Annotated in this window: 107 protein-coding genes and 2 tRNA genes (2 of these 109 cut by a window edge); 53 read left to right on the plus strand and 56 right to left on the minus strand. The window is 39.5% G+C overall.

The annotated features are described in order from the left end of the window. Positions 1-579, plus strand: the 3' portion of a protein-coding gene (locus JWG41_RS07715) for a lysophospholipid acyltransferase family protein (RefSeq protein WP_232373871.1). It extends 147 nt beyond the left edge of the window; 579 of the gene's 726 nt are visible here — the last part of the coding sequence; its start codon lies off the left edge, out of view; its stop codon occupies positions 577-579. On the opposite strand, the gene JWG41_RS07720 is transcribed toward JWG41_RS07715, so the two are convergent. Further along, entirely contained in the window at positions 576-2933 is a 2358-nt protein-coding gene (locus JWG41_RS07720; protein WP_205269350.1) for a dual specificity protein phosphatase family protein, read from the minus strand. The two genes, JWG41_RS07715 and JWG41_RS07720, sit on opposite strands and share 4 nt — an antisense overlap. Positions 2934-2998: 65 nt before the next feature. Between JWG41_RS07720 and JWG41_RS07725 the strand changes: the two genes are divergently transcribed. Beyond that, complete coding sequence (locus JWG41_RS07725; protein ID WP_205269351.1) at positions 2999-3313, plus strand: 7(1) septoil knot domain-containing protein; 315 nt, start codon at positions 2999-3001, stop codon at positions 3311-3313. On the opposite strand, the gene JWG41_RS07730 is transcribed toward JWG41_RS07725, so the two are convergent. Then, entirely contained in the window at positions 3293-5293 is a 2001-nt protein-coding gene (locus JWG41_RS07730; protein WP_205269352.1) for an LTA synthase family protein, read from the minus strand. The two genes, JWG41_RS07725 and JWG41_RS07730, sit on opposite strands and share 21 nt — an antisense overlap. 94 nt (positions 5294-5387) lie before the next feature. Between JWG41_RS07730 and JWG41_RS07735 the strand changes: the two genes are divergently transcribed. The 5 genes from JWG41_RS07735 to JWG41_RS07755 all read left to right on the plus strand — a co-directional run bounded on the left by JWG41_RS07735 (position 5388) and on the right by JWG41_RS07755 (position 10451). Continuing rightward, positions 5388-6833, plus strand: coding sequence for an acetyl-CoA carboxylase biotin carboxylase subunit (locus JWG41_RS07735; protein WP_205269353.1), 1446 nt, complete (start codon positions 5388-5390; stop codon positions 6831-6833). Position 6834: 1 nt separating this feature from the next. Beyond that, positions 6835-7350: an acyl-CoA carboxylase biotin carboxyl carrier protein subunit gene (locus tag JWG41_RS07740; protein WP_205269354.1), complete on the plus strand. Its 516-nt coding sequence runs from the start codon at positions 6835-6837 to the stop codon at positions 7348-7350. Between the two features lie 72 nt (positions 7351-7422). After that, a complete protein-coding gene (gene omp85 / locus JWG41_RS07745) occupies positions 7423-8910 on the plus strand; it encodes an Omp85 family outer membrane protein (RefSeq protein ID WP_205269355.1) in 1488 nt (495 codons plus the stop codon). 13 nt (positions 8911-8923) lie between these two features. Continuing rightward, positions 8924-9607, plus strand: coding sequence for a surface adhesin Lsa25 (gene lsa25, locus JWG41_RS07750; RefSeq protein ID WP_205269356.1), 684 nt, complete (start codon positions 8924-8926; stop codon positions 9605-9607). Positions 9608-9737: 130 nt separating this feature from the next. Then, on the plus strand, positions 9738-10451 hold the full coding sequence (locus JWG41_RS07755) for a hypothetical protein (protein WP_205269357.1): 714 nt from the start codon (positions 9738-9740) through the stop codon (positions 10449-10451). On the opposite strand, the gene yihA is transcribed toward JWG41_RS07755, so the two are convergent. The 4 genes from yihA to JWG41_RS07775 are packed head-to-tail and all read right to left on the minus strand — an operon-like array spanning position 10434 to position 14294. After that, a complete protein-coding gene (yihA, locus tag JWG41_RS07760) occupies positions 10434-11063 on the minus strand; it encodes a ribosome biogenesis GTP-binding protein YihA/YsxC (protein WP_205269358.1) in 630 nt (209 codons plus the stop codon). The two genes, JWG41_RS07755 and yihA, sit on opposite strands and share 18 nt — an antisense overlap. A gap of 5 nt (positions 11064-11068) precedes the next feature. Beyond that, positions 11069-12106 (minus strand): tRNA lysidine(34) synthetase, encoded by a 1038-nt coding sequence (locus JWG41_RS07765; protein ID WP_332461288.1) that lies wholly within the window; start codon positions 12104-12106, stop codon positions 11069-11071. Continuing rightward, the gene (locus JWG41_RS21135) at positions 12046-12369 is read right to left on the minus strand and encodes a tRNA lysidine(34) synthetase (RefSeq protein ID WP_205269359.1); all 324 of its coding nucleotides are present in this window, start codon (positions 12367-12369) and stop codon (positions 12046-12048) included. Before JWG41_RS21135 ends, JWG41_RS07765 begins: the two co-directional genes overlap by 61 nt. Beyond that, positions 12366-14294, minus strand: coding sequence for a GAF domain-containing SpoIIE family protein phosphatase (locus JWG41_RS07775; RefSeq protein WP_205269360.1), 1929 nt, complete (start codon positions 14292-14294; stop codon positions 12366-12368). Before JWG41_RS07775 ends, JWG41_RS21135 begins: the two co-directional genes overlap by 4 nt. 247 nt (positions 14295-14541) lie before the next feature. Between JWG41_RS07775 and JWG41_RS07780 the strand changes: the two genes are divergently transcribed. Beyond that, on the plus strand, positions 14542-16659 hold the full coding sequence (locus JWG41_RS07780) for a sigma-54-dependent Fis family transcriptional regulator (RefSeq protein ID WP_408611747.1): 2118 nt from the start codon (positions 14542-14544) through the stop codon (positions 16657-16659). Between the two features lie 8 nt (positions 16660-16667). Here JWG41_RS07780 and thiD read toward each other — a convergent pair whose 3' ends face one another. Together thiD and JWG41_RS07790 are read right to left on the minus strand one after the other, a co-directional pair. After that, complete coding sequence (thiD, locus tag JWG41_RS07785) at positions 16668-17468, minus strand: bifunctional hydroxymethylpyrimidine kinase/phosphomethylpyrimidine kinase (RefSeq protein ID WP_205269361.1); 801 nt, start codon at positions 17466-17468, stop codon at positions 16668-16670. A gap of 1 nt (position 17469) precedes the next feature. Next, positions 17470-17808: an MGMT family protein gene (locus JWG41_RS07790; RefSeq protein WP_205269362.1), complete on the minus strand. Its 339-nt coding sequence runs from the start codon at positions 17806-17808 to the stop codon at positions 17470-17472. A gap of 66 nt (positions 17809-17874) precedes the next feature. Here JWG41_RS07790 and JWG41_RS07795 point away from each other — a divergent pair, with 66 nt between their 5' ends. Genes JWG41_RS07795 through JWG41_RS07805 form a run of 3 tightly spaced genes read left to right on the plus strand, consistent with a single transcriptional unit; the run spans position 17875 to position 20435 of the window. After that, the gene (locus tag JWG41_RS07795; RefSeq protein WP_205269363.1) at positions 17875-18753 is read left to right on the plus strand and encodes a DUF455 family protein; all 879 of its coding nucleotides are present in this window, start codon (positions 17875-17877) and stop codon (positions 18751-18753) included. A gap of 21 nt (positions 18754-18774) precedes the next feature. After that, positions 18775-19176: a hypothetical protein gene (locus JWG41_RS07800; protein WP_205269364.1), complete on the plus strand. Its 402-nt coding sequence runs from the start codon at positions 18775-18777 to the stop codon at positions 19174-19176. 35 nt (positions 19177-19211) lie between these two features. Next, a complete protein-coding gene (locus JWG41_RS07805; RefSeq protein ID WP_205269365.1) occupies positions 19212-20435 on the plus strand; it encodes a porin in 1224 nt (407 codons plus the stop codon). A 78-nt stretch (positions 20436-20513) separates the two neighbouring features. Here JWG41_RS07805 and JWG41_RS07810 read toward each other — a convergent pair whose 3' ends face one another. The 8 genes from JWG41_RS07810 to ppk1 all read right to left on the minus strand — a co-directional run bounded on the left by JWG41_RS07810 (position 20514) and on the right by ppk1 (position 31772). Further along, positions 20514-23837, minus strand: coding sequence for an efflux RND transporter permease subunit (locus JWG41_RS07810; RefSeq protein ID WP_205269366.1), 3324 nt, complete (start codon positions 23835-23837; stop codon positions 20514-20516). Then, positions 23830-24579, minus strand: coding sequence for a hypothetical protein (locus tag JWG41_RS07815; RefSeq protein WP_205269367.1), 750 nt, complete (start codon positions 24577-24579; stop codon positions 23830-23832). Before JWG41_RS07815 ends, JWG41_RS07810 begins: the two co-directional genes overlap by 8 nt. A 1-nt stretch (position 24580) precedes the next feature. Next, positions 24581-25588 (minus strand): efflux RND transporter periplasmic adaptor subunit, encoded by a 1008-nt coding sequence (locus JWG41_RS07820; RefSeq protein WP_205269368.1) that lies wholly within the window; start codon positions 25586-25588, stop codon positions 24581-24583. Position 25589: 1 nt separating this feature from the next. Further along, the gene (locus JWG41_RS07825; protein WP_205269369.1) at positions 25590-27008 is read right to left on the minus strand and encodes a TolC family protein; all 1419 of its coding nucleotides are present in this window, start codon (positions 27006-27008) and stop codon (positions 25590-25592) included. 103 nt (positions 27009-27111) lie between these two features. Next, positions 27112-27489: a hypothetical protein gene (locus JWG41_RS07830; protein WP_205269370.1), complete on the minus strand. Its 378-nt coding sequence runs from the start codon at positions 27487-27489 to the stop codon at positions 27112-27114. 265 nt (positions 27490-27754) lie between these two features. Beyond that, the gene (locus tag JWG41_RS07835; RefSeq protein ID WP_205269371.1) at positions 27755-28084 is read right to left on the minus strand and encodes a hypothetical protein; all 330 of its coding nucleotides are present in this window, start codon (positions 28082-28084) and stop codon (positions 27755-27757) included. A gap of 120 nt (positions 28085-28204) precedes the next feature. Continuing rightward, positions 28205-29617 (minus strand): FAD-binding oxidoreductase, encoded by a 1413-nt coding sequence (locus JWG41_RS07840; protein WP_205269372.1) that lies wholly within the window; start codon positions 29615-29617, stop codon positions 28205-28207. Between the two features lie 10 nt (positions 29618-29627). After that, entirely contained in the window at positions 29628-31772 is a 2145-nt protein-coding gene (gene ppk1 / locus JWG41_RS07845) for a polyphosphate kinase 1 (RefSeq protein WP_205269373.1), read from the minus strand. Positions 31773-31797: 25 nt separating this feature from the next. On the opposite strand from ppk1, the gene fliD reads away from it, so the two are divergent. Both fliD and JWG41_RS07855 read left to right on the plus strand, forming a co-directional pair. Continuing rightward, positions 31798-33720 (plus strand): flagellar filament capping protein FliD, encoded by a 1923-nt coding sequence (gene fliD / locus JWG41_RS07850; protein WP_205269374.1) that lies wholly within the window; start codon positions 31798-31800, stop codon positions 33718-33720. Continuing rightward, positions 33717-34679, plus strand: a complete 963-nt coding sequence (locus tag JWG41_RS07855; protein WP_205269375.1) for a hypothetical protein — start codon at positions 33717-33719, stop codon at positions 34677-34679. Before fliD ends, JWG41_RS07855 begins: the two co-directional genes overlap by 4 nt. On the opposite strand, the gene JWG41_RS07860 is transcribed toward JWG41_RS07855, so the two are convergent. Then, the gene (locus JWG41_RS07860) at positions 34676-34891 is read right to left on the minus strand and encodes a hypothetical protein (protein WP_205269376.1); all 216 of its coding nucleotides are present in this window, start codon (positions 34889-34891) and stop codon (positions 34676-34678) included. The genes JWG41_RS07855 and JWG41_RS07860 overlap by 4 nt on opposite strands. Before the next feature lie 76 nt (positions 34892-34967). Between JWG41_RS07860 and JWG41_RS07865 the strand changes: the two genes are divergently transcribed. Next, the gene (locus JWG41_RS07865; RefSeq protein WP_205269489.1) at positions 34968-35789 is read left to right on the plus strand and encodes an HAD family hydrolase; all 822 of its coding nucleotides are present in this window, start codon (positions 34968-34970) and stop codon (positions 35787-35789) included. Here JWG41_RS07865 and JWG41_RS07870 read toward each other — a convergent pair. Continuing rightward, entirely contained in the window at positions 35763-36614 is an 852-nt protein-coding gene (locus JWG41_RS07870) for a class I SAM-dependent methyltransferase (RefSeq protein ID WP_205269377.1), read from the minus strand. The genes JWG41_RS07865 and JWG41_RS07870 overlap by 27 nt on opposite strands. Before the next feature lie 110 nt (positions 36615-36724). On the opposite strand from JWG41_RS07870, the gene dapF reads away from it, so the two are divergent. Continuing rightward, entirely contained in the window at positions 36725-37567 is an 843-nt protein-coding gene (gene dapF / locus JWG41_RS07875) for a diaminopimelate epimerase (RefSeq protein ID WP_205269378.1), read from the plus strand. A 69-nt stretch (positions 37568-37636) separates the two neighbouring features. Here dapF and JWG41_RS07880 read toward each other — a convergent pair whose 3' ends face one another. Beyond that, complete coding sequence (locus JWG41_RS07880; protein ID WP_205269490.1) at positions 37637-38338, minus strand: lysophospholipid acyltransferase family protein; 702 nt, start codon at positions 38336-38338, stop codon at positions 37637-37639. 22 nt (positions 38339-38360) lie between these two features. Then, positions 38361-38654, minus strand: a complete 294-nt coding sequence (locus tag JWG41_RS07885; RefSeq protein ID WP_205269379.1) for a hypothetical protein — start codon at positions 38652-38654, stop codon at positions 38361-38363. A 261-nt stretch (positions 38655-38915) separates the two neighbouring features. Here JWG41_RS07885 and JWG41_RS07890 point away from each other — a divergent pair, with 261 nt between their 5' ends. Beyond that, positions 38916-39401 (plus strand): DUF4468 domain-containing protein, encoded by a 486-nt coding sequence (locus tag JWG41_RS07890; RefSeq protein ID WP_205269380.1) that lies wholly within the window; start codon positions 38916-38918, stop codon positions 39399-39401. A gap of 9 nt (positions 39402-39410) precedes the next feature. Here JWG41_RS07890 and JWG41_RS07895 read toward each other — a convergent pair whose 3' ends face one another. The 7 genes from JWG41_RS07895 to JWG41_RS07925 form a co-directional block, all read right to left on the minus strand. Continuing rightward, positions 39411-39728 (minus strand): hypothetical protein, encoded by a 318-nt coding sequence (locus JWG41_RS07895; RefSeq protein ID WP_205269381.1) that lies wholly within the window; start codon positions 39726-39728, stop codon positions 39411-39413. A 1-nt stretch (position 39729) separates the two neighbouring features. After that, positions 39730-41298: an adenylate/guanylate cyclase domain-containing protein gene (locus JWG41_RS07900; RefSeq protein ID WP_205269382.1), complete on the minus strand. Its 1569-nt coding sequence runs from the start codon at positions 41296-41298 to the stop codon at positions 39730-39732. 13 nt (positions 41299-41311) lie between these two features. Beyond that, complete coding sequence (locus JWG41_RS07905) at positions 41312-42697, minus strand: MFS transporter (RefSeq protein WP_205269383.1); 1386 nt, start codon at positions 42695-42697, stop codon at positions 41312-41314. Between the two features lie 82 nt (positions 42698-42779). Continuing rightward, the gene (locus JWG41_RS07910) at positions 42780-44588 is read right to left on the minus strand and encodes a SpoIIE family protein phosphatase (RefSeq protein ID WP_205269491.1); all 1809 of its coding nucleotides are present in this window, start codon (positions 44586-44588) and stop codon (positions 42780-42782) included. Positions 44589-44812: 224 nt separating this feature from the next. Then, a complete protein-coding gene (locus JWG41_RS07915) occupies positions 44813-45250 on the minus strand; it encodes a hypothetical protein (protein ID WP_205269384.1) in 438 nt (145 codons plus the stop codon). A 4-nt stretch (positions 45251-45254) separates the two neighbouring features. Further along, a complete protein-coding gene (locus JWG41_RS07920; RefSeq protein WP_205269385.1) occupies positions 45255-46520 on the minus strand; it encodes an acetyl-CoA acetyltransferase in 1266 nt (421 codons plus the stop codon). Between the two features lie 13 nt (positions 46521-46533). After that, positions 46534-47844 carry a 3-hydroxyacyl-CoA dehydrogenase NAD-binding domain-containing protein gene (locus JWG41_RS07925; RefSeq protein WP_205269386.1) on the minus strand — a complete coding sequence of 437 codons (1311 nt, stop codon included), beginning with the start codon at positions 47842-47844 and terminating at the stop codon, positions 46534-46536. Positions 47845-48450: 606 nt separating this feature from the next. On the opposite strand from JWG41_RS07925, the gene JWG41_RS07930 reads away from it, so the two are divergent. Together JWG41_RS07930 and JWG41_RS07935 are read left to right on the plus strand one after the other, a co-directional pair. Then, positions 48451-49062 (plus strand): hypothetical protein, encoded by a 612-nt coding sequence (locus JWG41_RS07930; protein ID WP_205269387.1) that lies wholly within the window; start codon positions 48451-48453, stop codon positions 49060-49062. Next, on the plus strand, positions 49059-49559 hold the full coding sequence (locus JWG41_RS07935; protein WP_205269388.1) for a hypothetical protein: 501 nt from the start codon (positions 49059-49061) through the stop codon (positions 49557-49559). The genes JWG41_RS07930 and JWG41_RS07935 overlap by 4 nt, the downstream gene beginning before the upstream one ends. A 217-nt stretch (positions 49560-49776) precedes the next feature. Here the strand turns inward: JWG41_RS07935 and JWG41_RS07940 are convergent, their stop codons facing one another. The 3 genes from JWG41_RS07940 to JWG41_RS07950 all read right to left on the minus strand — a co-directional run bounded on the left by JWG41_RS07940 (position 49777) and on the right by JWG41_RS07950 (position 51056). Beyond that, complete coding sequence (locus JWG41_RS07940; RefSeq protein ID WP_205269389.1) at positions 49777-50265, minus strand: DUF2721 domain-containing protein; 489 nt, start codon at positions 50263-50265, stop codon at positions 49777-49779. A 201-nt stretch (positions 50266-50466) separates the two neighbouring features. Beyond that, positions 50467-50844, minus strand: coding sequence for a PIN domain-containing protein (locus JWG41_RS07945; protein WP_205269390.1), 378 nt, complete (start codon positions 50842-50844; stop codon positions 50467-50469). Beyond that, complete coding sequence (locus JWG41_RS07950) at positions 50844-51056, minus strand: hypothetical protein (protein WP_205269391.1); 213 nt, start codon at positions 51054-51056, stop codon at positions 50844-50846. Before JWG41_RS07950 ends, JWG41_RS07945 begins: the two co-directional genes overlap by 1 nt. 308 nt (positions 51057-51364) lie before the next feature. Between JWG41_RS07950 and JWG41_RS07955 the strand changes: the two genes are divergently transcribed. From JWG41_RS07955 to JWG41_RS07965, 3 genes are read left to right on the plus strand one after another with little or no spacing between them, the layout of a single operon-like run. Further along, complete coding sequence (locus tag JWG41_RS07955) at positions 51365-51904, plus strand: hypothetical protein (protein ID WP_205269392.1); 540 nt, start codon at positions 51365-51367, stop codon at positions 51902-51904. Between the two features lies 1 nt (position 51905). Further along, complete coding sequence (locus JWG41_RS07960; protein WP_205269393.1) at positions 51906-52415, plus strand: hypothetical protein; 510 nt, start codon at positions 51906-51908, stop codon at positions 52413-52415. Further along, the gene (locus JWG41_RS07965) at positions 52412-53761 is read left to right on the plus strand and encodes an LIC10707 family hydrolase (RefSeq protein WP_232373858.1); all 1350 of its coding nucleotides are present in this window, start codon (positions 52412-52414) and stop codon (positions 53759-53761) included. Before JWG41_RS07960 ends, JWG41_RS07965 begins: the two co-directional genes overlap by 4 nt. 105 nt (positions 53762-53866) lie before the next feature. Here JWG41_RS07965 and JWG41_RS07970 read toward each other — a convergent pair whose 3' ends face one another. Genes JWG41_RS07970 through JWG41_RS07980 form a run of 3 tightly spaced genes read right to left on the minus strand, consistent with a single transcriptional unit; the run spans position 53867 to position 58235 of the window. Further along, complete coding sequence (locus JWG41_RS07970; protein WP_205269394.1) at positions 53867-54811, minus strand: tRNA dihydrouridine synthase; 945 nt, start codon at positions 54809-54811, stop codon at positions 53867-53869. Between the two features lie 12 nt (positions 54812-54823). Next, the gene (locus tag JWG41_RS07975) at positions 54824-56587 is read right to left on the minus strand and encodes a thiamine pyrophosphate-binding protein (protein ID WP_205269395.1); all 1764 of its coding nucleotides are present in this window, start codon (positions 56585-56587) and stop codon (positions 54824-54826) included. A gap of 34 nt (positions 56588-56621) precedes the next feature. Continuing rightward, the gene (locus JWG41_RS07980) at positions 56622-58235 is read right to left on the minus strand and encodes an FAD-binding dehydrogenase (RefSeq protein WP_205269396.1); all 1614 of its coding nucleotides are present in this window, start codon (positions 58233-58235) and stop codon (positions 56622-56624) included. A gap of 737 nt (positions 58236-58972) precedes the next feature. Here JWG41_RS07980 and JWG41_RS07985 point away from each other — a divergent pair. The 8 genes from JWG41_RS07985 to JWG41_RS08020 all read left to right on the plus strand — a co-directional run bounded on the left by JWG41_RS07985 (position 58973) and on the right by JWG41_RS08020 (position 70132). Continuing rightward, complete coding sequence (locus JWG41_RS07985) at positions 58973-61477, plus strand: methyl-accepting chemotaxis protein (RefSeq protein ID WP_205269397.1); 2505 nt, start codon at positions 58973-58975, stop codon at positions 61475-61477. A gap of 61 nt (positions 61478-61538) precedes the next feature. Continuing rightward, on the plus strand, positions 61539-63959 hold the full coding sequence (locus JWG41_RS07990; RefSeq protein WP_205269398.1) for an LA_1737 family protein: 2421 nt from the start codon (positions 61539-61541) through the stop codon (positions 63957-63959). A gap of 3 nt (positions 63960-63962) precedes the next feature. After that, positions 63963-64502, plus strand: coding sequence for an NADPH-dependent FMN reductase (locus JWG41_RS07995; protein ID WP_205269399.1), 540 nt, complete (start codon positions 63963-63965; stop codon positions 64500-64502). A 181-nt stretch (positions 64503-64683) separates the two neighbouring features. After that, entirely contained in the window at positions 64684-65685 is a 1002-nt protein-coding gene (locus tag JWG41_RS08000; protein WP_205269400.1) for a DUF1554 domain-containing protein, read from the plus strand. Between the two features lie 139 nt (positions 65686-65824). Beyond that, entirely contained in the window at positions 65825-66421 is a 597-nt protein-coding gene (locus JWG41_RS08005; protein ID WP_205269401.1) for an NAD(P)H-dependent oxidoreductase, read from the plus strand. A gap of 1 nt (position 66422) precedes the next feature. Further along, on the plus strand, positions 66423-67328 hold the full coding sequence (locus JWG41_RS08010) for an alpha/beta fold hydrolase (protein WP_205269402.1): 906 nt from the start codon (positions 66423-66425) through the stop codon (positions 67326-67328). Beyond that, positions 67312-67854, plus strand: a complete 543-nt coding sequence (locus tag JWG41_RS08015) for a PadR family transcriptional regulator (RefSeq protein ID WP_205269403.1) — start codon at positions 67312-67314, stop codon at positions 67852-67854. The genes JWG41_RS08010 and JWG41_RS08015 overlap by 17 nt, the downstream gene beginning before the upstream one ends. 211 nt (positions 67855-68065) lie before the next feature. Further along, positions 68066-70132, plus strand: coding sequence for an ABC transporter substrate-binding protein (locus tag JWG41_RS08020; protein WP_232373859.1), 2067 nt, complete (start codon positions 68066-68068; stop codon positions 70130-70132). A 73-nt stretch (positions 70133-70205) separates the two neighbouring features. Here the strand turns inward: JWG41_RS08020 and JWG41_RS08025 are convergent, their stop codons facing one another. Continuing rightward, positions 70206-70694, minus strand: coding sequence for a MarR family winged helix-turn-helix transcriptional regulator (locus JWG41_RS08025; RefSeq protein ID WP_205269405.1), 489 nt, complete (start codon positions 70692-70694; stop codon positions 70206-70208). A 92-nt stretch (positions 70695-70786) separates the two neighbouring features. On the opposite strand from JWG41_RS08025, the gene JWG41_RS08030 reads away from it, so the two are divergent. The 6 genes from JWG41_RS08030 to JWG41_RS08055 all read left to right on the plus strand — a co-directional run bounded on the left by JWG41_RS08030 (position 70787) and on the right by JWG41_RS08055 (position 75892). Continuing rightward, on the plus strand, positions 70787-71737 hold the full coding sequence (locus JWG41_RS08030; protein WP_205269406.1) for an N-acyl homoserine lactonase family protein: 951 nt from the start codon (positions 70787-70789) through the stop codon (positions 71735-71737). Positions 71738-72011: 274 nt separating this feature from the next. After that, positions 72012-73118: a DNA alkylation repair protein gene (locus JWG41_RS08035; RefSeq protein ID WP_205269407.1), complete on the plus strand. Its 1107-nt coding sequence runs from the start codon at positions 72012-72014 to the stop codon at positions 73116-73118. Positions 73119-73127: 9 nt separating this feature from the next. Next, positions 73128-73742: a hypothetical protein gene (locus tag JWG41_RS08040; RefSeq protein WP_205269408.1), complete on the plus strand. Its 615-nt coding sequence runs from the start codon at positions 73128-73130 to the stop codon at positions 73740-73742. Further along, a complete protein-coding gene (locus JWG41_RS08045) occupies positions 73732-74265 on the plus strand; it encodes a hypothetical protein (protein ID WP_205269409.1) in 534 nt (177 codons plus the stop codon). Before JWG41_RS08040 ends, JWG41_RS08045 begins: the two co-directional genes overlap by 11 nt. Beyond that, positions 74262-75185 carry a CE1 family esterase gene (locus JWG41_RS08050; RefSeq protein ID WP_205269410.1) on the plus strand — a complete coding sequence of 308 codons (924 nt, stop codon included), beginning with the start codon at positions 74262-74264 and terminating at the stop codon, positions 75183-75185. The genes JWG41_RS08045 and JWG41_RS08050 overlap by 4 nt, the downstream gene beginning before the upstream one ends. Next, the gene (locus JWG41_RS08055; RefSeq protein WP_205269411.1) at positions 75182-75892 is read left to right on the plus strand and encodes an SDR family oxidoreductase; all 711 of its coding nucleotides are present in this window, start codon (positions 75182-75184) and stop codon (positions 75890-75892) included. Before JWG41_RS08050 ends, JWG41_RS08055 begins: the two co-directional genes overlap by 4 nt. A 3-nt stretch (positions 75893-75895) precedes the next feature. Here the strand turns inward: JWG41_RS08055 and JWG41_RS08060 are convergent, their stop codons facing one another. Genes JWG41_RS08060 through JWG41_RS08080 form a run of 5 tightly spaced genes read right to left on the minus strand, consistent with a single transcriptional unit; the run spans position 75896 to position 80892 of the window. Further along, a complete protein-coding gene (locus JWG41_RS08060; RefSeq protein ID WP_205269412.1) occupies positions 75896-76405 on the minus strand; it encodes a Crp/Fnr family transcriptional regulator in 510 nt (169 codons plus the stop codon). Next, positions 76395-76829, minus strand: coding sequence for a Crp/Fnr family transcriptional regulator (locus JWG41_RS08065; RefSeq protein ID WP_205269413.1), 435 nt, complete (start codon positions 76827-76829; stop codon positions 76395-76397). The genes JWG41_RS08060 and JWG41_RS08065 overlap by 11 nt, the downstream gene beginning before the upstream one ends. Next, complete coding sequence (locus JWG41_RS08070; protein ID WP_205269414.1) at positions 76829-78763, minus strand: ankyrin repeat domain-containing protein; 1935 nt, start codon at positions 78761-78763, stop codon at positions 76829-76831. Before JWG41_RS08070 ends, JWG41_RS08065 begins: the two co-directional genes overlap by 1 nt. Then, complete coding sequence (locus JWG41_RS08075; protein WP_205269415.1) at positions 78760-80322, minus strand: peptidoglycan DD-metalloendopeptidase family protein; 1563 nt, start codon at positions 80320-80322, stop codon at positions 78760-78762. Before JWG41_RS08075 ends, JWG41_RS08070 begins: the two co-directional genes overlap by 4 nt. A 51-nt stretch (positions 80323-80373) precedes the next feature. Further along, entirely contained in the window at positions 80374-80892 is a 519-nt protein-coding gene (locus tag JWG41_RS08080; RefSeq protein WP_205269416.1) for a helix-turn-helix transcriptional regulator, read from the minus strand. 117 nt (positions 80893-81009) lie between these two features. Here JWG41_RS08080 and JWG41_RS08085 point away from each other — a divergent pair, with 117 nt between their 5' ends. Beyond that, a complete protein-coding gene (locus tag JWG41_RS08085) occupies positions 81010-81372 on the plus strand; it encodes a hypothetical protein (RefSeq protein ID WP_205269417.1) in 363 nt (120 codons plus the stop codon). Position 81373: 1 nt separating this feature from the next. Here the strand turns inward: JWG41_RS08085 and JWG41_RS08090 are convergent, their stop codons facing one another. From JWG41_RS08090 to JWG41_RS08105, 4 genes are read right to left on the minus strand one after another with little or no spacing between them, the layout of a single operon-like run. Then, positions 81374-83461, minus strand: a complete 2088-nt coding sequence (locus JWG41_RS08090; protein WP_205269418.1) for an adenylate/guanylate cyclase domain-containing protein — start codon at positions 83459-83461, stop codon at positions 81374-81376. Continuing rightward, the gene (locus JWG41_RS08095) at positions 83458-87195 is read right to left on the minus strand and encodes an adenylate/guanylate cyclase domain-containing protein (protein WP_205269419.1); all 3738 of its coding nucleotides are present in this window, start codon (positions 87193-87195) and stop codon (positions 83458-83460) included. The genes JWG41_RS08090 and JWG41_RS08095 overlap by 4 nt, the downstream gene beginning before the upstream one ends. A 50-nt stretch (positions 87196-87245) precedes the next feature. Beyond that, complete coding sequence (locus JWG41_RS08100) at positions 87246-88244, minus strand: SPL family radical SAM protein (RefSeq protein ID WP_205269420.1); 999 nt, start codon at positions 88242-88244, stop codon at positions 87246-87248. Continuing rightward, the gene (locus JWG41_RS08105) at positions 88237-89103 is read right to left on the minus strand and encodes a phosphorylase (RefSeq protein WP_205269421.1); all 867 of its coding nucleotides are present in this window, start codon (positions 89101-89103) and stop codon (positions 88237-88239) included. The genes JWG41_RS08100 and JWG41_RS08105 overlap by 8 nt, the downstream gene beginning before the upstream one ends. 9 nt (positions 89104-89112) lie before the next feature. On the opposite strand from JWG41_RS08105, the gene JWG41_RS08110 reads away from it, so the two are divergent. Genes JWG41_RS08110 through JWG41_RS08130 form a run of 5 tightly spaced genes read left to right on the plus strand, consistent with a single transcriptional unit; the run spans position 89113 to position 94569 of the window. Next, complete coding sequence (locus tag JWG41_RS08110) at positions 89113-89673, plus strand: glutathione peroxidase (protein ID WP_205269422.1); 561 nt, start codon at positions 89113-89115, stop codon at positions 89671-89673. Then, positions 89657-90529, plus strand: a complete 873-nt coding sequence (locus tag JWG41_RS08115; protein WP_205269423.1) for a ChaN family lipoprotein — start codon at positions 89657-89659, stop codon at positions 90527-90529. Before JWG41_RS08110 ends, JWG41_RS08115 begins: the two co-directional genes overlap by 17 nt. Before the next feature lie 15 nt (positions 90530-90544). Continuing rightward, positions 90545-93142: a transglycosylase domain-containing protein gene (locus JWG41_RS08120; protein WP_205269424.1), complete on the plus strand. Its 2598-nt coding sequence runs from the start codon at positions 90545-90547 to the stop codon at positions 93140-93142. Between the two features lie 12 nt (positions 93143-93154). After that, positions 93155-94114 carry a hypothetical protein gene (locus JWG41_RS08125; protein WP_232373860.1) on the plus strand — a complete coding sequence of 320 codons (960 nt, stop codon included), beginning with the start codon at positions 93155-93157 and terminating at the stop codon, positions 94112-94114. After that, entirely contained in the window at positions 94111-94569 is a 459-nt protein-coding gene (locus JWG41_RS08130; protein ID WP_205269426.1) for a hypothetical protein, read from the plus strand. The genes JWG41_RS08125 and JWG41_RS08130 overlap by 4 nt, the downstream gene beginning before the upstream one ends. A gap of 7 nt (positions 94570-94576) precedes the next feature. Here the strand turns inward: JWG41_RS08130 and JWG41_RS08135 are convergent, their stop codons facing one another. The 3 genes from JWG41_RS08135 to JWG41_RS08145 form a co-directional block, all read right to left on the minus strand. Further along, a complete protein-coding gene (locus tag JWG41_RS08135; RefSeq protein ID WP_205269427.1) occupies positions 94577-94981 on the minus strand; it encodes a DUF4345 domain-containing protein in 405 nt (134 codons plus the stop codon). Between the two features lie 339 nt (positions 94982-95320). Then, positions 95321-95402: transfer RNA gene (locus tag JWG41_RS08140), tRNA-Tyr, on the minus strand. 14 nt (positions 95403-95416) lie between these two features. Further along, a tRNA-Thr gene (locus JWG41_RS08145) sits at positions 95417-95488 on the minus strand. Between the two features lie 84 nt (positions 95489-95572). Here JWG41_RS08145 and JWG41_RS08150 point away from each other — a divergent pair. From JWG41_RS08150 to JWG41_RS08165, 4 genes are read left to right on the plus strand one after another with little or no spacing between them, the layout of a single operon-like run. Continuing rightward, positions 95573-95962, plus strand: coding sequence for a hypothetical protein (locus JWG41_RS08150; RefSeq protein ID WP_205269428.1), 390 nt, complete (start codon positions 95573-95575; stop codon positions 95960-95962). Between the two features lie 9 nt (positions 95963-95971). Continuing rightward, a complete protein-coding gene (locus JWG41_RS08155; protein WP_205269429.1) occupies positions 95972-96784 on the plus strand; it encodes a transketolase in 813 nt (270 codons plus the stop codon). A 48-nt stretch (positions 96785-96832) separates the two neighbouring features. Beyond that, positions 96833-97732: a transglutaminase-like domain-containing protein gene (locus JWG41_RS08160; protein ID WP_205269430.1), complete on the plus strand. Its 900-nt coding sequence runs from the start codon at positions 96833-96835 to the stop codon at positions 97730-97732. Then, complete coding sequence (locus JWG41_RS08165) at positions 97729-98682, plus strand: polyprenyl synthetase family protein (RefSeq protein ID WP_205269431.1); 954 nt, start codon at positions 97729-97731, stop codon at positions 98680-98682. The genes JWG41_RS08160 and JWG41_RS08165 overlap by 4 nt, the downstream gene beginning before the upstream one ends. Here the strand turns inward: JWG41_RS08165 and JWG41_RS08170 are convergent. After that, entirely contained in the window at positions 98679-100883 is a 2205-nt protein-coding gene (locus tag JWG41_RS08170) for an ATP-binding protein (protein ID WP_205269432.1), read from the minus strand. The genes JWG41_RS08165 and JWG41_RS08170 overlap by 4 nt on opposite strands. A gap of 27 nt (positions 100884-100910) precedes the next feature. After that, the gene (locus JWG41_RS08175) at positions 100911-101621 is read right to left on the minus strand and encodes an LIC10920 family plasminogen-binding lipoprotein (protein ID WP_205269433.1); all 711 of its coding nucleotides are present in this window, start codon (positions 101619-101621) and stop codon (positions 100911-100913) included. A 115-nt stretch (positions 101622-101736) separates the two neighbouring features. Here JWG41_RS08175 and JWG41_RS08180 point away from each other — a divergent pair, with 115 nt between their 5' ends. The 4 genes from JWG41_RS08180 to JWG41_RS08195 are packed head-to-tail and all read left to right on the plus strand — an operon-like array spanning position 101737 to position 106640. Further along, the gene (locus JWG41_RS08180; RefSeq protein WP_408611748.1) at positions 101737-103518 is read left to right on the plus strand and encodes a chloride channel protein; all 1782 of its coding nucleotides are present in this window, start codon (positions 101737-101739) and stop codon (positions 103516-103518) included. Between the two features lie 17 nt (positions 103519-103535). Continuing rightward, complete coding sequence (locus JWG41_RS08185; protein WP_205269435.1) at positions 103536-104105, plus strand: ATP-dependent zinc protease family protein; 570 nt, start codon at positions 103536-103538, stop codon at positions 104103-104105. A gap of 1 nt (position 104106) precedes the next feature. Further along, positions 104107-105693: a 7TM domain-containing protein gene (locus tag JWG41_RS08190; protein ID WP_205269436.1), complete on the plus strand. Its 1587-nt coding sequence runs from the start codon at positions 104107-104109 to the stop codon at positions 105691-105693. Continuing rightward, positions 105690-106640 (plus strand): alpha-L-glutamate ligase-like protein, encoded by a 951-nt coding sequence (locus JWG41_RS08195; RefSeq protein WP_205269437.1) that lies wholly within the window; start codon positions 105690-105692, stop codon positions 106638-106640. Before JWG41_RS08190 ends, JWG41_RS08195 begins: the two co-directional genes overlap by 4 nt. Positions 106641-106649: 9 nt before the next feature. Here JWG41_RS08195 and JWG41_RS08200 read toward each other — a convergent pair whose 3' ends face one another. Continuing rightward, entirely contained in the window at positions 106650-107162 is a 513-nt protein-coding gene (locus JWG41_RS08200; protein WP_205269438.1) for a DUF6580 family putative transport protein, read from the minus strand. Between the two features lie 83 nt (positions 107163-107245). Here JWG41_RS08200 and mazG point away from each other — a divergent pair, with 83 nt between their 5' ends. After that, complete coding sequence (mazG, locus tag JWG41_RS08205) at positions 107246-108193, plus strand: nucleoside triphosphate pyrophosphohydrolase (protein ID WP_205269439.1); 948 nt, start codon at positions 107246-107248, stop codon at positions 108191-108193. Then, positions 108193-108609 (plus strand): LIC_13241 domain-containing protein, encoded by a 417-nt coding sequence (locus JWG41_RS08210; RefSeq protein WP_205269493.1) that lies wholly within the window; start codon positions 108193-108195, stop codon positions 108607-108609. The genes mazG and JWG41_RS08210 overlap by 1 nt, the downstream gene beginning before the upstream one ends. Positions 108610-108634: 25 nt before the next feature. Here the strand turns inward: JWG41_RS08210 and lpxD are convergent, their stop codons facing one another. From lpxD to JWG41_RS08230, 4 genes are all read right to left on the minus strand, one after another. Beyond that, positions 108635-109693 carry a UDP-3-O-(3-hydroxymyristoyl)glucosamine N-acyltransferase gene (gene lpxD / locus JWG41_RS08215; RefSeq protein WP_205269440.1) on the minus strand — a complete coding sequence of 353 codons (1059 nt, stop codon included), beginning with the start codon at positions 109691-109693 and terminating at the stop codon, positions 108635-108637. 95 nt (positions 109694-109788) lie between these two features. Next, complete coding sequence (locus JWG41_RS08220; protein ID WP_205269441.1) at positions 109789-110223, minus strand: DoxX family protein; 435 nt, start codon at positions 110221-110223, stop codon at positions 109789-109791. 78 nt (positions 110224-110301) lie between these two features. Further along, entirely contained in the window at positions 110302-110943 is a 642-nt protein-coding gene (locus tag JWG41_RS08225) for a RibD family protein (protein WP_205269442.1), read from the minus strand. Then, complete coding sequence (locus JWG41_RS08230; RefSeq protein WP_322113120.1) at positions 110940-111179, minus strand: (2Fe-2S)-binding protein; 240 nt, start codon at positions 111177-111179, stop codon at positions 110940-110942. The genes JWG41_RS08225 and JWG41_RS08230 overlap by 4 nt, the downstream gene beginning before the upstream one ends. Before the next feature lie 69 nt (positions 111180-111248). Here JWG41_RS08230 and JWG41_RS08235 point away from each other — a divergent pair, with 69 nt between their 5' ends. Continuing rightward, a complete protein-coding gene (locus JWG41_RS08235; RefSeq protein ID WP_205269443.1) occupies positions 111249-112604 on the plus strand; it encodes an MFS transporter in 1356 nt (451 codons plus the stop codon). Continuing rightward, entirely contained in the window at positions 112601-112828 is a 228-nt protein-coding gene (locus JWG41_RS08240) for a hypothetical protein (RefSeq protein ID WP_004787397.1), read from the plus strand. The genes JWG41_RS08235 and JWG41_RS08240 overlap by 4 nt, the downstream gene beginning before the upstream one ends. 17 nt (positions 112829-112845) lie before the next feature. Here JWG41_RS08240 and JWG41_RS08245 read toward each other — a convergent pair whose 3' ends face one another. From JWG41_RS08245 to JWG41_RS08255, 3 genes are all read right to left on the minus strand, one after another. Next, complete coding sequence (locus JWG41_RS08245) at positions 112846-113655, minus strand: LIC13212 family protein (protein WP_205269444.1); 810 nt, start codon at positions 113653-113655, stop codon at positions 112846-112848. Between the two features lie 69 nt (positions 113656-113724). After that, entirely contained in the window at positions 113725-114771 is a 1047-nt protein-coding gene (locus JWG41_RS08250) for an alpha/beta hydrolase (protein WP_205269445.1), read from the minus strand. Continuing rightward, a protein-coding gene (locus JWG41_RS08255) for a DUF2779 domain-containing protein (RefSeq protein ID WP_232373861.1) crosses the window boundary here: on the minus strand, positions 114771-115343 show its final stretch. It continues 933 nt past the right edge of the window; the window shows 573 of its 1506 coding nt (coding positions 934-1506); its start codon lies beyond the right edge, outside the window; its stop codon occupies positions 114771-114773. The genes JWG41_RS08250 and JWG41_RS08255 overlap by 1 nt, the downstream gene beginning before the upstream one ends.

Raw genomic sequence — 115343 nt, forward strand, 5'->3', positions numbered from 1 at the left:
CTAAATATCACTAAAACAAAACTCATGGTATTTAATGAAATTAATGTTCCTGAAAAAGGACATATGATATTTTTAAACCATGTCAACGAAATGGATTTCCCTTATGATTGTTATGTGATTCGGAAACCGTTTTTAGCAAATCAGGTCATCAAAAAAGCATGGTTTGCCTATTGGTGGATGGTGGCTATGGGTTCTCAAGTGTTTGATAATTCAAAAGCTAGATCAGTTGCCGTTTCTGTAAAAAACTTAATCGAAGGCTTAAAAACCACTTCCTACATTGTATACCCAGAAGGAAAAAATACTTATTCGGAAGAAATCCTTCCTCTAAAAAAAGGAATGGTGAAAATTGCTTTTGAACTAAAAATTCCCGTGTTTGTAGCTCTAAAATCAGGAATCACAACCTACCAAAACTACCAAATGGGAAATGTGGTCGGTTATTTGGGTCTCGGTGTACATGATCCTACGGATTTTTCTTCTTGGGAAGAATTCCAAACTTACTTAAACAATTTAATGCAGTCCAAAAAACAAGAGTTAGATGCCATAACAGAAGCCGAAAGAGTCAAACTTTCTAAAGTTTAGTTTTTCACTTCTTTTTCCCAAAGTTCTAAGAATCGAATTTGTTCGAGTGACTCCACCGCTCGTTCACTTCTCGATTCCCTCACTCTTTGGATGGCTGATCCTGCATCCAATCCATGTTTCCAAATCAAATAGGCTGCGGCCACAGTCCCAGATCTTCCCAGTCCCCCTACGCAGTGGATGAGAACCTTGTTTTGTTTCGAAAGAGCTTCGTCCATCCATTCCAAAGTTTCTTTCATTTGTGTGAGGCTCGGAACTCTTTGGTCCAAAATAGGAACCTGTTTTTGTTGGATTCCATTTTGTTTTAGTTCTGATTTTAAATCGGTGACACCATAATCGACATACTCTTGTTCTGTGATGAGGCTTAGAACATGGGAGATCCCTTCTTTTTTCATAGTGGTTAAATCATCAGACAAAACACGGGCTCTGTCCTTTCTACCAGGAAGGATGGTGAGTCCAATCCGAGAGATATCGTCAGAGGGAGAATTGGTAACCGGTTTTAAATAATCAATTCGGAGCACTTTGGAGCGTTTGATGAATTCCTTAATTTTTGTAATGAGTTTGGATCCGACATACAAAGCCCATTTCCTTTGCCATTCATTACTTTCATCAAAGGATAAAGTATGCATCGCATACCGCAAAGCACCCACATGCATTTGGTAAGGATCTCTGTCTAACTTCACCAAACGAGGGTAGTAGGATCGTAATTTTACAATTACACGATAGGCTTTTTTTAGTTTTTCATTTGTGATCTCAGTAGGTGGTTCTAGTTTCAGTTCGATTCCTAAATCTTCCTGATTGTGTAAAAAATCGGTGAGTTTTACGGCTTCTTTCCATTCTGCCTCCGATTCAATTTTACAAAAAATAAAAAGAACATCATTTTCCAACTTCAACAAATCTCGAATGATATGGCCTCTGTGGGTGTGAAAAAAATCTATCATCCAAACATTGTCTTGTCCATCGACAATGATATTGGCCCCATTCAAATCTCCATGTACATAGGATGTATTGTGAGTGATGGCATTGTATTCTTTCAGCTCCAATAGATCCTTCTCGTAAAAGAGACAAGGATTGGGAACAGGATAACCGGAAACGATTTCAATTTCTTGTCCTGTTTGCGGCCCACCAAGAAGTGATTCCACACGAGAACGAACTGATTTGGCGTATTTGGGTTGGAAGTCGTAGTATTCTAATAAATTGAGTTTTTCCGTGGAAGCCGCTTCAAACAAACGACCCAGCTGTTCTCCAAACACAGTGTCGATGATGCGATCGAGGCCCGTGCCGTCCGGCATAGAACCATAAACCTTTTGGAAGGTCCTGACATTCCCATCTAACATCGCCGCATAACGGTATTTAATGGCTCCTCTGTTTTCTAATTCGCAAAAATCCACAATGGAAGGAGCATTGTTTCCAAGGACTTCTTGGATTCGTTCGAAGGCTGTTCTTTCTTTGGCAATGAGGTCTCTATCTCCAATTTTGACAACGCAAGGGACTAACAAATGGCCCAAGTGGTCCGTAGACTTTGATTTTAAAACTACGTTTCCAGAAAACCCACCATCTAAAGTTTTGAATTCTACCTCTTTACAATCCCGAAAGAGATAGAGTAGAATTTGATTGTCGGTATTGGAGATCGGATATTTGGGATCTAACTTTAGTTTGTCGCTTGAGATTCGCGAGTTTGTGGAAATTCGTTTTTCTAAATTGGGTTGGCTTCCTGTTAGAAATTCGGTAAAGGCTCCAATCGAGGAAAATACTTTCACTCCTAAAATCTGTTTCAATTGGTCGAGGGCAATGAAATGCATTGAGAGAGAGGAACTTGCTGTGAGGGCCGAACAAACTCCAATTTCAAATTCGGGGTATCTTGTTTTTAAATCATAAGCAAGGAAAGTCACTTTGGCTTCTGTCCAAACTCCAGTGATTCCCACCTTAATGGATTTTCCTTTGTATGGTGCTAATACGGATTCTAAATTGGTATCTACAAAATCATTCAGCCCCGAAGCATTCACCACTTCTGCTCGGTTGGGATTTTCTTCGATCCATTTTTGAAACACAAACTCGGCTCCTTTTGTATCCTTTAAACAATGGTCACCAAATTGTATTAGGTGGTCTTCTTGGGATTTGTTTTTCGAATCATGCCAGTCGCGGATATGAATTAGTTTTAAATGACTTGGATCTGTTTCATAAGCCCAGTCCATAAGAGAGAACACTGGTCCTTCTTCCATCATTTCTCCTAAAAGGCGGTTCGCTTCTTGATACCCAATATGAAGGGAGTTGGGAAGTGGATCGTATTTATCGAGGAGGCTTGAGAAGTCATTTTGAAGGCATTGAGTGAAGAGGATGGCAGATTCCGAATTCATGGACAAAAGGATTGACAGGTTGGAAAATAAATCTAGAATTTATTTCTTAAAAAATAGGAGTTCGTATGAAGAAGTTGGTTGTTTTGTTATTTGGAATTTTGTTCAGTTCGGCTCTATTCGCTGGAGAAGTGGGATCTGATTGCACTTTTAAAGGAAAAAAATTAGCGGGAAAGGTGCAGTTTGTTACGAGTTTCCCGGACTTTAAAGTGCAAATTGTAGATAGTTTTCCCGACATCAAAGTACAAAAGGTCAGTAGTTTTCCTTCCGATTGTGGTAAGTGGCAAGAAGTCAGTTCCTTTCCTGATTTTAAAGTGCAGATCGTTACTAGTTTTCCTGACTTCAAAGTTAAGTATGTGGATTCATTTCCTGGTGTACCGTAGAGAACCTTCCAAAGGATAAAGAGAATTACGATTCATTAATTCTAAAGATAAATTAAAGAAAGCTCTTGCTTTCACTGTTTGGTGGAGGCAGTTCTTTCTTTCGGGATTACAAACGGGATCCTCTGCATAGGGCGGAACCATTTGGAAAATAAACTGAGTGTCTCCATCCACACTTTGGTAGAGAATTTTTTCTTCATCAATCCAACCACAGGCGCTTCCATAAGCAAAGTATGTGCTACCGGACTTCACTCCCGGAGCTCGCATATCCTTTCCAAAACCAGCAAAGTAAGTTTCTTTTCCTACCACTCCTAAAATGGTAGGAAGGACATCGAGTTGTGAGGATATCCTTTCATCTAACATTGGTTTAATGTATTTTGGGGCATATAGTAAAAATGGAACCATTCGGTCTTCGTAATAGGACAGATATCTATGATGGGTATGGTCACCCACAAATACAAATAAAGTGTCTTCAAAGTAATTTCTCTTTTGGACTTCCTTCATAAATACCTCTAGCGCCGCATCGGAATAGTGGTAGGTATTCAGATAATCAAAATCGGTGACACTTGGACCATAAATTTCATACTTCGCGTTCGGCACCTTATAGGGGTAATGTGTTGTCATGGTAAGAATGGTCATAAGAAAGGGTTTGTTTTCTTTTTGGTATGAGTCCATTTCTTCCAATGCTTTGGAGTAGAGATGTTCGTCATCATAACCCCAAGCTCCAATTTCATATTTCCCTGCCTTAGCGAAGTCTTCTTTTCCAATCAAAGTTTGGAATCCGAAATGGGGAAGGATGGTTGCAAGACTATCAAATTTTAAATCATCACCTGTGATGAAACTCGTTTGGTATCCAAATTCTGAAAATAGATTTCCGATCGCAGAAAAGTTACTGAGGATTTGCGGTGTACGAATGGCGGTGAGACCTGGTCTATCGGGAACACTGGTAAGAACAGAAAGTAGGGCATTACTCGTCCTTCCGCCATTGGCATAGAATTTGCGAAAGCTATGGCCTTTTTTCGCCAATGTATTGTAATACGGTGTGACTTCCTGGTTCAACCAAATTCCATTGGATACGGGCCAAACATACTTTCCTGTCCAAGATTCTTGGATGACTAAAACCACATTGATGGATTTTCTTCCAGGAACCTGTTTGATTTTGCGAACGAGGGGAAACTCGGGATCACCTAAAAATTCAGCACCGTTGTATGTGATTTCATTCCGAACCACGGCCAACATATCTTCGTCTTTCATCTTTAGATGTTTGGGAATGGACTGGCTTTTAAAATCGTTGATGGTTGTGTAAATTCCATTTAACGCCAGTTGGTTGATAAGGGCGTCATCCGAGATAATCGCTTCACTGGCTCGCAAGGGAGATTCTTGTGGCCCACCCCGCAGTCCAATAAAGAAAAAAAGAATCCAAAGAGATGTTTTTATGGTTTTAGATCGAAAGGATTCCTTCTCATTCCTTTGGTCTGCGATCTGGTGTTTGCGAAACCAAAACATCATCCCTAAAATATAAAGTAATATAAAAATAAAAAAACTAAAGATTTTTAAAGGAGCTTCTTTGACGGCCGAAGAAACTAAAACATCCAGGTCTCCAAGAAACACAATGGCTTCATAACCAATATGTTTGTTTGCATTTTCAAAATACAACAAATCAGCAAATAAATGTACCAAACATAGGGGATAAAGAATGAGAGGTGTGAGGATCCAAAAATAACGATAGGTTTTTCGTTTTGATGCCCCATTCCAAAGCGAAAGCAGGTAAAAACCAACTAACAGAATCGATATGGTAACCCAGTCAAATCGAAACCCAATCAAGAATGCTTTGAGTAAAATCAAAACGGGAAACTCTTCTAAACGATAAGAATAAACAATAAAAAATAAAATGCGGTGGAGGAAGAGGGTCAAAAACCCAAAGGAAAAATAAGTTAGAAAGATTCGATCCGAAAATTGAAAACGGGGAAACTGTTTCACCATAAAAAAAGAATTGGTTAAGGATGGAGACGGTCAATGAAGTTACGATCTTTCTGTTGATTTATTTTCGCATCCCTTTAGATTTGATCCTACTCCTATGAAGCAGATCCAAAAAATACTCATCGCCAACCGTGGTGAAATTGCCGTACGTGTCATTCGCACTGCAAAAAGAATGGGAATCAAAACGGTGGCGGTTTATTCCGATCCGGATGCACAAAGCCTATTTGTTCAGTCTGCAGACGAGGCGTTCTCACTCGGGGGAACCGATGCTCGTTCTTCCTATTTAAATGTGGAGAAGGTCATTAAAGCCTGTTTGGAAACGGGAGCGGATGCCGTTCACCCAGGTTATGGATTTTTATCAGAAAATACTGACTTTGCTACCAAATTAGAAAAACACGGAATTCGATTCATTGGCCCAAAACCACATTCCATCGAAGCTATGGGAGATAAGATCGGCTCACGTCTGTTAGTCGCAAAAAGTGGTGTTCCCGTGGTGCCTGGATATGAAGGTGCTTCCCAAGAAATGTCCGTATTCCAAAAAGAAGCGACAAAAATTGGATATCCCATTATGGCAAAAGCCAGTGCCGGTGGTGGGGGAAAGGGAATGCGGAGGATCAACACTCCAGAAGAATTGGAACCGGGAATCCTTTCGGCAAAACGGGAGGCATTGTCTGCATTTGGAGACGATCGTATCCTTTTAGAAAAATACATCACGAACCCTCGCCATGTGGAGTTTCAAATATTTGGTGATACCAAGGGAAACATCATCCATCTACATGAAAGGGATTGTTCCTTACAAAGACGCCACCAAAAAGTGGTCGAAGAAACACCCGCTCCCAGATACTCCGCAGATCTCAAATCCAAAATGTCTGAAGCGGCTGCGATGGCAGCAAAAGCGGTTCAGTATGAAGGGGCTGGCACCGTAGAATTTATATTAGGTGAGGCTGGTGAGTTTTATTTTCTCGAGATGAACACTCGTTTGCAAGTGGAACATCCAGTGACAGAAATGACAACCGGTCTTGATTTAGTGGAGTGGCAAATTCGAGTTTGCCAGGGAGAGGCATTACCAGAAATCAAAACCCCTCCCCAAAAAGGACATGCATTGGAAGTTCGAATTTATGCAGAAGATCCCAAAGAAGGATTTTTGCCTTCTACCGGGAAGATTCACCATCTATCCTTTCCCACTAGAGATTATTTACGTATTGATTCTGGTGTGGTTTCCGGATCTGAGATCACTATGTTTTATGATCCAATGATAGCCAAGATGATTGTATGGGGTGAAGATAGAATCACTGCGATTCACCGCCTAATCGAGTGTTTGTCGGAGACCATTGTATTTGGTCCCAAAACCAATTTGCAGTTTTTACAAAGACTCGTATCTTCTAAAGAGTTTGCAGAGGGTCATGTTTCTACACATTTCATTGCAGACAATGAATCAGAACTTTTGTCAGATAAAACCAAGGAAGAACTAAAATTAGCCCTTGCTGGTGCCTTTTTTACTTCTAAAGAACCAATCGACCCTTGGATCAAGGAAACCACCTAATATGGATTATTTATTCGAAACAAAATCTGAACCTGCTTCTGTTTACGTAAGTGGTAATATTGTGCGTGTTCGTTTGGGAAAGGATAGTGCTTTGTTTGCCTTAGAAGATTTGGTAAAAGAAGAATCATACAAATCAGATACAAGTTCATTACAATCTGTATCCATGAAAGATGGATCTGTATTACGATATCTTAAAGTAAGAAATGAGATCTTCCTTCATTGGAAAGGTGAGACCTGGAGTGGAAAACTCGCCGAACGTCAGTATGAAGGTGCAGGACAAACCTCTCCTGAAATCAAAAGTCCCATGCCAGGGAAAGTAGTGCAAATCTCTACTGAGGTTGGAACGGAACACAAACAAGGTGAGACCCTATTGATTTTGGAAGCGATGAAGATGGAGAACGCTGTTAAGGCACCTTATCCATGTCGTGTGGAAGAGATTCGAAAATCACAAGGGGATCTTGTCCAACAAGATGAGGTGCTCATCATATTACACAGATTCGAACCGGAAAAAACATAAATTTCCGAATCTATTTGACATATTTTTCAAACTTCCCACCATAAGGCAGTTTCTTTGGCTGATAGGTAGAGAATGTACAATCATATTTTAAGAAGTTTCACACTTCTGTTGTTTTTTTCGTTTTTCCACGGGGTTCTCGGTCAGGAACGTCAACCCCGTACCGACCTTCCGTTCGAGATCTCTGAAAAAAAGAGGCTGAGCGAGAGGGACTTTAAGAATAAAAAAGAGGGGGGATACTTTACCGGTCTTCCTCTCATCAACTCGGATCCCAATGTGGGTATCGGATTTGGGGCTCGCGTGCTCTATTTTTACAACGGGGAAAAAAAATCCCCCATGTTTGAATACACACCATATCGTGTTCGGGTATTTGCTCAGTATTTTAATACGACCAAAAGAGCTCCTTACCACCAACTGAGTATTGATGCACCTTATATCTTCGATACCAAGTGGAGGCTTCGTGCCGATTTGGTCTATGAACGAAATCCAAACTCTCTCTTTTTTGGAGTCGGATCTGAGACGCTTCAACCACTCTCTTATTTAGAGAGAAACGATCCGAACGGGCAAATCAGACGAAATGCTCCATTTGCCGATTATGAGGACAATTTAAACTATCGTCGTCAAGGGGATGCGGGCGCGGGTGAATATCCTATCGTGAGTGATCATAGATACAACCGATACGATATTGAAAATCCTAACTTCAGTACTTCCGGTGAATATTCCTTTTTCGGAGGAACACTTCGTACGGTGACAGGGGTTCGTCTCTCTAAACAAATCATTCGTACTTATGACGGAAAGTATAACAACGCCCAATTGGGTCCAGCAGATGGAATTTTAGGACTACTTGATGTAGACCGTACTTTTGGAACTCCGCAAGGGGAAACAAAATTAACTCGTGAAGACAAAGATGGAAAGATCAAAGGTCTTAACGGTGGTTATACGAACACAGTGCGAGCAGGGATTGTGTTCGATACACGTGACTTTGAACCGGATCCGAACCGTGGGGTATTTTTGGAATACACACATGAACGTTCCACAAAGGCCATTGGTTCTACATCAGAATTCAATAAAAACCTAGTTTCGGGTCGTATTTTCTTAAGTCCGGTTACGTGGTTCACAAGCAAACCTCCTGAAATTCTGGAAAAGTTTGTTCTTGCTGCCCGGGGAACTATGGTGCAAACCAATGGGGACGCACCGTTCTATGAATACCGCAACATGTGGGGAACAGAAACCAACCAATCCGGTTTAGGTGGTAGAACTACCATTCGTGGTTACAAACAAGATCGTTTTGTGGGTCAAACCATGGCGTTTGCAAACTTTGAAATTCGTTGGAAGTTTGCTGAAGCAGAATTCGGTGGGCAACACTTTGACTTTCAATTGGTTCCATTCTATGATGTGGGACGAGTTTGGGATCGCACAGAAGATGCAAACTTAAAGAACTACAAACACTCTAGGGGTATTGGTCTACGAATTCCTTGGAACCAAGCAACTGTTATCTATTTTGATCATGCGATTTCGAATGAAGATAGACAAACGTTTATTAACTTTAACCATATATTTTAGGAGGGCAGAGCTTATGAAAAAAATTCAATATTGTTTCGCTCTTTTGGTCTTATCTTTTTTCATGAACTGTGAAATGAAACCAGTAGAGGATATCTACGGTTTAAGCCCGGAAGAAACTAACCAACTCGTTGCAGGTCTTCTTGCAAACCAAAGTCTTAGGGACAATGGAAACGGAACCGTTACGGACACCGCGTCCAATTTAGTTTGGCAAAAATGTACGCATGGACAAGTGTATCGCGCAGCAAATAATGATTGTTTGGGGGCTCCTCAAGGTTCCATTTTCAATCCTTATGATTCCGCTCGTGCTGGTGCTGTTCAGGTTGCATTTTGTGATTCCAAAACACATGCATGTAACTCCATTGCTTTCCCACAAGTAGTCCAAGGATTTTCTTCCATTGGCATTGCGGGATCCAGTGAGTTGTATGGGGCTTGCCAAAACAGTAATTTCTTAGGTGCGACTTGGCGAGTTCCGACTGTGATCGAATACCAAAGATTGGTGATTCCCGGTCGAGCAGCCACTCTCCAGTTTTTCCCTTCCACACAGGAAGATGATTATTGGACTGCTTGGTCGAACAACGAAGACCTTCCAGGGGAAACGGCACACGCCATATCCTTTGATAGACAATCTTACGGTGTCCAAAGGTTCATTGTCAAAACACAAAGGAATTTTGTCCGTTGTGTTCGCACAGGCCCTTAAACACCCAATTTTCTCTCATTTCTGTCCACTCTCCTGATCTTTCAGGAGAGTTTTCGCTTTTCAAAAATCCAATTTCCTACTAATATTTTCTGATAATAAACCGAAGTACCCATTAGGTGGTGAGGTTTCCATGAGAATTGACGAGTCCCCATTCAATCGTATGAATGTAGATCTTTCCAAAGATCGCCGGGTGAACTATGTCGGACATGGAAAATTGGAAAGTTCCCCAGAATCCCTTTCCGCCCTCCATGTGATTTCCCATGAACTCGGACATGCTGCTGAATTCAAAAATGAAGCCTTCCGAGAAGGACGTGATGTCGAGTCCCTCCAAGTCAAAATCAATTATGAATTAAGAGATGGTCGTATGGTGGCGGTGAGTGGAGAAACTCATGCGGTCACTCGTCCCAAATCAAATTCGGAGGAAGATCCTGCCCTCACTCCTTATTCCGATGGGAAATCGATCAAAGATATTTTCCAATTGAAAGAGGATGAAGACAAAAAACCCAATTCGAAAGAGAAAACTAAATTAAATCCCAAAGAGATCATGCAAAAATCTCATGAAAAAGAATTGGAATCCAAAATTAAAGAACTCGAAACACGACTCGAATCTGAGAAAACAAAAAAGTCATCCACAGATGTTCATTCTGCAGATCGTTTGAAAGAAATTGAATCGGAAAAAAAACGTTTGGAAGAAGAAGTGAGACTGATCCGTGTGAAAGAACAATTAAAAGAAACTTTTGCCCTGCTCACAGACTTTCGTAAAATGATGACTTCTAATTTATTTGGAATGATGAGTATTCAAACAGGATCAAACTCAGGTAATTATTTAGACACCTTTGTTTGATGGAATCATATTCTCTACAATAAACTCACGTAACTCTCCCACACCCCTTCCTGTTGTTGCTGAAAGATAAAATACTCGAAAGGGAACTCCAATTTCATTCATAGCTGATTCCATGTCTGTTCGGACACGGTGTTGTTCACTTTGGTTCAGTTTATCGATTTTGGTGCGGATCACCACAGGTTTGATTTTTTTCTCCATAGCAACTTCGATGGTTGAAAGTTCTTCTTCTGGAAATTCTCTTTGTGAATCACAAAGGATAAATAGAATTTTTAAATTTTGCCATGTATTTAAAAAACCTTCCAAAAGTTTCATCATATCTTTGTGTTCTTTATGAGAGGCTTTGGAATAACCAAACCCTGGTAAGTCGACAAGGTTGAACCCTTCTCTAGTTCTGAAAATATTGATGAGTTTGGTTTTTCCTGGAGTTCTCGAAACTTTGGCAAGCCCTCTGTGGTTGGAGAGTGCATTGAGTAAACTCGACTTTCCCGAATTGGATCTCCCCATAAAGGCAATGGACTGAACGGAGTCCAGTTCTTCCTTTTCATTTAGGTTGGCAATGGAGGTGAAGAACTTAGTTTCCGGAAAAGGAATTTCTTTGGAATACTTATGCATCTAGTTCATCTTTCCAGATAGATTCGTTTGGGATAATTCTTTTCGCTTTTCGAAAACAGAGAAAACAAAATTTGGATGGGTTCTCCTTCAAAATAAAGGATGGGAATGTAGGTTCTTAGGAAAAAAGGAATCCCGTTTTCGCGCATACATTCGGAAATTTCCTTATTTCCGGATCGAATTTGGATTTTTTGGCCATGGTGCCAAGATCCAAGGTTGTATTTTTCCTTTGGATCAGAAAGTTTAAATCTGTTTTGATTCCATTCAATATATAAACTATCCCCTTCTCGGTAGGAGACTGCTTTTTTAAAAGCTGGGGATTTTTTATCGATAATAAATAGATCACCAAACTTTGATTTGTATAAAAAACAGTTTTTATTCTCTAAAAATGCCCTTTCGCCTTCGGATTGCAGATGAAAATTATCAAATCCTGATTTGTATAAAGGATAATGACCGAGTAACTTTAAATAAAAATCAATTAGGTCTTTTTTTGCAGATAAACCTAGACTTGTCCATGTTTCGTGAGGGATACGAAATAAACGAGGGACTTGTTTGGGTGCATTTTCCTTTTTTAAATCAAATTGTAAATTGAGTTGGGAACGATCGTGGAAGTTCCAATAGGTTTTATGGAAGTTCCAACTTTCTTTTTCCAAAATAGGAAGTAAATCCATCCGAAGTCGATTGCGTTTGTAAATCGGATCTTTATTGGATTCATCTTCAAAGATTTTCATATGACTGGATACAAACTCATAGAGTGATTCCAACTCTTTATCTTCAAAAAAAACTAAAGGTAAAAAACGATCTCCGTCAAAAGGAGGAAGTGTATAAAATGCTTTTTTCCCCCCACCTCTTGTTAGGTGTAAAAAAATAGATTCTGTATAGTCTTTACAATGGTGACCCGTAAGGATGATGGCAGGGATTTTATCCGTGATTTTTTTGAGTTCGTGGTAACGAACGAGTCTTCCCGTTTCTTCTAATCCCTTTTTTAGTTTGAGAGATAGTTTTGGGATTTTTTTTTTACAAAATGAAAAGGGAAGTGAGTGGATTCTAGAAACTGGCGGATTTCTTTTTCTTCTGCTTCAATGGAACGAATCCCATGGGATAAATAAAATAGAGTCGGAGTTTGGGTTTGGTAGATTTCTTTTAGATATTGAAAAAACAAAACTAAAATTGAGGAGTCCTTCCCGCCTGAATAGGAGATAAGGAACTGAGTTTTATTTTCTGCCCAGAGTTCGGGGAGATTGTTCCCCATACGACCGAGTGCCGCTGCAAATAGTTTTGTGATCGGAGCGGGAATTTCCGGGATCATATCTTCCTTACTGCCACCATAGTGATATCATCGTGTTGTTCCTGTTCTTTGACAAATTCTTTTAGTTCCGAATAGATCCGTTCGAGAATGTTTTTTGGCTCTAGTGCAATCCAGGAAAGAAAACTCGCTTTGAGTTGGGGTTCTCCAAACTGTGTTCCTTCTGCGTTTCTTGCTTCTGTCGCTCCATCGGTGTACAACAAAATGGTATCGCCCGAATTAAATCGTAGTTTGGATTCGTTACGAAATGCGGAAATATCGGGTTGGATTCCAAGGATCACTCCTACCGTTTCGATGACGGAAAGAGATTTTGAATCTGCATGGTAGTGGTAAAAATTTCCATGACCGGCACCTGAGAATTGCACCTCTCCTGTAATTAGGTTCCAGCGGAGTAAAATCATACTCATAAACCTAGGAGTGATGGCCTCTTTATAACTAGAATAAAGATAATTATTGATATCGTTTAAGATCTCCCAGGGTGAGTCTTTCACTCGAACGAGAGAGTGGAGGATGGTTCTAACAGTTGCCATCACAAGGCCTGCGGCAACTCCCTTACCACTCACATCACCAATACAAATAAATAGCTCGTTTCTGTTAGGTGATAATATGAAGTCATAATAATCTCCCCCAATCCCACGAGCGGGAACCATAAATCCACCAAAAGAAAATCCTTCGGCTTCTGGAGCTTTTCTCGGTAGGAGGGTACTTTGGATTTCTTTTGCAATTTCAATTTCTTTTTCCAATCTTTCTTTATTCGAAAGGTTTTGGTATAAATTGGAATTTTCCATAGTGATTCTTGCTAAGGAAACAAAGGCATTCAATGCTTCGATTTCATCTTGTGGAAATCGATTCTCTTGTTTGGTAAGAATAAAAACACAACTAGTTCCATTTTCTAATGTGAGTGGAAAAACCATGGATTCTTTCCCTTCGATCCCGAGGTTCGCAAAACTAGTGTTTGTGATGGGATCAATGGTAATTGTTTCTTTGGTTTCTAATAAAGAAAAAATGTTTTCTACATCAATGGTTTTTGTTTCTGTATGGATTTGGTAGTTTTCTAAATCCCGATAGAGTTTGAATATTTTTGCTTTGGAAGATTCGACTGTCCTTTCAATGAGACAAGTCAAAGAAGATTCCACAATCCCCGATAGTGTCAAAAGGATCATACGAATCATCTCGTCATGATTGTTTAAATAAAGTTGGCTAAGTGTTAAGGCTGCAGTATGTAGGCTCTGAAAGTTTTTGGATTGGTTTTCCGATTTAGAAAACAATAGAGAGTTCCGGAGGGAAACGGCAAATTGACCCACAACCAATTGTAAAATTTCCTGGTCTTCGATAAAGTCCGAGTAGTCTTCTTCGTCATAATCAATGGTTACCATTCCTACGGCCGTATTGGCATAAAGAATGGGAATGACTAGTTGTGATTTGGTTCCTGTGAGTTTTGAATAAAACTCATAGAAGGGATGGTTTTGTTCAGAAAATTTATAAAAACAAGGTTCCCCCTTGGCCATCGCTTCAATCAAAACACCATAACTCAAATCATAATCGAGAGTGATTCGTTTGATTGCTCTTTGTAAGGTCTTTTGTCGGCTGGAATAATATGCTAGTTTAATTTCACCTAACTCTAAATTGGTGATAAATACCGCAACCTTATCGCGTTTCAAACGAGCGGAGATGAGTTCGGTAAACCTTTGCATCAAATCCTCCAAACCCATGGCGGAGTTGAATAAGGAGAGATTGTCTAAAAGGAATTCTGTTTTTTCCTGAGAGCTAAGGATGTTTTTCCCAATCCTTGGGATTTTCCGTTTTTCCAGAATCCATTCCCGGTCACAGGTTTGGCAGAAAAAACGCCCGTTCTTTGTGATTCCGTTCGGGAGTTGCGGTTCGGCGCAGAGCAAACAGATCCGATCATCAGTGAGCTCTCGTTTCATCCTAAACCAGGTTATTCGATTTCTTTTTTCATAAGCTACAAGAATTTCCTCAATATCCAAGAAACCTGGTACGATTCATGCTTAATCTATAAGCAAAAGTTGTTTTTTCTGCAGAAATCGGAAGGATGTCGGCAAATATGATTAAAAAATGGTTTATTTGTTCAATAAATAAGCATAGTGTTTTGGTCACCAGCAGTGTCCTTCTGCATTCTTTCGAGGCAGAGCGTAATACTAAAGAGCAAGAACCATGAGCGTGAAAAAATTCAATCCCATCCAATCCATCCACGAAGTCGCAACGGCTATGAACTCCACCCAAGACCCGGACGGTCTCCTCGAACTCATTTTGGATCGTTGCATCCAAATCTGCGGGGTGGAATCGGGATCCTTAATGCTCATCGATGAAAAAAACGGAGTTTTGGATGCGGTCACCTCTCGGGGGATGAACCAACAATTACTTCGTGAAACCAAACTAAAAATTGGGCAGGGGATCACGGGGATGGCGGCATCCACTGGGAAAGCGAAACTCGTAAATGATGTTTCTAAAGACCCGGATTACATTCAGGTCAAAGAAGAAATCAAATCAGAGTTAGTTGCCCCGATGATTATGGAAGATGACATCATCGGTGTTCTTTCCCTCGACTCGAATCGTCTGAATGCATTCACCGCGGAGATGTTAGAAATAGTCAGTGTCCTTGCAAACCAAGCAGGACAAATTTTTAAAAACCTACAAACCATTCGTAGTTTGGAACAAAGAACCAAAATCCAAGCTACCCTCATTGAGATTTCCAAAGTAGTGAGTTCTACATTGGATCAAAATGAAGTTTTTGATTCGATTATGGTTACCATGGAAAAATCCCTTCGATTGGAAAAGGGGAGTATTGTTTTATTCAATAAGGAAGAAAGTTTACTTCGTATCGTCGCTGCCTCGGGACTTTCTCCTGAGGAAATTGATAAAGGAAGTTACCAACCAGGGGAAGGAATTACTGGAAAAGTATTTGAATCTGGTGAACCCATCATCATTGAATCGGTTGCGAGTCATCCAGATTTTTTAAATCGTGTTGGGTATTTGTCTCATTTTAAACATGATCCACATAACGTAAGTTTACTTTGTGCACCTATCCTTAGTGAACAAACAATGCTCGGTGTTGTGAATGCATTTATTGTTCAAAACAAACATACCGATTTAAAATCCTTTTTGGATTTTTTACAAGTGGTAGCGTCTATCATCTCTCAATCGATTAAAATCCAAAATTTGGTAGAAGAAGCCAAAAAAGAAATTTCTCGTGAGAACATTCAATTAAAAAGAGAATTAAAGAATAAATATAAGTTTGGATCACTGATTGGAAAAGCAGCAAGTATGGAGAAGATGTTTGAAAAGATCCAACTAGTTGCTGATTCCAGAGCTTCTGTTTTAATCACCGGAGAATCGGGAACAGGAAAGGAGATGATTGCCAATGCCATTCATTACAATAGTTCTCGTTCTGAAAATCCGTTTATCAAAATCAATTGTGCGGCCATTCCTGAGAACCTACTCGAAAGCGAACTCTTTGGTCACAAAAAAGGATCTTTTACCGGAGCTGTTACTGATAAAAAAGGAAAGTTTGAATTAGCAGATACAGGAACCATTTTTCTAGATGAAATTGGTGAAATGGATTTGAACCTACAATCAAAGCTACTTCGTGTATTACAAGAACGAGAGATTGAAGCTATTGGTTCTGTAAAGGCCAAAAAAGTAGATGTAAGAATCATCGCTGCCACCAATGCCGAATTGGAACAACTGGTTACTGAGAAAAAGTTTAGAGCCGATCTTTTTTACAGGTTGAATGTAGTGAAGATCAACACACCTCCCTTGCGGGATCGTGTGGAAGACATTCCACTTCTTATGAATCACTTTTTGGAAAAATACACAAAAGATAATAATAAAATCATCAAAGGGATCTCCAGAGAGGCATCCAAACTTTTATTAAAATACCGTTGGCCAGGTAACGTTCGTGAGTTGGAGAATGTGATCGAAAGGGCAGTGGTTTTGGCACAAGATGAAATCCTTAGCGAAGACGATTTTTCTGATATTCTCTCTAGTTTAGAGGATTTACCGGAACATACAACGGAAGTGACACAATCAAATCATGTGGAAACTTTGTCTGGCACAGAACCTTTGGATTTGGGTTCAGGACGATTGACACCAGGGCAACTCGATGGCCTGGATGGTCGGGCTATGGAAATTGTAGTCAGCGAAGTCGAATCAAGGCTCATCCAATACGCTATGAAAAAGTTCCGTTATACCAAAACTCGTGTTGCTAAGTTTTTAGGAATCAACCGAAATACTTTGGATAAAAAAATCAAAGAACTCAATATCGAATATTAGATTTCGGTTCAGTTGGTTGGTTCTGGGAAATGATTTAAGTGGTGGATTGGTCCCGTTTGGATCGAGTCTTCTAACGTTAGGTGAAGGTATTCTTTGGCAGAACCAACAGCTTCTGGTAAGTTTTTCCCGTGAGCGAGAAAGGCAGTAATGGCAGCGGAGTAGGTGCAACCGGTTCCGTGTGTATTTTTGCCTTTTAAAAATGGTTTTGAGAATATATACGATGATTTGCCATCAAACAAAATGTCCGTAGCCTCTGTTGCATTTGGTAAATGTCCCCCTTTTAAAAGAACAGGAACCTTATACTTTTGAAATAATTTTTCTGCCATAGGAACGAGTTGGTCATACTCGTGAATTTTTTCACCCAGCAGGAGAGACGCCTCATCTAAGTTAGGTGTAATTAGTTTTGCCAGCGGTAAAAGGTCTTTGGTTAAAGACTCAATTGCATCGTCTCTTAGAAGTTTAGCACCACTCGTTGCCACCATCACTGGATCTACTACCAATTGAATGTCTGGGTTTTCGTAAAAAAACTCGGCAACGGATTCTATAATTTTTGCAGAGTATAACATTCCCGTTTTTGCCGCTTTGATGGGAAAGTATCCCACAACTGCTTTGAGTTGGGCTGCCACAAAGTCTGGTGAGATTTCATAGATATCGCTGACCCCGTCTGGATTTTGAGCGGTCAAACAAGTGAAGGTCGTAGTTCCAAAGGTGGCAAGTGAGGAAAAGGTTTTGAGGTCCGCTTGGACACCGGCACCACCTCCGGAATCCGATCCGGCAATTGTTAAGGTAATGGGGAAATCTTTTTGCATATTATGGAAACCATCCGTACTTGTCAAAATTTAAGCGATCATCGTTTAAATCAAAGATAACACCTTCGGATTGTAAGATTTTTTTCTGTAAGTCGGCTCGGAAACCGTCACCTCGAAAGGAAATTTTACCTTGGGCATTGATCACTCGTTGCCAAGGAACCTTCTGTTCCATTTCTTTTTTGAGAGCATTCAAAGCATATCCAACCGCTCTTGCGGCTCTAGGACTCCCCAAAAGTAATGCGATATGCCCATAGGTTGTTACCTTCCCCTTGGGAATCTTTTTTACAACTGCATACACGGAATCGTAAAAATTCGTACTTTTAGTTTTAGGTGTGTCCATTGAATTTGGATTTATATCCTAATGATTGAAATTTTTTGTAAATTCCTTTTTAAAAGTTGCCGGTAAATGAAAATCTCAGAATACGCAAAACATTTGTTACTTGCTCCTAATTTAGAAGATAAACTTTTACCTCCTAGTCGCCCTTGGGATGAGGAAACGGACTTTACACCTTTGTATATCGAAACACCGGGCAGGTCTGCCAAACTCCAGTTCTCTAATAAAAAAGTAAAAATCCCTCGTTTAGAACATCTCAATTTGGTATCCAATAGGGGCCTCAGTCTCCATCATTTTGCCAATCATGAACTGATGGCAATTGAGTTGTTTGCCTGGGCTCTATTAGCATTTCCATCTGCCCCTAAGTCCGTACGAAATGGATTTTTAAAAACAATCGAGGAAGAACAAACTCATCTAAAATTATATTTGCAGCGAATGAGAGAGTTCGGTGTAAATTTTGGTGACCTTCCATTGAATTCTATTTTTTGGAAACAACTTGGCCAATTTGGAAGTTTAGAATCATTTGCTGCAGTGATGTCGGTTTCTTTTGAAGGTGCCAATTTAGATTATGCACAAGTCTATGCTCAGGTTTTTTCTTACTTCGGTGATAAAGAAACATCCGATATCATGATCACAATTTTTGAAGATGAAATCAAACATGTAAAAAGAGGACTGCGAGCCTTTGAACATTCCGTCCCTGAAAATAAAAATCACTGGGACCATTATCTTTCTCTCATCCAATTCCCTTTCACTCCTAGAAGAGCGAAGGGATATCTTTATCTTCCCGAAACAAGATTGCTCGCTGGTATGAATCCAGAGTTCATTCGGTCCCTTGGTAGTTATGAAGATGAATATACGGGGCGTGTGAACTTGGAATCTGTAAAAAAATTCGGACTGGGAGAGACCATACTTAGAAAAAACAGGCTTGATTCTCCATTGCAAAGTCCTTAGGATTCCTAACGGAAGGTAACTATGAAATTGAGAATGATCTTGAGTTTATTATTGTTTTTCTCTGCACTCGGAGTAGTACTGAATGCGGAAAAAAAAGCCAATTCTTCTGTTGAAATGAACCTTCATGATTTTATGGAAGACTTTACCAAACCGGCAACTAAGTTGTACGACAAAAAGGACAATCCAGACTACCTCAATAAAATCTTAGAAAAAGTTCCTGACATGGCACCAGAAGACCAAAAAGTAGAATGGAAAGAAATCATAGATGCGAAATTGGCTGTGGGAAAACCAGATGAGACTTGTAAATCATGCCATACAAAGTTTAAAAAAGAATACAAAGCAAAATATAGAAAAAAACTAATCCCGATTCCCGAAGACCTTCTCGGGTTTCCTAAAGAAATCAAAGAGTTATTAAAGAAGTAATCCGATTTTTGCTCCGGCTTTATGGAGCAAATTGTATGATACAATTAGGATCCTTTAAATTTTCAATCCTTCTATGTAGTTTGTTCTTTTGTTTTTCGGTATTACATGCCGAGGAACTGAACCAACCTAAACCAGGGGAAACTTTACCGACACCAGCGCAAGCTCCGAACCCGCTTCCCGCCAGTTTGAAGTTCGGTGCCTTTGTTGATACTTATTATTCTCACAATGCCAATCATCCCATATCGAAAGAACGCCAATTCACCACACAAGCGGTTCGTAATGATGAGTTTAATATCAATTTAGGATTTGTGGATGCTAAGTGGCAGGAAGAAAAAATCAGAGGAAGGTTGGCTCTTCAGTTCGGTACATCGGTAAACACAAATTATGCGCCAGAAGCAAATAAAGATGTCAGTTCCAATCAAAACTCAGTAAAACACATTCAAGAAGCTTATGTGGGTTTTAAAGTAACAAAGAATACTTGGGTGGATGCAGGAATTTATTTTGGACATATCGGTCATGAGTCTTGGATTTCATCGGACAATTGGAATTATACTAGGGCTTTGGCTCTAGATTACGTTCCTTATTATTCCTCTGGGGTTCGGGTCACTACAAAGTTTACCGATAAATTTCAGTTTCAATTTCATGTGATGAATGGTTGGCAAAACATTACTGATCAAAATAAAGATAAATCGATCGGCACTCAGTTTAAGTTTTTTCTAACGCCCAATTTTACAATTATTGCCAATCAATTTGCTGGTAACGAAGCTCCAGACTTTGAACGCAAACAAACAAGATTTTATAATAATACGATTATAGAGTGGAAGGCTTTGGATTGGTTGGCCTTTGCTGCTTCCGGTGATGTCGGGGCACAAAAGGCTAAAGAATCATTTCAATATGAACCTTGGTGGAAAGAAATCAATCCAACGCTTGGAATTTATACCAACAGGGAATCGGGAGTGTACAACCAGTGGTATCATGGAACATTTTGGGTTAGTTTTCGGTATGAAGATTTATACCGTTTGAGTTTTCGTGCGGAACGATTTTATGATCCGAAACAAGTGATGGCAACCACTTATACGCGAAATGGATTTATGACTAATGGTTACACCATGACTTTTGATTTTTTAGAATGGAATCCAGGACTCATTCGTTTTGAATTCATCCAAAGAGAATCAATGGATCCAGTATTTGAAACCGATAAAAACAAACACACTCGCGTAGAACGTATATTTGTCGCAGCAGCTTCTGTTCGATTTTAAAAAAAAACTCCAAACCACTATACTGGTTTGGAGTTTAAGATAGGAGATGGGAGCCAATGCTCCCAGATAAATAGGCTTTTATTTTTTCTTCTTTGTAGAAGACGTTGATTTCTTTGTAGGTTTTTTCGGTTTCCTTGGTCTTTCATCATCATCATCTTCTTCTTCCAAAGGTTCTTCGTTCAATTCACTTACAAAGTCAAGGAAGGGAATGTGTTTTTTGTGACTCATCTCCTCAAGTTCCTTTGCATTTGGTTTTCTTTCACCGACCACTACTAAATAAAGGGAAGGAAGAATTGTGAGGACTAAACACATCGCAGAGAATAATCCACCGACAATCACTGTAGCAAGTGGCCTTTGCACATCAGAGCCAACACCAGTTCCTAAAGTTGCTGGAATTAAACCAAGTAACGCTAGTAACATGGTCATGAGCATCGGACGTAATTGAATGACGGCAGCTTTTTTCACGGCAGCTTTTGTGGTAATTTCTGGTTCTTCAATTAATAAGTGGTTAGTTCTAGAAACGAAAAGAACACCTGCCATGGTTGCAATGCCAAATAGGGAAATAAATCCTACGCCGCCGGAAACGTTGAAGTAGTAACCTCTCATTAGCAGAGCATAAATCCCGCCTAAGAGTGAGAGTGGAATACAAGCCAAAGCTACATAAACATACTTTAGGTTTCTATACAACAGGAAGAGTACGCCAAATATGATTAAAATTGTGATTGGTATAACGAGTGCTAATTTTTTGCCCACACGCGCTAGGTTCTCGTATTGTCCACCAAACCGAATTTCATAACCATCTGGTAGTTTGATTTTTTTCTTCACTCGTTTTTGGAGTTCGGATACAAACCCTCCCTGGTCACGCCCACGTATATTTGTTCGAACAGTAACAACACGGCGACCTTCTTGTCGGAAGATCATTGTCGGTCCGTCTATCACTTCAATCTCCGCCAATTGAGATAAGGGAATCCTTTCTCCTTTTGGGGAAATAATTGGCATGTTTTCGATTGCTTGCTTTGAAGCTCGGTAATCTTTAGAAAATCGAACTACAATTCCAAATCGCGCAGGCGTTTTTGGTGGAATGTCGGAAGGGCCTTCATACAAGGTGCTGATTCGTTGCATTCCAATGGCTGCTTCAATCATTTGCTGAATATCAATGACGTTGATTCCGAATCGTGCTGCAGCCTCTCTGTCAATTTTGATTGTTAGTTGAGGGCTTTCTGCTTCTTGTTCAATCCCAAATTCACTTGCCCCTTTCATTTCTTTAATTTCTTCCAGGACTTCGTTTCCGATTCCACGCATAATTTTTAAATCGTTACCTGAAACAAAGACTGCTAAATCGGCAATAGTACCCATAATAGCTTCGGAAAGGTTGTCCATAATTGGTTGAGAAAAACTGACACGAGCTCCAGGGAGTGTTGCTTCTAAATCATTCCTCATTCTAAAGAGTAACTCTTGTTTAGTGATATTTTCCTTCCATTGGTTATAGTCTTTTAAACCAATTAGAACTTCTAATCGGTTTGGAGGAAGTGGATCGGTTCCATCATCATTTCTTCCTAATTGAGAAATGACCACACTGACCTGTTCATTTTTATAAACCGTCTGACGGATTTTTGGCATGAACTTTCTTGCTTCTGGTAGGGAGATACCTACAGGAAAGAAAATTCGAATGTTAAATCCACCTTCGTCCATTTCTGGAAGGAACTCTGTTCCAAGGGAGAACATACCAATAGCTAAGAAAATTGTGACTACACTGAATGTGTATTTTACCGCTTTACGTGATCTATCGACGATAAACTCGATGATTCGTTTATAGCGAACTTCAATCCAATCATAAAAGGGATTATGCCATTCAATAGGTCCCGGATTTTTTGATTCAAAATACGTTTTGTAAATGATGGACATTAATACAGGAATGACGGCCATTGCAAAAATTAAGGCACCTAATATTGCAAAGGAGATAGTGAAAGCCATTGGTTTAAACAACCGACCTTCTATCCTTTCAAAAGAGAAAATAGGTAGGTATGCTAGAATGATGATCAAAATCGAAAATAGAATTTCCGTTCCTACCTCCGAAGCTGCATCTCGGGTGAATGCTAAAATTCCATGTGATTTCTCTTCGGGAGTTGCATCTCGGTAGCGCCTCATTATATTTTCTACCATGATGACGGCCCCATCCACAATGATTCCAAAGTCTATGGCACCTAATGAAAGTAAACTGGCAGGAATTCCCGTCATATTCATAAGTAGGAAAGCAAACAACATCGCAAACGGGATGGTTGCAACAACTACAAGAGATGCTCGCACACTTCCGATAAAGAAAATTAATACTAAACTTACTACAACAACACCTTCGACTAATGTTTTACCAATGGTTCGAAGAGTGTAGTTTACTAAATCTGTTCTATCATAAGTATTTCGAAGTTGTACACCTTTAGGTAGATAGTTTTCGTTGATTTCTTTGACTTTTTCACGAATCCTTTCTCCCATTTCATTAGGATCTCCCCAACGACGCATTGCCACCAACCCTTGAACAGAAGAATCCACGTCAATGAGTCCTTCGTCTTCATTTTGGATGGTATATCCCAAAACCCCGCTCGGAATTGGATGAGAAACTTCTACGGAACCCAAGTCACGGATAAAAACAGGAACTCCATTCACTGTTTTGACAACGATGTTTTCAATATGTTTGGGATCTCGGATGGCTCCAAGAGAACGAATCGGGAAACCTTGTTCTCCTTGCAGGAGTAAGTTTCCTCCTGTATTTAAGTTGTTCTCTTGAATCGCTTTGATGACATCACCAATAGTCAACTTAAAACGAATTAACTTATCAGGAGAGGTTACCACATGGTATTGTTTTGGTAATCCACCAAATGTGACAACGTCGGCGATCCCGGGTATCTGCAACATCTTTGGCATAACTATCCAATCTTGGATGGTTCGAAGTTCCATTGGCGTATGGTTTTCAGAGGATTCGACAACGTAGCGATAAATTTCTCCGACAGGCGAACTCATTGGTCCTAAAGCAGGATGAACATCTTCTGGAATGTCTGCATCGGCAACACGTTCCATAAGTCGCATCCGCGCGAAATAATCATCAGTACCGTCTTCAAAAACAAATTGGAATACAACGAGTCCGTTGATAGTTCTAGATCTTCGAACCGCAACCTTAGGAATCGCATTTAATACGCGTTCTATGGGGAGAGTGACACGTTCTTCTACTTCAACGGCTGCTTTGCCGGGGAATTTTGCTATGAGACGAACCTGTGTATCGGCAATATCAGAATAGGCTTCTTTACGGATGTCAATCCATGCCCAAAGTCCAAAAAGTACTGCTACGGCTGCAGCAACAAGTGTGGTGATACGGTTTTTTAATGCTGTTTCTATAAAATCTTTAATCATGATATTCCCTCGTATTGAAGAGGTAACCCATTTGTAGTAAAAGTTGTGGGTTTTTGTAGTCGCCTTGCCCAACTCCACCACCTACCTGTAAAAAGAAATTTCCAAGTAAGAAGTCGTATGTAAGACCGATATAACGTTGCGATAGGTGGACCCTTTGTCTTTCTCGACTTTCATATTCTAAATACGTTCCTACATTGCTATCAATGGAGTTAACATATGACCGAATCAGCAAGTCTTCCTGAGAAGGGTCCCTTCTGTTGTATCCAGGAATATTAAGCCCTGTAGGATAAGAAGATTGTCCCCCACGACCCACTTCTGGAGCAAAAGGATTGACTTCAAAATATCCTCCAACAATCGAAATGCTATGAGCAATGACAGGGGTTTTCCAAAACGTATATCCTAAATCTACTTGACCACCATACCAATGAGGACCCCATTTACCACCTGATCCACGTAATACGACGTCTTTGAAATAATATCCTAAATTAAAGTTAAGACTGGCTGGAGAACCAATGGTAGCACCATACACCCAAAAATTTGTCGATTTAGGAAGTCTCTTGGCATCCAAACTATCTGCCTTTAATTGTTCATCTTCACCAAAGGCAGACTGTTTCGATTTATTCGGTGTCCATTCGGGTTGGATATCATTTCCATCTTTATCTTTAGGATAAGGTGAAGTTTGCGCAAACAAAGATGTACCGAGTAAAGATAGAGTAATCACTAGAAAGATAAGTTTTTTCATATTAAAAACCAAAACTTAAACCTTTTAAGAGAATGGAGCCTTGGATTGCAACCTTCTCACCAGGTTCTAGTCCTTGTATAATGTTTACTCTTTCTTTTGTAGAGATCCCTAATACAACTTCTCGCCTTTTAAATGTTAATGGTTGTTCTTCTACAAATACATAGTTTTTGCCTTCTACAGTCACAATGGCAGTATAAGGTAATACAACACTATCACCACCAGTTTGTTCAGGAAATTTGACAACTCCAAACATACCTGGCTTCAGTCTGTATTTATCGTTTACAACAATGATCCTCATTTTTGCAGTTCTTGTGAGCGGGTCTACGTTATCACCAATGGCTTCAGCTGTTCCGATAAATTCTTCATCAGGAAAGGATGCAAAAACTACTTTTACTTTTTTACCCTTACGTAAGGTGGAGATTTGAGATTCAGGTACATCGGTGATGATCCATGCTTTTAAACTTCCCGCAGTACTTAATTCGCTTGGATTTAAACCTTGTGCTCTTAGTTTTCCTTCAAATTCAGCAAGTTCTGCTGCATCATTTCCAGAATCAGTTTCTGATTCCACTAAGTCTTTTTCAGTAGCTACACGGTGAACAAACATATCTTTGATCCGGCTTAAGTTCTTATTCGATCGATGGAGTTTGTTTTTAGCATGTACATACCCAACATAAAGATCGTTTAACTCTGCTGATTCGAAGAGGATAATTCGAGATCCATTACTTACTGAAGGGGAAGTAGAAGCAATGAGTCTTGCAGGTGCTTCTAAACTTACAAATTCCCCCCCTCCACCGATCGCTGTAGATTTTACAATTTCAAGTCCAGGGCTACCTGGTTTAAAAACAATCCGTAGCCCTCCATCAAACACTTCTGCCTTCTCTGGATGTTTATGAGCAGTTTTTGCTGGTTTGGAAAAAACCAGAAATAGAATTGAAATCGCTACAAGTGCCACTCCTGAAATCAGGAGGATTTTTGCCTTTTGGTTAAGAGATTTTAAGGTAATTAACATTTTATTCCTCAGATTTAGGATTGGTTTGATTTTCGGATTTTGGGATAAAGATTCCTTTACCCACTGCGTAGTTTACATTTTCAATGGCTTCCATTCGATCCGTTTGGAGTTTTAACATCTCCACTATACTGGAACGATAGGTTTCAAAAAAGTCTGCGAATTCTAAGATCGTGATGTACTTCTTTTCGTAACTCATGATCATATCCAAAGACAAACTTCCATAATCTTTGATATAGGCGTTACTAAATCGTTTATAAAGTGCGTCTTTGATTCGTGCTGATTGGTAGGCAACAGCCACTTCGTTTTCTACTTCGAGAATATTGTTCTTTAACTCTTGTTTGCGGACAAGAATGGCTTTTTCTGCTGCTTGAATATTCCCTTGGTTTCTATCAAATAGTGGTACACTCAACTGTGCTGTGACTCCCCAATAGTTTTGGAATGCCGTACCACCTCGGTTATAAACAGGCCCAAATGACAAATCGGGAATAGCATTTGCATATTGTAGTTCTAGGTTGGCTTCTTCAAAACGTAATGTTTGTAAGGCCTTTTTGAGATCTGGTCGATTTTCACGAGCAATCTCAACTAAATCTGTCAACCGAACATCATTGGGTACAATCAAATCCAAATTCGTTTCATTTACTGTAGGATTGAATTCAATTCTGGCATCACGATACAAATCATCATTCAAAAGAATTTTTAGATCTGCTTCTCTTTCATAAACCTTAATGGCCAGATCTTCTCTTTCTTTTTTTAAGAAAAACAAAAGGGCTTTTAATCTTAAATGTTCTGCCTGAAGGAGAGCTCTTCTTTTGTAAGCAAGTTCAGAGGAGTCTACAGTTTTTTCAATCGAGGCAATACTTTGATCATAAAACACCACTGCCTTTTTATAAAAGTAAATTGTATAAAAGGTTCTTCTGAGTTTGGTAATGACGGCGCGAGCTAAATCATGAAAGTCTTGTTCAGAGATTTTTGCATTGAGCTCTGCAACTTTCACTCGTTTGTCAATTTTTCCACCGAGTAGGAATACTTGTTGGATTTGGATTACCGATTGTCCTGACCTTGTTGTATCAAAGTATCTTTGTGTTGGTTCAGCGAAGATACTTTGGTCAATGGCTATGTTTGGGTTTGCATAAAGGCCTGCTTGTAAGATCCCCGCTTTTTTTACATCTATTTGAAACCGTGATGCTATGAGTAAAAGGTTATTCTTCCATAAAAGTGTCTCTGCAGACTCTAAATCAATTTCGCGCGTGATCCTTTGGTCATCAGGATAGAGACTAGATCCCAAGGAAGACCTTGGATTTTCATCTGAAAGTTGCCTTTTAAGCGCTTCGCTTGCCTGTACGATCCTTTCCTCTCCCCATAAGTAGGAGGTGGACAGTACAAACAAGAGGTAGATACCGATTCTGTTATAAAAACTCATAAATTACCAAACATACAAAGATTGTGATAAAAAGAAAACATAGGTATACCTCTATCAATTGGAAAGAGGACTTACTTCTGAATTCAGCAAATGCCGAAGTAGATTAAACGAAAGAAAATGGAGGAGGAATATTTAAGAGAAGTGACGAGAGTAAATTAGGAACATAAGTTCCCTCTGAAATCAAATTAAGATAACTGACTAAAAGTAATTCCGATAATAGGGTAGATTTACTTTCATTAAAAAAATCTAAAAAGTCTGCTCTAGAGCGACCTACAGTCGCAGAATCATCAATCGAAGAGATTCTAGGGTCATCAATCGCTGTGTTTTCTGGTGTTTCAAGAGAGGCGGAATACGATTTTTTGATCTGGTGGAGATTTGCTTCCAGGTATTTGGAAACTGTATCTGACGTACCGTCCAACGGGAAACCAATGGTTATCGTTAGTAGTAATGCTAGCAGCTTTGCCGACCAGTTTGCCGTCATTTTGTCCACTCATTCATTTTCATCTAGGTACTCAATTCTAAAATACTTCTAATGTTTCAAAGGATCCATAGAGATTGATCGAATTGAGCAATATATAATACATGGGACGCTCGGATCTTTAAAAAAATGACTGCCCAGAGTCAGGAATTCCCTGGAGCAGTCGCGAATGGTCTTTGGCAAATGAGAAACAAATTATAGGATATGTTTAGAATATAAAAACATCCTGTGTCCCTCACGGGACACAGGTTTAAGCGGTAGAGAGGAGTTAAACGGGTGGAGGTAGACTCAGGTAACGAGAGGCAAGGAGCCCAGAAATAAAAGAAGGACGTAAGTTTTTGTTATGTGCCAGGGAATAAGTCTCAAAGGAAGACTGACCTTTTCCACTCCATGTGAGTACATCTTCTAAATCTTTTGTACCAGAGGTTTCTTCAGAAGAAGATTTGTTGATCGCGGTAGAAAGAGAACCTGACAATAGGCTCTTTGTACCAACTCGGCTGGATTTGGCTCCGCGAGTGCGAACGAGTACATTTTCTTCTGAAAGAAAGGCGCTGCCCAGGGAAAGCGTGAGTAGGGAAATCCCAAGTATCTTTATCATCTTCCTGAACATAATTACAGCTTAGACGGTATCTGATTAAAATCTAGCATTTTTTTAGGACATGCCTATAAAATAAGCAGATCGACCAGAATTTTCTGATCCATCTGCCTCTGCCTGGAATTAGAGCACTTTGCCGGGATTGAGAATTCCTTTCGGGTCAAAAGCCAATTTGATGGCTCGCATCGTGTCAATTTCCGATTGAGAACGAGAAAAGTTTAGGTAATCCTTCTTCAAAAGCCCAATTCCATGTTCTGCAGAAATGGAACCTTTGAATTTTTGAATGAGGGTGAACATTTCTGGATCCACTTGTTTGCACTGAGTGAAAAATTCTGCGTCCGTTAGGTCCTTTGGTTTCACAATGTTTAGATGGAGGTTTCCATCACCAATATGTCCAAATAGAGCAATATGGAATCCTTGGTATTTCTTTGTGAGTAGTGTCGTCATCTCACCCAAGAAGGCTTCCATGTTGCGCAGTGGTAGGGAGATATCATTTTTGTGAACCGTATAAGCGAGAGATAAGGATTCAGAAATTCCTTCTCTATATTTCCAGAAGGTTTCGTTTTGGCGAGAGTTCTGAGCAATTGATCCATCGGTAATCAGTTCTTTTTCGGTGATGGATTCTAATATAGAGTAAAGTTTTTCTTCGTCAGTTTCCCCGCTCACTTCGAATTCCATAAGCACATAGTATTTGCTAGGTGCTTGGAATGGGTCGGGAACTCCTAAATGTTCTTTGACTTTGTCCAAACAATAGTCTGTTAAAAACTCGAATGCAAGAAGCGGTAAATCGAAGTTATGTGTTTCTCTAAAGATTTCTAAAATGTTTTTGTATTCGGGTACAGCAAGGAAAATGACACGAATGTCTTTGGGTGGTTTTGTAAGTTTGACAACAGCCTCTGTAATGATCCCCAGTGTTCCTTCCGAACCAATAAACAGGTGTTTGAGGTCATATCCTGTATTGTTTTTTAAAATTTCGCCATTGAACCGGTAAACTTCTCCTTTTCCATTTACAACGGTAAGGCCAAGAACCCAGTCCCGAATGAGACCATAGTGCACCACGCGAACCCCACCGGCATTGGTGGCGATATTTCCACCGATATGACTGGATCCGGTTGCTGCAAAGTCTACTGGAAAATAAAATCCACGTTCTTCTGCTTCTTTGTGTAGATTTTTTGTGATCATGCCAGCTTGTACGTGTAAGGTGCCAAGGAAAGGATCAAAATCAACCACTTGGTTCATTTTAGATAAAGAAACAACAATCTCACCATTTTTGGCAACAGCACCACCTGCATAACCCGTTCGTCCCCCAGAAGGAACCACGGCAATTTCATGATTGTATGCGTAAGAAACGACAGCTGCTACATCTTCTGTTGTTTCTGGGAAAACAAGAACTTGGTAGTTAGGTGGATACACTTTGGTTCTGTCTGTTCCATAAGAATTGAATAAAGCTTCATCCATGGTCCCATCGTTTTTTTGAATGACCTTTTTATCTCCGATGAGTTTACTTAAGTCAGTTTTTGTTTTTGTAAAATCCATTGATTATCCTTTAAATATCCACCATATCAATTTGTGAGTTTACCGCAGGATCATCATCCCCAGGTGCCAATCGAGTGTAAGATCCGTCTGATTCGAGAACCCTGGCTTGGGTATTGTCTCGGAGTAGGAGTTCTAAAATTTTCCCGATTCTTTTTCTATGTTTGTCTTGTAAGATAGGGAACATAACTTCGATTCGGCGAAGGAAGTTCCTTGGCATACAATCTGCAGATGCCAAATACACTTCTGGTTTTCCGCCGTTTTCAAAACTATAAATCCTAGAATGTTCCAAATACCTTCCTACAATGGAGCGAACACTGATACGATCAGAAACCCCCGGAATTCCGGGCCTTAAACAACATATCCCACGAATGATTAAATCAATTTTGACCCCAGCTTGTGAGGCTTCATAGAGTTTTAAAATGACATCGGGATCGACAAGAGAGTTCATTTTAAAGATCACACGGGCTTGTTTTCCATGTTTGGCATTGTCTGTTTCTCTTTGGATGAGGTGGAGGAACTCTTCCTTCAAAAAAGTAGGTGCAGCATAGATTTTCGAAAGCCTAGGCATCTTTCCGGAACTAGTGATGGTATTAAAAAGAATTGCTACATCTTCTGTGATCTCAGGGTTTGCTGTGAATAAACTTAAGTCCGTATAAAATCGAGCAGTGGTAGAGTTATAGTTTCCTGTGCCTAAGTGCACATAACGATTGAGTTTATCATCTTCTCGGCGTACAATCAGTAACATCTTACAGTGGATTTTCAGTCCGACCACACCGTAAACGACGTGAACACCGCTATCTTCTAGTTTTTTGGCCCAACGAATGTTTCTTTCTTCATCAAACCTTGCTTTGAGTTCTACAAGTACAGTAACCTGTTTTCCATTCTCTGCGGCCTCTCCCAAAAATTGAATGATGGGAGAATCTCCTGAGGTTCGATATAAAGTCATTTTGATGGCAAGCACCTTGGGGTCTTGGCTTGCAATCTTTAACATATCCTCAATGGATTTAAAACTTTCGTAAGGGTGATGGAGTAAGTGATCGTTTTTACGAATTTCAGAAAAGATGGATTCACTTTTTTTGGCAGCAAATCCAGACTTAGGAACAGGATAAGAATATTTCAGATGGCTAGTTTTTTCCAATCCTTGGAAAAACATCATATCGTTTAAACTGAGTAAGGTGGGAATCTCCATTACTTGGTATTCTTCTAGTTCTAGTAACCCACGTAATAGTTCTTTAATATGACCCGCACCGGAATGGACATCCAAACGAACCGCATCTCCCCACATTCTGTTTTTTAGTTCGTTTTTCATGGTGGTGAGAAGGTCACCAATGTTCTGTTCTTCGTTGATGGAGATATCCGCATCCCGAACAATTTTGAATGTATGGATTTGTTTTACATTCATTCCATAAAAAAGATCACCTAAATGGAGTTTAATGATTTCCTCTAATGGAAAGTATCTTCTGACATCGGTTTCTTTGTTTGGAGGGAGTTGTAAAAAACGAGGGAGAACACTTGGCACCTGAACAATGGCAAATAGTTCTTTCGCTTTGTTTTTATCATCATCCGAATACAAAGTAATTCCCAAATTCAAAGTTCGGTTCAGAATATGTGGGAAAGGGTGGGACGGATCGATAGCAAGTGGAGTGAGAATGGAAGACACTTCTCGTTTGTAATAATTTTTTACAAACTGAATGTCATCACCAGCAAGTTCACTTGGGTCTTGGACCACTACGATTTTGTTTGTTTTTAGTTCAATGAGGATCTCATCTAAGGATTCGTATTGTTTTTTAACAAATTGTCCCACTTTCGAATAGAGTTCGGCGACAGTTTCCGAAGTTCTTTTTCCGTTGAGGCTTCGTTCTTCGATTCCTGCATTTTTTAAGTTGAGAAGTCCGGCCACGCGGACCATAAAAAACTCGTCTAAATTGGATTCTGTGATACAAAGAAATTTAAGGCGTTCGAGGAGAGGGTTTTCCTTATCGAAGGATTCTTCCAAAACACGATGGTTGAAGTCGACCCAGGAAAGTTCGCGGTCGAAGAAGATATTTTGGTTCCCCAGTTCTATTTTTTCTGTAGGGCTAGCAGTCATAATTCTAGGATTTGGGAAGGAAAAAATTCTGTAAATTCCTAATCCTTTTGTAGAATTCGACGACATTAGATTCAGAGGAATTTGAGACGATATGCCAGCATACACCATGCCGGGTCTGATGACCGGGCAAAATACAAACGATATCGTTAAAAAACTGGTCGAACTGGAACGCCGGCCCATCAAGAGATGGGAAACGGAAAACGAATATTCCAAGGCCCAGGTCCAAATTTGGGGTGAGATCAAAAACCTGACCACAAATCTCCAAACCAAAAGTCGTGCCCTTGTTTCCTTTACCGCTCCTTTTGCTACCAAATCGGTCTCTTCTTCGGAAGAAGGGGTGATTACTGGCGAGGCTTCTCGCGCTGCGAAGTCGGGAAATCGTGCTCTAGAAATCACAGAAATGGCAAGCAAACACCAGTTATCCGGTGTAGCCATCGATACAGACATTCGTATCCCAGAAGGTAGTTTTACCATCTATTCGGGTAAGTCCAAAGAAACTGTCACCTTCCCGGGTGGGGGACTTACTGAGCTCACGCAAGCCATTAAAAATATGGCCGGGGGACTTGCCGAAACTTCCATCATCAAAATTGATAAAGACTCCTCCATTCTCACAGTAACTTCCATAAAGACCGGTAAAAAGAATGAACTCCAATTTTCCGATCCGAATGGAATTTTGAAATTGGCAGGTCTTGTTGGTGAAAACAAGGCCAGTGTGGAAGACACCAAACAATTATTATCTTTAGATCTATTAAAATCCAAAGCTTGGGAACCTACAAAGTTTAAAAAATCAGAAACAGAAACCGAGAAGTTGGTTCAATCAGAAGAAGGAATTACTATCAAAGCAGACACTGCTTTTTCTGTTCCCATTGCTGTGACAGAAATCAAAGAAAGAGCCTTTGTTGAAATAGAAATCATTGGGGAAGCTCCGGCAGTGATGGAGCTTGGAATTGGTTTTGAAAAAGAAGGTAGTGTTCGCAATAAATTCCTTCCCATTTCCAAAACAGAATCTAAATATATTTTTCCTGCCGGTGATTATGCTTCAGATAAAAATCTAACAACGATTATTTTATCAAATGCAGCGACTACACCAGTTTTGATTAAATCAGTCACTCTTGTCACACCACAAGCTCCCGGAACTGCGGAACCACTGAAAGTATTACAAGAAGGGAAAGACCTTAAAATCAAAATTGATGGCGTGGAAATCACTCGTGAAACAAACGATGCCATTGCCGATGTATTAGAAGGAATTTCTTTTAATGTGCACAAAGTCACTGAAAAACCGGTGACTTTAAAAATCCATGTGGATCATGCTAAGGGTTCTCTTCTCATCAAAGAATGGGTGGATGCTTATAACGAACTCATGAAGTTTTCCAAGGAAGTCACTTCCGTTGAAAAAAATGGAAAGATCTCTGATAAAAAGGAAAGTGATGATTCCAAAGCCGCAGATATCTCTAGAGATTTTTGGGATAACAAATCTAAATCGGGAATCCTTGCCGGCGAAAACGCAATTTTAAGACTCATCGCTTCTTTAAAAACAACAGCAAACTCTTATTATCCGTCATCGAAAGACAATGGATTTAAAGTTCTTACAGATATTGGAATCTCCACTGGGGCCGTAGGATCCAACTGGGAAAAAATCCAAGACGGACTTTTACAAATCGACCAAGAAAAGTTGGTTTCTGTTCTTTCTGAAAATCCGGATGGGGTTCGTGATTTATTTGCCTCTGACCCGAATAACGATGCGAAGATGGAAGAAGGGGTTGGAATTCGGTTATTAGAAACTTTAAGACCTTATAACCAATATGCTTCTGGAATTGTCACAAGCAAAGTGAAACTTTTGGAAGAAAGTGTCGCTGGGAATAATAAAAAAATCAAAGAACATGAGTCTCATCTCATAAGTTTTGAAGCCAAATTGAAACAAAGATTTCTCTACATGGAACAAGGTGTGGGGAAAAACAAATCAGTGGGTAACTATTTGCAGAATAATATGTTTAGAGGTAACGGTGGGGAATGATGAATATTTATATCAATGAACAACAATTAGATACTAAACTGGATGGCGAAACAAACCTCGGCCAAGTGTTGGATGAAATTCAAAAATGGATTGAATCCAATGGAAAGTATCTTCGTCATTTTACTGTCAACGGGAAAGAACTCAATCGTTCGGATCTCAATGCTGTTGGTGTGGACGAAACAGAACGTTTGGATTTATTTGTGGGTGAAGAACTCGATGTCATTGAAGATGGCCTTTGGGAAGTAGATAGTTACGTAGACAAAGTGGGATCCACTCTTGTGGGTCGTGATTCTCTGACTGAAAAAGAAACAGCGGATTTAAAAGAAGGAATCCCTTGGATCATTTCTATGATCCAAACTACGACTAAAATTTTGAATTTAAACCTAACCCTCATCCAACCAATGGGAAAAGGAAAGAACGTAGAAGAAATTTTGGAGTCCTTACAAAATGCTTCGGAAGTTCTCGATTCCACAAAAGCGATTGAGACTTTTTTAGAAGACCTTCGTGATGTAAAACTTTTCCTTATGGATCTAAGCACTCGCCTTGCTGTGATGCGTATGGACGAAAGTGAACTGATTGAAATCATTTCTCGTTTTGTGGATGATAGGGAAAAAGTCATCAAAGACTTTATGTTGGTGAATGAAAACTTCCAATCGGGAAAGGATCATTTGGCTTCTGAGATTTTGAATGATGCTGTGGGCCGGTTGACTGGTCTTATGTCAGCACTGGTTTCCATCCAAACTCGTCATGCAGAACTGGATTGGCAAACACTTGCTATCGATGAGAAAAAACTATCGGATGTGATTGCCAGCTTGAATGAAACACTTTCTAACATTGCTTCTGCGATGGAAAAAAATGATATTGTCTATGCAGGTGATATTTTGGAATACGAACTTCCAGAACTTTTGGATGCTTTCATTCCTTTTCTTTCTCTTGTATTAGAAAGAGTTGCTGTTTAAAGATTTGGTTCTTTAGGGAATCGGGCCGCAATCCGGTTCCCCGCTCCAAACAAAATTCCCACAAAAAAAACAACCCCTCCCCAAATTAGATTTAGATTCCACCCCAGGGACTTCTCATACATAGAATCGGACCAAGTGGAGATTCCATAGAGAGAGAGAATGGATCCAAGAGTGAGGAATAAGACGGCCAAAATTGCGGATAGGGAAATCATGGCGATACTCTATCCGAAGTTTCCCACCGATACAAGTCAATATTAAGGAACCAAACCGTTGACAGAAAGCAGATCCTTGGTTTTCTTTTCTGATATGGCTTTGTTTTTGGATTTGGACAACACTCTTTTACCTTCAAAACCAGCATATGAGTTTGCGATTGCCGAATGTGCTAAAGATTGGTCGGAGCGGAAGTTAGGTGGTGATTTTTTTTCCTTATATGAATCTGCCAGAAAAAAAGTAAAAAACCAACTTATCGGGCATAGTTCGAACCGCCTGCGACTTTTGTGTTTTAAATTGATGTTAGATGCAGTGAAAACCCATTCCATCCCAAATCACAAGCCAAGGGAAACTGAGTTGAAATCCGCAAATGGTTTTCAAACCAAAGATATCGTAGATGTTTTGTGGATGGAAGAAAGATACCATTTCCATTTTCTGACTTACTTAAAAAGTGAATCGAAAAAGGAAAATTACCAAACCAAACTCTTTCCGAGACTAGTGGCCTTATCCAATAAGTTTCCTATTTTTTTAACGACCAACGAAACCTTACGAACCCAATTATTAAAAGTCTCTTCCTTTTTGCCTGAGGACTTCCGTTTTACTCTCATCACTTCGGAAGAGGTGGGACATGAGAAACCTACAACAAAATTCTTTTCCTATGTTTTAGAACGTTCGAATCAAAATCCTGAGGATCGTATTCTATTGGGTGATAACTGGGAAGATGATGTTATGGGTGCGAATCGTCATGGGATAGCAAGCATTCACATTCCTGATATGTGGGGTGAGGGATCTTCGGTGAGCGAATATCCTTCCGATACTCCGGCACCGATTTGGACGGCACCGAGTACGGTAGTTGCCCTTGACTTTGCCGAGTTATGGCTTTCGAAGCGTCAGAAATAAAGTATTATTCCAGTTGATGGTTCTAAAACTGAGTGCAAAGATAAGTTTTGTTAAATAATAATAACCTAACTTAAAATAAACGGCAAGTTTGCTTTTGCTTCCTGATACAGAAAGAATCGGCATAAGCACTTTGTAGTTTGGATCTGTAAATCCGCATTGTTTCCCGAGTTCTGCCAAAGTATGCATTTTGTAATTGTTCACATGGTCTTTGGCTTCTAAGTAATGAACCCCTTCTTGCATCCCTTTTAGTTTCACCTTCAAATTGGCTTTGGCAAGTTGGATGGGAAAGTTAGGAGTTTGTAAAAATAGAATCCCACCGGGTTTGAGGAGTCCATGTAAATAAGTGAGTAGGGAATGGGGTTTGGGAATGTGTTCGATCACGTCCCATAAAGTGATGATATCAAAACTTTCTTTGGGAAGTTTGGAATCTTGCACAAGACCGGCATGTACAGTTTTCATTCCATTTTGTTCGTTGGCAAATTTGACTGCTTGTTTGGAAATCTCATAACCCACGGCAGACCAACCCGTTTTTTTTGTGAGCACTGCTTTGACAAAAAATCCAAGGCCACAACCTACATCCAGAAGGTTTCCTTTGTCTGATTTTAAGTAAGTAGAAATAAAATCGGAATACACAGCTCGGTGCGCATCGTCCCACCATTTTAAATCATAGGTTTGTTCTGCCCCGTCCCAATAACCTTCATAATGTTCTTCTTGTTCATAAGAGGAATACACATGACCACAGTTTCGACATTCCAAAATGGGGGTTCCATTTTCATTGAATACGGATTTGGACTCGGAAGATTGGCAAAGGATACAAGATTTCATGGTCTATGAGTCAGTCTAATTGATGAGAACAAGGGTCAAACCAAAAACCTTGATCCGACTTGCCAATAGCTATGGCCCAAAAAACATGGGGTGAGATAAGAGAGGAACCGATGAAAATCAACTTCACCAAAATGGAAGGAATTGGAAATGACTATGTGTATATCGATGCCACAAAAAACGATATTCGCATGAGTCCCGAACAAATCCAAAAACTATCCGACCGCAATTTTGGAATCGGTGGAGATGGGGTGATTTTTATCCGCAATTCAAAAACAGGTGAGTTCCAAATGGACATGTACAACTCGGATGGAAGTTCTTCTGAGATGTGCGGGAATGGAGTTCGTTGTGTCGGAAAATTTGTTTTTGACCATGGTCTTACCAAAAACCAAAAACCTACCATTGAAACTGGGAAAGGTGTCCTCACCCTCGATTTAAAAACAGGAACCAATGGCAAAGTCGAGATGGTCACTGTGGATATGGGAGAACCCATCCTAAAACCATCCCTTGTTCCTATCGTTTGGCCGGGTGACGAAGCGGTCATCAACCAAGTGATCGAAGTCCAAGGAAAACAATATCATTTTACAGCTGTTAGTATGGGGAATCCACATTGTGTGATTTATGTGGATGATGCCGATGCCTTCCCTGTTCGGGAAATCGGGCCCTTAATTGAAAACCATCCTCTCTTTCCTAGAAGAGTGAATGTAGAATTTGTATCCATAAAGGGAAAAGACCATCTTTACCAAAGGACTTGGGAGAGAGGAACCGGAGAAACCTTAGCCTGCGGGACAGGAGCTTGTGCGGTGACTGTGGCTTCCATTCTCAATGGAAAGACAGGGCGATCGGTAAAGATTGATCTACGAGGTGGAACTCTCCATGTCGAATGGAAAGAAAATGGATCTGTGATGATGACAGGACCTGCCAAAGAAGTATTCTCTGGAGAAGTGGAGATTTAAATTTAGCGATTCACTGCCGAAACTTGTCCTATCTCTTTTCGAGCTACAGACAAGTCGAATGGCTATCAATTATTTCTTTAAATAATCTACTTTCTGCAATTCACCCATTCTACGTTTGGTTTCGTTCGAAACTTCCACCATACCCTTGTCAAGTGGTAGGTGGGCGTAGTTCTCGTACTTAATCACTTCCCCAAACACAACATTGATTTTTTTGTAAACCACGCGACGTTTGATATCACAAACTTCTTTAGGCATACCCATAAAGGCACGTACCAAAGGAGGGATAGGATAGTCAGTGACTGTTTCTTCATCGGGAATGATGACAGTAGGTAAGATATCGACTTTGTTTCGAAGGCTAAAGGCAGCAAAGCCGGAATGGAAGTTGGCAAGTGGGGCAGAGAAATCGTTTTGCACCATATAGTCATGGCCTTCGGGAAAAATCCCAAGCACATCTCCATTTTTAAAGACCTGTTGTACCTTTTTGATACTGGCCATAGAGATATTGCCATCGATGGCCATGGGAATGGTTCCCGTTTTTTCGACTAAGTCTTTGAAAAGAGGAATACGAGTGGTATACTCCGCGGCAATCCAGGAAATAAACCTGGGAAAAACCGAACCAATGACAAAGGGATCCATATCACTTCTATGGTTGCAAGTGAGGATGAGTTTGCCATTGGGAACAATGTTGTGGTAACCGTAGACAGTGGTCGTCACCGCCAAATTAAAGAACGGAGTGACAAACTTTTTGATGTTCTCAACATTCTTTTTGATTTGGTCTACGGTGTTTTCCATTTCATTCTCCTAAGATTTTTTGCCACCAAGACTTGTCAGAGGGGTCCGAGCTGGGATGTCTCGGTTCTTGGCCCGCTCCACTGCCTCCATTGGACTCTCTGGGATCATTGGCGAGTGGATTCTCTCTACGTTTTTTTCCTAAATGAGGGCTTGGTACGGTTCTTTTTATCTCTTCCAACTCTTTTTGGGCAGATACATTGGTTTTTAAAAATGCACGGATTTCATCCCATTGGGGATCAAAATCATTTCCGTACATGGCATAATTCATAAGATCAATACGATCAAACTCGGGCATGATCAAGATTGAAAGTGATGCCTCGACAAATTCAATCCAAATTTTATTCGGGCACTCCAGAATGGGGGAGGGCTGTTCCGAAAATAATAAAGTGAGAGATAGAATCGAGTCCAAGAGACATAAGATCAAAAAAACAAACCAGAACACATCCCTTTTGCCTCCGAATGTTGTACCCTTTCCCGTACTCCCCAATAAGGAGAAAATTTTCCATCTCTGTGAAGATTTGTTTTGCGAGCCGGGTGACGAAAGGGAAGCATAGAAATGATGCCAAAACGACTCGCCATATTTGCTATATTTTTCCTTGTGTTTCAGAACTCTATGTGTTTGAAACTTTGGACCGTTTCTTCCAAATACCGGACTACAGAAGATTCCAGAGACCACAAAACCTATCAGAAGACCCGCAGTTATCTAAAGGCAAAACAGTGGTTGGAATACAAATTGGATCCGGAGTTATCTAAGATTGAAGCGGAGAACCAAGAGACCGGGGAAATCAGAGGGATAGGCCTCATTAAATGCTACGTTCCTTATGGAATTGGGGAAGTGGATGCCAATGAACATGAATTTGAATACATTGTAAAAATTCGAGACGGGCATGCTGAAATGCAAGTGAACAAAATCTTTTCTTTCATTCGGGATCCGAATGATATCATTCTCAATTATGGGCCAAAAAATGAGAAGGTCGCCAAGATTACGATCCGGTCTTGTTTTCGACCATTGATGGATGATTTTTTTGAATTTATCAAATAGAGAAAAAGATTAATATCCGAGCGGGTTTCCCACTGTGGAACCCGTAGATCCGTAAGTGTTGGTTCCCGTTGCGGAATCTGTCATTCCGTGATGATTGAGATTGTTCGAATTGCCACTGTTAGTGGATGAACGGGAAGAAGAATCCGAAGATCCTGACTGGGAAGCGGCACCTTGTGTTCCATCCCCTTCCAAAAGATCCAGAATGTCTTCAGTGCTTACCAACTTGATTTCGTTACACGAAATGAGTAAGAAACTAAACAATACAATACCAAGAGTAAACTTCATTCCGTTTCCATTTTGAATGATTTTGGAATCAGGTTCAACCATTTTATTCGCCCAAATAATAGGAATAAATTCGTTCTTTGGTTTCCCTTCCCTTCAATTCATATTCCCCTTCGGACTGAAGTTTGGATCGAATTTCTTCTGGTAAAAGAACGGATGTGTTTTCTGTGAGGAGGAGAGTTTTCTTGAGTCCCTTGCAGAGACCTTCCACTCGGGAAGCGGTATTGACCGTGTCTCCAATCACAGTAAATTCCATACGATTGGCAGAACCAATGTTTCCCACAAGGAGGCTTCCTGTATGGATTCCAATTCCCATCTTTAGTTCTGCCAAACCTTCCGATAAAAATTGTGCATTGAGAGAATCTAGATTTTTTTGCATTTGTAGAGCTGTTGCAAACGCTCGTTCGGCGTGATCTGCCATAGGCATCGGGGTTCCAAAAACAGCGAGGATGGCATCTCCAATGAATTTGTTGATGAACCCGCCGTGGATTTCGATGGCATTACTCATTTCTTGGAAGTAACGATTGAGGATGTACAATACTTCTTCTGGTTTTCGTTTTTCTGAAAGTTTTGTAAAGTCTCGTAAGTCAGAAAATAGAATGGAAGCATCGACTACTTTTCCACCTAGACTATGTTCGTTGGACAAAAGGTAGTCACGGACTCTGGGATCGACAATCCTACCAAAGGTATCTTTGATCCTTTCTCGTTCCGCAAGGCCTTCTGCCATTTCATTTACCGCATCCCCGAGTAGTCCCAATTCATCGGAGCTAAAAATTTTGACCCTGGTATCAAACTTTTGTTCTTTGATGAGTTGGGTGGCCTTTTCGATTTGATTCAGTGGGTGTTGTAAACTGGATGCAAAAGACATCGCAAAGGCAAAGGAAAAAACGAGCATGATGGCGATGACTTCAAAGAGTACATCGTTATGAACCAGTTCGTGAAGGTTCAAAATGTTTTGGTTGGTTCGTAATAATAGACCAAAGATTAAAAGTACAATCGGAAAGAGTGTAGATGCGGCCCAAAAGATGAATTGTTTGGTAACAATGGAAAATTGTTTTCCATGAGCATACTTTCCAAGACCCCCTTCTGGAAACACACAAGGGATGATGAGGAGTTTGTTTAAGTAAGTGGTAGTGGCATAAGAAAAGGCAAAAGCAAATAGACCCCAAAATGCAAACAATATGGAAACAGTAACAATGCTTTGGTGAGGTGCATCTGGAAACAGGGCATCGATTCGACAGACACTTAAAAAATTGGAAAGTTCCCAACCAATAAATCCTAATAAACTAATGGTGAGCGGTGAATGAACGATACGGTGTCTTGCTCTTTCTTCGGAGATAAGATTACAACCTTTGGAAGAAAAAAGAAATTTTGCTATGGGTAAACTATAAAAAAACAAAAAGAGAGTGATGATGGGAAAGGGAGCCCAAGTGAATATAGCTAATGTTAGGTCCTTTTTGATTTGTGTCGCTTCGAACAATGCTAAAAACTGGTCCGGCAAAAATGCGGAGGCAGTGTAGTTCGCAAAGAGGAGTGTGAAGAGACAGGCACAAAAAGGAACAATAAAGTAGATGAGTAAAAATGCGATGAATTGGATGGTGCGGCCTGGTTTCATATCAATAAGTTCCTTATAACTTGGTTGTTTTTGTACTTCGTTTCAATAAGATTCTTTGCACTTGGATGTGTTTTGCGTCCGTCAGTGGAAAAAATAAAAAGAGGATCGAGCCTAAGATAAAGAAGAATCCCACGCCGGGACCAAAGATCATCGCCAAACGAAATCCCACATCTGCTGATTGGGTGGTGGCACCATTTTGGAATCCAATGGCATCGAGTAAAAAACCGGTGAGAGCGATTCCAAAGGCTTGAGAAAACTTAACTCCCATCTTCCAAATTCCAAAATACAATCCTTCTCTTTTTTCACCAGTTTTGAATTCATCATAATCCACAACATCAGTAAGGATAGAATCCATAATGAGAATGGATCCAGCACAGATCCCACCCACAAAGGCAGCAATGAGAGGAGGTCGTAGTTCTCCATAGGGGAAGAGGGGATATACAATGACGGTAAGAACACCAAGACCAAATACACCGAGAAAGGCCGGGATCTTCTTCCCGATTTTTTTGGCGATCCAAACCCAGAACCCTATCGAAAGGATGAGGACTAGAAAAAAAGGCAAAAGGATATTGATGACCACAAGGGATTCTTTTAGTCCCAATCGATACTCGTAATAGTAGAGGGCAATGGCTGAGTTGAATGTCCTTCCAATCGTTGCAATGATAAAGGCAAAAAGTAGAATGAGAAACATTTTGTTTTTTAAAATGGAAGCAAATGCTTTAAAGAAAGGTATCTTTTGTTCGGAATGATTTCTTACATTGTCTCTTCCCCGAGTCACAAGAAAGGTGATGATGGAAGAAACTAAAATCACTATGGATACAATTTCACCGGCTACAGTTCGTGAGGTGATGATGTTCTCTTTTGCCGATTCATCACCTAAAGATTGTAATATGGCAGCCGGAACTATCATTCCAATGAGCATTCCAATATTACTAAAGAAAAGTCTCCATCCAAAGACAGAGGTTCTTTCGTTCCTTTCAAAACTAAGTTCCCCACCCAGAGCAATATGAGGGACAGAGATAATGGTCATGGCCGTATTCACAAAAAGATAAACAGATAGTAGATAAGCAAACTTACCCATTTGGGTAGTGAGATGCGGCGGGGAGAAGAGGAGTAAGACCGCTAGGGAGAGTAAAACCCCACCTAGGAGGATGTAGGGCCTTCTACGCCCCCATTTGGTATGCGTATGGTCAGAAATTCGGCCCATCAGGGGATCACTGACAGCATCCCAAATGACGGATATGGATAGGGCAATCCCGGCCAAACTAGAATTTAATCCAACGATTTCTGTGTAGTATTTGAGTAAGTAAATTTGAGTGAAGAGTTGAACGGCTGTTATGCCAGTCTCTGCCAGTCCATATCCCATTTTTATGGGGAGTTTCAGTTTAGTTGGATTCATTCATGGACTCAAGTATTGGACGGGGGAACCTAGATTCTGGGGTGAGAAAATTTAGGTCTTCAGTGAATCGGTTTGGGAACAATTAACTGGTTTGATTCCTTTTGGGTAAATAACAGATTCGAATCAAAGAAATATCATCGATGACTTGTCCTGAGGATTCAATTTGTTTTGTGATGGCGAGTAAATTGCCTTTTGTGGATTCCACCAGTTTCAAAAATACTTGTTCGTCCGAATTGATTTCCCATTTCCCTTCGGCATCCAAACGTAACACGTCGTCCTTTCCATCCGAGCCAATGATGAGCACATCTTCTGATTGGAGTTGGAATTCTTTTATGTTTTGGGTGGTTGAGGCACCTAGAGTTCCTAGTTTTCGAGAAGAATGATCTGTTTGTAGATACTCGGCCTTTTCCTTTCTATACAAAACAATCGGTGGGTGTTCTGCATTGAGAAAGAATAACTTACCTGTATCTTCTTCCAAAAGACCCATGGTAAGAGATACAAGCATGGTTCCGTCAAAGGCCTCAAAGATCATATGCATTTCTTGAAGGCTTGTTTTTAGCCAGTCTTCTGGGCTAATCAGTTCATACCCTGGATCTGTTTTGGTTCTTTGGACAAGAGATTGGAAGACAGCCCCAAATACCAAGGCACCACCGGCACCTTGCATGGACTTACCCATAGCATCCGCATTGACAAAGAGTAAAAACTTTCTCTTTTGTAAAACGATGGTGTGCGAGATATTGATATCCCCTCCTATGTCATACCTTCTATCTTTGTATTCGAATACTTTTTTTTGACGAACCAAATGGTCGACTTCTAGTTGGATGCTATTTACATCTTTGACGGCAAGCGGACTTAATAGTTGATAGGTAAGAAAATAATCCCCATCTTGTTGGATTTTCAGTTTGCTGATATCTTGTAAGGACTTGTTGAGTTCGTTTGTTCGAAGTGTTACCTTTTCTTCTAATCCTTCGTTTAGATTCTTAATTTCCTCATACATTCCTTTCAGTTTCGATATTACTGAATTGAGATAAAATGCTTGTTTGGCGAAGTCGTCACTGGACTTGGGAGTAACAAGAACATCAAAATTTCCTTTCGCCAGTTCCCCCAAAGATCTACTGGTTTCGTTTAGACCCTCGTTGACTGATTTAGCAACAACATAAGAACAAACAATCAGAGGAACAATAAAGATAAAGGAAACAGTGACAATGGGAATCATTGGGTCTTCTACTGCTATTTCTCCCATCGCTAGAGAATAGAGAATATAGGAAAAGATAACAAAAGGAAGGGCGGCCAAACTGAAAAAAGCAACAAGGATCCTTGCGAAATAATTAAACTTAGGAATGTCCTTTTCCTGAAGTTCAATGTTTTTGATTTGAGGAAGGTCGAAGAGACAGCGAATGGAATTTTCAGAAATAAAATAATATGTTACAAAGGAAATCGGTGCAATCATCACAAAGGTAAAAATAGCAGAACGTGCCACCGAAGGCATATATGCCACTAAATGAAAAAACAAAAGGCTTATGGGAATAACACCAGATAACCAGCGTATGACGATGATGATGGCCTCAACTAAGGGATAACGAAATAGAAGTATTTTTACGGATTTTGCATACTCTACTTCTTCTTTGGATAAAGAAGAGAGTTTTGAAGAAGGAATCGTAATCCTTTCGATTTTAGCAAAAACATATTTTAATAGAAGATGGCGGGCAAAGGTTCCGAGAAGGCCGATTCCGGTAGCAAAGACAACACAAAGGGCGATAAAGATCCGCCAGTGGTCCGGTTCCATCTTTTGCGTGATGATGGCGTAGTACACAGCGAACGGAACGGGAACTGTATGGGTAAACGCTTCGAGTTTTAGCGTTAGATCCCAAAAGATAGTTTCTCGTTTCACGTTTGCACCTGACTCGTCCAATATCGGATTTTTCACCTGTTCCTTAACCCCGAGAGAACTTATGACAAAAATACCACGATGTCAAGCCAATGCCCACTGGGATCGAGAGAAACCTGAATTTCTGACGTAGGTTAGGTTTGGAAGGATTCTAATTCGATTTTAGATGATTCTTAGGATTCTTGCGAATGGATGGGCAAGCCCTAGGCGGATTCTGGACTAAACTTTTAGTCTTCCGAATTCCAACCTACCGAATAAATAACGGCCGTTATAGTTGTAAAAATAGCATAATAAGCAACCCATACCCAAACAAGGACAGGGGGAGCAAAGTTTGTGAGAGACAGTGTCCAAAGCATGGGGGAAACAAATCCAATGATAGAAACTAAGATTCCAACGAGAAATCCACCCACAAGACCCTCCGGGAGAGAATCTTTGATTAAGGAATACAAAACTCCAAAGGATAAAGTAAAGACTAAATCGCTGAAGACAGGAGCTAACCAAAAAACATCAGTTATGAGAATGAAGGTTCCTTTGAAGTTTGGATCAAAGTAAAACTTTGAAAAAAACAACATTCGGAGTGGTATAGAAACCGCTTCCCAAAACGAAAAGGCCAGAAGGAACCGGACCAAAATCCGATTCCATTTTTCTGTATTCAGCGAACTCAAAATCTTACTTACCTAAGATGAACACGAAGTTCGTAGTCGCAGATCCACCGATGTTAAGCATAAGGCCATTTTTAGCACCTTTTACTTGGTAATCACCTGCCGTGTTCGTCACTTGTTTGTATAGGTCGAGCATCATACGAACCCCGGACGCACCTACTGGGTGACCCACACCGATCAGTCCACCGGATGGATTGATTGGTTTTTTACCACCAAAGTCAATCGTTCCGTCTTCGATCGCGATATGTTCTTTTCCTGGTTCAGAAATTCCAAACGCAGAGATAGCAGCATACTCAGAAGAAGTGAAACAGTCATGAGTTTCAAACACATCAATGTTTTTTACATCTAAGTCAGCACGTTTGTAAGCATCTTTTACTGTTTGGCGAGTCCATGGAAGGATGTATTTGTCCCCAACGGATTCTAGTTTTTTTGCTTCAAAAGTAATTGGTGCCACTCGGTGTCCCCAACCTTTGATGCGAGGGATATCGTCGAACTTACGGCCCGTTTTTTTAGCGTATTCTTTTGTGTAATCTTTGGAAGCAAGTAGAGTTACCGCAGCACCGTCTGTTACTTGTGAACAGTCAGTGATACAAAGTCTTCCACCCACAGCCATATTGTTATCTCCCCCGCGAGCCATTGCATGTTCTTTGTTCATGAACCATGTGCGAGTTTGTGCTTTCGGGTTACGTTTTGCGTTTGCGTAGTTGATACGAGAAATTTCAGCAAGAGCATCCATAAAACGTTCTTCTTTCAATTCGTAACGCTCTAAAATAACATCTGCTAGTTTTCCGAAAAGTTTAGGGAAAGGAAATTGAACTCCCTTCGCTTCTTTATCGTAGTAAGCAGCAGTTCCAAGGAAGTCACCACCTACAGAAGAAGAAACAGTTTTCATCACTTCCACACCAAGAACGATCGCTAGATCGTAATCTTCGGCACGGATATGTGTGATGGCAGCGTCAAGGGCAACGGATCCAGAAGCACAAGCGGCTTCGTAACGAGCACCAGGAACACCAAAAAGAGCAGGGTTTACTTCTGTTAAAAATGCACCTAAGTGGCCTTGGTTGGCATACTGTTCTGCATCGAAGTTACCAACAAAAACAGCCACTCGGTTTTCTTTATTCAATCGTTTGATTTCATCATAGCTGATGCCAACTTTTTCAAGAGCATCATCTAATACTTCACGCATCATGGACATGAAGGTTTTTCCTTCTTTAGTCCAGTTACGTTGGAAATCGGTTTGTTCTCCGCCTAGTACAAATACTTTTTCACTCATATGATACTCCTAATTAACCTTTGAAGAGAGATCGTGCATCAAGTTTGTCACCGAGTTCGTAAAACTTTTTGCCATCTTTTGCATCTTTTAAAAGTTTTGGAACTGGTACTTTAGACGTTTCCATCAGCTTAATTGTTTCTTTGGGGCCACCAAGGAAATCAACGAAAGCAGAGGCAGGAACCCAGTTAAAACCGAAACCCATAGCGCCATCAGTGTTTTCTTTTGTATCAACCACTTCTCCCACGAGCGAGAGCGAGTAACTGATATAACGTGAAATGAAATAACGAGCAATGTCTGCTTCGAAACCACTTGCAGTTTTTACTACATCCATTGCGGCTTTGTAGTTAGACTCTTTGATTTTTTGGCGAGCTTCTTTGATAAAAGGAATATCAAATTTTGGATACGGATCGTACTCACCAGTTTTGATATTATAAACAAATTTCTCACGTTTTCCGTCTGCGTGTTTCACAACTTTTGTGAGACCACCACCGGATTTCATACCGAGTTTACCGGCATCGATTAACTTCTGGAAGTAACCTGGAAGTTTGAATGTTTCGTGTGCTTCGTCTTTTGTATTTTCGTAGATATTGTCTACGATGGCTTTGTGAACATCAAGTCCTACGAAGTCAGCAGTTGCCAGTGGTCCCATAGCGCGACCTGTGTAACCAGACATGATTTCGTCAAGAAGTGCGATTCCACCTTTGTCAGCATACTTTTCTGCAAAGTGAGCCACTTCGTTCATCAACTGAAACCCAATGCGGTTTCCAGCAAAGGCAGGAGTGTCGTTTGTATAAACAACAGCACGGCCTAAAACTTTATCTAGGTATTCACCTAACGCTTGTGTGACTTTTTTATCGTTTCCCGAGTGAGTGACTAGTTCACAAAGGATCATTTTGTAAGGAGGGTTGAAAAAATGCGTTCCGTAGTAATGTTTTTGGCCATCTTCATCGTAAGCTTTTGCCAAACGACCGATAGAAAGTCCAGAAGACACAGTGGACACGATGGTTCCGGGACGACGAGCCTTCGCAATACGAATATTGATTGGTTCTTTGACTTCGTAACTTTCCGCCACGAGTTCGAATACCCAATCTGACTCAGCGACAGCTTTTTCCAGATCCGCATCGTAGGAACCAGGGATCATTCGTGCGCGAATTGTATCCGTTTTTACGGATGCGACAGCGGCTTCGATACCCTGTTTTGCTTTTTCAACATCTCTAGCGAGCATATGGACTTTAGCACCACCGAAGGCGGCAATGACGCCTGCACTTCCAGAGCCCATGGCTCCGTTGGCACCTAAAATCGTGACAGTTTTGATTTCTCTCATGAAGGAATTTCCGAATCTAATTTTTACTTACCGTTCTAGAAAGCCAAGGTGACAGGAAAATCGTTTTTTTTTGTCAGATTTGTTACAAAAGAGGGTCGGAGGGGGTGGGGGTGAGAATACAATTTCCCCGCCCGATGAGAGGGTGGGGAACTAGACCCGCCGCCCAATGGTTTCCTTCTATCACGACCTACCTTTTTTGGCACGCGACTTCCCAAAATCCTCCATTTTAATTCTGATAAGTTCGTAGTTTCGACTCTGGGCGCCCGGGCCGGCTCCTTCGGGGTGCGCGTTCGCTCCCGTCCTCGGTAGGAGTTCCTCCTCCTCGGACCAAGCCCTACAGATCCCTGGCGCGGGGATTGGTTTGCTATATAGTGAATCATCGGTTTTTATATGAATAGAATCCTCTTTGGCAAAATGCGAGATTTGATTTCATTTTTCAGAATCGAATCAATGATTTGGGTGAATTCTTAGATACTGTATTATTTCATACGAATGAATCTTTATCAGTATTTTATGAACAATTAAAATGTTTATTACGTTGAAATAATATCTGTTATTTGCTAAAAACAATTTGACCTAACATAGGTTTCTGTTGCACTTTGACCGATGAATTTGAAAGAAAAACCCTCTAGTCAATGGATTATCATTATTTCAGTTTCTTGCTTAGGAATATTACTTAATTGTATTTCCTTTGTGAAGTATGAAAATCCTTCCCTGGCCAATACGCCAAATCCTGAATTTAAAGAAAAGAAAACAATTCTATTAAAATATTATGGTGATTACCTACGATATGGAAAACACAGTACAACTTATCAACACTTGCCACTCTTAAAGGAAAATATGGTTGATACCCTTAAAGATACAAATTTATTTCAAAACGTAGTGGTAAACGAAAATGAACCTCATGATTATGTGATGTACTACGAGTCTGATTTTAATGACAAAAGTTCTGTGGGTTTAGGAATTCTCTCAGGTTTAACTTTTATGCTTTTTCCAGTGAGCGTTGATTTAGACCACAATATAAAAATTTCTTTGTATGATACAAAAAATAAACTTTTAGCATCCAACCAAGAAAAAATTTACGTTGAAGGTTATCTTGGTTGGTTGCTTATACCAGTTTCACCTTTTTTCTTTTCGCCAGTTGTTGAAAAAAAAGCAACTCGAAACGTAATCTTTAGTGCTTTGAATGATTGGAAATCAAAAGGAATCATCAGATGAAATTTAGAGTTTTATCCATTGTAGTCCTATTGAATTTCATCTCTTGTGCAGAACTTCCTCCTTTGCAATATAAAAATTCGAAAAACGGAAAGATTAATTTATCTTTAGAAGTGATTGAGCCAGGTATCACACTTGATCGTTTTAATAAAGGTGATACTCAAATTTCGATGCGCGCAGTCTTGAGAAAAGGTCTGATTGAGTCTGATCTATTTAAATCAATTGTTAATTTTAATGGGGATCTTCAGCTCCGTGTTCTCAATAACGATAAAGAAGAAGTTCAGGAATTCAGCGGTTTCAATGCTAGACATAAACTTTCATTGACATTTATTGTTTTGAAAGATAAGAAAGAGATTTTTTCAAATACGTATGCAGCTGATGAAACTGCAACAACGTCAGAAAAGTTTAGCGGTAATCAACGCGTAGGATATGCAACTGAAAAAGCAACTTACCGTTGTTTAGAGCAATTTTTAGAAGATGTATCTAAACAAAAACTTTGAACTCACGAGGAAGTTTCCAGGAGTTTTGATGAAAATTTAAAATGAAATCCAAGCGCAAGCGGTAGTAGCGGAAATCCTTTCGCGATGCGAATGATTGGAGCGGATAACGCGGTCGGTTTTAGATAATCTGTTAGTCAACTAACGGATTCGAGGCGCCCAAAAGGAAAAACAAAAATTCCTTTTGGGGGCTGTCTCTTTTGAAATGATTTTTAAATTTCTACTTTGTTTGCACTTCCCTTTCCAAAAATTCCGTAAACTCAATTTGCCGATTAATGAATGTTAGATTGTATCTGCTTTCATAAAAAAGAAGGGCACTGGCCAAAAACAAACAGATTCCTCCGGTAATGGCTACAACCGTTGGAACCCATGCGAAATCTTTGGCAAAGGCAAGAGTGATGGCTAAAGTCAGGCTCGAAATCACAAAGAGAGAAGTGGCCAAATACAAAAACGCCATCGAACGTTGGATGAGAACGGCCCGTTTTTTTTGGACAGAGAGCTGTTGGCGCATATATACCATTCGCTCTGTTTGAAACCTTCGTTTGCCTTCTAAAATTAATTCCACTTCCGACTTTAATAAATTCACACGATCAAAAATACGGCCCAGTCGGTTGGCTGTGGAAAAGATCAAACTAGCGCAGGCAGAAACAAGGACTGCTGGGGTAATCATACCGGATAGGATTTCAGAGTTGGAAAACGATTCGAACATAAGGAATATGATATTGAAGATCGTTCGTTTTGGAAGGAAAAAATAATGAGAGTTTTTGCGAAACTGAATCGAAAGGAAAATTTCTAAAAATTCTAGAATGGCTTAAAAGATAAATGATATGGATTTTAAAGAAATTGGAAAAAATATGTTCTTTTATCGTTGTATCATTTATCGTTAATCTTCCGTTATGCGATGTAATCGTTATATATCATAAATAAATTGCGCTGGAAGAATTTTTAGTATTTTCTTATCTAAGGTCCAAAGTTTTAAATTTCTTTGTTTGGTTTCGAATATTAAGATAGAATCAATAAGTCCAATTCCTTTCTCTAAATGTTTATGTTCAAAAGAAAATTTTCCTGCTTGAATGAAGGTGCCATTAGACAAAATATTATTTAAACTTTCCCAGTAATCTAAAACAAAAGCGACTTCAGTTTTGTTTTTGCAACCTTGTAATAATTCACCAAAAACAACTTCGTGAGCAATTACATCAGAAGATTCAATCAATCCAACTAATTTAGAAAAATATGGTTCTTTGCCGCGAAAAAATTCAATCCAAACAGAAGTATCAACTAAAATCATTATGTTCTATTAATTCTTCTAATTTTTTCGGCACTAAATTCACTAGAAAATTGCAAAGGATGTTTTCTTAATTTTTCATTTAGTTTTTTTACTTTTGCAAGTTTAACCCACTCAGAGAGAGCCTTTTGCAGAGAATCAGTAATATTTTTTCCTTCAGTATATTTTTGAACTTCGATTATTAAATCATCAGGTAGTATTGCTGTTACTTTCATACGATCAAATATACGATAGTCCTTCGTATCTGTCAATTCTAATTTCAGTTTACTAAGATAAGTTTTGCAAACATGTCAAATAACGCTTGATATACGAAAATATTGTTGACCTTCGGATTCGGAGTTTATAGAATAACCGCTGTCATACCCATATGAAAATTAGAATGTTTATCTTGGTTTCCTTAAGTTTCCTTAAGTTTCCTTAAGTTTCCTTAAGTTTCCTTTTTGCTTATTGCGTAAATTCGATTCCCAACCAGTCCGATCGAAAAAACGCAATCTCTGCCAAACTCACCCCGCTTCTTTTGGGAATGCAGGGTTCTGCTGGACAAGAGGGACATAATATTACAAATGTCTATGATCCCAATGCCATTTACTATCCGAGTGAGGAGGAATTGACTGCTTCTCTTTCACTGGAAGAAGGTTTGGATGCCCAAAAGCTATTAACTCCAGAATCTCTGCAAAAAACTACGTCTGACTTCACAGAACTCAACAAGTATGTATTTCTATCACCGGCAGAAATGGATGAGGAGGCTCTTGCCTGGAAGAATGGAACTCCGCTGCCACTAAGGACTCTTTCTGCGAATGAACAGGAAACACGTTACCAGGACAAAAAAAATCTTATGAATGATTTTTACTCCAAAGCACTGGAAGAAGTTCCCAAACTATCCTCCATGCAATTGTCTCATTTGCGAGGGAATGCTTTCCTCGGGGTTTTTGCTTATTCCTATTTGAAGGACTATTTTGTGAGTTTACCAGAACGTGAAAAACAAATCATCGAGACCAATTTACATTGGTTAGTCTCCCTCCGCAAAGCAGCCATTGATGAAGCAGTCAGGAGAGGTAAGTAATATGAAGCAATTGATACTACTATTGCTTGTTTTAAGTTTTGTATCCTGTGAAGATCCAAAGAAAGAAAGCCGGAGCAATGCCGAAGGGTTTTTTGTGATTTGGTTTGAGACACTGTTTAGAATTTCTGGGCCTTATGATTCTGCTTGTGATAATCCCAATTATTCCACTCCTCTTTCTTTAAACAGTCTAGTCACTTTAGGTTCATTGAGTCAGAAATACCGTATTACAACTGGTTCCAATGGTTTTAAATATGCGTTTACGCTCTCAGGCGACTATCCGAATTGTGGGGTGACTCTTTATGTTTATAAATGCGCAAAACCGAATGTCTTTGCCACCAATTCCGATGTAAATTGTGATTCTGGAACATTTTCAAACCATGTTTCTGGGGCTACACAAACATGTGTTATTCCTTCATTTGCGAATCAAATGATTTTGATTTTGATTGAACCAAACTCAACATCATTCCCAACGACTAAATGCTCTACCATCACGTTTGAGGCACTACCTTGAATAAATTTCTTATACTAGCTTTAGTGGTTTTTGCAAATTCAATGTTGTTTTCACAACCATTTGCAGATTTACCTGATACTCAATCTTGCAATACAAACTCTAAGTTTTCACCACCGATGCAAACTTCGCCTGATCCAGTAAATCCACTTTACTACTCAAAAACTAGGGTAACTTTCTTTGGAGATAGTCGCATTGATTTTGCCAATGCAGTTCCCATGGGAATTAATCCAGCACTGTATTATGCGCCAGTAATTCCGTCCGCAGATTATCCTGGAGTTTCTTTTTCCCTTGGCCTATTTTATGGAGTGTCTAGTTTGGATTTTTATTTAGGCACGGATCCGAGTTGGAACATCCAAAACTTTGGCCATGGTGGCGATAGTTCGATTGAAATGTTAGCACATTTGAAAGCATGTCTGGTACGGCCAAATTATTCAATCGCACCGAATGTTGCGTTTGAAATTGGAGGGAATGATTATTTGCAGAATATGTTGATGATCATGCTTATGCCTTGGAATGGAGATGCATACATCAACCGAGCACTCAATAATATTGAAAGATCGGTTACTCTCTTTTACCAAAAAAGAAAAAATGTTTTAATTGTGGGGAATTATCCAGCGATTGGATGGTCTGCAATATTAGGGCTACCGGATGAACATAAGGGATTTGCATTTAGAACATTTAATTTTAAATATCAGTATATACTTCATAGGCGATCCATTTCAGATCAAATTTCTTTTGCCAATGCGCAAGCTTCTATTCAAGAAATCTTAAACGCTATTTTAACCGAATATAATGGTGTGTCGATGATGGATTTGTTGGGAGGAGTGACATCTGTTGCTTTAACAATTCCGATCAATGAAGATAAAAAATGTTTTGGAATGACAATACCGCCACATGCGTTGGCTCCTTATTTTTGTTGGCTCGCTGCGAATATTAGTGCACCTGGAACAATACCTACCCATCTGATGCTTCGCCAAGAGTTACAATACCCTGAAATACAAGCCAGGAGACGACCGTATTTCCAAGCGCAAGGATTAACTCTCGAATACTTACAAATCTGGGAAAAATTTATAAGTCCAGTCACGGGAGAGCCTTGGGTTGTGAATGATGCTTTGATGGGGGATATTGTGCACCCGAATGCCATTGGACTTTCCGTTTGGGGCCAGCAGGTAGCCGCTAAAATCAAAAGTATGGGTTGGCATCTACCAGGTGTTGCTCCAGTAGTCCCACCTCCGCCACCACCAACAGATACCGGTGGTGAAGTGATCGATAGACCAGAACCAAAGCCAATTTCAGATTTAGAATTATTAATCCTATGTTTTTGGTTCGGATTTTGCCATTTATAAAAAACTTAAATAAGATGATTCAGTTTACGGTTAGTCAAATTATCTCGTAACTATTGATGATCGGTTAACCTGATACGAAAGCTTTGCCTAGCTCTATTTTTTGATTTATGTGATTACGACTGCGGTATTCAAATACTTGGAAAAATCATCCAAGTTTGTGAATCGTTTTACAGTTTCAAAATCCTTTTCGGCTTCTGGGTATTGGCGAGATAAATAGTGTAACCATTGTTTGATCCTTCCAGCTCGGCTTTTTGCTTCCATATCAGTTTCTAAACTCAACCAATACTGAAATAAAATTTCTTTCATTTCTTCCCAAGAGAGACTTTCGTTTCTTTCCTTACGAATCATTAAAGCAAGAGCAGGGTTTGCAACGACACCTCGACCAATCATAATGTCTCTGCAACCTGAAACTTCACGGCACCTTTTGGCATCATCTACAGTCCAAATTTCTCCATTGGCAATAACAGGAACCTTGACCGTAGAACCAATTTTTGCAATCCAATCCCAATAGGCAGGAGGTTTGTATCCGTCTGTTTTGGTTCTCGCATGGACCACGATTTCTTCGGCCCCACCGTCTTCCAAAGCCTTTGCGCAAATTAGCGCTAGTTCGGTGGAATCAAAACCAAGTCGCATCTTTGCTGTCACAGGAATTTCTTTCGGAACGGCACTACGAATTGCTTTTACAATCGCAAACATAAGATCGGGTTCTTTGAGAAGAGCCGCTCCACCACGATTCCTATTCACTGTAGGAGCCGGACATCCAAAGTTAATATCAATTCCGTAGGCACCAAGAGATGCCACCTTACTGGCGTTCTCTGCCATGCAAATGGGATCAGAACCGAGAAGTTGGACCTTTACGGGAACACCTGCTTTGGTTCGGCAACCTTCATACAACTCGGGAACATATCTGTAATATCGATGGGAAGGGAGGAGGGTATCGTTCACACGAATGAATTCACTGACACATTCATCAAACCCACCTACGCGTGTTAGTGTATCACGCAATCGGTAATCGAGGAGTCCTTCCATGGGTGCCAGTAAGATTCGCAAAACAAAATAGTCCTATCCAGTCACTTTTCGCACCAGGGCCCGGCCGATCATTCGAATTTTTGCAGCAAATGGCAGACGTTTTATGTTCGTTCCTACGATCCCTTGGGTGAAACGGGTTTTTTTACTGTAATCGATATGGACATCCAAAATCACAGGACGGCCTTCCTTTGTGAGATTCCAGGCGGTTTCTAACTTTTCTTGGATTTCCTCATTGGATTCTATCCGTAAATATTCGGCACCGGTGGCTTGGGCGATCCCTTCAAAACGAGTGGTTCCAAGAACTGTACAAGTTTTGCGATTGTAAGGAACTTGTTGTGCCTGTGCAATTTGAGATAACTCACCGTCATTGAACACAGTAAATATGGCTCCGATCTGGTTCCTACTGGCAGTCACAATTTCCATACATGTCATAAGGAAAGCTCCATCTCCAATGATGCCTACTACTGCTTTCTCGGGATTTGCAAGTTTGGTGGCGATGGTTGCTGGCACCGCATAACCCATACAATTAAAATCTGTGGGAGAAATCATATGCCTTGGTTTATGGATCGGCATGAGTTCTGCTGTAAGAAAGGTATGGTTGCCATCATCCACTACAACAAACCCATCATCCGGTAAGGTGGCACGTAATACGCTGAAAAATCGTGCGGGATTGACTCTATCCTTACTATCATGTTGGAACCATTCTTCCGTGTAAGCCTGTTTATTTTTTAGGATATCCGATTTGATTTTTTCTTTCCGTTCTTCTCGATTGTGATCCGTTAGTTGGAGTTTTAATTTCAGCCTTTTGACAAGTTCTGGCAGTATGAGTTTGGCATCACCGGTAATGCCTACTTTGGCAGGGTAATTGGCACTTAACACATCGGGATTGATATCGATATGAATTAGATTTTTCGGCACAGTCACACCAAAACTGGCTGTTGCAATTTCGGCAAAACGAGTTCCTACCGCCAGTAAACAATCACAATCAGAAAATGCCTTTGTTGCAGCAGGAACCGCTGCAGCCCCAAAACTCATTCCGCAATGCAAAGGATGATTGTTTGGAAATGAACTTAATCCTTGTAAGGTGGTAGATACGGGTGCACCCAGTAGTTCGGCAATTTCTAAAGTGGACGTTGTTGTATCCACCGCTCCCCAACCTAAAAACAAGCCAGGTGCCTTCGCCTGAACGAGTAACTCCACCGCTTCGTCAAGACTCGCTGAAGGAAATAGAGTGTGGATTACCGTTTGCGCCTGACAATACTCTTTGTATGTGGGAAGAGATTCCACAGAACCAGTATAAAGTTGTATATTCACAGGAATTTCTACAAACACAGGCCCCGGCTCTCCACTAACAGCAATTTGATATGCCTGGTAAAGTGTCTCTACCACTTCTTCTTGCGATTTGACTTTAAAGGTTTTTTTAGTAATGGGTTTGAGTAATGTATGTTGGTCCATATCATGCAATTGGTACTTAAATTGGGAATCACTCCGTACCCCACCAGCGATGACAAGCATGGGTATCCCATCTAAAAAAGCTTCTCCGATTCCACTTGCTGCATGAGTCACACCTGCTGCGGGCACAATGAGTAAAGTGCCAATCGAATCACTTGTACGACTAATCGCATCGGCCATAAACGCACCACAACCTTCATGGGTGACGAGCATAGGAGTGATCGAATCAGAACTGTTCAGTTCATCATAGATTTCCGTATTATGCACTCCGGGAATTCCAAAGGTATAACGAACTCCCATTTGTTCCAGAGCATATCTTACTAACCAAGCACCTGTTTTTTTCATGTTTTATTTCCTTTGTAATTTTTGATTACTTTCTTTAAACACCAGCATTGATTGATTTTGCGGCAGCCCTTGCTGTTAAGATACAACCAGATAAAAAGGTTCCTTCCAGAGATTTAAAACCACTGGCCCCACCACCACCAAATCCGGCAGCTTCCCCGATGGCATAAAGCCCTCGGATCGGAGCACCTAACGTATCCAAGACGCGACTTTGTAAATCGGTTTGGATTCCCCCTAGGCTTTTGCGTGTAATGAGCCGCAGTTTGATGGCAATGAGAGGTCCCGCACTGGGATCAAGAATGGGTTTCGGTTTACAGGTGCGCACTCGGTCAGAGCGCCATCCTCTGGCATGTTGGATCCGTCTCAATTGGTCGTCGTTCCAAAGCCCCTTTCCTCGTTTGATGACATCATCAAATTGAGTCACTTCGTGTTTTAATACTTCGTAATCAATCGCCTCGTCCCCATTTAAGAGATTCATTTTACCAACTAACTCGCGTAAATCACGAGCGACAATAAAATGATCGTTCTCTTGTTGCAACTGTCTGACTAAGCGGTGATTGCCGAGTAAAACTTCTCTTAAGAAAGAAAATAGTTTTCGATCTCGGATCATCGGATTGTGTTCGGAACCAGAAACCGCAAGTTCTTTGGCAGCAATTCGCCAATTGAGTAGTTGCCAAGTGTATGGTTTTTCTAATTGCGAGACCCGATGGCAAAGTTCATTGGTATCAAAACCAGTCACCATTGGTTCGGGTCCAATCCTGCGCCCTGAGTGGTCCAACCATAAAGCAGACTTACAAGGGATCAAACTCAGTCCATGAGCTTCGAATTGTGGTTTGGGATGAGGAATCCCCGCAGCATAATTCCACATCTTATCTAGATGAGTTAGATTTCCTCCATGTCGCTTCACTGCATCATGGACCAATCCATCAGCAAAAGGATGAGAGCCGTTGAGCATCTCTTTCGGAGCCTCTCCCCAAGGTTTGTGCCAGTGTTCCCTTACTTTATCTAAACAACCAGTGATCCCACCTGTTGCCACCACAATGTGGTCAGCAAAAAATGATAAATCTTTCCTAATCGTATTTTCTTGTTCGGCGATACAACCAACTATTTTTCCATTTTCTTGGATCAAATCTGTAACTTTGTGTTCAAAGAGATAACTCAAACCGGCACTGCGTGGATGATTTTTTAATAATTCTTCGAAACGTTCCACAAGACGATGTCCTGTTCCCCAAAGTACATGATAACGGGGTACGGAATTACCTCGTTTGTATTGGCCTCGTTCTACCCAATTGACCACCGGGAAAAATTTTAGATCGAGACCAAGTAACCAATGATAAACTTGTTTCTCACTTTCATTGACATATTGTTTCGCCCAGTGTTTGGGCCAAATATCTTCTTTACCAAAGTCAGCGAAAGAAAGCCAATCATCTAAAGCAATGGCAGGGTTATCTTTTATACCCAAACGTCTTTGTAAGGGAGTGCCTACTAAAGCCATTCCACCAAATGATAATTTGGCGAGTCCGCCAAGGTGTTCTTTGGTATTCCTTTCAATGATTAAAACAGATTTTCCTTGGTTGAGGCATTCGTATGCCGCCACCAAACCAGCGATTCCCGCTCCGATGATAATGACATCGTTTTTCTTTACGGCCACTACGTAACCCTCCGATTGTTTCTGTGAATTTAATGAAACTTAATTTCGCTTTGTATAAAACGAACCACTGGCTTTGGTAGCAGCGATTTATTTTATGTCAGAATGTACACGATAATAATTTAAATAAAACAATTGCGACTCGTTTTTTATAAATCTATGAATTCCTGTTTTAGAATGAATTTAAATTTATGTTAGGTGGCACTTATAATTATAATTATAAAAAGAATAGTTCTAAATTATTTCTTTTTTGTTCATATAAACTAACAAGAATTAATTTTATAAAACAATGTCTTTGGCGATATGTTTGATTTAAGAAGCCAGTTTCTTGAGTCATGAACTAATATATGTTTTGTTTATTCTCTCTGCAGAAGTCTGAGGTGTTCTTCTTTAGTGGTAAGTCGATAGGGTTTTTGTTTTAGGGAATAAATTCTCTGAACTTTTTGACTTAAAGATTAAATTGATTTAATTGTTGTTAGGTTTATGTTTTCGTGTGGAGATCAGACCTAGGAGTTTTCTTCATAGGGGCGTTTTTACTGCCGAAGAATCTGCCAGAGATTCCTATTGTTCGCAAAGTGACGGCATTGGAATGAGAGGCTTTTTTTTCCAGTTTCCGTAAAAAAGAATTTCCAAGTTTGGAAATAAATGTACTAATCATTGCTTGCTTTCTCGTTTTTCTTAATTCCTAAGATTTAGTTTCCTTTTCACTTCTATCCTATTTCGATTTCGGAGCACTGTGCATGGCGATCCAGGTTAAAATTCCACAAAACACAACACTTACCATCAAAACAGATCTCAGGGGGAATGTTGTATCGGTGAATGACGAGTTTTTTAAGCTGATTGGATTTGATAAGAGTGAATTACTCGGTCATTCGATTCAAAAAATACAACATCCACAAACACCCCCGTCGGTTAGAGCCAATATATCCAAAACCTTAAACTTCAATGAACCATGGAACGGTATCTTAAAAAACCAAACCAAATCGGGGGATTATTTTTGGGCCAATACAACGGTGACTCCCTATTATGACAGTAAGGGAAATACTATTGGACATATGTATGTCGAACGTTCGGCTTCTGAAAACCAAATCAAAAAAGGAGAAGAATTTTATCTAAACCCGAATCATCAAGGGTCTGGTTTTACATTAAATCCTAAAAAATTAGTCTATAAATTTAAAATCAAAACCAAACTTCTTTTCGTTTCTGGCCTTATGGCTAGTATGATGATCATCTTAGGAATCAATCTAATCCTAATCAAAAAAGTTGAGTATGAAGATGCTTTCAATCGACTCAAAGGTTCCGAGTTTAACTTGAGTTTGACTAATCTTATGCAGCTAACAGCAAAACATCGAGGTCTTATGGCTCGTGTTTTGAGCGGTGATCCAACTGCCAAAGAAGGTTCTCTGCAAATTGAAAATAAACTAGATTCGGCCTTTAAATCATTTTTAGATTTAAATGAAGAGGAAGGCAAACACTTTCATGTTTATGAACTTTCCAAGGAAACATATAAGGATTGGAAACATCTCAAAGAAGTGAATCCAAGTTTGACTCCCAAGGAAAGTTACCTAGCACATGTAAGTCTCATTAAAAAAATGTTAAATGTAAATAGTGAAGTGGGGGAATCATCCGGTTTGTTTTTGGATCCTGATAAAGACACTTACTTTATGATCGATGTATCACTTTCCAAATTGCCTTATTTGGCCGAAAAACTAGGACAACTGCGTGCAACGGGTTTGGCATATGTAGGTAAAGGAGCAAATGCAGAAGAATCTGAAAAAAATTTACTCCAAGAAATTATGGGGGCAAATCAGGGCTATTTCGAATCCATTTCTATAAGTATTGCTTTCATCTCCAAATTCAATTCTGATAGTAAGGCTATTATTGAAGCCTATAAACACGCAGAGGCTGATTTTCCAACCTTACACAAACTCATCCAAGATAAGATTATCAATGAAAAAATTCCAACAGCAAAACCTCTGGAATATTACAATGCTACAACCAATTTAATTGATCAAATTTTTAATGTGAACCATATGATTTCGAAACAGCTCGCTGAGAAATTCAAAGCAAGAGCGGATCATGCTAAAAATTATGCGACAATGATGACCATTGTCACGGTAGTCATCCTTGTTTTTTTAATCATTTTACAATATTTGATTATACAAAGTATAATGTCCGTAATACGAGATAGTACAAATATCATTAGTCAAATTGTCCGCGGTTCTGGCGAACTAAAGGAAAATTTAGATTATGGAATTAATGATGAAATCGGAGGCCTTCTCAAATGGATGGGGGTTTTCATTTTAAATATCACTGAGATTGTTTTCATTCTGAGACAAGTATCTGGTGAGTTATCTAATAAATCAAAAGATGCCGCCAGTTTAGTTCGTAATTATTCGGCCACTACCCAAGACCAAGCAGCCTCGACAGAAGAAACATCGGCGGCAACGGAAGAGTTAGCCGCATCCGTAGAAAATGTTTTTTTAAGCATTTCGACACAAGCGGACCATTTAAAAGAAATCGAAAAAGTTACTTCTGACTTTAAAATGGCTATGGCGGACGTTGCTAATGCTATGTTAGGAATGACAAATCTAACAGAAGAATTTTACAAACAAGCAAATGATGGAATGTTAACCACAAAAAATACGGCTGATTCCATTCATATTGTAAATCAAAAAGCAGAGTTGATTGATGAAGTTGTGAATATCATCAATGAAATCTCGGATAGAACCAACTTGCTCGCACTCAATGCCGCCATTGAAGCGGCAAGAGCAGGTGATCTTGGCCGAGGGTTTGCTGTCGTTGCCCAAGAGATAGGAAAACTTGCGGAACAAACTGCACATAACACTCGCAATATCCAGTCATTAACGACAGATACTAAAACTGCAATCAAAACCAGTGTGGGATTGATGATGAACACGGAAGCAAGTTTTCGAGAATTATTGAATAATATAACAAAAATCCAAGAGACCGCAAAACTTGTAAGTTCTGCCCAAGACAAACAAACAGAAGATACCAATCGTATTGTGGAATCGGTTCATAAGATCAATGAAAATTCTCTTCATATTCTAAATGCGGCTTCTCAGGAAAAAATTGCCGTTGAAGAAATTTCTAAATCCATTGAAACCATCGCCACAGGAACCCAAGTCATTGCGGATAATTCATTAGTTCTCCTGGAAACAGCAAAAGATATCGAGGTCACGGGGGAACATCTACAAACTGTAGTGGAAACTTATAAATATTAAAAGTAATTTCTTGCTTAAAAACGATCACAGTTATGATTCATTCATTATGGGTTTTTAGCGAATGGGAATCAATTTCTATCAATATATTTTAATTTTCATTATCTTTACATTCTCGTATGGAATGGAAGCAAAAACTTGGCCAGATTTAGAATCAGAAAAAGAAATCCAAGTATATGGGAGCGAAAGAAGCGCTAAGTTTACAGCCAGTAATATTTTATATGACATAGAAAATTGGACAAACCATTATTCTGTTCGAGCTTTAGGATTCTATCGTTATTATGATTATCCAAAAGCCAAAACAAAATCTATATTTCCCTTCTATTATCATATTCAAAGTAAATCGGATAACCGCGAATACAAACGGATTATCAATGTAAATCGAACCAAAGAAAAAGATGCTCTAGACCAATCTTTTTATCCATTGGTTTTTTGGGGGAGTGATTCCAATAGTTCCTATTTAACAACCATTCCTTTTTTCTTTTCCAATTCGAGTGATAGGGAAAGCAAATTTGGATTTCCCGTTATTCCTTTGTTATATTATCATAATCGTGAAAAAGTCGGTGATAACAGAAATCATTACACGCGGTTATTGACTTTGATTCATTCGGAAATTAATGACGAAAAAGGATTTCATGAATTTTCGATCTTCCCCGTAATCTATTATTCCAAAGAAAACTATTTATTCCTGCCTTTGGTTTTGTTTTACCAAAACTACAGAGCTAACTTTAATGAATATTGGTTCGGCCCCATCTATTATTCAAAGGATAAAGCAAAGGACAAACTACTTGTGATTGGGTTTCCATTTTTGGCGCATTACCGAGCTCCAGGTAAGGAATTTGATCTTATTTTTCCTTTATATATTAATTATTCCAATTCAGAAGAAGACTATCATATCAATCTATTGTGGTATACAAAAAAGAATTCGGCAAATGTAAATTTGGCAACTAACGATGGAAATCTGTATCTAGACTTTGATTTTGGAATTTTTTATAACTTGGTCGGGTATTCGCAAAGAACCAAAATCTTGAATGGAAGTTTGGATTCTAAAAAACCAAAACCTAGTGATGTTGATGATCCGAAGGTAGTAAAAAAACGAGAATTTAATCGTGAGAATAGTGATAGTTTTATCGGATACAATTTACTTTTTGGAATTTTTTCTTATGAAAGGGCAGACTCCAAAAGACACATTCGATTATTACCTCTCGCCTGGTTCACTTGGGATGAGGCCTCAGAAGACAATGTAGTTTTGTTACCGCCTTTTTTCCCAATTTGGTTTAGTTATCAATCGGATGACTTGGAATACAAGGTATTGTTTCCGTTATATGGAAAACAAAAAGATAAGGATTCCGAGTTTCGTGCTTATCTATTAAATGTTTATTTAACCGAAGACTCTAAAGAAAACAATCGGAAAGAACGTTCTTACCTTTGGCCTCTCGTTAATATTTATGAATCTGATGTAAATTCAGGTCATAGATTTCTTCCTTTTTATATTCATCGTAATTACCAGAGAAACGAAACTAAGATGAGTAACACATATACATTAGTCTCTGTTTATAAAAAGATGGAAAACCCTTCATCACTTCATAGTAACTTCTTGTTTTGGCCTTTATGGATTTCTTATGAAAATCGAAATTCTTTTCATTACCAAAAAGAAAGTACAATCTGGGTCACTCCTTTTTTCTATCGAAACTGGAGAGAGAACGGAACAAGGACGAATTTATTATGGTTTATCGATTGGGAATGGTATGGGGAACGAGATCTAACAACTAACTCTAAAACAAAATCTCCACTCAATACAGAGCAAAAGGAAACATTATCTCACCTGTTGGTATTCCCATTTTATAAATCAAGTTCTAGTTTTCACGTGATTCCTCTGTCATTCAATTCCTGGAGTAGTGATACTTTTACTACTTTTACTTTCTTAAACTATTTCAAATGGAATCGAACTGGTCACTATTATAACTTTTTGTTTTTAGTTGAATCGGAAAATTCTGAATCGAGTTATGAGTTTCAAAGTTTAGGCGGTTTGTTATGGGATTTCCAAAGAAAACCATTGAACATTGATAAGATGACATTTTTGTGGTTGGGATACGACGACAAATCTTACAAAACCATTTATAATTTTTTCCCAGTAGTCAGGACGGCCGATGCGGTTGGAGAAAAATCAAGACTCTATGGCCCATTTCTCTATTATCTTTTTGATTCCAATGAAGAAAAAACAGAGTTAATGTTTGCAGGTCTTGGTTATTACCACAATAAAACCAAATCTGATAACCAGTATTCAACATATATATTGTTGGGTGCGTTGTATCAGGAAAAAACAGAAATGGAAAGAGGATATGTGAAAAGAGGAAGCCTGTGGGGTTGGCTTTGGGAATACCAAACAGAAGACAATGGATATGAAAAGTTTTCGATATTAAAATTATTTTCTTATACGAAGGAAACAGATGGAACCAAAAAAATAATGGGGGTGTCTATATAGAACATGAAAAATCCAAAACCAAAAATTCTTGCCATTTCTGGTGGAATTAGCCCTACATCATATAACAAAAAAATTCTGCAAACCTTAGAACGTGATTTTTCTGAAGCTTGTGATATGAATGTATACGAGGGAATCTCAGATTTCCCTTTTTTCTTATCTGGTATTGCCGAGGAAGAAACTCCGGTGATCATAAAAGACTTCTTAAATGAAATTCAAAATGCCGATGGTATCCTTATCTGTTCCCCAGAATATGTATTTAGTATTCCCGGTGTGCTGAAAAATGCATTGGAATGGGCCGTTTCTTCTGTGGTATTTACAAACAAACCAGTTGCTTTGATCACTGCTGCTTCTGTTGGAGAGAAGGCACATGAATCTTTACTTTTGGTATTAAAAACAATTGGTGCCAATTTATTCGAAGATACAAACCTTTTGATTTCTGGTGTTAAAGGAAAAGTGGCAGTGGATGGCCAAATCATCGATCCATCTACAAAACAATTGATTCAGAACTTGATGTATTCTTTTTTGAATTCCCTAAAAGTTTAGTAGAAGTATCCTCTAGAACCAAAATGAAACGTCATGAATTTGCCGACATCGTTTAGACTTATTTCTGTTAGTCTAAGGGAATACGATAACTGTTGGTAATAAATTATAGAATTAATATTATTGATTGCGACTATACTAAATACATCAAGTTTGGCATAGGCAATCAGATCTTTTATTTTTTATGTTTCGTTATTTATTCATTCCATTTTTAGTTTTTGTTTTTTATTGTAATGACAAATCATTAAACAATGCCTGCGATATTAGTTCGGATTCCTTTTTGGAATCCGTATTAGTTTTTAATTTAATCGGGGGAACTAAAAGTTATTGTTCAACAGGTATGATTGAACTCAACCCTTCTGTCGTCGTTGTGAATTCTAAACAAGGTAGTGTTTCGGAAGGTGGTGGGAGTTTAACAGTTGGTAGTTCGTCACTCTTTAGTGTGACTCTGAAAGAAATTCCAGGAGCTAATGTTGAAGTTCAGTTATCGCTTTCTCATCCATCCTATGCAACCATCAATCCTACTAAACTTAGTTTCGATGCTACGAATTGGTCAAAACCACAAAACATTCAAGTCACTGCGATAAACGATTCTGCTTTCAATGGGAATCGACCGTTCCGTGTAATTTTAATTCCAACTTCAATTGATACTAGTTTGGATCTAAACCCAAGAGAAATTGAAATGCAAATCCTGGATAATGAGAAACGAATGTTTTTATCCACAAATCCATACCAGGGAGGTGGATTTGGAGCAGTTTCTGGAGCTGATGCGATCTGCAGTTTAGATACTCACTGTCCGTCTGGCGCTATTTGTAAAGCTATGATTCTGAATGGAACCACTCGGATTGCATCTACTACCGCGAATTTAGGAGACGCTCAAGTAGACTGGGTATTAAAGCCGAATGCTCATTATTATTTAACTGATGGGTCTACTTTAGTTGCTAATACGGATAATACGTCACTACTTCAGTTTCCATTCACAAACGCTATTGATTCCGTTAACTACGGGACATGGTTTGGTGGTTCTACTGGATGGGTATATGGAGCAAACCATTGTTTTACATGGGTCGCAGTCACTAATACAGAATCAGCCTACATATTAAGGACTCAGCAAACAACTAATCTATTTTTGAGTGCTACATATGCATGTAATAATTCATTAAAATTATTATGTGTTGAACAATAATTTCTGAACATCGTCGCATATAGCAGTAATTTGAAGTTTACTGTTTAGGACAATTCTCAAAAAAATCCCCATTTTTCCATTGACAAAACATATCTAATAGATATAGCTGATAAATATATCTATTAGATATGGTGGAGTTATGAAAACAAACCAAAGGAATCTTCTTGTTGTCCTCGGCCATCCAAACCCAAATTCCCTTTGTGGTCATTTGGCGGAAACTTATGTAAATGCAGCAAAAGAATCGGGTCACCATGTGAATCTTTTAAAACTCTCTGAGTTAAAATTTGATTATAACTTATATGCAGGCCATAAAAAGGACATAGTTCAAACCCTTGAACCGGATTTGCTTCAAAGCCAAAAACTAATATCGGAAGCGGAACATTTAGTTTTTGTATTTCCTAGTTGGTGGGCAAGTATGCCTGCTCTATTAAAAGCATGGATTGATCGAGTTTTTTTGCCAGGATTCGCTTTTAAGTATAGAAAAGACTCTCCTTTTCCCGAAAAACTTTTGTTAGGGAAAACTTCTCGAATCATAGTGACTATGGATGCACCTGGTTGGTATTATCGATGGTTTAATAAATCTCCTGGTGTCCAATTGTTAAAGTTTGGTACATTAGAATTTTGTGGAGTCTCCAAGGTAAAGGTAACCACTCTCGGAGAAGTGAGAACCCGCAAATCCAAACATTTTCTTAAATGGACAAAATTGGTAGAGTCTTTAGCAATCAAGGGAGAATGATATGAAATTTTCTAATACGGAACTAAACGACTTTGAATCCAATGGGCAATACTTAAACTTCAAAGGTCATTCCATATTCTATCGAACCATCGGAGAGGGAGAATGTTTGTTTCTATTACATGGTTATCCATTTAATAGTTTCGATTGGAGTTTGGTGATCCCAAAATTATCTATTAACAGAAAGATTATTCTTTTGGATTTTTTAGGAATGGGGTTTTCTGATAAACCACAAAATCATAGTTATTCGTTTGAGGAATATGCAGAGATAGTCAATGAAGTTGCCAAACATCTGAATGTAACAGAAGCAGAAATTTTGGCTCATGATTTAGCAGTCAGTGTTGTTCAGGAGATGTTATCATCACCCGAAAAGAATTCATTCAAAATTCGTTCGGTTGCTTTTATGAATGGAGGTTTGTTTACCGATGTTTATAAACCAAGACTCATTCAAAGGTTGTTATCCCAAACTCCAAGCGGTATCGGGAAATTTTTAAGCAAAAGAATGAGTCGTAAATCTGTAGAAACTTCGCTCTTCCGAGTTTTTGGACCTAACACGCAACCAAATGAAAGATGGTTAGATATCTTTTGGGAGATTTTGAATTTTAAAGATGGCAAATCAATTGCTTATTTGATCGGTCGATTGGTATTTGCAAAGGTTCGTTATCAGAATCGATGGATTCATTCAATGAAAACTACACCAATACCATTCTGTTATATCTGTGGCCCGATAGATCCAAACTCGGGTAGACATATGGCAAATCGTTTTGCAGAAATTCTTCCATCAAAATCTATATATTTTTTATCCGAAAGGATCGGCCATTGGCCACAAATTGAGTCGCCCGAAGAAGTTATCTCTGCCTACTATCAATTTATAAACGGTCTAAAAGAATCGAATGAAACGAGAAAGTAAAACACAATATGCCCTGTTGGGAATTCTTTCCCAATGTGAAATGAATGGATATGAAATTCGGAAGTACATTGAATCCACGATTAGTTTTTTTTGGAGCGAAAGTTTCGGTCAAATTTATCCCACTCTTTCAAAGTTAGAGGAAGATGGTTTGATCCGTGAATGGGAAAAAACAGACGTTAGTGGAAAAAAGAAAAAAGTATATAAAATCACTCGGCCGGGATTAGAAACATTTCGACGATGGATGGACGAATCACCCATTCAATCCAACAAAAGAAACGAATTGTTATTTAAGGTATTTTTTGGAAGGCATATGAATCCAAAATTGTTAACAAAACAATTGGAAGAAGAGATTCGCAAACAAAAAGAAGATCTAAAAACTCTGAAGAGTTTTCAAAAAGAATTAAATACAGATTGGGACAAACACCCAGATCAAGAATATTGGTTTTTAACTCTTGAATATGCGGAAAAACAGGCAAAATTAAATTTGGATTGGATTGATAAAGTGAAAACCAGAATCAACGGATGAATTTTTATTTTTCCTGCATATGACGATATTAATTGCCTTATGACTTCGTTTGATCTTAGTAATAAAATCCTAAAATTTTGATTAAATTCATTGATTTGAAAAATACAAACTATATAAAAAGCAGACTATGGGAAGGAGCTCTGTCTCTAAAAGATTTTACTATGTCTTCTTAGTTTATCTTGTACTGCCGTGCTATTTCCCTATTTTCGGAATGGAAAAAGTAACCCTCCATCTGAAGTGGTTTCACCAATTCCAGTTTGCTGGATACTATGCTGCTTTCGAAAAAGGATATTATCGGGATGTCGGCCTCGATGTAGAAATTTTAGAAAGTACTGTTGGAATCAAAGGAATTCATGAAAAGGTCATTCGTTCCACTGGCCAATACGGAGTCGGAAGTAATGAATTAATTCAGGAGAGGTACGCAGGAAAACCAGTGGTTGTTCTGGCAGTGATTTTTCAACATTCTCCTTCTGTTTTATTTTTTAAAAAATCTTCAAACATACAAAGCATTCATGATCTCGTTGGGAAACGAGTGATGTTAACTCCGCGTATGGATGAAATTGTTGCCTATTTAAAGAAAGAAGGAATCAAACTAAGCGATTTACAATTATTACAACATAGATTTAAACCTGATGATTTGATCCAAGGAAGAACAGATGCTTATTCAGGTTATGCAACGACACAAAGTTATGATTTTAAAAAAGCGGGTTTTCCATATGTTGCATACTCGCCGAGAGTTGCCGGGATAGATTTTTACGGTGACAATTTTTTTACGAGTGAAGTAGAAATTCGTGAACATCCAGAACGAGTGAAAGCGTTTCGAGAAGCTAGTCTGCGTGGTTGGCAGTATGCAATGAGTCATCAGGAAGAAATTGCTGATTTGATTTACGAAAAGTATTCTCAAAGAAACCCCAAAGAAAGATTACTTTTTGAAGCCGCACAAATGACTCCACTCATCCAACATGTTCTTGTTGAGATGGGATATATGAACCCAGGTCGATGGAAACATATCAATGATGTGTATTTTGAACTTGGTATGCTTCCGAAAAATATTAATTTAAAAGGATTTATATACGATCCAAATCCGCCAACTAACTATGATTGGATTTATTATTCGTTCGGAATTCTTGTATTCTCTTTTGTTATTGTTGGGTTAATACAGTGGCGTCGTTTGAATAAACAATATTCAGAAAATTTAAAGAAACAAGTGGAAGTCCGTACCGAAGAATTGAAACATTCTAATGAATACTTGCAAGTTTTAAACCAAAGTCTACTCAACACTTTAAAAGAACTTACGGAAGCACAGGATAGGCTTTTGGCATCAGAAAAATTAGCTGTCCTTGGGCAGTTGGCTGCTGGGATGGCTCATGAATTAAACACTCCACTTGGTGCTATCGTATCTTCAAACTCTTCTCTTTCGGATTTTTTGAATCATAAATTAAACGAAGTAATCGAAACAATTGTTGGATTTAGCAAAGAAGATTCATTGTTATTCCATAAGGTATTGGAAGAAAGTTTGAAGAATCAGACTTTCCTTGAAGGAAAAGTCGAAAGGTTAATCAAGAAAGAACTGGCCGCTAAGTATATAAATGTCGAAAAGATGGATTTATATGGAGAACATATACAGCTGGTACTAGAAACGGGAGCCTTCCGTTTGAATGATGAACTTAAAACTATATTAGAAAGTGACCGTTCATTGCAGATTTTGGAAGCGGTAGCTCGGATCACGAATGCTTTTCGCTCCAATCAGATTATCTCTGTTGCTTCAGAGAAAGCAACTCATGTGATTAAGGCTTTAAAAAGTTATCTTGTTTCAGATAAAGATATTTTAAATGGAAATACGGTTGTTGATATCATTTTTGAAATGGAGACAATACTTTCTCTCTATCATTACAATCTAACAAAAGTAAATATAGTAAAATCCTATTTAACTGATAAACGATGTAAGGGGAATCGAGACAAACTCAATCAGGTTTGGATTAATTTACTAAACAATGCGCTCCAAGCAATGTCCTATAACGGAACACTCGAAATTAGAATCCAATGGATCGATCCATGGATCAAAGTATCCATCATTGATTCAGGTATTGGTATTCCTGATTCAATTAAAGGAAAAATTTTTGATCCTTTTTTTACTACAAAACCAGATGGTGGGGGAATGGGTTTAGGACTCGATATTTGTAAAAAAATTATTTCGCAAATGGATGGAAAAATCGAGTTGGAAGAAATTAAGCAAGGAACTTGTTTTTCTGTTTGGTTACCGAATGCCAATTCTTGATTTTGTAAATTTTACTTTTACATTTTAACTGAGTGGTCCATAAATATAAAAGCTTAATATCACCAAACTATAGTTAATTCTTTATTTTCTTTTCGATTGATTTTTTTAATTTTGTTAAAAGAGAATTCAATTCTGCAATTTCCTTTTCAGTAAAATCCTCAACACATGCATCTTCGTTTTTGGTGTGAAGGACAACTGCCTCATCAATCAACTTTAAACCTTTTTCTGTTAGGGAAACCAAGGTAGCTCGTCTGTCATTGGGATCGGCAAGCCTCTCTATATATCCTGCCGTTTCCAAACGGTCCAGGCGGTTTGTCATGGCCCCAGAGGAAAGTAACATTCCCTGCCAAAGCTGGGTTGGGTTCAACCGGAAAGGAGGACCCGAGCGGCGGAGTGAGGCCAAAACATCAAATTCACCTAATTTTAAACCCAGATTACCTAAGTTTTTTTCGACAGCATCACTCGCTAGAATGGCGGCCTGGCCCAAACGTCCCAAAACTTCCATCCCGCGTAGAGAAAGTGAGGGAATTTCTTTTCGCCATTGCTTTAAAATCTCTTCCATAGACCTATTTGTTGAACTTGGGGAAATTTATCTTGACGTCAAAATAAAAATTGAAATATCTCTACGTTAAGATTCTTTATGGAGAGATATTCATGAAATCCTTAATTCCAATTCTCAGCTTGGTAGCCCTGTTTTCCATTTTCGGTTGTTTGGGCAGATCTGCAGTTCCCTACACAAAAGAGTTTTCTTCGATCCAGCTCCAAAAACCTGTTTCTGGTCTCAAATTAGAAGTCTTTCAAACGGGTCGTATGGTGATTGATGGTTGGGCGGTATATTCGGGAGGGGAAGGAAAAATCAGTATGGACCAACCTGCCTATTTGATCTCCCATCCAAACTATGGATTGGTTGCTTTTGAAGCGGGCCATCATTCAGAGATTGCTACAAATCCTTCAGAACATCTAGGTTGGATCCATCGAGTAGGTCTCATGCCTATGGAACAAGACCCGGGGCAGGACTTTCGAAACCAACTGAAAGCAGTGGGAAAAAATCCCGATTCCATTCGAGATATTTTGGTTTCACATTTCCATCCGGAACATGTGGGTGCTGTGGAAGAATTTCCAAAATCACGTATTGTAGCAGATCGTCGCGAAGTGAGTCATGGAAATAAATCACCAAACTATAATTATGTGAAGTCTGAGTATGATCATGTTTTAAATTGGTACCAAATTGATTTTACTCAATCGAATTCATTTGGTTCTTTTGAAGGATTTTATGATTTGGTGGGAGATGGTTCCATACTAATTCTTTCCACACCAGGCCACACTCCCGGTCATATTTCTGTTTTAATCAATTTAGAATCTGGACCCATTCTTCTGACTGGCGATATGGCGTGGACAGAGCATAACATCCGTTCTGCATCAATTGGACTTCCCTTTGTTTCTTCTGATGGAGAAGCGGCCAGGATTTCGCTCGGGCAACTATTGGCATTCCAATCCATAAATCCAAATATTCTCATTGTTCCTGGGCATGACCTGAATCCACTGCGTAGAAAATCCAGAAAGGATATCCATCTCCATCCTTGGGCAGAAATTCCGAAAAAATAAATTTCCGATCCTGATTGCACAATAAACGAAATGCGTATACCACGCGTGTCCCCAACCCGGTGGGGTGGAGTGGAACGGGATAGTACGTGTGGTGAGGCTTGGTTTGGTGCGGTGAATATACGTTATTCGTATATTTGCCGGTTCCAGGTGAATTATCAGGGTCCACCCCGGGAAATCGTCCAATGCTTGTAAATATCTGCAGCGCGTAAATTAGCGGAGGTTTTCTTTTTCGATTCCAATGGGAATAGGCAGATGTACTTTCGTTCTAGTTTATATGGAACCTTTGAAAGAAATGTATTCCCGGGAATGGGTTCTCGGACTAGGCAATCAGTTAAGCCTTGTTGACTCCAAAATCAATCCTTTGGAATTTCAGAAGCAGGTGTTTTCTTCTCCTTGGAAAGATCTGGAGTTAAAGGAAAGGATCAATCGGCTTTCCGATGTGTTGGTCCAATATTGGGAAGGCCCCATATCAAAAATTTATCCCAATTTAATCAAGTTGATAGATAAACTTCGTGACCATGGAATTTCTGATTTTAATTTTCCATATATTTTTTTGAATGATATCGTCACCAAAACAGGGTTAGATGATTTTGAAACGTCAATGAAGGCTCTTGAAAAAATTACGGTATTTTCTAGTGCCGAATTTGCGATTCGTTTTTTCTACAAAGAACATTTTGATAAAACCTTAAAACAAATGCATAAATGGTCAAACCACAAAGAAGCATTTGTTAGAAGATTAGCAAGTGAAGGAAGCCGTCCTATGTTGCCTTGGGGGATTGGGATTCCTGAAATCAAAAAAAATCCAGAAATTCATTTATCGATATTAGAAACTCTTTGGAATGATCAAAATGAAATTGTTCGAAGGAGTGCCGCTAACCATTTGAACGATATATCCAAATTAAATCCTGATTTGGTATTAGAGTTCTGTAAAAGTAAGTTTGGTAAATCGGAAGAATTAGATAAAAATTTAAAACATGCATTACGTACACTTCTTAAAAAAGGAAACAAAAAAGCCTTAAGTTACTTTTCATATAACACAAAATGGGAACCTGCAAAATTCAAACTTTCTTTATTAACTAAAGAAATCAAAGTTGGAGATTCCCTTGAGTTTGAAATTTCTCTCAGCCAAACCGCCAAGGATAAAACAAAGGTGAGAATGGAGTATAAAATTGGATTTTTATTATCGAATGGCTCTTACGGGTATAAGGTATTTCAGTTAGGGGAGAGACTGTTATTACCTGATGAAAAGTTAAAAATTTCAAAAAAACATTCGTTTGCTCCCATCACCACTCGAGTTTATTATCCAGGAACACAAACAATCACAATTTTGCTTAATGGCAATGAATATAAGTTACAAAAATTTGAATTGAAAAGAGGATAGGAATCGGTTTTGCAAAGAATCATTTTTAGTATTATTGGAATTATCATTTTTTTTTCTCTTTCGTCATGTGCTGTTTTCTACTCTTCAGAAAGACCTAAGATTGATTTTTCAAACTATAACAAAGATAAATCACTGAGTTATGAATTGATTGGTTGGGATGATGAAGTCGATCGCCGTAGAATTTCTTATATACTTGGAGCTTTACAATCTTCCGGGAAATTCACTCAAGTAAGATATCAAAACCAAACCAATGCAGATGTACATATGCAGATCATTTTGGAATCAAGTCCTAAGTTTAAGATTTTTTTAGGAGAGTCATCTGAGCCTGTTTCGTATCTGCCAGAACGAAATCCTGAAAGATTTGGTCTCTATTTGATCAATCGATTCCTGGCGATTTCTACTTTTTTTATTATCCCAGACATTGATAGGGACGACGACTATTTAGTTTTTCGTTTGAGTAAAAAAGGGAAGTTGGAGAAGGAATATCGTTATCCAATGGAATCTTATCGTGTGTTTGGTTGGATTTCTTTACTTCTTATGTGGGGAGATGATAGAAAGGAATGGAAACCAATACTTACAGAAAAAGTATCAAAATTTTTAGGGGATTCTGGCGATGAACTATAAATCCAAAGTATTTGCCTTTCTTCACATAACGTTGATTCTGCTGGTTTTGAATTGTGCGGCAATTCCAAATCCGGTGACATCTAAAGAACGTAAGTTGCAACCAATGAATCAGGAAAAAATAAGAGTTTTGTTTACTGGATTCTATCGTTATGAAAAAGAAAAGAATACTATACTTGAAGCCCTAATAAAAAAAGGTTTGGTCGAAGATGCAAATTCCCAATCAGAGTTAGAACTAATCCTCCAAAAAAAAGAACCGGTTTATCAATATCTATTTCTGCATCGAATCAATATCTTACTTACTTTCTTTACGGGTGGTTTGATCCCTTCTCATATTCGGACGGAACAAACCCTTACATTTCGTTATTCTAGGTTAGGTGTGATTGAAAAAGAATCTGTATATGAAATTGGAATGGATCAGTGGCGGGGAATTCCTGTAATTATTCTTATGGTCACACATTGGCCCAATCGAATTTTTAAAGAACAATTGCTTGATGCTACTGAGCTGGAGATGAAAGATATATGAAGAACTTATGTTTAATTTTTCTCTCTGGTTTGGTTTTATCTTGTATGGGACTGAATCGACGATTGTTACCAAATGAGAAATTGGATTCGATAAACATCCAAAACAATGAAAGGACTTATATTGTCCACTATCCAAAAAATTGGAATGGATCACCAATACCATTATTAGTTGCTTTGCATGGTCGCTTCGGTTCGGGATCTTCCATGATCAAACAAACTAAGTTGGATCTTTTATCAGACACCAAAGGTTTTATAGTCGTTTTTCCTGATGGGTATAAAAGGAGTTGGGCTGACGGGAGAGGAAATACTCCAGCCGACGAAAATCAAATCAATGACATTGTTTTCATTGAATCAATTGTAAAACGATTGATTGCTGAAGGTTCGGTCAATCCGAAAGAAGTATTTTTAGTAGGTCACTCAAATGGTGGTTTTATGGCTCAAAGGCTGGCTGTAGAAAAACCAAATTTGTGGAAAGGGGTTTTGAGCGTCGCCGCTCAGATTTCTGTTTTTACACTCAAAAGAAAGTCGGCCTTAAAAACGAATCCAGTTTCCATTGGAATTATGGCTGGTACTGACGATCCGCTTGTTCCATATAGCGGGGGTTACGTGAGAGATGGAGGTGAAATTCTTTCTGTAGGTGATTCGATTTTGCGATGGAAAGAATGGAACTCCTGTACGGATTCTGTAATTAAAAGAACAGAAAACTATAAAGAGGAGAAGGGCGATCTTCCCGATCTAAAAATCGATTTCATTCGGTATGAATCCTGCGCCGATAATACAAAGGTTGGATTGATCCAGCTGAATGGACTTGGTCATAGTTGGCCTGGAGAAACACCAATGATTCCTTTTATTGACCAAGGGAAAACAACGAAAGTGTTGGATGGTTCTAAACTGGTTTGGGAGTTTATGGAAAGCCTGTGACTATACCAAAAATTGCTTTAGTTACTGGAGCTTCTCGTGGGATCGGCCTTTCCATTTCGCAAATGTTAGTTGGCCTTGGATACAAGGTTTATGGAATTTCTAAAAACCCAGAAAATTGCCTTTATAAAAATGAACTTTTCCATTTGATTTCTTGTGATCTTTCTGATTCCAAACAAGTCGATCTGTTACTGAATCGTATTCATGATAAAAAAGAGATTAGTTTACTCGTTCATAATGCAGGTCTTGCCTATTTTGCTCCAGTAGAAGAATTGTCTTCGGAAAAAATTAGAGAGATGGTGAATCTTCACATAACAACACCTATGTTATTGACATCTCAATTGACTCGGTATCTAAAACAAAACCAGGGTCGTATTATTTTTATTGGGTCAGTCTCTGGAAAAGAAATTTCCCCCTGGGGGAACGTGTATGCCTCTCTCAAAGCAGGGATTCATCATTATGCGAGAGAGTTATTTTCTGAACTGAGAAAGTTTGGTGTAAAAGTTCATTTGATCATTCCTGATATTACCAAAACCGATTTTTATAATCATTTGAACTTTGAACCGGATGAAGATCCCAAGTCTTATTTGTTGCCCGATCAAATAGCAGAAGTGATTGAAGATTTAATAATAGATGAAAAAGGTTGGGTGGTGCCTGAGATTCAGATTTCGCCGGAACTCTTTAAGTTAAAACGTAAAAAACAATCTTAAAGATCATTCACCAACTGGAGTTGTTTCATCGGAAAAAGGTTCCGGTGGTGCTTCCCCTTCTTCGTTTTCACTCGAACTGACACCCGATCCGGGAATCACTTTGGCAATTGCTGAGTCCTCATCTTGTTGTCGTTTGATGGCTCGAATTTTTCCATCTGTTTCATAAAGTCGTTCGATTACTTTTTTCAGTAACAAAAACAAAAATTCCGGGCTTTCCTGACTCATCTGAACAAAGGTAGTTCGATTGATGATTCCGAGTTTTGCCATTTCCGAAACAACAACGATGGATGCTGCCCTCGGACTATTATTGATAATGGCCATCTCACCAAAAAACTCACCAGGAAGGATACTTCTTAGTTTGGCATGTTTGCCTTCGATTTGTTTATAAATATCTAATTGTCCTTCAAATAAAAAGAACATAGCTCCATTGGAAGGAACGCCCTCTTTAAAGAGAACTTCTCCACGTTTGATATTGATCATACTGAGTTTTGCGAGAGATTCTTTAAGCCCCATCACTCAACTCCGATAGATCTTTTAATTTTTGTTCTGCTTCAATCAAACGTTCCACATAAGTTTGTAACAATGCATAAACAAACATAGGGTTGGAATTTGCAATACGAGTTAAATTTTGTTTATCTAAGATGCCAAGTTGTGCACGGTCTGAGTCGATAAAAACTGTCATAGCTCGCGGGTGACTAGAGATAAGAGCAATCTCACCAAAAAATTCGCCCGTGGAAAGTTTTCTTACTTCATGGAAGTTCCCTTGATCAGGAGCTCCCATACCCACAGAGAGAGAACCACTTAAGATGAAATACATCTTCTCGTTAGACGGTTCGCCTTCTCTAACAATGATTTCTCCTCGTTTGAATGTCTTTGTAGGGACAGTATTAACGAAGTCAAAGATGTTGATTCGATTATCTTTTTTAGGAATGGACATTAAAGGCCGCGGTAAATCTCAATCAGTTCAGGTAATTTCTTATCCTCCGCATATTCCAGAGGAGATTTTCCTGTTTTATCTTCTATTTTAGAATCTCCGCCATTTAAAACAAAGACTCTTGCCAATTCCAAAATGGAATCACTTTTACCAGGATCGAACTGGATTGCTAGTTCGGAAAGTATAGTTTTCCCTAATTTATCCTGTTGGTTTAAGTTCGCTCTTCTTTCTACTAGGAATAGTACTAATTTCTTATAACTTTCTGTTTGCGTATTCTCTCTAGAGGACAAAAACTTTTGGATGGCTTTGTGTAAGACCGTAAGACTGTTGTTATCTGTTAGGTTGGGGTCAGCTCCTAAGGTAATCAGTTGCGACATGGTTTCTAGTCGATTTCTATTGAGAGCGATGTGAAGAGCACTTAATCCGCGTTTGTTTTTTGTGTTTGGGTTTACGGATTTTGTGACAAGGAGTTTGATCGTTTCATCTGCAAACTTTTGTTCTTTTTTATCAATCTCCAATTTACAAACTGTAGTGATTAGGTTTTCACCTTCTTCGTTTAACGATTGAAGATCGGCACCAGCACCAACTAAAAGTTTAAATGCTTCTGCATCCTTTCTTTCGATGGTTGCAAAAATCAAACTGGATCCATCTTTCTGTTTTTGGCTGGGATTTGCTTTTTTTGATAAAAGAAATTTTGCAATGGATAGTTGTTTGTTTTCTAAAGCTAATGCAAGTGAGGTTTCATTTGTCTTTTGGTTTATGGCATCCACTGGAACATTTTTTTTCACCAATTCTTCAACGATTTTTAATCCTGATTTTCTGGATGCCAAATGAATGGGAAGGTATCCTGCTTGGTTTGGTGTTAAGACATCTGCATTTTTTTGAATTAGAATTTCTGCAACTGCCCATTTGGAAGATTCGATCGATTCCTCTAGAGGATTTTTATTAGTAGAAAGGGTTTGGTTGGGGTTGGCACCTGCATCCAATACTAGTTTCAAAAGATTGGAATCGTTTTTTTGTAAGGCGATTTCGAATAAAGTTCTGTTCTGTAAGTTTTTGGAATCTACATTCAGCCCTTTTTTGAGTAATAAGTTTACTGCTGTTAGGTTTTTCTTTTCTACAGCATAAAAAAGTAAAGATTCCCCGTCCGGTGTTTTCGCATTCACATCAGCACCACGGTTTAAAAGAACTTCCAATCCTTGGGTAAATCCTTTCTCAATAGTAAAAACAATCGGACGAATGGACTTGGTATCTTCCGTATTGGGATTTCCATTGGAATCTAAACTTAAGTTTAAAAGTTTTAAGTTCTTTTGGTCAATGGAAACAAAAACCGGTGTTCGACCTGTAAGGTCAGGAAGATTGATGTCCCCCCCATTTTGAAGGAGATAAGTGATTGAATCGATTTTTGATTTTTCAAAGGCCAAGTAAAGTGGAGACTTCCGTGGATTGTTTCTTAAGTTTACGTCAGCTTTACTTTCCACTAGTAACTTTTGTACGGCGAGATTGGCTTTGAGTACAGCCACATGGAGGGCGGTGTTTCCATCAGCGTCATAAGCATTTAGATCCGCACCTTTTTCGACAATGGTTTTGATTTGGTTTGTAAACCGAGACGTAACCACATAGTGTAACAATGTTTTGCCGGATAAATCTCTTTTGTTTAGATCTGCCCCTTGTGTGAGTAGAATCTCAAACTGTTTGGGTTTATTTTTTTCCACAGCAAGGACAAGGAGAGTTTTTCCTGATTCGTCACTGGCATTGATGTCACCACCATTGGTGATCGCAGTTTCGAAATCCTTCAGACTCCCTTTGGATAGAATTTGCACCATGTCGGGAGCGGTACTGACTGCTGTAGTTTCTGCAGCGTTTTCTTGGGCAAAACGACTTGTGGAAGAAACGAGTAGAAGGGATAAACTAAAAGTAAAAAAAATCTGTTTCATTTGGGTAAATAAGCATCCGGATCCAAAGCTTGTTGGTCAGGGCCTTTCCTAACTTCAAAATGTAAATGTGGGCCGGTAGATTTACCGGTGTTTCCTACCTGACCAATGATATCGCCGGATCGGACAGTGTCACCTTCTTTTACTTGGCGTTCATTTTGATGAGCATAGTAGGTGAAGATATTGTTTTTATGGCTAAGGATTGTGAGCATCCCATAACCACTGCTAGTTGTTGTGGTTCTCCATACTTTCCCATCACTCACAGCCTTTATGGGTGTACCGATGTTTGCCGGTAAATCAATTCCAGAATGGAAGGCGCCAACTTTACCTGTGACCGGATCGACTCTTGTTCCAAAGTTGGAGGATACATAACGATCATTGTCCACAGGGATTTGAAAGTACTTAGAAATATCATCACTATCAACAAGGGGGCCACGATCTTTAGAAACAAATCCTCCAAAAACCCAACCTTCCCATTCATCATTCCAAGAAACGTAAAGCCATTTGGAACGAACGCCACCAATGGTTTCTATTTCTTTTTTTGTATCAATGATTTTGATTTTTTCATCTCCAGGAATTGTTGTCACCACAGAGCCGTAGTCATTGGGTTCATCACGCATTCTTAGACTTGTCGAACGAACGAATCGTTTTTCACCATTCCTTAGTTCATCGGGATTTTCTTGCGGGTAAGAAATTTCACCTGGTTGCACATCATAGGAGACAACTTCTGAGGCACTCAAATACCCACCAAAGACCCAACCATTTCCATAAGCAGAAGAAACTTGGTGCCAAAGGGAAGTGATCCCATCGATCGTTTCTTCCGCTAAAGTGGATGTTTCAATTTTGACTTTAAGACCTTTGGGTAATCTAGCAACAACGTAGGCGTTCACATCGGGTTCTCCTCTCATATTGAGAGAACTTGCTTCCACCCACATATCCTTTCCTTTTTTTGAGTCCGAGTAACTTATGTTTGTCGTTTCGGATATCCTTCCCGAAAGAGAAGATAAGTCCAAGGAAAGACCGTCAGTGTTTCTTGATTTGACTGCTGGTTTGGTGGCAGAAAGTAAATCTTGAGAAATATAACCTTCCTGTTTGGATTTGGTGCGAACGAGTACCCAGTGAGATCCTTCTTTTTTGGCTGTCACATCTTGTTTTAAAACCATCACCACTTCGAGCGAATCCCCTTTTTTCACTTTCACTCCAGAGCGAGAAGAGGGATTGTTTGTGGGTTCTAATTGTAAATAAAAACTATCTCCGGCAATCGCTGAAAGTGATTTTGATTTTTTATCTTTGGCACCAGGTGCTGCGTTATGATCTGCAATTCCTTCTGCTTGTTTTAAGTCTATGGGGGAGGAGGAAATTTTGAGACCAGGAAATCTGTTTTGCACACGATTTACAAAGTCGTTGTACTTTTGTAAAATTTCTTCCTGTTTCTTTTGGTTTGCAGTGACAAGACCGGATTGTCTTTGTTTGTCCCTTTCTTCTAGCGTGCTTTGCGAAAGAACAGGGTAAACCGAAAACAATAGAACAATAGACGTTAGAAGGATTCTCTGATTTTTCATAAAACAAGCTATAAATAACCAAAGAAATGGAGAATGGTCAAGGTTTTTTGTTTAATCTTCCTCAGGCAAAAGGGGAGTTAAAAAATAAGAAATGAATTCCAGTTTGCCTCGCATAGAGGATTTTTCGTAGATGGCGGCAGTTTGGTTTTCGATGGTGCGAAGGCTTTTTTTTCGAACCGCAGCGATTTGTTTTTGGGAGAATCCGCGGAGTAGAAGGATGGCAATCTCTGTTTCGGCTTCGGACAACTTCCATTCTTCCATTTGGGCCTTGGCTTCTGCCCAAAATCCTAATTCTGGATTTTTTAATATTCTATTTGTACGTTTTAGGTCATGGATTTGAGACTTTGCGTGTACGTTTTCCACAGCCTCGGCTTTCAATTCTTTGTAAAGGATAAAGACCACAAGAAAAGAGGAGAGGGCTATGAAGGATTCCACCGTGGCAATGATGAGTCGGAATCGATCAAAGATATCTGGTGGGTTGGTAAGGGTGAAAATTTCTTCAGCAATCCAAACAAAAAGAGATACAACGTAAAATGCTAAAAAAAGAATTCGTACCTTGCGAGTGTCCATATTTCTATCTAAACTTTGCCACTAGTCCCTGTATGCGCAAGCCAGTTTCTTAGGTAATATCCACATTTGCGGTGATCCTCCATGGAAAGATGGGTGAAATTGTGAGATCCTTTTCACATGAACCGATGGATGTTAAAACTTGTGTTTCTTTCTTTCGGATTTGTATTGGCGTTTACCGGATGTTCCAATTCAAAAAACTATGAGACAAGATCTCAGTGTATGGACCGATGTGTTCGCGAACAATTTGTTTGTGCTTTGGCCCTTGCACCACAACTCGACAATGCAACTGCAACCACAGTCACTTGTGTGACCATGTACATGATGTGTTATGAAAAATGTCCTGTGGTATCCACTAGCAGCTCTACTACGACAAGATCTAGCCGGTCTTCCAGTTCTAGCTCTAGTTCTGGTAATAAAGGTGGAAGTAGTTCTAGTTCCGGGTCAGGGAGTGGGTCCAGTTCTTCTGGAGGTAGCAACTAATCTATGAACCAGTTTGTCTGTAGATGATTTTGGCACCGATCTGTAAATTTTTATATAAGTCCAAAAAGATTTGGTTCGGAACCATACCTTCTGCGTCTCTTGAGAATTCAGGACGTAGTCTCTTTAAAAAATACATTCCGAGCTCTCCTTTGTTTTTGGCTTTCACCTTTCCTCTGTATTCACATTCAAAGAATCGTTTCACTTTATCATAAGTTGTTTCTGATAGATTGATCTCACCGGCATCACCCGAACTTTCCATACGACTTGCCGTGTTGACCGTATCTCCCCAAACATCATATGCAAATTTTGTTTTCCCCACCACTCCGGCAACAACAGGTCCTGTATGGATTCCAATTCGGATTTCCCAAAACTCTTGACCTAACATTTGTTTGAAGGATCTAATCTGAGTCATAAAGGATTTGATTTCCATAGCAAAAAGGCAAGCATCCACCGGATGAGTGAAATTCCCTTGAGGAATCCCACCGGCAGCCATATAAGAATCCCCGATGGTTTTTAATTTTTCGAAATTATGACGAACCGCAATGTCATCGAACTGAGAAAAACAGCCATCCAGTTGTTCGATGAGATCTTCTGGAGAAAGAGATTCCGCTGCTGATGTAAAGTTTTTGAAGTCAGTGAATAGAATGCTCACGGATTCGTATTCCATAGGAGCTACTTCCCCTCTTTCGATCAGTTCATCCGCCAAATCTCCCGGTAGAATGTTTCGAATGAAGTGGAGAGTTTTTTCTCTTTCTTTTTCTAGGTCTCGCCTAAGGTTTGCATTGTGAATGGCGCCGGCAACCTGTTCACAAAAAGAAGTGATCTCTGCAAATTCATCTTTTGTCCAATCTTGTTCTCTTGTGAGACGAGTGACACAAATGATTCCGATGGTTTGTCCTTGGACAACGAGGGGGATTTGGCCAAACAATTCTAATTTGAAACTATCTACAATGGATGTATCAATGGTTGATAATTGTTTCCATTTGATGGATTTTTTTAAATAAACAGGTTTTTGTTTTTCGTAAGTTCGGAAAAGGGAACCGATGTTTGGTGATAGAACCGGTCGAAAGGACCGAAGGAAGTTTGTCACAAGGAGGCCTTTGTTAAAGACTTCTGCTCCTTCCATGAGGGGAACAAGAGAATTGGTTTTGGGATCTACCAGTAGAACAAATCCTAATTCCACTCTGTGATTGATTTTTAAGTAAGAAAACACCTCCCTTGCAATGTCTTCAATTTGTGAAAAAGAATTAATTCTCCGATTGAACCGGTGTAGGTTTTCTAATTTGAGTCGATTGATTTCAATGTTTTCCTTTTCTTTTTGGATTACAAGATTTCCTTCTTTGAGTTCATTCAGTAGGTATCCTGTTTCAATGGTTCCCGCTATATAATCCGCTATAATTTTGATTTGATTTAATTGTTGTTCGGTGAGTTCGAATATTCCTGAATAATCTAGTAAATCTAGGGTTCCAATAAATTTGTTTCTTAAATGTAAGGGAACAATCAGTAAAGATTTTAAATTGGCCGATTGTTTGTTGGCAAGTTCCACACCTTCCGTTCTATACGATTCGAAATCTCGAATATAAAAACTTCGTTTGCGTTTTTTGACATAGGCATGCGCATACATAGTCACATAGGAATCAGAAACAGGGATGTTCCGGCTCATAATTTCTTCTTTTACTTTCTCTGTGAGTTCTTCTGGAAAGTTACTATGAAAAAATTCCAATGCTTCGAGTTCTTCTTTGTAAACATACAATAGATAATGGGGAACTTTGAATTTTTCTCGGATGTAACGACCAAGAATTTTCAGAATGTCTTTTAGATCCGAGGCAGAATTGATTTCTCGAAGTAGACCATCCAAATCCGAAAGTTGGCTATACGAATCCACAAGTTTGTCTGAAAATTCTTCCGAGATGGATTTGGTGCTGATCAGTTCCTTTTCTTTTTCGAGTAATTCTTTTTTTAGTGAATCTAATTCTTTTTGAAACTCGGTGATTGTGTTTTCTCTATCTTCCTTTTGTTTGTATAAAGAAAATATCCCATAAAGAATTGTGATAAAAAGAAGGGCGATACCAAAAAGTCCGTAGATCATTTGATTAGAATTTTTGCTCCGCGTTTTTGTTGAGTGTACAACCTTCCAAATTTTTCGTTCGGCATAGAACCTGTATCATCCGACAAATCAGGTTTTAAGGCTAACAATTCATAGATAGGAACTTGGTCCCCTTCGTATGTATTGATTTGGCGTTGGTTGCCTAAATGGAAGAGGCGTTTTACTTTTTCCATCGTTTCTTGAGAGATATTAATCGGAACACCCACACCACCTCGGCGGATGGCTTGGGTTTGTGTTACTGTTTTTCCCCATACATCATAATTGAATTTTGATTTACCAATGACTCCCGCCACCACCGGTCCTGAATGAATGGCAATGGTAATTCCATTCGGATGGAAAGGAATGTCTCTAAAGTCTTCAATCATTCGATTGACTTCGTCTTTTATTTGTAAGGCGGCAAGGCAAGCATCCACTGCATGGGTAAAGTTTCCGATAGGAAGTCCACCTGCCGCGAGATACATATCGCCCGTCATACGAAGTTTTTCCATTCCTTGCGCTTTGATGATTTCATCAAACCTAGAGAAATATAAATCCAAACCTTCAATGAGTTCTTCTGGTGTGAGTTGTCCTGTGATTTGTGAAAATCCAGGAAAACTAGTCATAAGCAGTGTTACATTTTCAAATTCGACGGGATTGACCCTTCCTTTTTTTTGTAACTCTTCGGCTACGTTTTTGGGAAGGATGTTGAGTAGTAATGAATCGGATCTTTGTTTTTCTTCTTCAATTTTTTTCAGTAAGAAGTGGTTGTTGATGGCACTCGCAATATGTTCCGAAACACCGACAATAGAATTCACTTCATCTGTATTAAGTTGGATGTTTTCATCACTAATTCCATAAACTGCCATAGCCACGACTTCGTCATTGTTGACGAGAGGGGAGATGAGAAATCCTTTCATTCCCGATTTTTCTGTAATTTGTTTGTCGATTGAGAACGGCATGGATTTAGGAACATGTTTCATATAGAAATGTCTTTTTCTTTGGTAACATTTGTAAATGAACCCACTTTCTTCTCTCAGTGGAAAACGAAGGGATTTGAAATAATTGATGTTATCATCCACTAACAGGTCAAATCCGGAGTGGTTGAGATAACGAAATTCATTGTATTCTTTGTCCAAGAAATAGAGAACACAATGTTCGATTTTATAGTTCTTACGAATGAATCCAAAAATTTCTGCGAGGATATTTTCTAAATTATTTTGAGAGTTCACCGTTTTAGCAAACTCATTCATCTTTTGAATTTCGCCTCTGGCTCTTTCGGATTTTTTCCTTTCCTCTTCTGTGATTTGTAATAATAGAGAGTTTTGGATGGCTCCCGCTATTTGGTCACAGAATCCGGCGATCCTTCGGAGGACCTCCCTTGTGACTTCCATGGGTTTTTGGTAGGAAGTAAAGTATGCCATACCAATCACTTCGTTTTGAACGACGAGTGGGACTGCAACGAAGGAAGTCAGGCTTAATTTTGAAAATATTTGTTCGTCTAACTCCGATTCGTATCGCTTAGGAGGTTTCGGAACAAACAATGCTCTTTTTCTGGCATATGTTTTGTAAATGATCCCCCCCTTTTCGTTCAAAGGAACCCTGAAGGATTTTGCAAATAACAACTGTTCCTCTGTTGCGTAAGTCGGAATTGTTGTTTTGTAAGTGTATAATTCTTTTTTCTTTGTATCAATGAGTTGGAGGAGAGTGGCTTCAATCTCAAATGTTTTTAAGATATAGTTAAACATCTCATCGATGATTTGTGAGAGGCTAGACTCTGAGTTGATTTTTTTTGTGAATTCGTTTAACTTCACAACTTCGTTCTTCGCATTTTCCATCTGCATTCTTGCATTTTCTGCAATGAACTTTTCACGATTCATTTCTTCCACGAGAATCGAGTTGGTAACAGCAGTGGCGATGTTCTCTGCCGTGTTTTCCACTAATTGGAGTTGTGGTTTGGAAAAACTCGTACCTTTTTGTTCGCTAAGAAGAGTCAACATCGCAATGACTTTTCCTTGCGAACTGAGAGGGATGATCATTCCAGGTTGTTTCCCAATCAATTGGACAAATTTTTGATTGGATTCGTTGAGACGTGATTCCCAAACTTTGGCAAATCGAAAAGGGCGGTTCCTTTTGTAGACATGATAAAAAAGCCCAGCACTTGGATCTAGAGGGAAACTCATACCTTGTAAGGCAGAATCAAGATTGAGTCCTGAGTTAGGAGAGACTACGGATTTATGGTAAAGGATTTTTGAGTTTTCGGAATCGACTAAAAGTAAAATCATCGAATCGCAAAAAACCTCTTCGTTCAAATAATCGAAGGCTTTGGCGAGAATACTATCGAGTTCGAGAGATGTGTTGAGTGTTTTTGCAAATTCATTGAGCCTTTCTATGTTTGCTTTCGAATATTCTAATTCATGTGTCCTTTCAACAACAATGTCCTCCAATCCTTCTTTCAGGATGTTGAGTTCTTTATTCGAAACTTCGAGTCGTTCTTTTAATTTTTCAATCGAAAGGTAGGCTCTTGTGAATCCATAAGAGAGAATGTATCCTTGGAATAAGATAAAACCTAAAAACCCAAAAGGCATTACATTCATTGTGTTGATGACATTGTTTTGATAGAGGATATCATGGACAACGGTTCCAAAAACAAAACTAAAACCAATCAGGGAGAGTCCGGCCCCCACAGTGTCGGAACGGTAAGCCATAATGATGGCAATGGTGATACGAACGCAGACAGAGATTAAAAAGATTTGGAAAAAATGAATTTTAGCGCTGAAGATGGCGACTGGTAAAAATAAGGAAGCAAGGAAGGGCGTGATGAGGATATAAAGAACCCACATGGTCCTTGGGCCAACAGTGTTAGGAAATACCAACCGGTAGAAGTAAGCAAAGACAATGGTTGCGATATAAATGGTGGCAAATTCCAAGCGGATGAGAAAATCCATCGGCATTTCCGGGAAGATGTCTAGAATATTCCTCTCTCCTATTGTAAGGAGGCGCATAACAATCAGTAGACTAAAAAGGGAGATAAAAAGACTGGCTTTGTCTTGTCTGCGCATAACAAACAAACCCAAATGATATAATGCCCAAAGAAAAATACTTCCCGCGAGAAAAGATGTGATTTGATAACTGCGATTGACTTTGTCGTATAACGTTCGTCTTTCGCCCAGTTCCATACTTTCCCAAAACCCACCTTTGGAGTAGTGGAAGTTCGAAATTTCATAAACAATTTCTGTTTCACCAGAAAGAGGTTCCAAATCCATAAGAACTGATTTATAAGATGGTTCAAAGTAATTTGGATTGATTCCAAAACTACCTTGTTCCACTACCAGTTTGCCATTGACATACAATCTGTAGGCAGACGAGAGATCTAGGTTGTGAAAGGCCAGTGTTGGTGTGTTTGGTGGGAAAAAAACTTTTAGCTTATATGTCGCATATCCAAATCCGCCGAGAGATTCACCAAACCAATCGACACCTTTCCAATTGGAGGGAATGGTTTGGTAGATGTATTTGGGTTCTCGTCCGAGTTCGGTATCAATTTGGATTCCTTGGTTGGTTTGTTTCCAATAAAATTCCCATTCTCCATCAAGGGTGATATTTCCATCTTTAGAGAAGTCCCATGAGGACAAGTCCATCTTTCCTTCCTTTGCGATTGGTTTATTGCGATTGACTTCCTTACAGTGGGAGAATCCAAAGAACAGACCGAATAGGAATAACAAAATGACTCTTTTCTTCATAGTTAGGCTACTAAGGTTAAGAACTAGTGATGGAAAAGAAAAGGAAAAATTCAGGAATAACTGACTTTTATTTGAGAAGATGAAAAATGCTTTTGCAGAGTCGTTGACATAAGATTTAAAATTTCTTCTGTTTCTTGTTTCGAATAAGAAACAATTTTATCTTTTTTTTCAAAAGCATGAAATAAAATCGAAGAGTCCTTTCTTACATCCACCATCCTCTTTAAAAAATCAATATTCATTCGAAATCCGCCAATACTGATGTCAAGAATGCCTTCCATTTTTAGTTCTTTCCCTAACTTCTCAGCTAACGATTGGTAATGGGTTTGCCAATTCGGAACTCGCAATATGGGATCCAAACAAATACGAACTTTCCAACCATCGGTGATGGCTTGGTTTATGGCTTTCAATCGGGCTTGTAGGGACGGAGTTCCATGTTCGATGGTTTCAATCACTTCCTGTGGACTTAAAGTCCAAGCCAGAATGACATTGGGGTTCGGAGTGGATTTGGCAATTTGACTGTAGTTAGTTGACTTGGTTCGAATTTCTAAACTCAAACCCGGCTCTGTGTTAGCAAATTCCAACCATGCTTTGGTGGCTGGAAAAAATGATTCCAAGGCAAGAAGGTCTGTGTCATAAGATAAAGCAAGATAGAGGGATTTATTTTTTTCTAAGAACTCAGTTGTGGCAGAAAAAAAATCTTCCCAATTAACAAATAACACAAGATTGGCGGAAGGAAACATCCCTTGTAGATAACAATATTCGCAATCGTAAATGCAGTTGAGAGCGAGTGTATTATAATAAAAATTTGGATGTGAGAAGTTGGGTGCAAAATCACTTCCTGGGTATAAAAACTGGTCCTTTTTTTCTGCCAAAATTAATTTGGGAGTTTCTTTTTGGATGCGGAAGTTTTGCGAATTCCGATTGAAACTATCTTTATAATGTCTGATGGGAATGGGAATGGCATTTGGAAATCGCGTTAGAATCTCTTTGGTGCGAAAGTGATCTTTGATACTGTCTTCAATATAAATATGAGAGAATGCTTTAAACATGGAGGGAAGTCCTCCACTCGTCAAAGTATGTTTTTAGATCGTTTTTGGATTTTAAATTGATTTTGGATGATTCCTCTGGAAAAGGAAGTGGTGAATGGGGATTACGCAATCGAAAGAAACGAATGGATTTTTTGAGATCATGTTTCATAGTCTCTGTTAGGCGGATGTTTTGAATGAAACTTTCTACCTTAGGCCAATCGATGGATTCCACTTCATCAACACGATTCCAAGGTAAGGGAGTGGCCCATTCTTCAAATAAATCGTTAGTGATTTTTGTCATCATGGTCTCAACATCTTCTATTTGGCAAAATTTTCCTTCTAAGTGGTCGGATATCAGTTTTCCTAACGCTATATTTTCTAAGGGAAAATAAAGGGAAGCCGCTTCAAAAAAACCAGCTCCTTCCATATCGACAAGACTCGTATCCAATAACTCTTCTTTCGAAAGAGATAAAAAACGATCCACGACCTTTTCTTTGGTCACCGGCCGATCGAAGGTTTTGAGACTTGTTTCATTTTTAAACTTTGAATTTAAGATTCGATCCGGGTAAAAGTCCCTTTGGGATCCAACATCCGTAATTTTATGAATCCAAAAAAAGTCGCCTAATGCTAGTTCGGATGGATAGGCACCGGCAATGCCCAAATTCCAAACTTTCATTTGTTTTCTTTCCTCTTTGGATAAGTTGTGAGCAAATTCAGAAACAGCCAAGGCCATAGAAAGTTTGCCTGTACCTGAAATAATAATATAATGAGATTCTTTTTGGAAAATACGAAATTTGCCAGGATGGGATAAGGGTTTTGCCTGCAGAAGTTCCAACCATGGTTTGGCCTCGGAAAGAACAGCGAAAAACAATGCAGACATAGTCTAAACATGGAACAGGGGGGTTCCATGCAAAGAAAAGTTTTGTTTGCCATTTTTCTCTTTATGGGTTCTTATATCTATGCTGGAGCAAAAAAGATGTCATTCCATGATTTCAAATCCGTTTCAATCCAAGGGAAAGAAGTTTCCCTTTCCGAATACAAGGGCCATCCCGTCCTAGTTGTGAACGTAGCATCTAAGTGTGGTTATACGCCGCAGTATGAAGGACTCGAAAAAATCCATCAGTCCTATAAAGATAAAGGACTAAAAGTAGTTGGATTTCCTTCCAATGATTTTGGTGGTCAGGAGCCGGGGACCGAATCACAAATTGCCGAGTTCTGCAAACTCAACTTTGGGGTCAGTTTTGATCTGATGAAAAAAACCAAAGTATTGGGAAATGATAAAGACCCTGTGTATCAATTCTTGACTGAGAATGCAAAAGAAAAAGGGGATGTAAAATGGAACTTTGAAAAATTCCTAATCGATAAAGAGGGGAAGGTTGTTCATCGTTTTCCTTCTGGAACCAAACCGGAAAGTGCGGAGCTAAAACAAGCCATTGAAAGTCTTCTTTAATCAATTTGTTTATCCTTTTCTTTTCGTTTTTCTAAGTTTTGCCATTTCTGCCGAGGAAACTTCCTCGGTTGTACAAATCGTTCGAACATCCACGGCAGAAACTGTTTCCATTGCAGAGATAGTCAAAGAATCATCCAAATATGATGTCGTTGTTTTGGGCGAAGAACATGACAATGGGGACCTGCATCGTTTTTATGAATCTTTATTTAAAAGTATTTCTGATTTAGAGCCCACTTCTTTGTCTTTGGAAATGTTGGAACAAGACCAACAAAACATAGTCAATGAATTTATCAAAGGAACCATCACTGAGTCACATTTCCTTTCAATCACATCGAACTGGAAATCCTTTAAGACCGACTATCTACCGTTAGTATCCATTGCCAAAGAAAAAAAATGTAATGTAGTTGCTGCCAACCCTCCCAGGCGATACGTAAATGTAATTTCAAGAAAGGGTTTGTCCGCGTATCGCGAGTTTTCAGATGGGGCACTACAGTATTTACCTCCCGCTTATAGTTTGGAAAAGTATCTAACGGAAGATTACAAACAAAGGTTAACTGCCCTATTTGCCGGTGGGCATGGAGCAAACCATGGACCTGTGAACCAATATTTGGTTCTTGGCCAAGCCACTTGGGACCAAGGGATGGCTGAATCCATTTCTCGGGAATTCTACAAATCAGGAAAGAAGGTGGTTCACTTAAATGGAAGGTTTCATTCCGATCGGAAGGGTGGTGTCGTCCACAGACTACGAGAAATGGGCCATTCTGTCTTAGTTATCTCTGGATTTGTCAAAGATCGGGAAGAGAGTGGGGAATTTGTGAAAATCGCTGATTTTGTAATTTTAACAAACGGCCGATAAGAATAGGGAGAACCTATGTCGGCACCCTCTCTTAAATATCTTTGTCCACACTGCCAAAAGGCATCTCGACTTCCTGAGCCAACTCCTAAGGAAGGGAAGTTTCAACTAACGTGCGCTCATTGCAGTGAAAAAGTAATTCTTAATTTTTCGGATTATCGTTTTGAAATAGTAAAAGTGGTTCCCAAAGAACCACCGATTTCTGAGACGACTCAGTTGTTTCAGCCCTTTAAAATTCCCACACCGACAATCACCAAACCAAATGATTTTAAAGAAAGGTCGGAATCAAAATCCAAACCATTTTGGGAACGAAAAGTTGTCTTCGAACGAGAACCAGAAGTTCGGACATTCAAACCCAAACCTTTAAAACAAAGGCTTAGTAGTGGGAACGGTGGTCGAAGTAAGTCTCCCACATTCTCCTATGTGAAACTTGCGTTTACAATCACTTCCGTTTGTTTATTTTTATTCATTCTTGGGTTCTCTTATTTTGTGGCAGGAGTGCTTGCGACTAAAAAAGAAGTCCCTTTGTATTTGGAATCTCTTTCGAAAAACATTCCCACTAAAATCCTAGATCGTAATGGACAGATGGTGAGTGAAATCTTCCAGAAACGAACATCCACCTTACGTTTGCAAGACTACCCAGAAGATATGATCTCCATTCTTTTGAATATTGAAGATCAAAAGTTTTTCTTTCATGGTGGGATTGATTATTCGGCAATCCTTCGAGCTATTTTTAAAAACATCATAAATTTAAGTTATAAACAAGGGGCATCCACGATCACACAGCAGTTAGCACGAATCATCCTGGATGATCGTCGCAAAAGTTTAAATCGAAAGTGGCGAGAGGCACAACTGGCCTTTGCTTTAGAATCTGTACTCACCAAAGAACAAATCTTAGAAACTTATATGAACCATGTTTATTTGGGTCATGGAGCATTTGGATTTGGAGAGGGTGTTAAGTTTTATTTTCAAAAAAATCCAATGGAGTTGAGTAAAGAAGAAATGGTGTTACTGGCCTCTCTTCCTTCAGCACCTAACAAATATTCTCCCTTAAAAAATCCAGAGGAATCCTATACTCGTGTCCGGGCCATTTTACAGATGTTTCGCAATCGTGGTATTTATCCCAATTTAGATCGGGATAAGTTTGTAAGTTTTTATCATAACCTTTCCACTCGTTCGCCGAATGAAACAGTTTTTGGTTCCAGACAAGACATTGCTCCTTATGTAACAGAACATGTCCGTGGGGTTCTTTCTTCTTTAGAAGGAGATAAGAATATCTACGAAAGTGGTGGATATACCGTGGAAACCACGCTAGATCGCGGGGCACAGGAACTAATTGGACCCATGGTTCGTGAGTATCTGAACAAAAATCGTAAGTCTGGCAAAATTCAAAAGAAACGAGTCCGACTGAAACCAGAATCACCAATGGATTTGGCATTTCGGCAAAAGATGGAAGAAGTATCCATCTTAAACGAGATGGTTTGGAATCCAGATAGTTTGGAATCAGAAAAAGATACAAGTTCAGTGCAGGCGGCCATTGTAGGAATCCAACCAAACACAGGTCAGGTGTTATTTTTACATGGTGGGGAAGAGTTTAATTCACAAAACCAATTCAATCGCGCCACCCAAATGCGTAGGCAGACGGGAAGTTCCATCAAAGCCGTGTTATATGCATCTGCCATAGATGCTGGTGTGATCCAAGCCGGAACCAGGATTCTCGATGCTCCTTTGTATTACCGTGGTGGTGGGGGAAAGGAATGGGCTCCCGAAAACTTGGGGGGAAGTTTTGATGGAGAGATCTCCCTTCGCACAGCGCTTGTAAAATCCAAAAACACAGCCGCCGTTCAAGTTGCAGAACGATTGGGAAGTGCAGGCATTGAACGTTATTTTACAAAATATTTTTTCCCGAATGATGGTGAAAAGAAAGCTCGCTACCGTGGTGATTTGTCTTTGGCTCTCGGAACCTTAGAGATCTCACCTTTGGAGATGGCATCAGCCTTTACTGGTTTTGTCAACCAAGGCACAGTGAAACGTCCTTATCTCATTCAGAGGATTAAAAATGCGAAGGGTGTTGTTTTGTATGAAGCAGGTGGCACTGATGAGTTTAAATTAAAACTCCCTCCAGAGCGCCAAGTGATTCGTCCAGACACAGCAGAAGTGATGGTATCATTACTTAGGGATAGTGGCCGTGCCAGTGGAGTACGGGGCGGTGGTTATGCGGGAGATCTCATTGGAAAAACGGGAACCACCAATGATTATAAAGATGCATGGTTTGTAGGTGCAAGGCCTGATTTAGCTTTGGCAGTATGGATTGGATATGACAATCCAAAATTTGGAATGGGTGGGAGCGGACTTGGTGGGGCAGTGGCGGCACCACTGTGGGGAGAGATTGTTTCCTCGATTGATAGAAAAAATATAATTCCAAAAATTCAATTCAGCCAACCGGTCTATGCAAAACCGCATAAAATTTGTTCCTTAACCGGGAAACAAGCTGGTGCCAATTGCCCTGTGGTAAACGAACTTTATCTTTCGGATCATCCCCCTGAAGGAATTTGTGCGGAAGACCATAAGTCCGTACAATCAGAGAACAAAGATTTGATGAAAGGGTTGTATTAATTGAAAACAAATTTGAATCAACTCCTTGGGGCGAGTATCGTTCTACTCTCCTTTGTATTCACTCTTTCTCTTTCAGCCAATTCCTATTATGAAGAAGGGTATGAAATGGAGCAGTTGAATACTCTCTTTGCCATTCCTTTGTATGAAAAAGCTCTCAGCCAAAAACCATCGGGGAAATTACAAAAGGCCGTAGTCTCTCGTCTTTTCTTTTTGTATAAAAAACATGGAAAACTTTTGGATGCTTTGTTTCTCGGAAGTAAGTTTCCTTCTCTCATTCCTTCCAAAGAAAGAAGTTGGATTTGGTCTCATTTAGCAGAAATTTATAAACCTATCACTGTATCCGAACTTTCCGCAACTTATGTATTGGCTGCCAAAGTTTCATCAGATAAATTTACCGAACTATCCGAACATCTAAAAATATCCAACTCACAAAAGTTATATGAATTTGCCTCCATAATCCTTTTGAAACGCAAACAATACAAAGTGATTTTATCAATTTATGCTGAGAATCCATCAATGGCCAAAACTCCGTTGTTTATTGGGATTTCTGAATTTAAAATCGGAGCCGATTCCGGTAAAGAATTTTTGAAAACCATACTCGGAGAATCAGAAACGGAACGCTCAGACCAAGAGAAATCAGATGTTTTGTATTTGATGGGTGTGTATTACCGCCAAACAACAGAATACGAACTGTCGGCTCGTTACTTTCGAATGAGTGGAAGTTTTGGATCCAAACCAAGGGCCGATTTAGAAACTACAAAATCTCTTGTTTTGAAGGGAAATGCAAAAGAGATGTGTTCTACTTTTAAATTTGGTTCTTCCTCTACAGATGAAATCGAAACCCTTTTGTATTATTACTGTTCTCCGAATGCGAATAATTCTTGGAAACCTTATGAACCAAGTATTCGTATTTTAGCCGAAAGGGAAGGAAATGAATTTTTAACATTACTCTTTCCAGGTAGGGACCAATGAACTTTAAATTTTATCTTTCTTCGTTTGTTTTGAATTTAGTTTTCTTCACCTATCCGGCATTAGCAAATTTTTTAGTCACACCAGAACAGAACTTACGATTGGAACTTGTTGGGTCTTCCCGGGACCAAATTCGTTTTTGCAAACAAAAACCCGCACAAGTGTTTGGACGTAATGCGATTGCTCCTTCTGTCACTTGTCAGTTTCTACCAGAAACAGAAGTGAGTTTAGATCATTTTTTTACAGAAGAACTCGCGGACACGGAAGAAACACAATGGACTTTCTATGATGGATCGGGCAAACAATTGTATCCCACCGTCTCTTGGGAAGGCCAAGAGACTTTGTTTTTGGTATCGGTGGTTCGTTCCAAACGAGGTCAGTTCGGAGTTCAGTTGCAAAGGAAAAAAGACGGAGCCTATTTTTTCTATCGCACTAAGATCCAAAACTGGGTGATTTAGTTTTCTATTATTTAGAAACTTTTTCCTTTTGCCTTAAGAACTGTAGAATCCAAATCAGAATCGGCAAACCTAATTCCAAGGTTACATAAACATAAAGTCTAACCTCTGCTGGAATTCCAACGGTGATCATCGAAATCACACGACCTAGGCCTGATAAAAAGATAGCAGCTCCCATAATGTAGACAAGATCACCTTGTTTTTGAATGTTAAATGCCATCCACAATGCGATGAAACCTGCACCCAGAAGAATCCCGGCTAAATAACGATAGACATTGTCTGCATAGGGAGTAACAGCTGTTCCCTCAGGCATGATGAGGGCAACACCTTTGATCAAATTGGTAATGCCGCCAGATAGGCCAATCAGAAACACAAGGAAAAATAGGATCTGCAGGATTCTTTCTTTTTTGTTCATTTGGACCTTTTCTCGCATGAAAGGCGTGGGAAAACAATCCATAATTTGGTGGCGCCGAAGCCGCTGCGGTCTATTCGAATCCTTCAGTTTGTTGTTAGTTGGGGATTTGGTTCCTTTGTATCGGAACTTAGTTTGGGCAGGGAACGGACAAGTAGGGACGCTGTCCTGATTCGCCCACCCTTCACTCCGCCATCCTGGCTACGTTCGCTCGGGCCCGTCGTCGCTCTTTTTGACATCCTGTCAAAACTTCTCCCTATGGGTCGAAGTCGAGCTCCTCTATTCGAATCCTTCAATTAGTTGTTAGTTGGGGAATTGGTTCCTTTGAATCGGAACTTAGTTTGGGCAGGGAAGGATTCGAACCTTCGAAGGTAAAACCAGCAGATTTACAGTCTGCCCTCGTTGGCCACTTGAGTACCTACCCGAAGAAGTGCATGAAGCCGCCTGAGGGATTTGAACCTCCGACCGGCTGTTTACAAAACAGCTGCTCTACCACTGAGCTAAGGCGGCATGCATTTCCAATTTTTGTGAAAAGCCGTTAAGGTCAAATAAAAATTCTTTGAGCGGAGGTGGATTCTATCAGAATGACAGGAGATGGCACTGTTTTTTGTCAATTCTCTGATGACGATCTCCATAATTGGATTTTATTCGGGTTATTTTTTTCGAAAGAAGGACCAAAACCGGCATAGACTCTTCAATAGCATTGGGATTTTGGCAAATCTCTCGGCAGCTGTCTATTTACTCGGCATGAAATATCTGTTAGGTGGGATTGCCGAACACCAAATTTATCCAACGGCACCGGAATTCATCATTCATATCCATCGGTTTTTTGCAGCCATAACTCTCGTTCTTATGTTGTGTATGGGTTATTTGGGATGGAAAAGAAAACGAAACTTACACGTAAAATTGCATTACATCTTTTTGCCATTGTACACGATTGTTTATATCTCCGGTCTGTTTTTATTTCAATCAAAACCGCTTTAAGGAATGTTCATGGAAAAAATTGAAGTCGCAAAGAAATTTGCAAAAGATATCCGAATCCAAGTTATCAAAATGGTAACGGCTGCCAATTCTGGTCACCCAGGTGGTCCTCTTGGACTTGCTGATATCTACGCTGCACTCTATACTTCCATTTTAAATCATGATCCAAAAAATCCTGAATGGCCAGAAAGAGACAGACTCATTCTTTCCAACGGCCACGTATGTGCGGTTCGTTATGCATCCATGGGGCTTTCTGGTTATTTCCCTGTAGAAGATTTGCTTACATTTAGAAATATCAATTCATATCTCCAAGGCCACCCTTCCACTCGTTATATGAAGGGAATCGAATCTAGTTCTGGATCTCTCGGACAAGGTTTATCTGTATCTGTTGGTTTGGCATTGGGCGCGAGACTAAAAAAAGAGACATATAAAATTTATACATGCATCTCTGATGGGGAATGTGGGGAAGGAATGACTTGGGAAGCAGCACAATCGGCAGTCCACTTCAAAACAGATAACCTAATTGCCTTTATGGATCGTAACTACATCCAAATCGATGGAAACACAGAAGAAGTAATGAAGTTAGAACCACTAGATAAAAAGTTCGAGATGTTTGGTTGGAACGTAATCAATGCAGACGGACATAATATGGAAGATATTTTTGCTGCATTTGCAAAAGCAAAACAACATACTGGTGGACCAACTCTTATCGTCTTTAGAACTATTTTAGGGAAAGGTGTTTCTTATATGGAAAACAATCCTAAATGGCATGGGACTCCTCCGAACAAGGAACAAGAAGCACAAGCACTTGCGGAATTAATATAATCTTTCAGATTCGATTGACATTTTTGATTTTATACAGATAGTTTTTGCATGGGACAAACTTCCTTTCCAGACTTTTATCCGGATGATATCACTCGTTTATTGTACGATTGGGAAGTTGCTCCTCCTGAAAAAAAACGTTTTCTATTAAAACTCATCGCATCTCGCATTCCATGGCAGATCCAATTGGAATCTGCTCTGGATGAAGTAAAAGATCCTTACCTTCGTGTACAAGCTCGTAATCTAAAATCCGAAATCACTCGTCATAGACTTCGTCATTCCTTCTTCAAACTCACGTTACGTGGGAATACAAATCATTATAAAGATTTAGAAGAGATGGCTGTGCAGTTGTCTAGTATTGGTTTTCCTGATCAAAACTATGCAGAGATCAAACATGAATTGGACCGTATGGCACTGCGAGTATCAGAATTGTATGATGATCATTCTGGTTATTTGACAGATGAACTAAAAGTACAAATCCTTTGCCAGGTTTTATTCCAAGAAGAGGGTTTTGTCGGAAATATTCAAAACTATAATGATCCCGGAAATTCTTATTTATTTCAGGTAATTAAAAGTAGATTGGGAATTCCTATTTCTCTTTCCGTAGTATATTTGTTAGTGGGCCAAAGGTTGGGTCTACCGCTCTATGGAACCAATTTACCACTTCATTTTCTTTTACAATATGAATCCGAAGGTTATTTTACCTATATCGATCCATTTCATGGTGGTGTTTTATTAGATAAATTCACCTGTGAAAAGTTTCTCGAAGCAAATGGATATACCAATTCCCCGAAATATTTCACAAAAGCATCTACACTTTCTATGATCAAACGTATGTGTAGAAATCTCATCCATATCTACCGGGACAACCAATCGAAAGAAATGGAGAATACAATTAAGGATCACCTGCAGATTCTAGAAAGCCGATCCACACATGTGGATAAAGAATGAAATCAAATGTCCGCATCCAATCCATCTTAACTAAGTTTGATAAAAATTTAGATGGAATCATTAAAGAAGACATTCCTGTTCTTAAAAAAATCAAAAAACATGTAATCACTTCTGGTGGAAAACGGATTCGTCCTTTTTCTCATTATTTATTTTGTCAGTTCTTAAACGTAAAAGATAAAAATTGGCTTGATGTAGGAAGTGTTGCCGAACTCATCCATGCTGCAAGTTTACTCCATGATGATGTCGTAGACAATGCGCCCATTCGTCGCGGGAAACCAACCATCGGATCTTTGTTTGGAAATAAAACTGCCATCCTTGCCGGCGACTATCTGTTAGCTTGTGGAATCAATCGACTCAATTCCCTGGGCAATCCAGAACTTATGGAGATTTTTTCACAAGTGCTAAAGGATTTATCTGTGAGTGAACTTTTACAGATGGAATGGGAAAAAAATCCCAAAATTTCCTTAAAAGTTTATGATTCTATCATTTATGGAAAGACGGCCTCTCTTTTTGGAGTTTGTACGGAATCGGCAGCCATTCTTGCCGGTAAATCCAAAAAAGAAAGGGCAGTGGTTCGTGATTTCGGTGTTAGGTTGGGAAAACTTTTCCAAAAGAAAGATGATTGTTTGGATTATTTTGTGGATTCCAGTGCGAGTGGTAAGGAATTTTTAAAAGATTTTAAAAATGGACTCTTCACATATCCTGTTCTTCTTCTTCGCAATCAACTAGGGCTTTTAGAAAAAAGAAAGTTGGAATCTGTATTCAAAAAAGAAGAAAGAAATTCTTCCGACGAATCCTATATTCTTGGTTTGATGGAATCTAAAAAAATATCTGAAATGTTACACAAAGAACTAAATTCCGAAAAAAACTATCTACTTGGTTTTTTAAATCAATTTCCAAATAGCTCCGAACGGCAGTTATTCGTTGAACAATTGGACCGTCTTACTTAAAAATCATCGGAAAATGGTTCATTGGGATCAATGAACTCAATGATGGGGAGTTGGACGGAAAAACAAGTCCTACCTGGTTCTGATTCTATATAAATATTTCCTTTATGTTTTTCTATAATTGATTTGGTAATTCCGAGGCCCATTCCTGTACCTTCACCGTGGTTCTTTGTGGTAAAGAATGGATCGAAGATTTTTTTCTGAATTTCGGATGGGATTCCTGGGCCATTGTCTATCACCTTAACTTCTATCAAATTACCTTTTTTCTCAGTAGTAATCATTAGATTTCCCGTTTGGTTCATGGCTTCCAATCCATTTAAAATCAAATTGGTCCATACGCGAATTAAATCTTCTGGCCAACCGAGAATGGTGGCATCAGTTAAGAATGTTTTCTTTAAAGAAACTTTTCCTCGCATTTTGTATTGATAGATGGTCAGTACAGTTTCTATATTTTCGAGTAGGGTAAAAATCCTTCTTTCTTCTGCCTTCGTTACACGGGAAAAGTTTTTTAGTGCGAGTATGGTTTTTGAGGATCTGTCTACGGCAATCTGAATGATGGATAGATGGAGTTTGAAATTTTTTTCTTCGAGAATGAGATTGGATAGTTTTTCTTGTCCCGATTTTAACAAATTGATTTCTTCTTCGAAGAGATTGGTAATGCCTACATCTAAAAACTTTTCGAGTGTGGCTTCTTCGAATTCCAAACCATTGTCTTTAAAGATTTTTTTAAGATCGGCCTTTTTCTCTTTTCGTTCTGTATAACTGGCAACGAGTCCAAAATCAGATTGGTAGGTAAACATTCGTTTGATGGTGTTGATTTCGGCCGGGGTCAGTGAAGAATAAATATTTTCCTTGGAGCCTAAGTTTTTTATTTCGTTGTTTTTGGATTCAATCAAAGTTTCTATCGATGCTTTGATGGCACTCAGTGGATTATTGATTTCATGTGCTACACCGGCTACGAGTTTTCCAAGTTCTGACATTTTTTCAGAAAATACAAGTTTACTTTCCGTATGACTAATCTGTAACAATGCTTTTTCGAGTTCTTCCTTTTGGGTTTGGATTTCTTTTGTACGTTCCATCACCATGGTTTCTAGTTCTGCATTTTCTTTGGAAACAGATTCTTCTTTTCTCATACGAGTTTGAATTTGAAACTTTGAGATGGCAATTGTGAAGATTGTCATTTGTAATGCGGAACCAATTTCGTTCGCAGAACTTAAAAAAGGATAAGAGGGTAAATAACCAAGATTTGTGAAAATGAGTAAACCGGTGCTGATTTGTTTTACCAAAAAAGCATAAAACAAAACCTTCCCGTTCTCTTTCTTTTGGATCATACAATAGGTGGCATAACCAAAATATATGGTTGATAGTATCAAACTATTTGCATATATAAATCGAAAGTATAATTGGAGATCAACAATCACAATTAAAATGGAACCCAGTAAAATATAGGCGTAAAATACGAAATACTTATCTGCATTGGGATATTTCTGTTTAGTGTGGAGAAATTCTCTCAAAAAAAGAATTAACCCAAAAGGAGTTAAAGAAACAAGACCCGGAATATAACGATAAAACCAAACATAGTTACTAAATCCATACTCATAAAATAAGCCCGATCTAAGGACGTTTGTAAATAGAACTGAAATTGTAGCAAAGGTTAATAAAAAATAAATTTTTTCTCTTAAGATGATGTATTGGGTTGCGGAAAGAAGACAAACCAAGATACAAAGTCCAAAGTAGAAACCTTGCCAGAGCGAAATTGATTTTGTGTATTGTAGTAAATTAAATGCGTCTCTAATTTCGAAATTAATTCTATGGGTATCTTCTGAACGAATTCGGAAACGATAGGTTCCTTTTTCTAATGCCGGAAAAACAAATCCGCCGGTAAAGGAAACTTCAGGAATCTTTTTTCTAACCAAACCTGTATGGGCTTTTGATACGATCTTTCCGTTCTGAATGATTTCATAATCCAATTCAGATATCATTCCGTTTTCAAAGTGTAGGTACCGGGAAGGGCTTTCTTCTAGGTCAATTTGGTAATAGTGGCTATCTTTTGTGAATCCGAAATAGAAGAGGGAATTGTAGTCTTTAGGGCTAAGGTCTGTTTGTTTGGTGTTCGGGTTTGTTCCTAAATGCCAAAGTCCCAAACTTCCTTCTGCCGCAAGTGCCAAAGGAAGGAAGAGAAGACAAAAAAGAATTCGATACAATCGTTACGGTCTGTTTGTGATTGAATTTTATTGTGGAACGATGTTTGGAGCATTACATTTTAATGTCCCACGAATGATCACAGACTTAGCATCTGTTGTTGTGTTTTGTACCAAACAAGTTTTGTTGTCTGATGTAAAACATTGGGTTGTAGAAGTTCCTGATGTACAATTTACGCTATCCAATGTATTACAAGAATTGAGAACACTAGTGGAAGAGGATGCTGAATTACTATAAGTTCCGTTGAGTGTGATCTCTAAGTTAAAGAAAGAAATTTGTTGGGCACTTTGGAGAGCCGTGTCAATATTGATCCCTTGATTGAACCATTCCACAGTTCCTTGCGTTCCTTGGACTGTTTTTCCGAAAGCACCACCTGCAAGAACAAATCCTTGTTGTGGGTCAATCTTTCCTTGGATCTGCGTGCTATCATATACAAAACGTAAGTTGAGAGTTTCTTTTGTTTTGAAGATAAGTTGAGAAATCACCGTAAAGCGAGTGTTATTCGTAGTGGAGCTAGAGCCTCCAGTCGTTCCCGTACCGGTTCCAGTGCCCGTCGTTGCGGTGGTTGCTGGAGTGGCTTGTCCGCAACTGGTAGTGATATCGCTATCCACTTCCCCAAGGAAGTAAAGGGCTGGTTCTCCTTCGGCAAGGAGTGATACTTCCGCTTTATTTTCGTTTTTTAGACCACAAGCGGCAAAAATTGAGGAAAATGCAAAAAGGATAACAATAGATCGAAACATACCATCCAATCGTCACAGGAATTCATTCTTGGGTCAAGAGGATTCAGAATTTCCTTGGGAAATTTACACGAATTTACAATCTTGCCCAATGGGGTTAAATTTCGGTCTAAAGGGAGTGTTTTCTATCCAGGGACCGCGATCGATTTATGTCTATTCCTTACTCATCGGTCTCCTTTCTGGTTTTGGAGCCTATGGATTCAATTGGGCCTTAACTTGGACAGAATCCTTTACCTTTGGTAACCTTATGGGTTATGACCCTGGAATCCCTTCTGGTGATTTGCATTTCCATTCGATTGGTAGTGCCGGGCCCATTTCCCCTCTTTGGATTGTTTTTTTACCTGCTGTCGGGGGACTTCTTGTTGGGATCATCACCACCTTCTTTTGTTCGGAAGCGCAAGGTGGCGGGACCGACTCTTTAATCTATGCATTCCATTTCAATGAAGGAAAGATTCGGGCCAAAGTTCCGTTTTATAAAGCTCTCGCCACCATACTTACGTTAGGTTCCGGTGGATCAGGGGGAAAGGAAGGACCAACGGCACAAATTGGCGCTGGATTTGGTTCTAGTCTCGCTGGGTTTCTTGGGGCCGGTGCACGTGCGCGAAGGACATTGATGTTGGCGGGAACGGCGGGGGGACTTGGGGCCATATTCCGTGCTCCTCTCGGGGGTGCGATCACTGCGGTGGAGATGGTCTACCAAGAAGACATCGAAAGTGATTCTTTGGTTCCCTGTATTCTCTCTTCAGTCACCGCATACCTTACTTATACAAGTATTGCAGGAAGTGGTTCTTTATTTTCTGCACAAGAGTATAGCCTTCATGATTACAGGCACATCCCATTATACATTGTTCTTGGTCTTCTTTGTTATGTGGTCGGATACTTTTTTGTTAAGGTATACCATCTAGTGCAAGATTTGTTTTCTAAACTTCCCTTACCGAACTACTTAAAACCAGCGTTTGGTGGACTGATTGTTGGCTGTATTGCTCTTTTGTTTCCTGAAGTTTTAGGTTCTGGGTTTGGACTCATTCAAAGAATGATCAATGGAGAAGTTCTACAATCCACAAGTTTCGGATTTTCGGGTCCATTTTTTCTTTTGGCTGTTGCCCTTTTCAAAGTATTTTCTACTTCGCTCACTGTTGGATCGGGAAGCTCCGGTGGATTACTCGGGCCATCCTTTGCCATCGGTGGAATGTTAGGTGCCTTTGTGGGCACTATGGCTCAGGTGTTGTTTCCAGAACTTGGTATCATTATTTTCCCCTTTCTTTTGGTAGGTATGGGATCTTTTTTTGCCGGTGTGGCAAGGGCCCCCATTGCCGGAATGATTATGGTTTGTGATATGATTGGAAGTTATGAACTTCTACCACCACTCATGATTGTGTCCGTGATTGCAGTGGTATTGTCTCACAGAATTTCTATTTATCGCAATCAAATCAAAAATAGATTTTTGTCCCCCTCTCATCATTGGGATATGAATCAAGACATTATGGATCGGATTCGTATCACGGATCATTTTTCTGAGTTTCGTAAGTATGCTATGGTCTCCGAACACCTTTCTCTTACAGAATTACAATCCAATGCACCGGGAATCCAAGCGAGTGATTTCATTTTACTGGGGGCAGGAGAAGAGTATAAGGGGATTATCTCGCTTAGAAAAAATAGAATCCTTCCAGAATTTGAAGAAGATTTGAAAAACCTGATCACTTGCGGAGAAATTGTGCAGGATGTTCCTTCTGTTTGCACGAATGATACTTTGGGCCGAGCCCTCCAAATTCTATTAGAATATGATGTCGACAAACTTGCGATTGTTGAAGATGGTAAATGTTTGGGTTATTTGCGGTACATTGATTTGTTCAACGCATACCAAAATGAAGTGAAAAATAAACAGCGTAAGTCAGTATGAGATTCATTAGCCATTTTATGAAATTTTCACGAGCCCTAGTGGGGCATTTGTTACATCGATTTTTATTCTTACTTGTAGTCGGATATATTTTTTTATTAGCCAATTGTTTTGGATCCAAACAAATTATTGAGAAAAAACCAGATTCTCATATCAAACCCATCGTCATTCCTCCTCAATATTTAAAACCCATCATTGGTCGAGTGGAATGGGTTGAATTCCCCAATTGGAAACTCAAACTCCGTGCCAGGGTTGACACTGGTGCCAAATCTTGTTCCATTCATGCAATTAATATTGAAAGGGTCACCGAAAATGGAGAGGTATTCGTTTTCTTTGATACCTTTGTGGATGAAAAACCGGTCCGGCTAAAAAGTAAATTTGTCAAAGAAGCAAAAGTGACCAGTACATCCGGGGTTTCTGAAAATCGAATCATCATCAGCGAAGTGATGAAGATGGGAAAGTATAAAGAGGAAGTGATCATCAATTTGAATGATAGAACTAATTTGACCTATCCCATCCTTATTGGTCGAAATTATTTAATGGGTAAGTTTTTAGTCGATGTATCCTTATCCCATCAATTAGGGGATTAGTTTGGATCGCAAAACTTTAATTACAGTATCGATACTAATCATTCTGCCTATAGTTTCGATTCTTTATAAGTTGAATGTTGCTGAGTTGTCTTTACTTCCTGTAGAAGTAGATGATACAGTCAATTTACAAGTAGTCATTTTGCCAAAAGAAAATGTGGCTCTTTCGGAAGTGACCTTTCCCGTTCCCAAACAATTCATCCAATCGCGAGTCCTTAAATCCAATACCAAAGTGGAAGATTTGGATTTTCGATTACAAAAAAAACAATATGGACATTTGGGAATTTGGGAAGGAGAAGATTGGAATTCTTCCATTGGGTATTATGCAAAAATAAAAATCCTACCATATGCACACTCCAACCCTGAACCAGAAATTCCGAATCCAACGGGAAAACAGGTTACCAAAGAACCATATTACCTATCTCTCAAAAATTATTCTTCTGAAGAGATACGTTTGGCCAAAAAGTTATTTGAACAAATCCATCCTTATGACAAAGACAATGTTGCGGCCGCTAAACAAATTTATTATTTTATTTCTGAAGAAGTTCTAAATACAACCAAAGAGATCACACTCGCCGACACCATTCGTTTGAACAATGGCAGTGCTTACACGCAAGCCATGTTATTTTCTTTACTTTGTCGAATGAAAGGAATCCAAACAAGAACTGTGGCTGGTTTTGATTTGTCCAAACAAAGTGCAAAAGACAACAAAGCAAAACTCAGTTTCTGGAATGAGATTCGAATTCATGGGAAATGGTATTTTGTATCTACCTACAAAAATAGTTTTGCGAGTGCTGTGAATGGATACCTTCCTCTTTGGAAATCTGTGGAGGAAAGAAGATCTCTCGGCGAAGACCCAGCTACATTCCGTTATACGGCATATATCACAAAATCCAATGTCAATCGTTATAATTTTAAAGAGTATAGTGATGAAGTTGCCTCCAGTAATAGTTTTTTAAGATATTATTCTTTGTATAGCCTACCCACACCGCTGCAGAATTTATTTCGTTTGGTAATCCTCATTCCAATTGGGGCCTTGGTTTTGTCTGTGGCTCGGAATATGATTGGGATTCCTACCTTTGGAATTTTCACTCCCATATTGCTTGCTATGTTTTTTTATGAAACCAATCTCCTATTTGGGATTAGTTTTTTTCTTTTGATGATTGGTCTTGGTTTTTTTGAAAGGTATGCCTTGGATAAATACTATCTACTCGCAGTGCCTAGGCTTTCTATTTTACTCACGATCACAGTCATTAGTTTGATTCTATTTTCTGTTCTGAACGAAGAGATTTCTTTTTTCAATCAAATGAGTGTGACTTTGTTCCCTATTGTTATCACAACCATTTTTATCGAAAGATTTTCAATTATGATCATTGAAGAAGGTATACTCAATACCTTTGTTACTTTAGCGGGAACGTTACTCATTGCACTCATCGGTTATATGATTTTTTTCTTTGGTTCTTTACAAATCCTCTTTTTCACTCACCCCGAATTATTACTCGTTGTGATCGCCATCCAAATCCTTCTTGGACAATACAAAGGGTATCGTGTATCAGAAATCTTTCGGTTTAAGGAAATATTTAAATCGTGATTTCTCTTTTCAAAAAATTTGAAGGGGAGGGTGTCCTTGGAATCAATCGCAGGATTGGGGAATACATTTTGCCCTACAACCCAAGAGAATATTATCCGCTAGTTGATGATAAATGGAAAACGGCAGAACTGGCGAGGCAGTTCCATGTTCCCATGCCCTACCATTATGGAGTAGTGGACGCTTTTGGTGGAATCCGGAACACAAGGGAGCTCATTCAAGGTAGACACGGTTTTGTTGTCAAACCAGCTAACGGTGGTATGGGGAATGGAATCCTTGTCATTACTCGTGAATCGGAATCTAAGAATGGTTCCATTCAATATCATAAGGTAGATGATAAAACCCTTTCTGAAAAAGAACTGTTACATCATATCTCAGGAATTCTATCGGGATTGTATTCCTTGGATGGAAATTCCGATTCTTGTATTTTACAAGAAAGATTGGAATGCCATTCTTTTTTTAAAGAGATTTCTTTTCGTGGGATTCCTGACATTCGTGTGATAGTATTTTTAGGTTATCCTGTAATGGCCATGTTACGTTTGCCCACAAAGGAATCCGGGGGAAGGGCGAACCTCCACCAAGGAGCACTTGGAGTGGGTGTGGATCTTCGTACAGGAACTCTCACTCATTCGGTATGTAATGACAAAATCATTCATCTCCATCCAGACACAAAACAAACATTAAGCGGAAGAATCTTACCTCACTGGGAAACTATTTTGGAGATGGCCTCTCGGTGTTACGATATGTCTGGCTTGGGATACTTAGGTGTGGACATCGTACTCGATGAAGCAAGGGGTCCATTGCTCCTCGAAATGAATGCAAGGCCAGGACTTGGAATTCAAATTGCGAATCGGATGGGGTTACGAGATCGTTTGCAGTTGGTGGAGAAAATCAGAAATTCGGCGGATGGTCCTGCAACCAGAGTCCACCGAATCTTTCAAGAGTTGTGAAAAAAGAAATTAAGCGTTTTGTTTTGCCGTAACAAATACGGTTCTGTTGAGAAATGCCATGGATCCAAAAAGGATTCCAGAATACACTAAGTCCCCTGCAATCGAGTTTTGGAAAAAAGGAATGGCAAGTGTGAAACAAGTCACAAGTCCGGACCAATCCAAAGTATACATTCCGCTTGTTGCCCAAACCGCAAGGTTTGTGAGAACAAAGAAGATTACCGATCCAACCACTGTGAATCCAAAGGATTTGGTAAGAGAAGATCCAATTTGTTTTCCAAAAAGGACTGCCAGAATCATAAATCCGTAAACCACAGGCATTAGGTCATGAAACCCAATGTAGAAATCGGAAACGAGCATCGCCAAAATAGGAACTAAAAGAGCAAGTCGTCTGTCTGTCAAATAGGCACCCGAAAACAAAGAAACGGCCAAAATCGGCGTAAAATTCGGTGGGTGTGGTAGGATACGGCTGATGACAGTAGCGATCACCATCAGGATGGCAACGGAGACACGGGATTGGAACATAGGGATAGACTCGTAAAGGGGGGGGGCTTTCGCAAGATAAAATTTCCGTTTGCTTCCCGCAAGGTTCGGGAAAAATACAATCAGTGAACCCTCCTAATTTTGATTCACCCCTGGAAAACCTACTCGCTTTGACAGCGGACCTCCGTAGCCCGGAAGGTTGTCCTTGGGACAAAGAACAAACCCATCTTTCTGTCATTCCCCATTTACTCGAAGAAACCTACGAGGTGGTGGATACCATCGAACGAGGTGACGACAACCACCTCAAAGAAGAACTCGGGGACTTGCTTTTTCAGATCACTTTTCATAGCCAATTGGCAAAAGAACGCGGTGCCTTTGGTTTTGAGGACGTGGCAAATGATGTATTCCAAAAATTAGTCTTTCGCCATCCTCATGTTTATGGGAGCCAATCTGGAATCAATTCCGGGGAACAGGTTCTTAACCAATGGGATCAGTTAAAACAAAAAGAAAAAGAATCCAAAGGAAAAACAGATTCTGATAAAAGTATTCTCGCAGGAATTCCGAAAGCACTTCCTGCCATCCAACGTTCTGAAAAAATCCAAAGCAAAGTCACCAAACAAGGATTTGATTGGCCCACTGTTTCTGGAGTATTTGAAAAGTTTCAGGAAGAAATAGGGGAGCTGGATTTGGAGTTACAATCCAAAGGATCTTTAGATTCCAAAAAATTATCTTATGACGAAAGAGTGGAAGATGAGTTAGGGGATCTATTCTTTTTATTAGTGAACTTATCTCGCAAACTCTCTATCGATCCAGAAACCTGCCTTCGCCGTGCGAATGAAAAGTTTGAGACTCGGTTCCGTATTGTAGAAGACTTAGTTTCTGAAACGGGAAAAACTCTAAAGGATCATTCCTTAGAGGAACTGGATTTGTTTTGGGACCAAGCAAAGTTACAACTAAAAGCAAAATCCGCAATACCTTCCACGAAAGCTTCCAGTTCCAAAAACACTACAATGGAAAACTCTTCCAAGAATGACGAAGGATCCCTGAATCAAGGTTCCCGTCCAAACGAATGATGCAGGCTCTCGATTTAAACGATTTACCATTTTTAAAAGAGGAATCCCTTCGTGCCTTTCATTGGTTACTTGCCGAATATCCTGAAGCCAACACACAAAAAAATTTGGATCCTGGTTCTCAAAAGTTTGTTGAAACGAAGGAAGAGATTCCCTTTCCCATTCGTTGGAAGACAGAACAAATGGGGCAGATTTTGGAATGGGTGGTTTCGGATATGGGTTCCGTCACTCTTAGGTTAGGTGGTTTGGAGGGGAATCGACGAAACCCGGCTCCCATCTTTTATTTGAGTCTTAGAAAATCAGAAGAGGGGAAGTTTCTCTGGACAGATCCGGAAGGAAATCCCATTCCGTTTCCCGATCCGTCCATTCATAAAGACATCCAGAATCGAATCCAATTGTATGTAGATTCGATTTCTTAAAAGGTAGAAGGAATTAAAATCCTATTTAAGATTCTTTTGTTTCAATCCCTACTTTCTTTTCAATGTTTTCAATCCGTTTGAGCCATTTGTTTAAGTTCACAATGTTTTTGATGTTCACTCGATACTTTTGAAACTCTGGGAAGGTCAGACCTAAGTCCCAACCAACCCAGACGTCCTTAGTTTTAGGAGAGTTTCGAAGGCTTGATCCACCGGCAACGATGGTTCCGTCGATGAGTGTTAAGTGGTCGCTGATGGCACAAGCACCACCAATGATGACATGGTTTCCAAGAGTGACACTTCCCGCAAGACCGGACTGACCTGCAATGATGACATGATCTCCCACCGTACAGTTGTGAGCAATATGAACCATATTGTCAAATTTGCATCCATTCCCAACTGTTGTATCGGTAAGAGCACCGCGGTCGATGGTACAGTTACTTCCTACTTCCACATCGTCTCCAATCACCACTCGACCCACTTGTGGAATTTTGTTATGTTTGCCTTCGGCAAAAACAAATCCAAATCCATCGCCACCAAAACTAGAATTTCCAAATACAATGAAACGTTTTCCAACGATGGTATCATCAAAAAACACACAGTTTTTTCCAATGCGAGCACCATCACCGATTTGAACTCGATCTCCGATTTTCACGCCGTCTTCAATGATACAATCTTTTCCGATGACTGAATCTTTTCCAATGGTTACAAAATGTCCGATGTCTGTGTTGGATCCAACTTTAGCAGTTGGGTCAATGATGATATGTGCACTTTGTTTTCCTGTAGGTTGTTTTTCTGGGAAAAAGTGTCGAATGATTTTGGCAGTGGTTAGTTCTACTTTAGGAACAATGATCAAAGCTTTTTCAGTGAGTAATTCCGCAAGATCGGAAGATACAACGAGTAAAGGTGCTTTGGATGCTTTAGCATCATTGACAAAAGTTTTGTTTGCTACAAAAGAAATTTCAGTTGTAGAAGCTAATGAAAGTGAGGTGAGTCCAGTAAAAGAAACAGAAACGATACTATCTGTATTTTGAAACTTTGCTTCTGGTAGTAGTGACTGGAGAGTAGAAAGGTTGATTTGGTTCATCTCCGATTCCTTATCGATGGTTTAAGACAAGGAATCAGAGAGGTCAAAGTTTGGCTAACACTATTAGATAGTCTTAGTCAAGATTTTATAGATGATTATCCTTCGATTTTATGTGCAATAATATCATCAAGGGAAAACGAACCAGCACCTTTGATGATCAGAGGAATCGCAAGTCCGAAAGTCAAAAGTTGATATTCGAATCCACCCTTGTCAGCAAAGAAACCGTTTGGTAAGTGAACGAGAACTGCAGCGACAAGCATTGTTGAAAAAATTCCAAATGCAGCAACTCTTGTGAAAAGTCCAAGGATGAGACCAAGTGCACCAAAGAATTCAGCGATGATGGCAAGTACAGCAAAGAAATACGGAATGCCCAATTGTCCTGTAAAGAAACCCAAAGTTCCTTCGAAGCCGTATCCACCGAATGCACCTAGAACTTTTTGAGCTCCGTGGGGAAGGATCACAACTCCGAGAGTGACGCGGAGGATGGTGAGTGTGATGTCTTTATTCGTTGCGAGTAGTTTGTAAAACATAGAACCTCTTATTGCTAAATAGTTTAATATCAAACTATTTAATGATGATACACCCGTCAATGCTTATTTTAAAAAAAATTAACCTTTTTCGTAAACGAGGAAGATTTCGTTTCCTTTGGCAAAATGGTCTTTTAGGGTCCAGCCGTTCTTGTCAAAACCGGGGAGTTCGGAATTCCTGTCGGCAATCCCTGCAAGTCCCGTCTTTCCAATGATAAAAGGAACCACAGTCACATAGATGCGATCGACAAGGTCTGCTTCCAAAAAGGAGAAATTGAGTTTGGGGCCACCCTCTAAAAGGACGTTTTTATAACCTTTTCGTTTCAGAATCCCTGTGACTTTTTTGGGGTCGATGTCATCAGAATCCAAAGCAAAGATCTCGGCTTTGTTCTCTAAACTGGTTTTGATTTCTTTTAGATTCGATTTGGTGCAAATGATAAGAGGAATATGGTCGGATTCTTCAAAGACATGTTTGTCCGGGGGGAGTGTGCCTTTACGAACCAAAATGACGGGCCTTGGGTTTAGGGCATTGGGCACGGCTCGGATTTTGACAATGGGGTTGTCGTTTAATATAGAGTTTTTTCCTACAAGAATCGCATCGGATTGCGAACGATAGACATCCATTTGGGTTTTGTCTTCGCTGGAAGTGAGGCCATACCAACGACCATCCGGTCGAACGACCTTTCCGTCCAAGGTCATGGCCATATTGATCGATAATTTCATGAAATTTTCCTCCGTGAGAGATTCTGCAATTCGCGCTGGAGGATGTGGTACACCTGCATCGAGCAGGTGCCGCAGCCGGTAGAGGCCCTTGTGGTTTCCCTGATTTGTTCCATTGTCACGGCACCAGCATGGATGGCACGGACTAATTCATCTTCAGTCACCATTCGACATAAACAGACCCGTTTGGGTCTCATAAGGGAATTTAAATCGAAAGGATCCATACCTGAACTATTCATTTGACAGATTTACGAAAGGGAGGGAAACTCTTTAATTACTTTGAACCAAGGAAAATTCTAACAACCTCTATGTCCCAAGACAAAAGCCCGGAAGCCAAAAAGAAAAAAAACCGTGAAATTTTTGGATGGTGTATGTTCGATTTTGCGAACTCCTCCTATACGACTGTCATCATCAGTGTTGTTTATTGCGAAATTTTTACGAGACTCGTTGTCCCGGCGGATATGGCCTCGGACAATCCGTACCGGATGGGAAATTCCCTTTGGGCTTGGGCCCTTGCGGCTTCCTATTTGTTTGTGGTGTCTACCGGACCCATTTTTGGAGCCATTACAGACTATAGTTCTAAGAAAAAACTCTTCCTTTTCTTAAGTTATGTGGGTTGTGTCATCGCTACCTTTTTGCTTTATTACGTGGAACCGGGAATGGTTTGGCTTGGGATGGTTCTTGTTGCCCTTTCCAATTTTTTCTTTGCTTCGGGCGAAAACTTTGCCTCCAGTTTTTTACCTTCTCTTGGATCGAAAGAGGACCTGGGAAAAATTTCTGGATATGCATGGGGAATTGGATACTTCGGTGGAATCGGTTCTGTGGCCCTTGCGACAACCCTCGGCGATTACACTCTAGACAACTTTCAAAACTTAAAGTTAGTGGGGCCTTATACTGCGATTTTCTTTTTGATTGCGGCCATTCCTACTTTCCTATTTCTCAAAGAACCACATTTGCCACTCGGTGTTTCCCATAATGTAAATTATTTCAAAATTGGAAAGGATCGTGTGATCCAAACCTTAAAGGATGCCAGTCAGTTCAAAGATTTGATGATCTATTTGGTATCTTTGTTTTTTACTATGGCGGCCCTTGCCATTGTGATTTCCTTTGCTTTCATTTACGGATCTCAAGAGATTCATATTGAAGCCGAACACAAACAAGCCATGTTCATCTTCATTCAAATTTTTGCAGCAGTCGGTGCCCTTGCTTTCGGAGTTATCCAAGATAGCATTGGTGCTAAAAAAACATTCAACCTTACACTTGTTCTTTGGCTTGTGACTTGTGCTTTGATTTATTTTGTCTATGATATCACAAACTTTGCCAATGCGACTCTTGGTAAAACATGGACTGTGCAGTGGGTATTTGTATTCATTTCTTCTCTTGCGGGAATGGGACTTGGTTCCACTCAATCGGCTTCGAGAGCCCTTGTGGGTATCTTTAGTCCTGAATCGAAATCGGGAGAATTCTTTGGAATGTGGGGTCTTTCTGGAAAGATTGCGGCGGCGGCGGGACTTTTCCTTTTTGGATACATCCAAACTTTAGTCTCTCTGAGAAATGCCTTCCTTGTGGTGGCTTTTTTCTATTTTCTATCGCTAATCATTAACTTGTTTGTAAACGAAGAAAGGGGAGTGGAAGCGGCTTCACGTTTTCAAGAAAAACCATGATCATAGAAGACGAGGACGATTTCGAATTACACCAGAGCCAAAGAAATTTGGCTCTCGCCACCATCGATGAACTGATGTTAACCAAGATGGATCTATTGGATGCGGAAAAGAAAGTACCTCGTTTTATTAACAATGCACTTTCGTATTTAAAGAGGAAGTATGTGACAGAGGAGCAGACGATTTCGCAGCTCCTCATCAGTCGGAGAGAAAAACAACAAACGTAAAAAGGGTTCGTTGTTTTTTAGTTGGTGTTGTAATCCAAAATTTTTGTAATCATTTGTTTTTGATCTAACTCAATATTTCTGAGTTGGAATGCAGTTTGTTTCGCAATCTTACGTAACATCTTTTTATAAGATCTCATGATATGTTTTTGTTTGTCATAAGGCAAAGGATCTTTTTCATCATTGAGAATCATGGCAATGTCCGGCTCAGCGGGTTGGACAGGGTCGTTCGGCCAAATGGTATCTGAAGTAAGAGATCGGAAGTATTCCAATCGGATATCAGAGTTTGTATCTAACTTAGCTTCTCCCTTTTCATCTTTTTCTGCACTTTCTGATTTTGGAGAAGGATTGATGAGTCGTCTCATTTCTTTGACATGAATCGTTCCATCAGCATTCACTCGGCGGAAAGCAAGGATGATTTTGTCTAAGTCGCTATAGTCTTCTTTAGGGTAAATATAAGCAATTCCATCATACAAAAATACTGTCGGATAATCAATGTAAGACTGCCCTTGTGGAAGTTTGATTTCCAAGTAAGGTTTTCCATCTTTATCTTTTTTATAAAGTTCTTTGTGAGATTCTGGAGTGTGTGCCAAATACTGCGCAGCTGTTTTATCCACTCCCAAATCTTGGAGTTTTTTAATTTTCTTCAAGTTCCCACTGATACTGGCGTGGAGGGTATCGATTTCGTTATCCCCAAATCCGTTTTTTCTTTGTAGGTCGATTTGTTTTTGGGTCTCTCGTTCTTTTAAGGTAGCAGAGGCCGGTTTTTCAGCGTAGAGTGCCGAAATCCCAAGTAGGAAAGCGAGAGTGATGGAGAATCGTAGAATCATGACGTACCTCAGAGATTTCTGTCTTTTATAGTATCGAATCCTTCCTTGTCGATTCTTGAATGGACTGACTCAGATTTTTCTTGCAGAAAAAAAACGCACCAGGGACTGGAAGAGGTCTTGTTCGGCTTCTTGGGCCTTGGGAATGAGGCCTGTCAATTGGATGTATCCGTGGACGAGAGAGGGAAAATGGCGTTCTTCTACCTTTACCCCGGCCGATTGGAGGTTTTTGGCATAGGTTTCCCCTTCTTCCCGGAGAGGGTCATATCCTGCGATTCCAATGTACGCCGGCGGGAGGCCTTTGAGTTCTTTGGGATCGGCAAGAACCGGAGAGTTGGTAGAAGTGAGTCTGTCTTTTTTGTTCGGAAGGTAGTTTTGGATGAACCACCGCATTAGGGAACGTGTGAGGACATAACGCTCTCCAAAAAGTTCATAGGTTTCTGATTCCTTAGAAGTATCAAGCATGGGGTAGAGAAGGGCTTGGAATATGGGAACAGAGACTTTGTCTTTTTTGGCTCTGATACAAAGAGAAGTGGCAAGAAGAGCACCGGCACTATCACCACAAACAGCAATGGCATTGGGTGATCCTCCAAAGAGATAGGCAGAATTACGAACATATTGGTAAGCAAGCCAAACATCATCATGGGCTGCGGGGTAAGGATGTTCTGGCGCCAAACGATAATCCACGGCAATCACGATGCTCTTTGTATAATGAGACATTTTACGACAGAAATTATCATGTGTCTCTAAGTTACCAATCGTGAGTCCACCACCGTGAAAGAAGAGTATGGTGGGAAGATTTCTTTTTTGAGGATTTGCGTTATAGACTCGGATAGGAATGAAAGAGGCGCTGGGAGTGGGAATGAGTTTGTCTTCGATGTGAGGGATGGGAAATTCCGGCTCATCGAAGATCTGCATTTGATCGCGGTAGTGCCGGCGTGCCTTTTCAGGACTCATTTGTTCCATTTTAGGAAGGAACCTGGCAATGTTACATGCCAATGCACAACGCGGATCCAATTGGTTGGTTTCCGGTTGATTTGTTTTACGCACCAAAGTGGAAATCCAATGTTCGGGTAACGAAAAGACAAGTTGTGCGACTGATTTTTTGATACCTAACATTAAATAACCGATAATCGTTCTAATAACATTCTATAAATTAAAAACAAACCATAACTATCAAGTTTGCAGTAAGCTTTCAAATCCTCCAGAACACGTTTTTTTTCTTCGGCTGTCACCTGCTTTTTTATTAATCTTAAATATTGGTAATTTGCATCTTGTCCTTCGCGAATGGAAAGTCCTCCGTGGCTCTCTGTACTAAAACAAGGCAGTATTTCCTTGAGAGATGCTTTCCCATTTTGGCCGGGATGGTAGAGCCAAAGTTTTTTGAAAGGCATAGCAAGGTCGATAAACATTGATTTGGCTCTTTCCCAGAACTCTAAAAACTCAGGGAAGGCTGTAGCGGTCTCTTGGATGATGAGTTTTTCAAAGAAATCATTGAAGGAGAAGATGGTGATTCCTTCTGGTAGGTCTTTTTGTAATTGGGTTAGGACGGGAACTCGAGGGTCTGTGTCCACATCTTCGTGTAAGTAGGTTTTATGTGTTAGGATATCGTTTTCTCTATCCCAAATGTGTAAGGAATACAGGTAAGGGACGTGTTGGAAGGGCCTTGTTTCGGGATAAAGAGGGATGTA

The organism is Leptospira chreensis (genome assembly GCF_016919165.1).
Lineage (GTDB): Bacteria > Spirochaetota > Leptospiria > Leptospirales > Leptospiraceae > Leptospira_A > Leptospira_A chreensis.

Bases quoted from the DNA above. Each gene is read 5' to 3' on its own strand.
- JWG41_RS08250 (WP_205269445.1), bottom strand. From the start codon at position 114,771: ATGTTAGGTATCAAAAAATCAGTCGCACAACTTGTCTTTTCGTTACCC.
- JWG41_RS08210 (WP_205269493.1), top strand. From the start codon at position 108,193: ATGCAGGCTCTCGATTTAAACGATTTACCATTTTTAAAAGAGGAATCC.
- JWG41_RS07820 (WP_205269368.1), bottom strand. From the start codon at position 25,588: ATGTTAATTACCTTAAAATCTCTTAACCAAAAGGCAAAAATCCTCCTG.
- JWG41_RS07895 (WP_205269381.1), bottom strand. From the start codon at position 39,728: ATGGTTGAACCTGATTCCAAAATCATTCAAAATGGAAACGGAATGAAG.
- dapF (WP_205269378.1), top strand. From the start codon at position 36,725: ATGAAAATCAACTTCACCAAAATGGAAGGAATTGGAAATGACTATGTG.
- JWG41_RS07735 (WP_205269353.1), top strand. From the start codon at position 5,388: ATGAAGCAGATCCAAAAAATACTCATCGCCAACCGTGGTGAAATTGCC.
- JWG41_RS07940 (WP_205269389.1), bottom strand. From the start codon at position 50,265: ATGTTCGAATCGTTTTCCAACTCTGAAATCCTATCCGGTATGATTACC.
- JWG41_RS21135 (WP_205269359.1), bottom strand. From the start codon at position 12,369: ATGATCCCGGAAATTCCCGCTCCGATCACAAAACTATTTGCAGCGGCA.
- JWG41_RS07885 (WP_205269379.1), bottom strand. From the start codon at position 38,654: ATGCCCGAGTTTGATCGTATTGATCTTATGAATTATGCCATGTACGGA.
- JWG41_RS08015 (WP_205269403.1), top strand. From the start codon at position 67,312: ATGAAACGAGAAAGTAAAACACAATATGCCCTGTTGGGAATTCTTTCC.
- JWG41_RS08110 (WP_205269422.1), top strand. From the start codon at position 89,113: ATGGAACAGGGGGGTTCCATGCAAAGAAAAGTTTTGTTTGCCATTTTT.
- JWG41_RS08245 (WP_205269444.1), bottom strand. From the start codon at position 113,655: ATGATTCTACGATTCTCCATCACTCTCGCTTTCCTACTTGGGATTTCG.
- JWG41_RS08175 (WP_205269433.1), bottom strand. From the start codon at position 101,621: ATGTTTCGATCTATTGTTATCCTTTTTGCATTTTCCTCAATTTTTGCC.
- ppk1 (WP_205269373.1), bottom strand. From the start codon at position 31,772: ATGTCGTCGAATTCTACAAAAGGATTAGGAATTTACAGAATTTTTTCC.
- JWG41_RS07995 (WP_205269399.1), top strand. From the start codon at position 63,963: ATGAAAAATCCAAAACCAAAAATTCTTGCCATTTCTGGTGGAATTAGC.
- JWG41_RS07825 (WP_205269369.1), bottom strand. From the start codon at position 27,008: ATGAGTTTTTATAACAGAATCGGTATCTACCTCTTGTTTGTACTGTCC.
- JWG41_RS08225 (WP_205269442.1), bottom strand. From the start codon at position 110,943: ATGAAATTATCGATCAATATGGCCATGACCTTGGACGGAAAGGTCGTT.
- JWG41_RS07935 (WP_205269388.1), top strand. From the start codon at position 49,059: ATGAAATTTAGAGTTTTATCCATTGTAGTCCTATTGAATTTCATCTCT.
- JWG41_RS07870 (WP_205269377.1), bottom strand. From the start codon at position 36,614: ATGAAATCTTGTATCCTTTGCCAATCTTCCGAGTCCAAATCCGTATTC.
- JWG41_RS07900 (WP_205269382.1), bottom strand. From the start codon at position 41,298: ATGAAACCAGGCCGCACCATCCAATTCATCGCATTTTTACTCATCTAC.
- JWG41_RS07740 (WP_205269354.1), top strand. From the start codon at position 6,835: ATGGATTATTTATTCGAAACAAAATCTGAACCTGCTTCTGTTTACGTA.
- omp85 (WP_205269355.1), top strand. From the start codon at position 7,423: ATGTACAATCATATTTTAAGAAGTTTCACACTTCTGTTGTTTTTTTCG.
- JWG41_RS07810 (WP_205269366.1), bottom strand. From the start codon at position 23,837: ATGATTAAAGATTTTATAGAAACAGCATTAAAAAACCGTATCACCACA.
- JWG41_RS08070 (WP_205269414.1), bottom strand. From the start codon at position 78,763: ATGAAACAGATTTTTTTTACTTTTAGTTTATCCCTTCTACTCGTTTCT.
- JWG41_RS08155 (WP_205269429.1), top strand. From the start codon at position 95,972: ATGGAAAAAATTGAAGTCGCAAAGAAATTTGCAAAAGATATCCGAATC.
- JWG41_RS07725 (WP_205269351.1), top strand. From the start codon at position 2,999: ATGAAGAAGTTGGTTGTTTTGTTATTTGGAATTTTGTTCAGTTCGGCT.
- JWG41_RS08185 (WP_205269435.1), top strand. From the start codon at position 103,536: ATGAAATTTTCACGAGCCCTAGTGGGGCATTTGTTACATCGATTTTTA.
- JWG41_RS08025 (WP_205269405.1), bottom strand. From the start codon at position 70,694: ATGGAAGAGATTTTAAAGCAATGGCGAAAAGAAATTCCCTCACTTTCT.
- JWG41_RS08105 (WP_205269421.1), bottom strand. From the start codon at position 89,103: ATGTCTGCATTGTTTTTCGCTGTTCTTTCCGAGGCCAAACCATGGTTG.
- JWG41_RS07950 (WP_205269391.1), bottom strand. From the start codon at position 51,056: ATGAAAGTAACAGCAATACTACCTGATGATTTAATAATCGAAGTTCAA.
- JWG41_RS08135 (WP_205269427.1), bottom strand. From the start codon at position 94,981: ATGAACAAAAAAGAAAGAATCCTGCAGATCCTATTTTTCCTTGTGTTT.
- JWG41_RS08060 (WP_205269412.1), bottom strand. From the start codon at position 76,405: ATGGGGCTTAAAGAATCTCTCGCAAAACTCAGTATGATCAATATCAAA.
- JWG41_RS08130 (WP_205269426.1), top strand. From the start codon at position 94,111: ATGAACTTTAAATTTTATCTTTCTTCGTTTGTTTTGAATTTAGTTTTC.
- JWG41_RS07990 (WP_205269398.1), top strand. From the start codon at position 61,539: ATGGGAATCAATTTCTATCAATATATTTTAATTTTCATTATCTTTACA.
- JWG41_RS07790 (WP_205269362.1), bottom strand. From the start codon at position 17,808: ATGGACACACCTAAAACTAAAAGTACGAATTTTTACGATTCCGTGTAT.
- JWG41_RS08050 (WP_205269410.1), top strand. From the start codon at position 74,262: ATGAAGAACTTATGTTTAATTTTTCTCTCTGGTTTGGTTTTATCTTGT.
- JWG41_RS07925 (WP_205269386.1), bottom strand. From the start codon at position 47,844: ATGAGAGAAATCAAAACTGTCACGATTTTAGGTGCCAACGGAGCCATG.
- JWG41_RS07945 (WP_205269390.1), bottom strand. From the start codon at position 50,844: ATGATTTTAGTTGATACTTCTGTTTGGATTGAATTTTTTCGCGGCAAA.
- JWG41_RS08080 (WP_205269416.1), bottom strand. From the start codon at position 80,892: ATGGACACTCGCAAGGTACGAATTCTTTTTTTAGCATTTTACGTTGTA.
- JWG41_RS07960 (WP_205269393.1), top strand. From the start codon at position 51,906: ATGAAGCAATTGATACTACTATTGCTTGTTTTAAGTTTTGTATCCTGT.
- JWG41_RS08230 (WP_322113120.1), bottom strand. From the start codon at position 111,179: ATGAATAGTTCAGGTATGGATCCTTTCGATTTAAATTCCCTTATGAGA.
- JWG41_RS07855 (WP_205269375.1), top strand. From the start codon at position 33,717: ATGATGAATATTTATATCAATGAACAACAATTAGATACTAAACTGGAT.
- JWG41_RS07955 (WP_205269392.1), top strand. From the start codon at position 51,365: ATGCAGGGTTCTGCTGGACAAGAGGGACATAATATTACAAATGTCTAT.
- JWG41_RS07780 (WP_408611747.1), top strand. From the start codon at position 14,542: ATGAGCGTGAAAAAATTCAATCCCATCCAATCCATCCACGAAGTCGCA.
- JWG41_RS08010 (WP_205269402.1), top strand. From the start codon at position 66,423: ATGAAATTTTCTAATACGGAACTAAACGACTTTGAATCCAATGGGCAA.
- JWG41_RS08030 (WP_205269406.1), top strand. From the start codon at position 70,787: ATGAAATCCTTAATTCCAATTCTCAGCTTGGTAGCCCTGTTTTCCATT.
- JWG41_RS08045 (WP_205269409.1), top strand. From the start codon at position 73,732: ATGAACTATAAATCCAAAGTATTTGCCTTTCTTCACATAACGTTGATT.
- JWG41_RS08100 (WP_205269420.1), bottom strand. From the start codon at position 88,244: ATGTTTAAAGCATTCTCTCATATTTATATTGAAGACAGTATCAAAGAT.
- JWG41_RS08240 (WP_004787397.1), top strand. From the start codon at position 112,601: ATGATCATAGAAGACGAGGACGATTTCGAATTACACCAGAGCCAAAGA.
- JWG41_RS08075 (WP_205269415.1), bottom strand. From the start codon at position 80,322: ATGAAAAATCAGAGAATCCTTCTAACGTCTATTGTTCTATTGTTTTCG.
- JWG41_RS07840 (WP_205269372.1), bottom strand. From the start codon at position 29,617: ATGGATTTTACAAAAACAAAAACTGACTTAAGTAAACTCATCGGAGAT.
- yihA (WP_205269358.1), bottom strand. From the start codon at position 11,063: ATGCATAAGTATTCCAAAGAAATTCCTTTTCCGGAAACTAAGTTCTTC.
- lsa25 (WP_205269356.1), top strand. From the start codon at position 8,924: ATGAAAAAAATTCAATATTGTTTCGCTCTTTTGGTCTTATCTTTTTTC.
- JWG41_RS07920 (WP_205269385.1), bottom strand. From the start codon at position 46,520: ATGAGTGAAAAAGTATTTGTACTAGGCGGAGAACAAACCGATTTCCAA.
- JWG41_RS07985 (WP_205269397.1), top strand. From the start codon at position 58,973: ATGGCGATCCAGGTTAAAATTCCACAAAACACAACACTTACCATCAAA.
- JWG41_RS08090 (WP_205269418.1), bottom strand. From the start codon at position 83,461: ATGATCTACGGACTTTTTGGTATCGCCCTTCTTTTTATCACAATTCTT.
- JWG41_RS08235 (WP_205269443.1), top strand. From the start codon at position 111,249: ATGTCCCAAGACAAAAGCCCGGAAGCCAAAAAGAAAAAAAACCGTGAA.
- JWG41_RS08085 (WP_205269417.1), top strand. From the start codon at position 81,010: ATGAACCGATGGATGTTAAAACTTGTGTTTCTTTCTTTCGGATTTGTA.
- JWG41_RS08035 (WP_205269407.1), top strand. From the start codon at position 72,012: ATGGAACCTTTGAAAGAAATGTATTCCCGGGAATGGGTTCTCGGACTA.
- JWG41_RS08200 (WP_205269438.1), bottom strand. From the start codon at position 107,162: ATGTTCCAATCCCGTGTCTCCGTTGCCATCCTGATGGTGATCGCTACT.
- JWG41_RS08165 (WP_205269431.1), top strand. From the start codon at position 97,729: ATGAAATCAAATGTCCGCATCCAATCCATCTTAACTAAGTTTGATAAA.
- JWG41_RS07905 (WP_205269383.1), bottom strand. From the start codon at position 42,697: ATGAATCCAACTAAACTGAAACTCCCCATAAAAATGGGATATGGACTG.
- JWG41_RS07730 (WP_205269352.1), bottom strand. From the start codon at position 5,293: ATGGTGAAACAGTTTCCCCGTTTTCAATTTTCGGATCGAATCTTTCTA.
- JWG41_RS08095 (WP_205269419.1), bottom strand. From the start codon at position 87,195: ATGAAGAAAAGAGTCATTTTGTTATTCCTATTCGGTCTGTTCTTTGGA.
- JWG41_RS07975 (WP_205269395.1), bottom strand. From the start codon at position 56,587: ATGAAAAAAACAGGTGCTTGGTTAGTAAGATATGCTCTGGAACAAATG.
- fliD (WP_205269374.1), top strand. From the start codon at position 31,798: ATGCCAGCATACACCATGCCGGGTCTGATGACCGGGCAAAATACAAAC.
- JWG41_RS08160 (WP_205269430.1), top strand. From the start codon at position 96,833: ATGGGACAAACTTCCTTTCCAGACTTTTATCCGGATGATATCACTCGT.
- JWG41_RS07890 (WP_205269380.1), top strand. From the start codon at position 38,916: ATGATGCCAAAACGACTCGCCATATTTGCTATATTTTTCCTTGTGTTT.
- JWG41_RS07835 (WP_205269371.1), bottom strand. From the start codon at position 28,084: ATGATAAAGATACTTGGGATTTCCCTACTCACGCTTTCCCTGGGCAGC.
- JWG41_RS08065 (WP_205269413.1), bottom strand. From the start codon at position 76,829: ATGTCCATTCCTAAAAAAGATAATCGAATCAACATCTTTGACTTCGTT.
- JWG41_RS07930 (WP_205269387.1), top strand. From the start codon at position 48,451: ATGAATTTGAAAGAAAAACCCTCTAGTCAATGGATTATCATTATTTCA.
- JWG41_RS07830 (WP_205269370.1), bottom strand. From the start codon at position 27,489: ATGACGGCAAACTGGTCGGCAAAGCTGCTAGCATTACTACTAACGATA.
- JWG41_RS07720 (WP_205269350.1), bottom strand. From the start codon at position 2,933: ATGAATTCGGAATCTGCCATCCTCTTCACTCAATGCCTTCAAAATGAC.
- JWG41_RS07795 (WP_205269363.1), top strand. From the start codon at position 17,875: ATGAAAATCTCAGAATACGCAAAACATTTGTTACTTGCTCCTAATTTA.
- thiD (WP_205269361.1), bottom strand. From the start codon at position 17,468: ATGCAAAAAGATTTCCCCATTACCTTAACAATTGCCGGATCGGATTCC.
- JWG41_RS07755 (WP_205269357.1), top strand. From the start codon at position 9,738: ATGAGAATTGACGAGTCCCCATTCAATCGTATGAATGTAGATCTTTCC.
- JWG41_RS08120 (WP_205269424.1), top strand. From the start codon at position 90,545: ATGTCGGCACCCTCTCTTAAATATCTTTGTCCACACTGCCAAAAGGCA.
- JWG41_RS07805 (WP_205269365.1), top strand. From the start codon at position 19,212: ATGATACAATTAGGATCCTTTAAATTTTCAATCCTTCTATGTAGTTTG.
- JWG41_RS08020 (WP_232373859.1), top strand. From the start codon at position 68,066: ATGGAAAAAGTAACCCTCCATCTGAAGTGGTTTCACCAATTCCAGTTT.
- JWG41_RS08005 (WP_205269401.1), top strand. From the start codon at position 65,825: ATGAAAACAAACCAAAGGAATCTTCTTGTTGTCCTCGGCCATCCAAAC.
- lpxD (WP_205269440.1), bottom strand. From the start codon at position 109,693: ATGAACCAAATCAACCTTTCTACTCTCCAGTCACTACTACCAGAAGCA.
- JWG41_RS07775 (WP_205269360.1), bottom strand. From the start codon at position 14,294: ATGAAACGAGAGCTCACTGATGATCGGATCTGTTTGCTCTGCGCCGAA.
- JWG41_RS08220 (WP_205269441.1), bottom strand. From the start codon at position 110,223: ATGTTTTACAAACTACTCGCAACGAATAAAGACATCACACTCACCATC.
- JWG41_RS08000 (WP_205269400.1), top strand. From the start codon at position 64,684: ATGTTTCGTTATTTATTCATTCCATTTTTAGTTTTTGTTTTTTATTGT.
- JWG41_RS07860 (WP_205269376.1), bottom strand. From the start codon at position 34,891: ATGATTTCCCTATCCGCAATTTTGGCCGTCTTATTCCTCACTCTTGGA.
- JWG41_RS07815 (WP_205269367.1), bottom strand. From the start codon at position 24,579: ATGAAAAAACTTATCTTTCTAGTGATTACTCTATCTTTACTCGGTACA.
- JWG41_RS07800 (WP_205269364.1), top strand. From the start codon at position 18,775: ATGAAATTGAGAATGATCTTGAGTTTATTATTGTTTTTCTCTGCACTC.
- JWG41_RS08150 (WP_205269428.1), top strand. From the start codon at position 95,573: ATGGCACTGTTTTTTGTCAATTCTCTGATGACGATCTCCATAATTGGA.